At 41.0% G+C, this 115,343-nt stretch carries 91 protein-coding genes, 1 tRNA gene and 1 pseudogene (1 of these 93 running past the window's edge); 53 read left to right on the top strand and 40 right to left on the bottom strand.

Annotated elements, in window-relative coordinates; all coding sequences use genetic code 11:
- Positions 1 to 752 carry the 3' portion of a photosystem II q(b) protein gene (gene psbA, locus V7K98_RS07795; protein WP_335020423.1) on the top strand. The gene continues 331 nt to the left of window position 1, outside the view, so only the last 752 of its 1,083 coding nucleotides appear in the window; its start codon lies beyond the left edge, outside the window; it ends in the stop codon at positions 750 to 752.
- Positions 753 to 888: 136 nt separating this feature from the next.
- Positions 889 to 1,395, top strand: a complete 507-nt coding sequence (locus tag V7K98_RS07790) for a DUF29 domain-containing protein (protein WP_335020421.1) — start codon at positions 889 to 891, stop codon at positions 1,393 to 1,395.
- A gap of 40 nt (positions 1,396 to 1,435) precedes the next feature.
- Here the strand turns inward: V7K98_RS07790 and V7K98_RS07785 are convergent, their stop codons facing one another.
- The 9 genes and pseudogenes from V7K98_RS07785 to mfd all read right to left on the bottom strand — a co-directional run bounded on the left by V7K98_RS07785 (position 1,436) and on the right by mfd (position 7,941).
- Positions 1,436 to 1,699 carry a type II toxin-antitoxin system RelE family toxin gene (locus V7K98_RS07785; RefSeq protein ID WP_335020419.1) on the bottom strand — a complete coding sequence of 88 codons (264 nt, stop codon included), beginning with the start codon at positions 1,697 to 1,699 and terminating at the stop codon, positions 1,436 to 1,438.
- On the bottom strand, positions 1,696 to 1,908 hold the full coding sequence (locus V7K98_RS07780; RefSeq protein ID WP_335020417.1) for a hypothetical protein: 213 nt from the start codon (positions 1,906 to 1,908) through the stop codon (positions 1,696 to 1,698). The genes V7K98_RS07785 and V7K98_RS07780 overlap by 4 nt, the downstream gene beginning before the upstream one ends.
- Before the next feature lie 204 nt (positions 1,909 to 2,112).
- The gene (locus V7K98_RS07775; RefSeq protein ID WP_335020415.1) at positions 2,113 to 2,319 is read right to left on the bottom strand and encodes a type II toxin-antitoxin system HicB family antitoxin; all 207 of its coding nucleotides are present in this window, start codon (positions 2,317 to 2,319) and stop codon (positions 2,113 to 2,115) included.
- Positions 2,320 to 2,489: 170 nt separating this feature from the next.
- A complete protein-coding gene (locus V7K98_RS07770; protein WP_335020413.1) occupies positions 2,490 to 2,864 on the bottom strand; it encodes a DUF5615 family PIN-like protein in 375 nt (124 codons plus the stop codon).
- A complete protein-coding gene (locus V7K98_RS07765; RefSeq protein ID WP_335020411.1) occupies positions 2,861 to 3,190 on the bottom strand; it encodes a DUF433 domain-containing protein in 330 nt (109 codons plus the stop codon). Before V7K98_RS07765 ends, V7K98_RS07770 begins: the two co-directional genes overlap by 4 nt.
- A gap of 27 nt (positions 3,191 to 3,217) precedes the next feature.
- Positions 3,218 to 3,538 (bottom strand): annotated as a pseudogene (locus V7K98_RS07760) (TRCF domain-containing protein); the annotation flags it as partial.
- A gap of 11 nt (positions 3,539 to 3,549) precedes the next feature.
- Positions 3,550 to 3,888 carry a type II toxin-antitoxin system RelE/ParE family toxin gene (locus tag V7K98_RS07755; RefSeq protein ID WP_335020409.1) on the bottom strand — a complete coding sequence of 113 codons (339 nt, stop codon included), beginning with the start codon at positions 3,886 to 3,888 and terminating at the stop codon, positions 3,550 to 3,552.
- Positions 3,872 to 4,135 carry a hypothetical protein gene (locus tag V7K98_RS07750; protein ID WP_335020408.1) on the bottom strand — a complete coding sequence of 88 codons (264 nt, stop codon included), beginning with the start codon at positions 4,133 to 4,135 and terminating at the stop codon, positions 3,872 to 3,874. Before V7K98_RS07750 ends, V7K98_RS07755 begins: the two co-directional genes overlap by 17 nt.
- 215 nt (positions 4,136 to 4,350) lie before the next feature.
- Positions 4,351 to 7,941: a transcription-repair coupling factor gene (mfd, locus tag V7K98_RS07745; RefSeq protein WP_335020406.1), complete on the bottom strand. Its 3,591-nt coding sequence runs from the start codon at positions 7,939 to 7,941 to the stop codon at positions 4,351 to 4,353.
- A gap of 240 nt (positions 7,942 to 8,181) precedes the next feature.
- On the opposite strand from mfd, the gene V7K98_RS07740 reads away from it, so the two are divergent.
- Positions 8,182 to 9,501, top strand: a complete 1,320-nt coding sequence (locus tag V7K98_RS07740; RefSeq protein ID WP_335020404.1) for a hemolysin family protein — start codon at positions 8,182 to 8,184, stop codon at positions 9,499 to 9,501.
- 87 nt (positions 9,502 to 9,588) lie between these two features.
- On the opposite strand, the gene V7K98_RS07735 is transcribed toward V7K98_RS07740, so the two are convergent.
- Positions 9,589 to 10,773, bottom strand: coding sequence for an aldo/keto reductase (locus V7K98_RS07735; protein WP_335020402.1), 1,185 nt, complete (start codon positions 10,771 to 10,773; stop codon positions 9,589 to 9,591).
- 404 nt (positions 10,774 to 11,177) lie between these two features.
- Complete coding sequence (locus tag V7K98_RS07730) at positions 11,178 to 17,090, bottom strand: amino acid adenylation domain-containing protein (protein ID WP_335020400.1); 5,913 nt, start codon at positions 17,088 to 17,090, stop codon at positions 11,178 to 11,180.
- A 1,394-nt stretch (positions 17,091 to 18,484) separates the two neighbouring features.
- Here V7K98_RS07730 and V7K98_RS07725 point away from each other — a divergent pair.
- From V7K98_RS07725 to V7K98_RS07700, 6 genes are all read left to right on the top strand, one after another.
- Positions 18,485 to 19,912 (top strand): sugar transferase, encoded by a 1,428-nt coding sequence (locus V7K98_RS07725; protein WP_335020398.1) that lies wholly within the window; start codon positions 18,485 to 18,487, stop codon positions 19,910 to 19,912.
- A 174-nt stretch (positions 19,913 to 20,086) separates the two neighbouring features.
- The gene (locus V7K98_RS07720; protein WP_335020396.1) at positions 20,087 to 21,028 is read left to right on the top strand and encodes a class I SAM-dependent methyltransferase; all 942 of its coding nucleotides are present in this window, start codon (positions 20,087 to 20,089) and stop codon (positions 21,026 to 21,028) included.
- Positions 21,029 to 21,615: 587 nt separating this feature from the next.
- Positions 21,616 to 23,049, top strand: coding sequence for an oligosaccharide flippase family protein (locus V7K98_RS07715; RefSeq protein WP_335020394.1), 1,434 nt, complete (start codon positions 21,616 to 21,618; stop codon positions 23,047 to 23,049).
- A 66-nt stretch (positions 23,050 to 23,115) separates the two neighbouring features.
- Positions 23,116 to 24,219 carry a glycosyltransferase family 4 protein gene (locus V7K98_RS07710; RefSeq protein WP_335020392.1) on the top strand — a complete coding sequence of 368 codons (1,104 nt, stop codon included), beginning with the start codon at positions 23,116 to 23,118 and terminating at the stop codon, positions 24,217 to 24,219.
- Positions 24,220 to 24,227: 8 nt separating this feature from the next.
- Positions 24,228 to 25,478 carry an O-antigen ligase family protein gene (locus V7K98_RS07705; protein WP_335020390.1) on the top strand — a complete coding sequence of 417 codons (1,251 nt, stop codon included), beginning with the start codon at positions 24,228 to 24,230 and terminating at the stop codon, positions 25,476 to 25,478.
- Positions 25,479 to 25,900: 422 nt separating this feature from the next.
- Entirely contained in the window at positions 25,901 to 28,168 is a 2,268-nt protein-coding gene (locus tag V7K98_RS07700; protein WP_335020388.1) for a GumC family protein, read from the top strand.
- A gap of 152 nt (positions 28,169 to 28,320) precedes the next feature.
- On the opposite strand, the gene V7K98_RS07695 is transcribed toward V7K98_RS07700, so the two are convergent.
- From V7K98_RS07695 to fabI, 5 genes are all read right to left on the bottom strand, one after another.
- Positions 28,321 to 29,754, bottom strand: a complete 1,434-nt coding sequence (locus tag V7K98_RS07695; protein WP_335020386.1) for a right-handed parallel beta-helix repeat-containing protein — start codon at positions 29,752 to 29,754, stop codon at positions 28,321 to 28,323.
- Between the two features lie 899 nt (positions 29,755 to 30,653).
- A complete protein-coding gene (locus V7K98_RS07690) occupies positions 30,654 to 32,123 on the bottom strand; it encodes an SLBB domain-containing protein (protein ID WP_335020384.1) in 1,470 nt (489 codons plus the stop codon).
- 503 nt (positions 32,124 to 32,626) lie between these two features.
- Entirely contained in the window at positions 32,627 to 33,610 is a 984-nt protein-coding gene (locus V7K98_RS07685) for an ABC transporter ATP-binding protein (RefSeq protein ID WP_335020382.1), read from the bottom strand.
- Positions 33,611 to 33,761: 151 nt separating this feature from the next.
- The gene (hisB, locus tag V7K98_RS07680; protein WP_335020582.1) at positions 33,762 to 34,403 is read right to left on the bottom strand and encodes an imidazoleglycerol-phosphate dehydratase HisB; all 642 of its coding nucleotides are present in this window, start codon (positions 34,401 to 34,403) and stop codon (positions 33,762 to 33,764) included.
- Positions 34,404 to 34,525: 122 nt separating this feature from the next.
- A complete protein-coding gene (gene fabI, locus V7K98_RS07675) occupies positions 34,526 to 35,302 on the bottom strand; it encodes an enoyl-ACP reductase FabI (RefSeq protein ID WP_335020380.1) in 777 nt (258 codons plus the stop codon).
- A gap of 380 nt (positions 35,303 to 35,682) precedes the next feature.
- Between fabI and ntcA the strand changes: the two genes are divergently transcribed.
- The 3 genes from ntcA (at position 35,683) to V7K98_RS07660 (ending at position 38,577) form a co-directional block, all read left to right on the top strand.
- Positions 35,683 to 36,354 carry a global nitrogen regulator NtcA gene (ntcA, locus tag V7K98_RS07670; RefSeq protein WP_008233817.1) on the top strand — a complete coding sequence of 224 codons (672 nt, stop codon included), beginning with the start codon at positions 35,683 to 35,685 and terminating at the stop codon, positions 36,352 to 36,354.
- A gap of 168 nt (positions 36,355 to 36,522) precedes the next feature.
- A complete protein-coding gene (locus V7K98_RS07665) occupies positions 36,523 to 38,013 on the top strand; it encodes a DUF3084 domain-containing protein (protein ID WP_335020378.1) in 1,491 nt (496 codons plus the stop codon).
- A 108-nt stretch (positions 38,014 to 38,121) separates the two neighbouring features.
- Entirely contained in the window at positions 38,122 to 38,577 is a 456-nt protein-coding gene (locus V7K98_RS07660; protein ID WP_335020376.1) for a resolvase, read from the top strand.
- A 27-nt stretch (positions 38,578 to 38,604) separates the two neighbouring features.
- Here the strand turns inward: V7K98_RS07660 and V7K98_RS07655 are convergent, their stop codons facing one another.
- Positions 38,605 to 38,886: a DUF3146 family protein gene (locus V7K98_RS07655; protein ID WP_442940403.1), complete on the bottom strand. Its 282-nt coding sequence runs from the start codon at positions 38,884 to 38,886 to the stop codon at positions 38,605 to 38,607.
- A gap of 293 nt (positions 38,887 to 39,179) precedes the next feature.
- Positions 39,180 to 39,941, bottom strand: coding sequence for a hypothetical protein (locus V7K98_RS07650; protein WP_335020374.1), 762 nt, complete (start codon positions 39,939 to 39,941; stop codon positions 39,180 to 39,182).
- Positions 39,942 to 40,100: 159 nt separating this feature from the next.
- Here V7K98_RS07650 and V7K98_RS07645 point away from each other — a divergent pair, with 159 nt between their 5' ends.
- Positions 40,101 to 40,967 carry an aldo/keto reductase gene (locus tag V7K98_RS07645; protein ID WP_335020372.1) on the top strand — a complete coding sequence of 289 codons (867 nt, stop codon included), beginning with the start codon at positions 40,101 to 40,103 and terminating at the stop codon, positions 40,965 to 40,967.
- A gap of 179 nt (positions 40,968 to 41,146) precedes the next feature.
- Here the strand turns inward: V7K98_RS07645 and V7K98_RS07640 are convergent, their stop codons facing one another.
- On the bottom strand, positions 41,147 to 42,544 hold the full coding sequence (locus V7K98_RS07640) for an amidase (RefSeq protein ID WP_335020370.1): 1,398 nt from the start codon (positions 42,542 to 42,544) through the stop codon (positions 41,147 to 41,149).
- Positions 42,545 to 42,752: 208 nt separating this feature from the next.
- Between V7K98_RS07640 and V7K98_RS07635 the strand changes: the two genes are divergently transcribed.
- From V7K98_RS07635 to V7K98_RS07590, 10 genes are all read left to right on the top strand, one after another.
- Positions 42,753 to 44,231, top strand: a complete 1,479-nt coding sequence (locus tag V7K98_RS07635) for a hypothetical protein (RefSeq protein WP_335020368.1) — start codon at positions 42,753 to 42,755, stop codon at positions 44,229 to 44,231.
- 172 nt (positions 44,232 to 44,403) lie between these two features.
- On the top strand, positions 44,404 to 45,354 hold the full coding sequence (locus V7K98_RS07630) for an ABC transporter ATP-binding protein (RefSeq protein ID WP_335020366.1): 951 nt from the start codon (positions 44,404 to 44,406) through the stop codon (positions 45,352 to 45,354).
- Positions 45,355 to 45,398: 44 nt separating this feature from the next.
- Positions 45,399 to 47,165: an ABC transporter permease subunit gene (locus tag V7K98_RS07625; RefSeq protein WP_335020364.1), complete on the top strand. Its 1,767-nt coding sequence runs from the start codon at positions 45,399 to 45,401 to the stop codon at positions 47,163 to 47,165.
- A gap of 204 nt (positions 47,166 to 47,369) precedes the next feature.
- Positions 47,370 to 47,852: a pentapeptide repeat-containing protein gene (locus tag V7K98_RS07620; RefSeq protein ID WP_335020362.1), complete on the top strand. Its 483-nt coding sequence runs from the start codon at positions 47,370 to 47,372 to the stop codon at positions 47,850 to 47,852.
- 159 nt (positions 47,853 to 48,011) lie between these two features.
- Positions 48,012 to 49,175: a formate-dependent phosphoribosylglycinamide formyltransferase gene (purT, locus tag V7K98_RS07615; RefSeq protein ID WP_335020360.1), complete on the top strand. Its 1,164-nt coding sequence runs from the start codon at positions 48,012 to 48,014 to the stop codon at positions 49,173 to 49,175.
- 107 nt (positions 49,176 to 49,282) lie between these two features.
- Positions 49,283 to 50,029 carry a Uma2 family endonuclease gene (locus tag V7K98_RS07610; RefSeq protein WP_335020358.1) on the top strand — a complete coding sequence of 249 codons (747 nt, stop codon included), beginning with the start codon at positions 49,283 to 49,285 and terminating at the stop codon, positions 50,027 to 50,029.
- Positions 50,030 to 50,256: 227 nt separating this feature from the next.
- A complete protein-coding gene (locus V7K98_RS07605; RefSeq protein WP_335020356.1) occupies positions 50,257 to 51,375 on the top strand; it encodes a DUF262 domain-containing protein in 1,119 nt (372 codons plus the stop codon).
- Complete coding sequence (locus V7K98_RS07600; RefSeq protein ID WP_335020354.1) at positions 51,372 to 52,517, top strand: AAA family ATPase; 1,146 nt, start codon at positions 51,372 to 51,374, stop codon at positions 52,515 to 52,517. The genes V7K98_RS07605 and V7K98_RS07600 overlap by 4 nt, the downstream gene beginning before the upstream one ends.
- A 9-nt stretch (positions 52,518 to 52,526) precedes the next feature.
- The gene (locus V7K98_RS07595; protein WP_335020352.1) at positions 52,527 to 53,279 is read left to right on the top strand and encodes a hypothetical protein; all 753 of its coding nucleotides are present in this window, start codon (positions 52,527 to 52,529) and stop codon (positions 53,277 to 53,279) included.
- Between the two features lie 77 nt (positions 53,280 to 53,356).
- Entirely contained in the window at positions 53,357 to 54,058 is a 702-nt protein-coding gene (locus V7K98_RS07590; protein ID WP_335020350.1) for a Uma2 family endonuclease, read from the top strand.
- Positions 54,059 to 54,065: 7 nt separating this feature from the next.
- Here V7K98_RS07590 and V7K98_RS07585 read toward each other — a convergent pair whose 3' ends face one another.
- The 4 genes from V7K98_RS07585 to V7K98_RS07570 form a co-directional block, all read right to left on the bottom strand.
- Positions 54,066 to 55,196, bottom strand: a complete 1,131-nt coding sequence (locus V7K98_RS07585) for a CO2 hydration protein (protein ID WP_335020578.1) — start codon at positions 55,194 to 55,196, stop codon at positions 54,066 to 54,068.
- On the bottom strand, positions 55,183 to 55,359 hold the full coding sequence (locus V7K98_RS07580) for a hypothetical protein (protein ID WP_335020348.1): 177 nt from the start codon (positions 55,357 to 55,359) through the stop codon (positions 55,183 to 55,185). The genes V7K98_RS07585 and V7K98_RS07580 overlap by 14 nt, the downstream gene beginning before the upstream one ends.
- A gap of 32 nt (positions 55,360 to 55,391) precedes the next feature.
- Entirely contained in the window at positions 55,392 to 56,897 is a 1,506-nt protein-coding gene (locus V7K98_RS07575) for an NADH-quinone oxidoreductase subunit M (protein WP_335020346.1), read from the bottom strand.
- 119 nt (positions 56,898 to 57,016) lie between these two features.
- Positions 57,017 to 58,873, bottom strand: a complete 1,857-nt coding sequence (locus V7K98_RS07570) for an NAD(P)H-quinone oxidoreductase subunit F (protein WP_335020344.1) — start codon at positions 58,871 to 58,873, stop codon at positions 57,017 to 57,019.
- Between the two features lie 659 nt (positions 58,874 to 59,532).
- Between V7K98_RS07570 and V7K98_RS07565 the strand changes: the two genes are divergently transcribed.
- From V7K98_RS07565 to V7K98_RS07525, 9 genes are all read left to right on the top strand, one after another.
- Positions 59,533 to 59,841 (top strand): carbon dioxide-concentrating mechanism protein CcmK, encoded by a 309-nt coding sequence (locus V7K98_RS07565; protein WP_012410633.1) that lies wholly within the window; start codon positions 59,533 to 59,535, stop codon positions 59,839 to 59,841.
- Between the two features lie 90 nt (positions 59,842 to 59,931).
- On the top strand, positions 59,932 to 60,276 hold the full coding sequence (locus V7K98_RS07560; protein ID WP_010995041.1) for a carbon dioxide-concentrating mechanism protein CcmK: 345 nt from the start codon (positions 59,932 to 59,934) through the stop codon (positions 60,274 to 60,276).
- Positions 60,277 to 60,282: 6 nt separating this feature from the next.
- The gene (locus V7K98_RS07555) at positions 60,283 to 60,585 is read left to right on the top strand and encodes a EutN/CcmL family microcompartment protein (RefSeq protein ID WP_335020342.1); all 303 of its coding nucleotides are present in this window, start codon (positions 60,283 to 60,285) and stop codon (positions 60,583 to 60,585) included.
- 90 nt (positions 60,586 to 60,675) lie between these two features.
- Positions 60,676 to 62,673 (top strand): ribulose bisphosphate carboxylase small subunit, encoded by a 1,998-nt coding sequence (locus V7K98_RS07550; protein ID WP_335020340.1) that lies wholly within the window; start codon positions 60,676 to 60,678, stop codon positions 62,671 to 62,673.
- Positions 62,674 to 62,798: 125 nt separating this feature from the next.
- Positions 62,799 to 63,572, top strand: a complete 774-nt coding sequence (locus tag V7K98_RS07545; protein WP_335020338.1) for a transferase — start codon at positions 62,799 to 62,801, stop codon at positions 63,570 to 63,572.
- Positions 63,573 to 63,628: 56 nt separating this feature from the next.
- The gene (locus V7K98_RS07540; protein WP_335020336.1) at positions 63,629 to 64,417 is read left to right on the top strand and encodes a BMC domain-containing protein; all 789 of its coding nucleotides are present in this window, start codon (positions 63,629 to 63,631) and stop codon (positions 64,415 to 64,417) included.
- 244 nt (positions 64,418 to 64,661) lie between these two features.
- A complete protein-coding gene (locus tag V7K98_RS07535) occupies positions 64,662 to 65,603 on the top strand; it encodes a LysR family transcriptional regulator (protein ID WP_335020334.1) in 942 nt (313 codons plus the stop codon).
- 112 nt (positions 65,604 to 65,715) lie between these two features.
- Entirely contained in the window at positions 65,716 to 67,353 is a 1,638-nt protein-coding gene (locus V7K98_RS07530) for a mucoidy inhibitor MuiA family protein (RefSeq protein ID WP_335020576.1), read from the top strand.
- Between the two features lie 76 nt (positions 67,354 to 67,429).
- Positions 67,430 to 68,119, top strand: coding sequence for a Uma2 family endonuclease (locus V7K98_RS07525; RefSeq protein ID WP_335020332.1), 690 nt, complete (start codon positions 67,430 to 67,432; stop codon positions 68,117 to 68,119).
- A 38-nt stretch (positions 68,120 to 68,157) separates the two neighbouring features.
- On the opposite strand, the gene V7K98_RS07520 is transcribed toward V7K98_RS07525, so the two are convergent.
- On the bottom strand, positions 68,158 to 68,358 hold the full coding sequence (locus V7K98_RS07520; RefSeq protein WP_335020330.1) for a hypothetical protein: 201 nt from the start codon (positions 68,356 to 68,358) through the stop codon (positions 68,158 to 68,160).
- A gap of 585 nt (positions 68,359 to 68,943) precedes the next feature.
- On the opposite strand from V7K98_RS07520, the gene mnmE reads away from it, so the two are divergent.
- From mnmE to V7K98_RS07500, 4 genes are read left to right on the top strand one after another with little or no spacing between them, the layout of a single operon-like run.
- Complete coding sequence (gene mnmE, locus V7K98_RS07515; protein WP_335020328.1) at positions 68,944 to 70,338, top strand: tRNA uridine-5-carboxymethylaminomethyl(34) synthesis GTPase MnmE; 1,395 nt, start codon at positions 68,944 to 68,946, stop codon at positions 70,336 to 70,338.
- A gap of 57 nt (positions 70,339 to 70,395) precedes the next feature.
- Positions 70,396 to 70,671 carry a hypothetical protein gene (locus V7K98_RS07510; protein WP_335020327.1) on the top strand — a complete coding sequence of 92 codons (276 nt, stop codon included), beginning with the start codon at positions 70,396 to 70,398 and terminating at the stop codon, positions 70,669 to 70,671.
- A gap of 27 nt (positions 70,672 to 70,698) precedes the next feature.
- Positions 70,699 to 71,469, top strand: a complete 771-nt coding sequence (locus V7K98_RS07505; RefSeq protein ID WP_335020325.1) for an SDR family NAD(P)-dependent oxidoreductase — start codon at positions 70,699 to 70,701, stop codon at positions 71,467 to 71,469.
- Between the two features lie 50 nt (positions 71,470 to 71,519).
- Positions 71,520 to 71,840 (top strand): hypothetical protein, encoded by a 321-nt coding sequence (locus V7K98_RS07500; RefSeq protein ID WP_335020323.1) that lies wholly within the window; start codon positions 71,520 to 71,522, stop codon positions 71,838 to 71,840.
- Between the two features lie 56 nt (positions 71,841 to 71,896).
- Here the strand turns inward: V7K98_RS07500 and V7K98_RS07495 are convergent, their stop codons facing one another.
- The 3 genes from V7K98_RS07495 to V7K98_RS07485 all read right to left on the bottom strand — a co-directional run bounded on the left by V7K98_RS07495 (position 71,897) and on the right by V7K98_RS07485 (position 75,884).
- A complete protein-coding gene (locus V7K98_RS07495) occupies positions 71,897 to 72,817 on the bottom strand; it encodes an alpha/beta hydrolase (protein WP_335020321.1) in 921 nt (306 codons plus the stop codon).
- Between the two features lie 43 nt (positions 72,818 to 72,860).
- Positions 72,861 to 73,826, bottom strand: a complete 966-nt coding sequence (locus V7K98_RS07490; protein ID WP_335020319.1) for a class I SAM-dependent methyltransferase — start codon at positions 73,824 to 73,826, stop codon at positions 72,861 to 72,863.
- 426 nt (positions 73,827 to 74,252) lie between these two features.
- Positions 74,253 to 75,884 (bottom strand): hypothetical protein, encoded by a 1,632-nt coding sequence (locus tag V7K98_RS07485; protein ID WP_335020317.1) that lies wholly within the window; start codon positions 75,882 to 75,884, stop codon positions 74,253 to 74,255.
- Positions 75,885 to 75,971: 87 nt separating this feature from the next.
- Here V7K98_RS07485 and V7K98_RS07480 point away from each other — a divergent pair, with 87 nt between their 5' ends.
- Positions 75,972 to 79,226 carry an alpha-mannosidase gene (locus tag V7K98_RS07480; protein WP_335020315.1) on the top strand — a complete coding sequence of 1,085 codons (3,255 nt, stop codon included), beginning with the start codon at positions 75,972 to 75,974 and terminating at the stop codon, positions 79,224 to 79,226.
- 85 nt (positions 79,227 to 79,311) lie between these two features.
- Here the strand turns inward: V7K98_RS07480 and psbN are convergent, their stop codons facing one another.
- The gene (gene psbN, locus V7K98_RS07475) at positions 79,312 to 79,443 is read right to left on the bottom strand and encodes a photosystem II reaction center protein PsbN (protein ID WP_335020313.1); all 132 of its coding nucleotides are present in this window, start codon (positions 79,441 to 79,443) and stop codon (positions 79,312 to 79,314) included.
- A gap of 85 nt (positions 79,444 to 79,528) precedes the next feature.
- On the opposite strand from psbN, the gene psbH reads away from it, so the two are divergent.
- The 4 genes from psbH (at position 79,529) to V7K98_RS07455 (ending at position 82,160) form a co-directional block, all read left to right on the top strand.
- Entirely contained in the window at positions 79,529 to 79,732 is a 204-nt protein-coding gene (psbH, locus tag V7K98_RS07470) for a photosystem II reaction center phosphoprotein PsbH (protein WP_335020311.1), read from the top strand.
- Between the two features lie 149 nt (positions 79,733 to 79,881).
- A complete protein-coding gene (locus V7K98_RS07465; protein WP_335020309.1) occupies positions 79,882 to 80,154 on the top strand; it encodes a TatA/E family twin arginine-targeting protein translocase in 273 nt (90 codons plus the stop codon).
- Between the two features lie 33 nt (positions 80,155 to 80,187).
- Entirely contained in the window at positions 80,188 to 80,829 is a 642-nt protein-coding gene (gene pth, locus V7K98_RS07460; RefSeq protein WP_335020307.1) for an aminoacyl-tRNA hydrolase, read from the top strand.
- Positions 80,830 to 81,191: 362 nt separating this feature from the next.
- Positions 81,192 to 82,160 carry a TauD/TfdA dioxygenase family protein gene (locus V7K98_RS07455; RefSeq protein WP_335020305.1) on the top strand — a complete coding sequence of 323 codons (969 nt, stop codon included), beginning with the start codon at positions 81,192 to 81,194 and terminating at the stop codon, positions 82,158 to 82,160.
- A gap of 1,069 nt (positions 82,161 to 83,229) precedes the next feature.
- Here V7K98_RS07455 and V7K98_RS07450 read toward each other — a convergent pair.
- A tRNA-Val gene (locus tag V7K98_RS07450) sits at positions 83,230 to 83,303 on the bottom strand.
- Between the two features lie 383 nt (positions 83,304 to 83,686).
- On the opposite strand from V7K98_RS07450, the gene V7K98_RS07445 reads away from it, so the two are divergent.
- Both V7K98_RS07445 and V7K98_RS07440 read left to right on the top strand, forming a co-directional pair.
- The gene (locus V7K98_RS07445; RefSeq protein ID WP_335020303.1) at positions 83,687 to 84,106 is read left to right on the top strand and encodes a DUF1636 domain-containing protein; all 420 of its coding nucleotides are present in this window, start codon (positions 83,687 to 83,689) and stop codon (positions 84,104 to 84,106) included.
- Positions 84,106 to 84,843, top strand: a complete 738-nt coding sequence (locus tag V7K98_RS07440) for a cobalt-precorrin-6A reductase (RefSeq protein WP_335020574.1) — start codon at positions 84,106 to 84,108, stop codon at positions 84,841 to 84,843. The genes V7K98_RS07445 and V7K98_RS07440 overlap by 1 nt, the downstream gene beginning before the upstream one ends.
- A 125-nt stretch (positions 84,844 to 84,968) precedes the next feature.
- Here the strand turns inward: V7K98_RS07440 and V7K98_RS07435 are convergent, their stop codons facing one another.
- Together V7K98_RS07435 and V7K98_RS07430 are read right to left on the bottom strand one after the other, a co-directional pair.
- On the bottom strand, positions 84,969 to 85,931 hold the full coding sequence (locus V7K98_RS07435) for an extracellular catalytic domain type 1 short-chain-length polyhydroxyalkanoate depolymerase (protein ID WP_335020301.1): 963 nt from the start codon (positions 85,929 to 85,931) through the stop codon (positions 84,969 to 84,971).
- A gap of 224 nt (positions 85,932 to 86,155) precedes the next feature.
- Positions 86,156 to 86,371, bottom strand: coding sequence for a hypothetical protein (locus V7K98_RS07430; protein ID WP_335020299.1), 216 nt, complete (start codon positions 86,369 to 86,371; stop codon positions 86,156 to 86,158).
- A gap of 575 nt (positions 86,372 to 86,946) precedes the next feature.
- On the opposite strand from V7K98_RS07430, the gene V7K98_RS07425 reads away from it, so the two are divergent.
- The 7 genes from V7K98_RS07425 (at position 86,947) to V7K98_RS07395 (ending at position 96,465) form a co-directional block, all read left to right on the top strand.
- Positions 86,947 to 87,351 (top strand): NIL domain-containing protein, encoded by a 405-nt coding sequence (locus tag V7K98_RS07425; RefSeq protein WP_334855997.1) that lies wholly within the window; start codon positions 86,947 to 86,949, stop codon positions 87,349 to 87,351.
- 423 nt (positions 87,352 to 87,774) lie between these two features.
- On the top strand, positions 87,775 to 88,758 hold the full coding sequence (locus V7K98_RS07420) for a CHAD domain-containing protein (RefSeq protein WP_335020297.1): 984 nt from the start codon (positions 87,775 to 87,777) through the stop codon (positions 88,756 to 88,758).
- A 599-nt stretch (positions 88,759 to 89,357) separates the two neighbouring features.
- Positions 89,358 to 90,944, top strand: a complete 1,587-nt coding sequence (locus V7K98_RS07415; RefSeq protein ID WP_335020295.1) for a B12-binding domain-containing radical SAM protein — start codon at positions 89,358 to 89,360, stop codon at positions 90,942 to 90,944.
- Between the two features lie 229 nt (positions 90,945 to 91,173).
- Positions 91,174 to 92,220 (top strand): DUF2891 domain-containing protein, encoded by a 1,047-nt coding sequence (locus V7K98_RS07410; RefSeq protein ID WP_335020293.1) that lies wholly within the window; start codon positions 91,174 to 91,176, stop codon positions 92,218 to 92,220.
- A gap of 237 nt (positions 92,221 to 92,457) precedes the next feature.
- Positions 92,458 to 93,501, top strand: coding sequence for a type I glyceraldehyde-3-phosphate dehydrogenase (gap, locus tag V7K98_RS07405; protein ID WP_335020291.1), 1,044 nt, complete (start codon positions 92,458 to 92,460; stop codon positions 93,499 to 93,501).
- A 233-nt stretch (positions 93,502 to 93,734) separates the two neighbouring features.
- The gene (pyk, locus tag V7K98_RS07400) at positions 93,735 to 95,165 is read left to right on the top strand and encodes a pyruvate kinase (protein ID WP_335020289.1); all 1,431 of its coding nucleotides are present in this window, start codon (positions 93,735 to 93,737) and stop codon (positions 95,163 to 95,165) included.
- Between the two features lie 295 nt (positions 95,166 to 95,460).
- Positions 95,461 to 96,465, top strand: a complete 1,005-nt coding sequence (locus V7K98_RS07395) for a transaldolase (protein WP_335020287.1) — start codon at positions 95,461 to 95,463, stop codon at positions 96,463 to 96,465.
- Between the two features lie 64 nt (positions 96,466 to 96,529).
- On the opposite strand, the gene V7K98_RS07390 is transcribed toward V7K98_RS07395, so the two are convergent.
- The 3 genes from V7K98_RS07390 to gyrA form a co-directional block, all read right to left on the bottom strand.
- Positions 96,530 to 96,889 (bottom strand): hypothetical protein, encoded by a 360-nt coding sequence (locus V7K98_RS07390; RefSeq protein ID WP_335020285.1) that lies wholly within the window; start codon positions 96,887 to 96,889, stop codon positions 96,530 to 96,532.
- A gap of 535 nt (positions 96,890 to 97,424) precedes the next feature.
- Positions 97,425 to 99,047 (bottom strand): apolipoprotein N-acyltransferase, encoded by a 1,623-nt coding sequence (gene lnt / locus V7K98_RS07385; protein WP_335020283.1) that lies wholly within the window; start codon positions 99,045 to 99,047, stop codon positions 97,425 to 97,427.
- The gene (gene gyrA, locus V7K98_RS07380) at positions 99,028 to 101,652 is read right to left on the bottom strand and encodes a DNA topoisomerase (ATP-hydrolyzing) subunit A (protein WP_335020281.1); all 2,625 of its coding nucleotides are present in this window, start codon (positions 101,650 to 101,652) and stop codon (positions 99,028 to 99,030) included. The genes lnt and gyrA overlap by 20 nt, the downstream gene beginning before the upstream one ends.
- 492 nt (positions 101,653 to 102,144) lie before the next feature.
- Here gyrA and trmB point away from each other — a divergent pair, with 492 nt between their 5' ends.
- On the top strand, positions 102,145 to 102,792 hold the full coding sequence (gene trmB / locus V7K98_RS07375; RefSeq protein ID WP_335020279.1) for a tRNA (guanosine(46)-N7)-methyltransferase TrmB: 648 nt from the start codon (positions 102,145 to 102,147) through the stop codon (positions 102,790 to 102,792).
- Between the two features lie 370 nt (positions 102,793 to 103,162).
- Here trmB and V7K98_RS07370 read toward each other — a convergent pair whose 3' ends face one another.
- From V7K98_RS07370 to ppsA, 4 genes are all read right to left on the bottom strand, one after another.
- On the bottom strand, positions 103,163 to 104,803 hold the full coding sequence (locus V7K98_RS07370; RefSeq protein WP_335020277.1) for a dolichyl-phosphate-mannose--protein mannosyltransferase: 1,641 nt from the start codon (positions 104,801 to 104,803) through the stop codon (positions 103,163 to 103,165).
- Positions 104,804 to 104,898: 95 nt separating this feature from the next.
- A complete protein-coding gene (locus V7K98_RS07365) occupies positions 104,899 to 105,252 on the bottom strand; it encodes a XisI protein (protein WP_335020275.1) in 354 nt (117 codons plus the stop codon).
- Positions 105,222 to 105,656, bottom strand: a complete 435-nt coding sequence (locus V7K98_RS07360) for an element excision factor XisH family protein (RefSeq protein ID WP_335020273.1) — start codon at positions 105,654 to 105,656, stop codon at positions 105,222 to 105,224. Before V7K98_RS07360 ends, V7K98_RS07365 begins: the two co-directional genes overlap by 31 nt.
- Positions 105,657 to 105,668: 12 nt before the next feature.
- Positions 105,669 to 109,325 carry a phosphoenolpyruvate synthase gene (gene ppsA, locus V7K98_RS07355; protein WP_335020271.1) on the bottom strand — a complete coding sequence of 1,219 codons (3,657 nt, stop codon included), beginning with the start codon at positions 109,323 to 109,325 and terminating at the stop codon, positions 105,669 to 105,671.
- 173 nt (positions 109,326 to 109,498) lie between these two features.
- Between ppsA and V7K98_RS07350 the strand changes: the two genes are divergently transcribed.
- Positions 109,499 to 109,900 carry a hypothetical protein gene (locus tag V7K98_RS07350; RefSeq protein ID WP_335020572.1) on the top strand — a complete coding sequence of 134 codons (402 nt, stop codon included), beginning with the start codon at positions 109,499 to 109,501 and terminating at the stop codon, positions 109,898 to 109,900.
- Positions 109,901 to 109,921: 21 nt separating this feature from the next.
- Here the strand turns inward: V7K98_RS07350 and V7K98_RS07345 are convergent, their stop codons facing one another.
- Entirely contained in the window at positions 109,922 to 110,668 is a 747-nt protein-coding gene (locus V7K98_RS07345; RefSeq protein WP_335020269.1) for a hypothetical protein, read from the bottom strand.
- Between the two features lie 733 nt (positions 110,669 to 111,401).
- Positions 111,402 to 113,330: an alpha-amylase family glycosyl hydrolase gene (locus tag V7K98_RS07340; RefSeq protein ID WP_335020267.1), complete on the bottom strand. Its 1,929-nt coding sequence runs from the start codon at positions 113,328 to 113,330 to the stop codon at positions 111,402 to 111,404.
- A 667-nt stretch (positions 113,331 to 113,997) separates the two neighbouring features.
- Here V7K98_RS07340 and V7K98_RS07335 point away from each other — a divergent pair.
- A complete protein-coding gene (locus V7K98_RS07335; RefSeq protein WP_335020265.1) occupies positions 113,998 to 115,053 on the top strand; it encodes a hypothetical protein in 1,056 nt (351 codons plus the stop codon).
- Positions 115,054 to 115,343: the final 290 nt, after the last annotated feature.

The raw sequence follows: 115,343 nt of genomic DNA, 5'->3' as shown, positions 1-115,343 counted from the left end.
CTTACCAGTTGGTAGTTTTCCACTTCTTGATCGGTTGCGCTTGCTACCTCGGTCGTCAGTGGGAACTTTCTTACCGCTTAGGTATGCGTCCTTGGATCTGTGTAGCTTACAGCGCACCTTTGGCTTCCGCTTGTGCAGTATTCTTGATCTACCCCATCGGTCAAGGTTCTTTCTCTGATGGTATGCCTTTGGGTATCTCTGGAACCTTCAACTTCATGATCGTGTTCCAAGCAGAACACAACATCTTGATGCACCCCTTCCACATGTTAGGTGTTGCTGGTGTATTCGGCGGTTCCTTGTTCTCTGCAATGCACGGTTCTCTAGTAACTTCTTCCTTGGTGCGTGAAACCACCGAAACCGAATCTCTTAACTACGGTTACAAATTCGGTCAAGAAGAAGAAACCTACAACATCGTTGCAGCCCACGGCTACTTCGGTCGTTTAATCTTCCAATACGCTTCCTTCAACAACAGCCGTTCACTGCACTTCTTCTTAGCAGCTTGGCCTGTCGTCGGTATCTGGTTCACCGCTTTGGGTATCAGCACGATGGCGTTCAACCTGAACGGTTTCAACTTCAACCAATCAATCATTGACTCTCAAGGTCGCTCCATCAGCACCTGGGCAGATGTAATCAACCGCGCTAACTTGGGTATGGAAGTAATGCACGAGCGTAACGCTCACAACTTCCCCCTAGACTTAGCTGCCGGTGAAGTTACTCCTGTAGCAATGACTGCTCCTGCTATCAACGGTTAATTCTGAAGATTTAGCTAAATAAGAAACGCCTCCCAGAAATGGGGGGCGTTTTTTTGCATCGCTCTTAATAGCAGAATTACCGGAGTTCAAGACAGTTATACAATAAAAGCAAAGACGTTGAGGTTAAACTAACCTAATGCGTGTACCTGAAACAAACCCAAAGATACCAAAGCCTTTGCCTTCACCAAGCCTCTACGAAACTGATTTTTACGCTTGGACACAGGAACAAGTTATTTTACTTAGCAATGAGCAGTGGAGCCAGATTGATCTGCAAAATCTGATTGAGGAGATTCAATCTTTGGGTAAACAGCAACGTCAAGAACTGCGAAACCGTCTGAGTGTGTTGATTGGACATTTACTAAAATGGCAGTACCAGCCTCAACGTCGCAGCCGTAGCTGGTTAGCAACGCTTCGGATTCAACGCTTAGATATTGCTGAACTGCTCGAAGAAAATCCTAGCCTAAAGCCCTACCTTGAAGAAGCACTTCGCAAAGCTTACCTTAAAGGTGTCGAATTAGCTGTTGGAGAAACAGATTTGCCCAATCGGACTTTTCCGGTAGAGTGTCCCTACAGTTTGGTAGAGATTGTGGACTATGATTTCTACCCCGGTGAACCAAGCAAGTTAGTAGATGAATCAAACTAGAATCAAAGGGGTGGGTCTGGAATCCTCACTTGCTCAAGTGTCAATCGTCTCTATAAACTTCTCTACGATGCCCTACTCTGACAACAGTTACTACTAAGACATCATCGAAAATCTGATACAAAATCCGATAATCGCCTACTCTGATGCGATAACGATTTTCGCCATTTTTTAATTTTCCCACACCATCAGGGCGAGGATCAGCAGCTAATTGTTGAATTTTGCTTTCTAGCCTTTCTTGAATATCTACTGGTAACTTTTTGAGTTGTTTAGATGCACTTTTTGAAATTTCTACTTGGTAGCTCATGCAGTTTTTTGCTGATGTTCTGACCAAGTTAAAGCGCCATTTTCTCTGATATCTTTTAATCCCTCTTCAAAATCTCTTTCATCCGACTCGTCTTCCTGTTTACGGATTTTTAACAGTGATAAAATCTCTTGTAAGGTATCGTCATAAGCCAGTTCTAAGTGTTCATTAATAGCCTTGATTAACGCTTGCCTTTTAGTTGTAGTTTCCATGTCTCTACTCTTTTTAACTGCTTATCATTGTCTATACCTTGAACACCTTATTTTACTCTAATAATCAATTTCATACAGCAATTTTGGCAACTCGATCTGTTGACTCAATTGCATTACCAATGAATTGGGTCTAAAGCCCCGTGCTTCACGCAATGCTTTAAAGTAATGAGTAAGGAGTAATGAGTGGATGAAAAATGGGTATTATTACTCATTACTCCTTCTTAAGAGCGCCTTTAGGTCGGTGAGGATGTCAAGACTGTTGGCAACTTCAAGCCAACCTTCAATAGCATCTTTTAAATTAGCCATCACTTCTTCTATGGTGTCTCCTTCGTTAATACAACCGGGAAGCGCGGGAACCTCTGCCCAATAGCCGCCTTCTTCTGCTGGATGAATAATTGCTCTAATTTTCATAAGCCTGTTGAGTTGGTTTGTGAGAATATGCTAACAACCATATTTGTTTGCTCTTAACTGTGGCTACTCAAATTAATATTGCTACGGTTCAAACAACAGCTGCTTCTGCGATCGCACTTTGCATTTTGTTTAGTCTGCGCCGATACGTTGATTAACCATTCCAGCGCATTTCAAATAAATATTTTAAATATATCTGGGCCGTATATGTGATCAACCAATTCCTCTGCACTGTATATCTTCCAAATCATCAGCAGTCCCTTGATCGCGACTTCAACTGGCAGCTTCTGGGGAACAATGATCAGTCCTGGACTATCATTGCTTCTGATGAACTTGGCAAACTCTGATGGCATTGTCTTAAGATCATGGCTGACGAGGATACGTTCCTGCCATGCTGCGATCGCCAATACTTCAGAATCTTTTACACCTTTTAATCGAGCAGCCCTGGCTGTTTGGAAGTCAATCAAGCGCTCTTGTCGCCGAACTCCCGTAACGATCGCTTGATTCAAATCAGCATCGGCTTGGTAGCTAATATTGTAGCTATTCACGATTCTACCTGTTGTCTTGCTGCCTTGGCTGCCATAAGCTTGTTGTACAAAGCAGGATCGGCGGTTTGTAGTGGTTGAGGCATAGTATCAAATGCTGCTGACTCGGCTTTTAGATAAGCATCAATATCAGCACGATTGGCTAGATAAAACGCGATCGCCCTATAAACTTGTTCAAGTGTCAGTAACGGAAAAGAATTAACAATGCTTTCAGGCGATAATCCTTTTTGGAAAGCATAGACAATCGAGTCCAGGGAAATCCGAGTTCCTGCAACCCAATAAGCATCTTGACGATATTCTACGTAAGATTTAGCTCTTATAACTGACATAGATTTATTTTGACTCTATTCATAAAGTTAAACTACAGCCGCCTCTGGAATTGCACCCTGCATTCTCCCGAAAGCATCAATCAAATTCTGCAATTGTTGATCTGCTTTAAATACTCCTAACCCGCGCACCGTCACTTTACCAGGCGAATACACAAACCGCGTCTTGAGATTGTCTGGTAAATTTGCCGCCAATAAATTCCAAGCTGGTTCCTCCATCGGCGTTTCTAAAACGACGTGCTGCTTGTTTTCTGGTTTAATGCGGCTAAATCCGAGTTTTTTCGCTAGCTGTTTGAGTTCCATAACTCGCAGAAGTTGATTTGCAGAGACTGGTAAAGTACCATAGCGATCGCCTTTAAATCCTAAACTCCATCTTCAAACTGCTCTAAGTCATCTACTGTTAGTGGTGCTTGGCCACTGTGGCGCACATACAACACATTAACTGTAGTATCTCGAATTGTAAAAAGTACTCGGTATACGTTTTTGGCTTTTCCATAAAGAAGTTGGCGTACTTCTTCTGGAAAAATTTCATCTTCGACTGCTAAGGCACAACGTTGGGGCTTCTCTTGTAGGGTAGCAATAGCATTCATCAATTCTCGAAACCAACGATCGGCAAATTCAGGATTCCGCTCTCGATACCAGCGATAAGCTTGCTCAATCTGAGTTTCGGCAATTAGGGTAATCTCAACCTGAAATGCCATACTTTTGCTGCATTTCTTGAATGAAATTTTCAATGGGGCGAGTGTTACCAGCGTTGAGTTCCTCGAAACCTTGTCCAATTCCAGCAATTGTCTCTAATTGCTCGATCAGTTGGCGTAATTTGTTGGGGTCGATTTTGGCAGGGTCTAAAAAGGTGATGAGAACTTGGGAGCGATCGCTAACATCTTGCGGTAGGTGGCTGAGGTGAATTTGTCCATCCTGATAAATGCCTTCGATAGTTTTTATCATAAGTTGAAGTCGGCTTGGTATTTCCTTTAATTCTACTAACTAGATTCAAAGGGTTGGATTTGAAATTCCCGCCTGCTCAAAAGCTTTGCGGCAATCTGCTACTCTTCAATGATTTAAAAGGTAATTCGAGATCGGAGAACCCTGTAAATAAGTCCGAAACCGGGGTTCTAGAGAAAAGTGTTTTTACCATAAGCCTTTTAGTTTGATTTAGATCATCAAACACCAACCGCCTCTGGAATCGCACCCTTCATTCTCCCAAAAGCATCAATCAAATTCTGCAATTGTTGATCTGCTTTAAATACTCCTAACCCGCGCACCGTCACTTTACCAGGCGAATACACAAACCGCGTCTTGAGATTGTCTGGTAAATTCGCCGCCAATAAATTCCAAGCTGGTTCTTCCATCGGCGTTTCTAAAACGACGTGCTGCTTGTTTTCTGGTTTAATCCGGCTAAATCCGAGTTTTTTCGCTAGCTGTTTGAGTTCCATGACTCGCAGAAGTTGATTTGCCGACACTGGTAAAGTACCATAGCGATCGCTCCACTCGGCTGCAATCTGATTTAATTCTGATTTAGATTTAGCTGTCGCCACCGCGCGGTATGCACTCATCTTTTGATCCAAATCGGTAATATAATCTGCTGGGATAAACGCCGTGAGATTAAGATCAATTTGCGTATCCTCCACTTTCGGAATTTCTTGTCCGCGAATTTCCCGAATTGCTTCTTCCAGCATTTCCATGTATAAATCAAAGCCGATGGCATCCATTTGACCGGATTGTTCTGCACCTAGCAAGTTACCCACACCCCTGATTTCCATGTCGCGCATCGCTAGCTGATATCCAGAACCTAGCTGAGTAAATTCCTGAATCGCTCGTAATCGTTGCCGGGCTGCATCAGATAACGTCCGTTGCTTGGGATAAAATAACCAAGCATGAGCTTGGATCCCTGCACGTCCCACACGACCGCGTAATTGATATAACTGTGCTAATCCAAAGCGGTGAGCATCTTCAATCAAAATGGTGTTGACTCGCGGAATATCTAAGCCAGATTCAATAATTGTCGTACAAACAAGGATGTCTGCATCGCCATTACTGAAGGTGAGCATGGTTGATTCTAACTCGCTTTCATCCATTTGACCGTGAGCGATCGCAATCCTAGCCCCTGGTAACACTTCTCGTAAATTGGCTGTTGTCTCTTCAATTCCATCTACTCGTGGAACTACATAAAATACTTGTCCACCTCTGTCTAATTCTTGACGAATTGCACTGCGGATAGCTTCGGAATTTATCGGTGAAAGATGTGTTTTAATCGGTCGTCTAGTTGGGGGTGGTGTAGTAATTAAACTCATTTCCCGAATTCCCGACAAGGACATATATAAAGTCCGGGGAATGGGAGTAGCGGAGAGGGTAAGCACGTCCACTTCAGTTTTCAAGCTTTTAATTTTCTCCTTCTGGTTTACCCCAAAACGCTGTTCTTCATCCACCACCAACAGCCCTAAATCCCGGAACATCACGCCTTTACCCAAAAGTTGCTGTGTACCAACAACTACATCTAGTTCACCAGTTGCTAATCGCTTTTGAATATCGCGGCGTTCTTCAGCAGACCGAAAACGGTTGAGTAAGCCGACATTTACGGGGTAGGGTGCAAAACGTTCTTTGAGTGTATGGTAATGCTGCTGTGTTAAAATTGTCGTTGGCGCAAGGAGTGCCACTTGTTTACCGGCGATGACTGCTTTGAAAATAGCACGAATCGCCACTTCCGTCTTTCCGAAACCGACATCGCCACAAACTAAGCGATCCATTGGGCGATCGCTTTCCATGTCGCGTTTTACATCTTGAACAGCTTTGAGTTGATCCGTCGTGGGTTGGTAGGGAAAAGAATCTTCTAATTCTTCCTGCCAAGGCATATCACCTGGAAAGCTAAAACCTTGTTGTTGCGATCGCGCTGCATACAGTTTCAACAAGTCCACTGCCAATTTTCTAATTGCTTTGCGGACTTTATTCTTGGTATTTTCCCAAGCTTTCCCAGTCATTCTGTTGAGTTCTGGTGCTTTATCACCTCCGGCACGGAATCGGGATAGAGCGCCGACTTGATCGGCTACGACTCTGAGTAACCCATCAGCATACTGCACCACCAAATAATCACGGATTTCGTTATTGATTGTCAAACTTTCCAGCTTGACAAATTTACCAACACCATGATTTCTATGAACTACATAATCACCTGGACGCAGTTTATTAGGATCAACTTGTTTAGAAGTAGCTTTGTGGCGCTTGCGGATATAGCCGGGAGTCGCCAAGGAATGCTGCCCAAAAAATTCCCGATCTGTAACGATTACTATTCGGTATGTCGGCAGGATAAAACCTTGTAATTCCGCAAGACCAGAATATTTTAAGGCAATGGGAATATGGTTGATTTGCAGCTTATCTATCGCTTGATAGTCGCGGGGATTAGGGATAAACTGAGCCGGACAATCATGCTCTTGCAACAGCGAGACAGAACGCGAAGGTTGAGCAGAAAGTAGCCAGATGGAGAAATTGCGATCGCGTTCTTGGCGAATGGTTTCAGCGAGTTTAGCAAACTGGTGCGGCGTGACTGGCAGCGATCGGCTAGAAAGGTTGATCCCACTATTTTCCTCTGAGAGTTCCGATAAATATAGTGTTTTAAATTTGGCAACATCAGCCAAACACTCATCAAAAGACCGATGAATTTTCGGCAATATTAGGGGAGTAGGGAGTGGGGAGTGGGGAGTGGGGTTAAATTCTTCCCCATGCCCCATGCCCAATGCCCCATGCCCAATTTCCCACTGTTCCTGAGCATTTTCTACCCAGCGATCGCTATGAGCATGACACTGTTCTGGTTCATCAATGGCAATCAGGGTATTTTCTGATAAATAATTTAGCAGAGATGCCGGTTGCTCGAAAGCTAACCCCAAAAACCGCCGACTACCCTCAATCAGTGATGAGTGCTGAGTGCTGAGTTCTGAGTTAATTTCTGACTCAGCACTCAGCACTCGAAACTCAGCACTATTTTTCAGTGCCGCCATCACAATAGGAGCAAAACTAGTAGGGGTAAGAATTAACTGGCCAACTTTATCGAGGGCGGAACGTTGGGTTGCAGGGTCAAATTCCCGCATTTGCTCAATTTCATCACCAAACCATTCCAGCCGCACTGGAAATTCAGATGAAACTGGAAACACGTCAACAATATCACCCCGCCGGCTCCATTGCCCTTCTGTTTCCACCAAAGGAACTCTTTCATACCCCAAAATAGTTATTTTCTCACTGAAAGCATTCAAGTCTAATTCCATCCCTTTTTTCAGGGTAAGACAGAATTGTTGAAAAGCTTCTGGCGGAGGTAAATGAGGTTGCAGCGCCCCTTGAGTAGCCACAATTGCCATCTTGGGTAATTGAGAATTGGGATTTGGGATCTGGCTTTCTTCCCCATGCCCCATGCCCCATGCCCCATGCCCTATTTCCAAATCCGCCAATACCTGCATTTGCCCCCAACTCATCTCAGTTTCCGGGTCAAAAGGTTCGTAGGGAGAAGCCTCGGAAGTGGGGTAAAAATGTACTGTCTGCCATCCCATTGCCTCTAGTTGTGCATAAACACGTCCAGCTTCTTCCAGGGTGGCGCAAACCACAAATAAATTCTTACCTTGAGCCTGTGCCAATGCCGAAGCGACCAAACCCTTGGGCAATCGAGAAATGCCATTTAACCGCAATTCTTGTTGTCGGTTTAGCTTAGAAATAAATTCAGTGGTTAGAGGCGATCGCGCTAAGGCACGCACAATAGAAGAAAATGACATAAGTACTATTAGCGGTGGGAGTCTTTGTGAGTCAGAAAATTTTGAGGCAGTTTATGTCAACTATTTTAAAAGTGTTGACAGCCTTCTTATTCTTTGGGTGGAAGAATAATTTACAGCAACTAATAGAATTAAGAACTATAACTACTACTTTATGTACATTCAAAGCATTTATAGAAGCACCTTTAATACTAGATACTAGGTATTGAGCTACATTCGCTCTGATAAGCGGCAATTTTAAACATGTCTTCCATCACTTTTGAAATTTTAATCATTTTGGTGCTAATTATTGCCAACGGCGTGTTTTCTATGTCTGAGATGGCAATTGTCTCAGCCCGGAAAGTCAGGCTGCAACAGCTTGCTAATCAAGGAGATGCGAAGGCAAGGGTGGCATTGAAACTCGCCGAGTCTCCAAATCATTTCCTGTCAACCGTTCAAGTGGGTATTTCCCTAATCGGTATCCTGACTGGTGCTTTTGGAGGAGCAACAATTGCCAGCCGATTGGCAATTTATGTCAAACTTGTCCCTTTGTTAGCACCTTATAGTGAACCGCTCTCCTTTGGAATAGTGGTTTTGCTCATTACCTATTTCTCACTCATTGTTGGCGAATTGGTACCGAAGCGTCTGGCATTAAATAATCCAGAAAGGATTGCCTCGATTGTAGCGATTCCGATGCAAGCCTTGGCTGCGATCGGTTCTCCAGTAATCTTTCTCTTAAGCGCTTCTACAGATTTGATTCTACGAGTGCTGGGAATTACAGCTTCTACCGAGCCGCAAGTCACCGAAGAAGAAATAAAAATCTTAATTGAGCAAGGCACTGAGGCGGGAACCTTTGAGGAAGCCGAACAGGATATGGTGGAGCGAGTTTTTCGTTTAGGCGATCGCGCCGTCAGCTACTTAATGACACCCCGCCCAGATATCGTTTGGTTGGACTTAGAAGACACTCCCGAAGAAAATCGTCAAAAAATGGCTGATAGTGCCTATTCTCGCTATCCAGTTTGTCAGTCAGGACTTGACAACGTGCTGGGTGTAATCCCTGTCACTGACTTATTAGCCAGGAGTTTCCGAGGAGAACCGCTAGACTTAACAGTGGGATTGCGACAGCCCGTATTTGTGCCAGAAAGCACCCGTGGTTTGAAAGTTTTGGAATTGTTCAAACAAACCATTACTCACATAGCGCTAGTGGTGGATGAATATGGCGTAATTCAAGGATTAGTCACTCTCAACGACATCATGAGCGAAATTGTGGGTGATGTTCCTTCAATAGATGGCCAGGATCAACCCCAAGCCGTGCAACGCGAAGATGGTTCCTGGCTTTTGGATGGGATGTTACCTGTAGAGGAGTTTTTAGAACTTTTTGGTATGGAACAGTGGGAATCGGAAGAACGCGGCAGTTATCAAACCTTGGGCGGTTTTGTGATCACCCATCTAGGTCGTATTCCTGCCGCCGCAGATTATTTTGAATGGCAAAGTATGCGAATTGAAGTGATGGACATGGATGGAAATCGCGTAGATAAGGTACTAGTCGTACCGAAGGTAGCTAAATCACCAGATCCAAAATAAATCTGACTAGCGGGAGAGACGCGATTAATCGCGTCTATACAACTTAAAAGTTATTTCTCGCCCAATGCCCAATGCCCAATGCCCAATTTATGAAGTTTTAGATAAACGCTTAACTGCCTCACCACCCAACATCTGATGCGCTTGTTCAAGAACTTGGGGGATTTTATCAGCGTGGGGATTGTGGGCGAGACATTGGCGTAAGTTTAATTCGTCTAAGCGATCGGCTTTATTACCAGGAAACCAGTGACCGCCATTACCAAGGAGGTTGTAGCGCATTTTGGCATACTCTACCATATCGTAGGCGATCGCTAGATTCCACAGCCACAAAATCATCCGAATGTTGACTTCACCAGGGGTTTGGTCAAAGGTTGGTAGATTTTTTTCCCAAGATTTTACCCAATCTTCTCCCAAAGTAGCGATCGCTTCTGACTCCAATCTGGCTAAAATTGGTGGCAAAATTTCTGATGCTCGATCTACTAACTCTAAAGTCTTCAAGTGTTCATCAAAATCTTCTGGTTTTGCTGCTCCCACACTCAAAGTATGCACCTCTTGATGACTCAAACAAAACAAATCATTAAACACCATTGGACTCAATGGGGCGCAAAGATCCACTAACTTTTGTGGAGGTTCATACAACAAACCGCCTTTATTAGATGGACTAATAATAAACACCCCCATATCGTGGCGTTTAGCTGCTTCAATTGCCGCCCAATTCCATTGATTAATGTAGTACCAGTGCAGGTTTACATAATCAAATAGATTAGTATTAATTGCCTGCACAATTATATTTGTTGAACCGTGTGTAGAAAAGCCAATAAATCTAACTTTTCCCTCAGCTTGCAACTGCTGTGCTACTTCCAAACAGCCACCAGGACGGATGCTGTAATCGAATGAATCGGTATGGTTGATACCGTGTAATCCTAAAAGATCAACATAATCTAGCTGAAGATTTTTTAATGATTGTTCAAACGTCTCGCGGAATTCTTTCGCATCTGCCTTTGGGCCGATTTTGGTTTGAACAATTAACTTTTCACGAGGAAACTGGGGCAATATTCTTCCCAATTGCATTTCAGAAGTACCATAACCACGAGCAGTTTCAATATGATTTATCCCAATCTTAACTGCCCTTCTAATCGTCGCTTCCAGATTCGCCTGGTTATCAGCAGGAATCTCATGATTGGGAACATCTTCCCATTTGAACTGATATCTCATGCCACCGCAGGAAAACACTGGCATCTGTAATTCTGTGCGTCCAAATCGTCTATATAGCATCAGTAAATTGTGGATTGCTTACTAACATAAAACCTAAAAATGACATTAATTTAAGCCTACAGCGTCACAATAATTACCTCTGTTCAATCCGTGACACTAACAAGATTTATTGCATATTAAATCGGTCAAGTCTTTTGGTTAAGTAAGTGGGTCAAATTAAATATAAAATCTCACCCTGCCTCCGGCTTCCCTCTCTGATACTTTGGAGAGGGATTGAGGGTGAGGTTTGATCTTAATATTTAATTACGCCTACCTACTTATTTGACTGCGACCACTGTTCTCGTTCCACAGAATAATTATCTCATCCTAGTTACAACTAGCAAGCCTTTTTCGATTATTCGCCCAATTTGTGTTTAGACCAGTAGTGCTGAATTCTGTTCTGATAAACTGAGTAAAAATTCAAATTAGTTTTTTGGAGACTGTGCCTGAGTTAAGCAATTTCTTAATATTTCGGCTAATACCTGTACGTTGGGTTCATTAAGTAGGGCAAGGTGAGATCCGGGAACGTAATGAATATCTAATCCTTCAGTCACTAGGTTGCCCCAGCCGAATTCGGGATCGTATTGTGTGCCTATAGCTTCATCTCGATTAGCATCTTCTGTTCGTAAGAGGGTAGCTCGACCAAGGTAAGGTGTAAATATATATTGACTGACGGCTTGAGTATTAGCATTTATAATTTTAAAATGCTTGTCAGTTTCAGCTAAAGGAAGCACATCTTCCAAGTAACGTCTATATTTATTTTGGAGATTTTCCTTACGCCAATGACTCCATTTGAAAATCTGTTGCCAAAGATAGCTAGGCCCTTTTTGAACTAGGTTATTTAAATGCAAAAGAAGTCGCTTGATAAATGATGCCCGCCAACTATAACCTGGACGACAACTATCAAGGATAACTAGAATACCAACTTCTTTACCTTGCTCTTGGAGTTGCCTAGCCATCTCAAAAGCAACTACACTCCCAAAAGAATAACCTCCCAGAAAATAAGGCCCATTCGGCTCAAAGGTCTGGATTTCTTGGATGTAATGAGCAGCCATATCTTCAATCCGCGACGGTGACGGCTTTTTTCCGTCTAGTTCTTGTGGCTGGAGTGCATAAAATGGTTGATCTGATCCCAGATGCATTGCCAATTCCCGGAAACACAATACTTCTCCACCCAGTCCATGAATACAGAAAAAAGGTGGTTTGGAACCATTGGGTTGAATTTCTACTAGAGATGACCAGCTAGATTTTGATTGGTCTAAGGTAGTTGCTAAAGCCAAGTTTCTTGTTTCATTTTCTTCTTCTTGGCAGATTATTTTGGCTAGAGCCTCTACAGTACCTGACTGGAACAGAATGGCAAGGGGCAGATTTTTATTAAATGTCTTCTCGATTTGCCAAAACAGTTTTACTGCTAATATCGAATGTCCTCCTAACTCAAAAAAGTTGTCTCTGATACCGATAGGCTCAATACCTAAAACTTGTTCCCAAATTTTGGTCAGTTGTAATTCTAATTCATCGCGGGGAGCAAGATATGTGTTTTCCGAATCAAGCCTTGTTGAGTCTGGTGCTGGTAAAGCGCGGCGGTCGATTTTGCTGTTGGGGGTTAGGGGTAGGCTATCTAATAAAACGAAAGCACTAGGAACCATATATTCTGGCAATTTCTGTTTAAGAAAGTGGCGCAGTTCATCTCTGGTTGGTGTCTGTTGTGGGTGAGGAATAATATAGGCGACTAGTCGCTGGTTTTCTAAATTATCAGCTTTAGCTATGACGACATTTTGCTGTACGCTTGGGTGTTGTGCTAGTAAAGCTTCAATTTCTCCTAGTTCGATGCGGAAACCACGAATTTTTACTTGATTATCGAGGCGACCGAGATATTCAATATTACCATCACTTAGGTAGCGGGCTAAGTCACCTGTTTTGTAAAGGCGGCTTTCAGAGTCACAACTGAAGGGATTATCAATAAATTTTTCTGTTGTTAGTTTAGCCTGATGAAAATAACCCCGTGCTAAACCTGCACCACCAATATGCAATTCTCCCGGAACACCCATAGGTAGAGGTTGCAAATATTTATCTAAAATGTAAATCTGGGTGTTGACTATGGGACGGCCAATGGTAACTAAAGCTTCTTGCTGCTCAATTCGATTAATTGTAGACCAAACAGTTGTTTCTGTTGGCCCGTATAAGTTCCAAACTTCAGCAACTCTTTGATGTAAATGTTGAGCTAAATTTTGAGGTAAAGCTTCACCACCAGACAGAATTTTCAGTTGTGCATTTCCTTTCCATCCTACTTCTAGTAGCATTTGCCAAGTCACAGGGGTGGCTTGCATAACAGTTGCATCAGAGTTATTGAGTTGTTGTAATAACTTGAACCCGTCAGCCGCAACTTCCCGACTGACTAAAATTATCTTGGCTCCTAGTGTTAAGGGGAGAAAAATTTCTAAACCCGCAATATCAAAAGATAGAGAAGTAACTGACAACAGACTATCAAGATTAGTTAATTGTAGATGCTGTTGCATCCCTGTGAGGAAGTTAAGGACGTTGCGGTGAGTAATTTGTACACCTTTGGGTTTGCCTGTGGAGCCAGAAGTATAAATTGTGTAAATTAAATTATCGGGTGTAACGTCTGTTTTTGGCGAATTTTGCTGATGTGCGGCGATAGAATCTCTGTCGCTATCTAAACAGATAACTTGGGCTTGGTGAGATGGAAGAGTTTTTAATAAATGTTGCTGAGTTAATAAAATAGAAATTTGTGAGTCTTGCAACATGAACGCCAAGCGCTCTTGGGGATAGGCTGGGTCTAAAGGTACATAGAATGCACCTGCTTTTAGGATACCTAAGAGTCCAATTATAAGATTTAGCGATCGCTCTACACAAATCCCCACAGCCATTTCTGGTTTGACTCCCAGTGATTGCAGATAATGCGCTAGCTGATTAGCATAATCATTGAGTTCCTGGTAAGTTAATTGCTGGTTCTCAAAAATTACGGCAATGGCGTTGGGAGTTCTTTCGGTTTGATCTGCAAATAACTGATGGATGCAGGTATTTTTGGGGTAGTCAGTTTGAGTATTATTCCACTCCACCAGTAGCTGATGCTCCTCAGATGCTGTTAACAGAGGTAAATTTGCAATCTGCTGTTCTGGGTTGGTGACGATCCCTGCAAGTAAAGTTTGGAAATTCCCTAGCATTCTAGCGATCGTTGTATCATCGAATAAGTCTGTGTTGTATTCAATTCCAGCTTTGATCCCCTGTGAAGTTTCTTTAATATCGAGGGTAAGATCAAACTTTGCTGCGCTGCTATGGACTTCTAGAGGAGTAATGGTTAATCCCGGAAGTTCCCAAACTTGACTTGGGGTATTGTGGAAGGCAAACATTACCTGAAAAAGTGGCGAGTGGCTCATATCTCGCTCTGGCTGTAGTTCTTCTACTAGCTTTTCAAAGGGTAAATCTTGGTGGGAGTATGCTCCTAGTGTTACTTCTCGAACTTGACTAAGTAACTGCCGGAAACTTGGATTGCCTGCAAGTTTAGTGCGTATGGCTAGGGTATTGACAAAAAAGCCAATCAAACCTTCGGTTTCAACTTGGTTCCGACCAGCAATAGGCGAACCGATGAGAATATCTTCTTGCCCAGTGTAGCGATACAATATTGTCCCAAAAGCCGCCAGCAATGTCATGAATAGTGTGACACCCTGCTGATGCGAGAGTTCTTTTAAGGAGGCACTCAGATTTTGAGGTAGCATCAGGGATTGCACTGCTCCCTGGTAAGTTTGAACTGGTGGCCGTGGTCGGTCGGTTGGTAATTCTAATACAGTATTAGCACCTGCTGACTGGGTTTTCCAATATTCGATTTGGCTGGAGAGTTTTTCACCCGATAGCCATTGGTGTTGCCAAACAGCAAAATCGGCATACTGGATGGGCAATTTTGGCAAGGGAGAAGCCTTCCCGCTCAAAAAGGCTTGATAAAGTTCTGCTAACTGCTGCCCAATAATGCCTAGCGACCAGCCATCTGAGGCGATGTGGTGCATAACCAACAAGAGTATATGCTCCTGTTCATCCACCTGGAGCAAAGTCGCTCGCAGCATCAAGTCAGATTCTAAATTGAAGGGGCGTTGCGTCTCTTCTCTTAGCAGAGATTCAACTTGCTCCTGTGTTATCTCAATTATTTTGAGTTCCACAGTCCGAGGCGTGCCAATTACTTGTATCGGGCTGCCATCAACTGATGTAATAAAGTTGGTTCGCAGTGCTTCATGATGGACAACGATCGCATCTAATGATTGTTGTAATACAGCGACATTTAACTTACCCGTTAAGCGGTGTGCATTTGAGAGGATATATGCTCGGCTATCGGGTTGCAACTGCTGCAAAAACCAGACTCGCTGCTGGGCAAAAGATAAAGGGGCTGATTCCCGGTTGGCTATGTACGGAATAGTCTGATCTTGGGGATCATTTCCTCGACTGTTATTTTGGGTGAATACTTGAGCTAAAGTAGCGATCGTGGGATTCTCAAATAATACTTGCAACGGTATATCTATCTGAAAAGCTTGGCGAACCCGAGAAATTACTTGAGTGGCCAGCAGTGAATGACCTCCCAATTCAAAAAAATTGTCATGGATTCCCACTTCTTGTAGACGTAAAACTTTCACCCAGATGCCGGCTAAAACTTCTTCTGTAGCATTCTGCGGTGGAACAAAGTTACTTAACAACCTAATATCAGATATATCCGGTGCTGGCAAGGCGCGGCGGTCTATTTTACCATTGGGATTTAATGGCAGACTCTCCAAAAATACAAAGAAACCAGGCACCATGTATTCAGGCAACCGAGTTTCCAAAAATCGACGCAATTCCATCTGGCTAGGGATTTGCTCTGGATTTGGAACAATATATGCAACAAGCTGCTTGTCACCAGGAACATCCTCTCTAGCTATGACTAAGGTCTGTATCAGTCTCGGATGTTGACTTAGTACGGCTTCAATTTCTCCTAATTCAATTCGGAAGCCACGTATTTTTACTTGGTGGTCAATGCGACCAAGAAACTCGATATTTCCATCGCTTAAGTAACGCGCCAAGTCCCCAGTTTTGTAAAGACGTGCCCCAACTTCAGAGCTAAAAGGGTTAGAAATGAACTTCTCTGTGGTTAATTCAGGACGGTTAAGATAGCCTCGCGCTAGACCAATACCCCCAATATGCAGTTCACCTGATTCACCAACAGTTACAGGCTGCAAATTTTCATCAAGGATATGAATCTCTGCATTGGCAATGGGGCGACCAATGGGAGCAGTAACATAATTAGTCCCACGTTCGCAAGTCCAGAAAGTGGTATCAATTGAAGCTTCTGTCGGGCCATAGCAATTATGGAGAACATTGTCAAAATTGAGTTGGGCAAAGAAGCGTTCTATGAGTTCGCCAGGTAATGCTTCACCACCAGAGGTAATATGCCGGAGAAATCGGCAATTCTCAATTCCCTTCTCTTCTAGTAAGACACGCAGTATAGAAGGTACTAAGGCCAAGACGCTGATTTGCTGCTCAGTAATCACCTTCACAAGGTAGGCTGTATCTTGATGTCCACCAGGGCGAGCCAGGATCAATTGCCCTCCGAAGCACAATGGCCAAAATATCTGCCATACAGAGGGGTCGAAGCTAAAAGAAATAGTCAGTAAAACCTTATCTTCCTGAGTTAATTTAAAGGTTGTTTGCCGCCAGTATAGTTGGTTGCGGATACCACGGTGAGGGATCATTACACCCTTGGGCTGTCCTGTAGAACCAGATGTGTAGATTACGTAGATGAGGTTATCATCTTTCGTTTGATTTACAGGATTTTCCTGACTATTTTGGGCGTTAGCTTGCCAGTTTGAATCCAGACAAATTACTTGTGCTTGGTGCGGCGGTAAGTTATTGACAAATTTCTCTTGGGTTAACAACACTGGTGCCTGGGTGTCTTCCAAGATGAAGGCTAAACGCTCTGGCGGATATGCGGGATCTAAGGGTACATAAGCGCCCCCAGCTTTGAGAATACCCAGTATTCCTACGATCATTTCCAATGAACGCTCTAGGCAAATACCTACAAGTACTTCAGTCCCCACGCCTAAAGTACGTAGGCGGTGAGCTAGTTGATTCGCTTGTTTGTTTAACTGCCGATAGGTCAGTTGTGTATCTTCATATACTACAGCGATGGATTCAGGCGATCGCTCAACTTGCATCTCAAATATCTGATGTATGCATAGATCCTGATAATGAACTGCTTGCACGTCTTTCCATTCGTGTAGTTGAGTGCCGATGATATAAGTTAAGGCATTTAACGGAGTATTTTGCTTATACTCTGAAGTTTTGCTATTGATCTCCATTTGCTATATATCAACTCCATCAGAAACTAAGATTTTTTATTTATGTATTAATCATTGTATAATTTCGTATGATCAATGATCTATGCCAAAGTGAACATTAACTACTTCAATATCTCTAAAAGAGGGACTACAAGAACAATGCCTAGCTAGCTTTCACAGAAGGAGGCAGATGCTATGAAGGCTTCGGATTTGCACCAATCACGTAATATTACGTCTTCAAAAAGAATTTGGTATTTAAAGTTTTCACTAATCAATTAGGATTATTTACGTCTACCATAGTAGCTACAGCATTTTTCGACAACATCTTATTTCACTAAAACTTTAAAATCGAAAACCGCACTATATTTTGTTGAATTATACCCAGAAATAAGCATTTCTTTCCGGTTTGACTTTAGTTAAAAAATATATTTTCATAATTTTCATAATATTTAGCTTAAACACACTATTCACCAAACCTTATCCTTTCCCATTAAATTTTGCTAAAGGAAAAAATCATTATTACTAAATCTTCATTGTGTTTCTTTTTATGTAACAATAGTGTAAAGTCATAATTTTTGCTTAATTAATTAGAATTGACTAAGTATAGCGATCTGAATACGCCAGAACAGCTCAAAGAGAGGCTGAAAGCTGAGTACTAAAAGTAGTATTTCTCCTCAGTACAAGGCGGAGGATCATGCGGAGGATCATGTAGAGCATCTGCCTCAAGCTTATGTGACTCAGCAATCAAAACCTGAGATTTATTTTCATTAATCTGTAGATAATTCTCTACAAACATTCATGAAACGGACAAAATTCAAGCACCATATCCAGTTCATGTAAAGTTTTGTAACAATAGACAAACTTTTAATGCATTTTGTTGTATGTTGTTTATGTAAGTTTTGTTAATCAGTAATTGTGCGTAAGTAATATAGATAAATTCTAAGCACACATGAGTTAATGCAGCCAAAGAATTGCTAGACTAACTTCGAAAGAGTGTAAGCCTAACATAGAAATAGAAGTACCACTCTGTAATATAACTGTTTTTCTATTACGATATATTACGTAAGTAAACCTAAAAAATCCCTAATATTATTACCTAGACTACTTAATCATTAATGTAAGGATTTCTGTTCTAGCATTGGTGAAATCACCAAAAAATCTTTTTTTGGCATCAAACATCAGAATTTCCATACCAAACTAAAATTATCCTGTGTAACAAAAACCAAGTATTTGGGTAATTAAACGCATTAAAACCAACTACAAGAAAAATTTTTGATCGAGAATTGAAAGTTACTACGAAAATAATCTTTACTAGTCGACTCTAAAGGCAACCTCCTTGGGAAGAAAAATCTGAGATTTACCACTTGTTTGAAATTTCCGTCAAACCTTTAACTACACAACAAGTATTGCCAACTATGAGTAATCAAAGCATTACAACAAATAAATTCACTGAAGTGCCTTTGGATTTACGTGCATCTTCATTAATCAGGGTGCGTAAGGGTTCGTGGTGGTTGAGATTAACAACACTGTTTTTAGTAGACTATGCTCTTCTATCCCTAGCTTGGATCTTAGCTGGTTATCAATTAAATTGGTATGTACCAAGTCATTACTTACCTATTCTAATAACTATTGGAATTCAAATAGGATCGCTAGCGATAGAAGGTATTTATCGAGAAGGTCAAAAACGCTATGACTATTTTAATATTGTCAAATCGCTAACTTTTGCTCATGGATTAATACTCCTAGTTTGTTCTTTGTACAAACCAGTTATTGATATTACACGTCCGAAACTAATATTATTCTCTTGGTTACTAAGCATATTCTTTATTTGTAGTGGAAGATATGCTGTGAATCTGACTCTTGAATATCTGCGTAAACAGAAAAAAATAGTTCGTTCTTCTGTCTTTATTATTTGTGATCCTCAAGATAATGAGCAAATTTCTAGCTTTATCAAAAAGGAAAAACATTATATTGTATCAGGAACTGCTCATGCTAGTTCATTAGACAGATATCAACGTCAAAAAACATTGAATCAGCTTAATGAATTAGGTGTAACAGAGGTTTTTATATCTTGGGATGCTCTAAAAAATAGAATGTTTTTATGCTGGTTATTTCAAGCATCTGGCATCCAAGTACATATTTTACCGATGGAATTAAAACCAATTTATAGAAATGTAGAATTTAGTAAAATAGGAGGAATGCCCTGTCTGAATTTGGATTGTCCTATCATTACAGGTAAGGATTTTTGGATAAAGCGTAGTTGTGATTTTCTTTTTGCAACTTTATTTGTAATGTTATCGTTCCCTATTTATGCAGCTATAGCTATAGCTATAAAACTGGACTCTCCTGGCACGGTATTTTACAGACAAATCCGCATAGGTTTACATGGTCAACAGTTTAAAGTATGGAAATTCCGAACTATGAGGTCTGATGCAGATAAATTGCAGAAAGAACTAGAAGCTTTAAATGAAACTAAAGATGGAATTATCTTTAAAATTAAAGACGATCCTCGGATTACCCGGATTGGAAAATTTCTCCGTCGTTACAGCTTAGACGAATTACCCCAACTTTTTAACGTTATCCTTGGAGAAATGAGTGTAGTAGGACCTCGTCCATTACCTACTAGAGATGTAGATAAGTTTTCTGAACATCATTTTATTCGGCATGAAGTTTTACCTGGTATTACAGGTCTTTGGCAAGTCTCAGGCCGCTCAAATATTTTAGATTTTGAGCAAGTGATAAATCTTGATCTTAACTACATTGAGAATTGGTCTCTTGGTTTAGACTTTGAAATTCTGCTCAAAACAGTTATGGTAGTTTTGCAAAAAGACGGTGCTTACTAAGGTTAGTGTTAGCAAACTAAGGAATTAGCCAAGAAAGCCATTTCTTTATCAAGACTAGATAATGTCCATAACAAACGACCCGTTTTTTCTTGAACGTTATGAAAAGTAAGATTTATATCCTTACTTTACTTAACTTAACTTCCACATAAACCCATTAGACTAAAAGAGTTAATTATGGAACCAAGAGGACTTGAGCTAATAACTCGCTATAAGCGCACCTATAGCATCCCTGCTGAGGCTGAAATCACGGAACAAATGATACTTGACCACTGGGACTTAGAAAAAAAATTGACAAAAGACCTTTTAGAATCGAACTCACAAAATCGATGGGAAGTATTTGAGCAAGCCTATACTACTCTTTATAGTAAATTAGAGTGGCAACACTCTTTTTTGCCAGATAGTAAACCAAGTCTGGATAAATATAAAACTCTGCTAGAAATAATCGGTTCTCCACCTAAGAAAATTTACGAAGTTGGTTCTGGCAAGGGAGAAATGATAGAATATCTAGCTAAATATGGATTTGAATGCAAAGCTACAGAAATTACAAGGGAACGTGGTTCCAAATATATAACTGATTCTTCACTGAATTTGTCTTGGGGTAATACTGATGGTGTAAATTTAGACAATTTTGAACAGAAGGAATTTTATGATCTAGTAATATCTAATCAAGTTATTGAACACTTTCATCCAGACGATTTAACTACACACTTTGAAAGTGCTTACAAAATTCTTGTGAAACAAGGGAAATACATTTTTACAACACCTCATTGTCATACAGGCCCTCACGATGTATCGTCAGTTTTTGGCTATGATAATCCTCATGGTATGCATCTTAAAGAGTATACATATAGAGAATTACATGATTCTTTAAAGATAGCTGGATACAAACGTATTTATTGTGCTATACCATCTCATTTGAGAAAATTATTATCTATATTAGGTTTTAAGAAAGAAGAACAAATAATAGCAATTAGTCTTTTCTATTTGAACGTCATGTTTATTGTAGAAAATATTCTTTTCATAATCCCCAATAAAAAAGTGCGTCGTTCTTTTAGTAAATTGCTGAGAAAAGTTTATTTATTTGCGGACAATATTTTTTTAGTCGCCCAAAAATAAAATTTTGCCAACCCATATTCTAAGTAGTCGTACAGAATTAATTACACGAAAAAGGGGCTAAAATTATTGTCTTGTAAAGAATCAATATGTAATTAATTCTGTCGGGTTACTTAGCATTTACTGATGTGATTGTGATAAGGTTAAGTTTTGAAAATTGCTAGATTTTCCTCAGTTACTTAAAAACGCTAGATAGTGATTCTCGTTTGGATGCAATACGATTCTCCTGAACGTAAAATTATTTTAAAATCCTTGATTTTCTGCTAGATATCTATCAATAATTTGACACTATTGATAACCAGCTTTATCAACTAAAAACCTTGCCTACCGAGACTTGTATCTTATAAAACAAGGATTTTAGAAGTTGTGCATATACGAGAGTTCTTAAAAGCAGAGAGGCTTTGAATCATACTTCTCTTCTGGGGTTACAGCACTTCCGGCGGCTATGAGGTACATCCTCAAAGCTAAAAGCTATGATAGGAGAGGGGCAAGAAAAAAACTGTATTGCATAATAGCCGGAAGCGCTGTAAGGTTTGTATTCTATGCAATTGAGAACCGTTATATATTAATTTAACTATAATTCGCAAAAAATGGGACAACGAAAACTACTAACAAATTCTCTCTCATTGTTAGTGAATCGTTTAGTACAAAGCATTACAAGTTTTGTGTTAGTTGCATCTATAGCTCGTACTTTAGGACCGTATGATTTAGGGCGATATCTATTAGCATTTAGCTACTACTATATCTTTATGGTCATTGGTTCGCAGGGTCTAAAAACCTTGTTTACGCGAGAACTGTCTCGTAATCCACAAGAAATGCCTTCTTACCTGGTGAGTGGTACTTTCTTGCAGATGCTTTTAAGCATTATTGCTTATGTGGCGCAGGTCGTTGTGGTGTTTTTACTCCCCTATAGTTCGGACACTTCAACTACTTGCTACATCATGGGATTAACAATCATTCCGTTTTCGCTTTCCAACATCACAGAGGCAATTTTCCAGGCTCAAGAGAGAATGAATTTGATTTCCATCTCTACAGTGCCAGTCTATGTTCTACGCTTATTGATAATGCTCTGGTCTTTGCATCTGAATTATGGAATAAATCATTTAGCAGTGATTTTAGCAATTTCCGAAACCCTAGTTTTTGTAATTGAATGGATTTTAATTACAAGAGTGGTCACACCAAAATGGGAAATTAAGAAAGATTTTGTATGGCACTTATTTAAGTCTGCTTGGACATTTATGCTTATTGATGCAGTAGGTATACTTAGTACTAGAATGGCAATCGTAATTATCTCCCTCTTAGGAAGTGAGTTGATGGTTGGTCTTTATGGTGTGATCGGACAATTAATGCTACCTTTTTCCTTAGTTACAGATAGTGTAAGTATGGCTGCTTTTCCTGCTATGACAAAGGCAGTAGCTCTAGGAAAGGAGAAGTCACGTTCAATTACCGAAAACATTATAGAAATGCTTTTGTGTATCGCATTACCGTTTATTGTTGTAGTGTTTTTTGTTGGAAATGATTTAATAACATTTGTTTATAAAAATCCTGATTTTAGTCAGGTAAGTTTAGTACTTAAGGTAAGTTGTTTATCACTTATTACATACCCATTTGTGCGAACATTTGTTTATGTGCTTTTAGCTAATGGTTTTGAGAAATTTAACTTAATTGAGGTTATTGCTACCAATATTGTAGGATTATCCTCAGGGGTAATATTGATTTCACAATATCAACTAATGGGTGCAGCGTTTATGCAGTTAGCAATGGGTTTTACTAGTTTTAGCTTACTTGTATACGTTGTGTACACTCAGTTGTTTTCGTTACGTTTATGGCGTATAATACCTCGTCCTCTGCTAATTAGTGTTGGGATGATATTGGTATTTTTGCTCTTACAGAAACTTAGACTAGATTTTATATTGATTTTAATGATTTCAACTTGCTCATATACTTTTTTTGCTGCTTGCTTGGCAATTAATAAATTCGGAGGTGCCCGTTCTATGTGGTTAAAACTATTTAGTAAGAGTTAAGAAGTTAATATAAAGTTGATAAAAGCTGCGTTAGAAAATAAATATTAATTTGATAAAAACTTGTTTATGATTAAAGTTGCTTTATTACATTTTAGCTTTGAAGATTACACCATAGAATTAGCAAACAGTCTAGTTAAATATGTTGACTTAACACTAATTCATCCCGAAAAAATATCAAATATTTGTAGCAATGTTCTTGATTCCAAGATCCGTATCATTAACTTTCAAAAACCACGGATTCGTGACCCTCGTAACCTACTGTCTATGAGCAGTATGATGCGTATTATTAAAGACATACAGCCAGATATTTTGCATGTACAAGAAACTAACGATCCTTGGTATGATTGGACTTTGTTACTGAACAAAATGCCACCATTGGTGACGACTATCCATGATGTATTCCGTCATCCAGGAGATAACATGGCTGTATTTGGTTCCGAATATACTAGACGTATTAGCTTCTACCGTTCCCAACAATTGATTGTTCATACTCATCAACTAAGAAAAATTTTGATTGAACAATTTCGTATACCTCAAGACCGAGTTAATGTTTTACCTCATGGAGAACTTGGTAGTTTATATCAGCGTCGTGATAGTCAAAGTATTCCATCTCGTGAACCATATACCTTGTTATTTTTTGGACGCATATTGCCCTATAAAGGATTGAAATATTTGCTTGAGGCTATGCCCTTAATTGCTGAATGTATACCTGAAGTCAAGCTGATTATTGCTGGAAAAGGAGAAAACATAAAGCAGTATTTCCCTAATGGTTGTGATGAAAAACGCTATGAAATAATTAATGATTTTATCCCCCTTGAAAAAGTAGGTAATCTATTTCAACGCAGTACAATAACAGTTCTGCCATACATCGAAGCATCTCAAAGTGGTGTGGCAGCTTTATCTTATGGAATGGGAACGCTAGTTGTAGCTTCTGATATCGGAGGATTGAGTGAAATAGTTCAGCATAAAAAAGATGGGTTGTTAGTTCCACCCTGTGATACTCGAGCCCTAGCTGATGCAATAATTTCTTTGTTAAGCGATCGCTACTTACAACAACAAATGCAAACTGCCGCACTTGCTCGTTGTCAAGAAGATTTAAATTGGTCAAATATTGCCGCTCAAACAGCCCAAATTTATCAAAGAGAAGTGAATATGCAAAAGAGAAATTAAGTTAATTTATGAGAAAATTATTAATTTTTGCTGAACAAGGATTTACAGTTGCAGCCTTGCTGATGTATTCAGGGGCGATCTTTGTATTAATTTTGTCAGGAGGAGCAAGCCAAGATGACATAGTAGAATATGATACCTCCTTGATTCGGATTATTTTTTTCTTATTCTACGCTGTTACCTTTTTTTTACTAGTTTTACGTTGGAAAAAAACTCTTTATTTCTTTGTTCTTGCTAAAGATATTTTACTTTATTCTTTAATAGTATTGGTAATTGTTTCTATTACTTGGTCTTTTGAACCATCAACAACACTTAAAAATAGTTTTACCCTCCTTAACTCCAGTTTATTTGGTGTTTATTTTGCTTCACGATATAGTTTAAAACAACAACTACATTTACTTGCTTGGACTTTTGGAATTGTTATAGTATTGAGTTTTATTTTTGCTGTAGCCCTGCCTAAGTATGGTATACAAAACGACATTGGTAGCCCAAAGCTGCGTGGAGTATTCGTACACAAAAATGGACTGGGAGCTAGAATGGTAACTAGTAGTACAGTTTTTTTTATCCTTGCTTATCAAGCTAAAAGACGTAGTTTGATTTTATGGGTTGGGTTTAGCTTATCAGTATTACTTTTACTACTTTCTGTTTCTACTTCATCTCTAGTTAACCTATTAATTATAATATTTGCATTTTTTGCTTTTCAGATTTGGCGTTGGTCATATAGAGTCATGATACCAACCCTAATATTGGTGGCAACTATCAGCCAGATTTTATATTTTTGGTTGTCTAATGATGCTGATATCCTGTTCAGTTCGCTTGGTAAAGATTCTACACTGACTGGTCGAACAGAATTATGGCCATTAGTAATGGATATGATTTGGAAACATCCTTGGCTTGGTTATGGTTATGGTGGATTCTGGCAAGGATGGGATGGTGAATCTGCCTATATTTGGCGTGGATCTGGATGGTTTCCCAACCACCCCCACAGCGGTTATCTTGCTCTTTGTCTTGATTTAGGATTTTTAGGGCTAGGGTTGTTCTGTTTAGGCTTTTGTCGTAGTTATCTGAAAGGATTTTCTTGGGTACGTAGTAGTAAAACAGCATTTGATATTTGGCCACTTCTACACATGACATATATCGCCTTAGCTAGCCTTACTGAATCTGCTTTACTGGAATCTAATAGTTTGAATTGGATGCTCTATGTGGCAGCATGTTTATCAGTGAGGATGACACATCAAAATCAAATAATGAAAAAAATGTAGTGATAACATAGAACTTGCCAAAATCTTCTAAAGACATTCTTTTTATGATTGGGATTTAAACCATTACTTAACCCTGTTTCACCAGTTTCTTTCGGACAAATCGATAAATTATTGATAATACAACTAATCAAGATGAAATATCCCATCACACTTTCATGAAAGAGAGTTAATTAAAGCAAAAATCAGTATAGACTGGTATTACATGTACTTCAAATAACCCTCATCAAGGCTACCAACATATTGGCTCTTAGATTATTGAAACAAAAACTCTTAAATGATCTCAGGTTTTTAGACTCAAATAGTCTATACTATATGTCATATTGTAAAGTAGTATCATTGTTACTTAATAGCTGTGCCTTGTCGCTACTCTAAAGTAGATCAATATTGAGTTTATCGCTTAAAACCTGTACTTTTGAAGATTTATGTCAGAAAAATCTATGGAATCTAGAGAATCTATTGATTTAGACCTTAATCGTTACTTATTGATATTGAAACGATGGTGGATGCCCGCTTTCAGCGTCTTTGTGGCTACAGTTCTGCTGAGTGCTATATCGACAAAATTTATTAAGCCATCCTATGAAGCAGAAGGAAAGCTGTTATTCAGAGTTCCCTCTTTTAAAGTAGCAGGAACTAGTATTTCGCCCAGTTTCTCTGAAGGAGGAGATTCAGGAGACTTGAAACCTTTGGTAGCAACTCAAAATCCTATAAGCACTCAGATAGAAGTTATTACTTCCCCTGCTTTATTGCAGAGGACAATAGACAAACTAAAACTAAAAGACAACGAAGGTAAAGCTCTCGAAGTACAAGCGCTACAAAAATCGCTTAACCTAAAAATTATTGGTGGGACAGATGTATTGCGAATTACCTATAGTAGCAGCGATCCCGAAGAAGCCGCGGCAGTGATCAATACAATTATGGGTTTTTATTTAGAAAATGATATTCTGTCAAATCGCTCTGAAGCAGGAGCAACCCGTCAGTTTATGGCCAAGCAGCTTCCGAAAACTCAAGCTGCTGTTAACAATGCAGAAGTAGCGCTACGAATATTTAAACAAAAACATCAGATTGCAGATTTATCAGAGGAAACAAAGTCAGCCGTTGCAACTATTGGAAATTTAGACAATGAGATGAATAATGTTAAGGCTCAGTTGGATGAGGTAAACGCCCAAACCAATGAACTGCGCCAAAGGGTAGAGCTAAATTCTCAGCAAGCGATAACTGTGAGTGCCCTAAGTCAGTCGCCTGCTGTACAGGGAGTTATTACACAACTTCAAGAAACCGATCGCCAGTTAGCGGTTGAGCGCAGCCGTTTCTTAGATGACAACCCTATAATTATTAACCTAGAAGCAAAAAAAGCTAGTTTAAAATCTCTTCTGCAACAGCAAATTGGTCAGACTGTTGGCAATGAAACACAAACTATTGGTAATCAAACACAAGTTCCCCCAAGTGAATTGCAGATTGGGGCACTTAGACAAGGGTTGATACAAAGTTTTTTGCAGTCAGAAATACAGCGCTTTGGATTAACAAAAAAACTCTCATCTCTATATAATTCCCGTGCTAGCTACGAACAGCGAGTAAAACTTATACCCCAGTTGGCACAAAATCAGCGCGAGTTAGAACGAAAAGTTGATGTCGCAGAATCAACTTATCAAACTCTATTAAAAAAGGTTCAAGAATTACAATTAGTTGAGAATACCAATACAGCCAGTTCCCGAATTATTGCTCAGGCTTTAGTGCCCAAAAAGCCGATAGCAAGCAAAAAAATAATTGTTTTGGTGCTAGGAGTGATGTTCGGTTTATTTTTTGCCACTACAACTTTGCTTATATTAGGGATGCGAGATAGATCTCTAAAAACACTTAAAGAAGTTAGAGATATATTTGGATATACTTTGCTGGGAATTATTCCTTTGTCTGTTAAAAAGATTCGCTCCGGTTATTCAAATTCCGAAGCAACAACTCAAACAATTGCTGTCAGAGATACGCCCCACTCTTTGACGAGCGAAATGTACCGGATGATTCAAGCCAATCTGAAATTTTTGAGTTCAGATAAAGTGCTTAAAACTATCGTGGTAACTAGTGCAGTTCCTAAAGAAGGCAAGTCTACAGTTTCAGCTAATTTAGCTGCTGCGATCGCTCAACTAGGACGTCAAGTTTTACTAATTGATGCAGATATGCGAGTTCCTTCTCAGCATCATCTCTGGCAACTAAGCAATTCAGTTGGTTTGAGCGAGGTTCTCATAGGCCAGGTTGAATTTGATATTGCTGTATCTAAGGTTATGGATAACCTTGATGTTTTGACTGCTGGAGTTAGACCTCCGAACCCACTTGCTTTACTTGATTCAAAACGGATGGCATCACTAATTGAAAATTCTTCATCTGAACATAACTATGATTTTGTAATTATTGATGCTCCTCCGCTCCTTTTGGCAGCCGATGCTTTGACTTTAAGTCAAATGACTGATGGAATTTTGTTAGTAGCCCGACCTGGAGTGATTGATTCTAACAGTGCTGCTGCTGCTCAAGAAATGCTACACAGATCCAGTCACAACGTCTTAGGTTTAGTTGTGAATGGTGTAATTGATAAAAATGAGTCTAGTAGTTATTTTAGCCATGCTAAAGAATACTTTACTCATCAAGATTTGCCAAAAAAGGTAGAGGCACAAAAACGTATTCCTGACAAAAGCTCTGTATAAATTGGGGTTTTGTATCATCGGTGTAAGAGAACACCTTGGCTACCATATCATGTCTATTTAATTAGCTACAAAATAAGAAGCCTGCCTTGGGCAGGCTTCTTATTTATAGCCATAGATAAGCTTTAGTCTGACCCAACTATAATAATATTGGCTTACCTGTACTGGTATTCGTATGCTCCCATATCATATGCATTAGCAATAGGACGAGGGTCACCTGCGTAATCAGTTGTCAAATCTCCCCAATAATAACCGTGGTTTGTGGCCCTACTATTAATCGTGAGTCTAAAGTCATCATTTGAGGGATCCACAAACCCTGGATCTGCAATAATATCGTGAGTCCCCATTACACGAAGCAGTGCACCATTAGGATAAAGATTGTAGTCATAGACAACGTTGACATTTGAATAGTTGTTGTTCGCGTATTGACCAGAGTAAGCACTGATAATGTTATTGAAAATTTTCACATCAGATGAAAAACCAGCATACACTTGTCCTTGTTGTGCAATCTCTTGACTATTCCCATTTGCATATGCTGTATTGTTGACAACATCTACATGTGCGCTCGCATGTACAACAATACCCGCACCACCATTTTTGTACGAAAGATTGTTTGCAATTAAAGTCCGTCCTTTATATGAACCACTTGGACCATCTTGTGATTGATCGACAATAATGCCATTACCGTCTGTTATCTTGCCAACTTCATACCAGGGAATATACTGTTGATTGTTGAAGACCTTGTTATTGGTTATGAACATTTTGTATCCTTGGTTGTCGTCAGTATTCCGATTCTTCAAGAACGAAATACCACTGCCACCATAGACACCATACCAGGCATTATTAAACACAGTGTTATTAGACACTTTCACATAATCAGCTGATAGGGCTATGATACCTCCTCCTCCACAGTTCAACACTTTGTTGTTCACAATATTTATGTGATGAACAGGATTATTAGTTCCGTCAAGGGTTATGCAGTTTCCATTTGTACGCGGATTTGATCTGTTATACTGCTCACTTAAAGCATAAGAATAACTGGTATTATCAACATCCCCTCTGATCTCTATACCGTTAATCTCGATATATGAAACTCCTGAGAACCCAATACCATTCCATGTATTGTGCTTAATTCTTGGAGTATGTCCAGGGTATGCTTTATAAGTAATCCAGGCATTTGCAGTTCCAGAACGTTTAATACTTACGGCACTCCCGGCTCCTGGTAAGTTTGTGTACCACCCATTCATAATTAACACTGTGTCGCCAGGGTTAGTCAGGTCTGCTGCCCTTTGAATCGTCTTAAACGCATTGCTTTCATTGAGTCCGCTCTTGTTGTCATTTCCGTTGTCACCACTAACATAGTATGTTGTCGGAGCAGCCTGGCTGATTAACTTGCGGCTGGGTAGTTGTTTTTCTTTGACAGGTGATAACTGACGAATATCTCTAACTAAAGACTCTGTTATTCTCTGTCCTTGAACTAGACCTGCTAATGCCCAGGGAAGTACAAGAGACGCACTTAAACTGAGAAAACCAAAACCATGTATCATCATAGGGAAAAATAGGGTATGTTGCAAAAACTGAATCGTCAACGGTCAGTAGCTCTAGCCTTAGTAAGTAACTCAGTATTGGATACAGTCGTATAACTGCCATTTGTAAGTTTATACATGGTTTCTTAGGTTTATACCTGAGAATTTCCACGTAAATATGGCGGAAATGCTTTTTTAGCTGGTGCTCCACAAAATAGGATATATCTGGTAAAAATACTGAGGGAAAATTGTTAGTATCCAGAACCACTCCATTAATGAACACCAAGCAACTGTACAAATGACATCATTTCCAATTCGACATCATTCTACTGTGTATACGTCGTATCTGTAGTTAAGATAGTATATCTGTCATCAATAAGTTAATTTACTTAAAGAATTCTTATGATAATAAGAATCATTTAATCGGCAAATATAAGGTGGATAGATAATTTATCGCTTCGAGCTTTTAAAATATTCTCATTCTCATAAGAATGAGAGTAACTAAAACGAAGCTTGAAAAAGCCTATCAATAGAAGATTAGAAATTTTCAGCTACATCTTTAGGTATATAGGATTCATCAAGTAGTAATTTTACTTAAGAGTTTGTTGAATTAGTATAAAATATGGTCAATAACTAAGTGATAGCCAAAATTAAGCCAGTTCTGTACCCTAGTGTTGTCTTATCCTGTGGTCGAGCTATACCTAGCTCGGTTGTCTGTAGGAATATAAGATCAGCCATTCTAGGCTAGAATTTTTTTTATAAGAAGAGACTGCTTCGTGTAGCTTGCTTCTTTGGAAGAACACTGCGAGTCATGTTTATGAACGCATAATTCATATATCTCTAATAAATGAATTAGTAGGGCTATCATTAACTCTTGACTATTAAGCTTTGACTCATAGATAGTGTAACTTGGGGACGGAGAGGGATTGATCAACGCCCCCAATTTACATCTGTATCTTAAACTAGAGTCCGAAAATGTTCAGAAGATTAAGGATAATCCCTAGAGGTCCAGTTATAGTGCTTACGGTATCGCCAAAGTTAGCTGCACCAGAGCGATTGACTAGGACGACATCATTATTGCGGAGTATGGGATTAGTTTGCTCATTAATCCCAGCGGAAAAATCAATTTTTACTATCCGCTTAGTAACAGAACCATTAGGATTGAGGCGAATTAAATCAACAGCCTTACTACTAGCTCTGGCATCATTAAATCCGCCAGCAGCGAGTATAGCTTGATTTAAAGAACTATTTGGCTGAATGTCTGTTAACCCTGGTTTTTTAACTTCCCCTACCACACCAACTTGAATGCGTGTAGGAGACAAAGTTGTGGTAGCTAATTGAGTAGCTTCTGCGGGGTTAATTTCAGTTGCCGTCGGAATAACAATTGTATCTCCGTCTTGCACAATGATGTCTTGATTAGAGTCACCACTCTGCAATAGTTGCCAAAGGTTAATATCTATAGTTTGTTGTGAGCCAGTTCTTGTAGGTCGGCGTAGCTTGAGACTACGAACATCAGCCTGTGCTGTAATTCCTCCAGCTAGTTGAATTACCCGCGTCACATTTGGTAGACCAGTAGGAGAGGCAGAACCACTATTAGCGGTTGCGCCCCCCTGGGCATCCGTGCTACCTGGGGTGACAAGATAGGAACCGGGACGGTTAACTTCACCGATAATTGTTACCGTGCGGGGTGTGGTTTGGCTAGCGGCAAAGTTAGATGCAAATATATTGCGGGATTCTGCCACATTGAAGTTAGTTGCAGTTGGCACAACTATAGTATCTCCATCCCGCAAAGTAATATCCTGTGTTAGTCTGCCTGTTTGGATGAGTTCCTTCAAATTGATGGTGACGGTTTGCTCTGAAGAACGTCCTATTTTACGCCTTAGTTGAACTTGACTCACATCCGCAGCTAAGGTTACGCCCTGTGCTGTTGTCAATGCGGCTAATACAGTGGGGTATTGTACGCCTGGATTGTCTCCTGCGCCTCCACTCAAGCTGAGAGTGTAAGCTCCTGGACGTGTCACCTCTCCGGCAACGAATATGTTGATGGGACGAGAGGATAATAGATTGACTGAGATTAAGGGACGTTTGAGGAAGCGAGAATATCTTCTAGCAATTTCGTCAGCAGCTTGTTCAGTTGTTAGACCGAGGACTGACACACTACCAATTAAAGGTAGGTTGATTGCTCCACCTGGGGGGACTTGATACTCTCCTGTATATTCAGGTACTTCAAATACATTTACACGGATGCGATCGCCGCCTCCTAATGAATAATTAGTATCTAATTGTGTTTGTGTGCTTGGTGATTGTGTAGTTGGTGGTAATGGTTGTCCCTGAGCTAGACTCGCAAATGGCACAGCGACATTGACAGCACTTAACAAAGCCGCACCCACAACTGGCTGAGTTAGTAATTTAAACAAACTTGTGTTAAGCATATTCACCTGAGATTCTGAAACTACAATCAATAAAGTACTGTCTAAACATTTTTATTTTGACTATACCTAAGTATTCAAGTTCCCCGACACTCTTATTTTCGTCGAAAAGTGTAATTTTCCGGAGGAAATTTGTTTATTGAATTTGAATTTTTAGTGAAGTTAATTTAAAGTTAAGCAAACTGGAATATATGAACTATCAGCAAACATTAGTAATTACGCAAATAATCGTAGTTTCTACAAAAAATTCTCTATAAACCAATAAAACACTTACGAATAATGTTTCCTTCTCAAAGTCAATTTGATTACATTTGAACTATAGTTTAAAATCTGCTATGACTACCGAAATTATGAACAAGTTCATTAAATAAATACAAATAACCTTAATCAAGATATCGTAATCTGGTTGTTTGTAGGTTTACTTGAGAAAGTAAACTCAAAAATGAGAAAGAAAGTTTGGGTTTTGTTGCTCAAATAACCACATACTACACCATTTAGTTGTGAAATTAATTTACTGAGTTATTTATTCTTTGGATTTGTTGAATAAAAAACTCTTCTAAGGAGTAGCGTGACAAGTTCATGGCAATAATTTTACCTTCCATAAGACGAACACTAGCGAGGAAATCATAGTAATCGTCTTGTAGTGTACCTTGCCAGGAACCATCAGGTTCAAATTTAAGAGTGGGTATCCATTTTTTGAGAATTTCCCAGTCACCACCTTGACCTTTTACGTGATATGTGTTTTCTACGCCTAAGAGTTCATTGAGGGAACCAGAGCAAATTAATTCGCCTTGAGCGAGGATGGCAATGCGATCGCAAATCTGTTCTACTTCACTAAGAACGTGGCTATTGAAAAAAATCGTTTTCCCAGCAGCTTTGAGCGCCAGGATAATTTCCCGCATTTGGTAGCGTCCCACCGGATCGAGTCCAGACATGGGTTCATCGAGAAAAACCAAATCTGGCTCGTTAATTAGCGCCTGTGCCATGCCGACACGCTGTAGCATTCCTTTTGAGTAGCGGCGTAAAAGCTTTTTACGAGCATCTGCTTGGGATAAACCTACTAATTCCAGCAGTTGGGGAATGCGTTGGCGTTGGACACTTTGGGGAATTTGGAATAGGCCAGCAGCTAGCTGCAAAAATTCCCAGCCAGTGAGATAGTCATATAAATAGGGATTTTCTGGCAGATAGCCGATATGTTGCTTAACACTGCGATCGCCTATAGGCTTATCCAATAATAATCCCCGTCCAGAGGTGGGACGAATAATTCCCAGCAACAATTTTAAAAGAGTGGTTTTACCAGCACCGTTTGGCCCCAGCAACCCAAAGGTTTCGCCTTTGTAAACCGTTAAAGAACAGTTTTTGAGAGATACAATTTTTTGATTTAGCCAAAAACCAGTGCGATAGACTTTTCGCAACTCAGAAGTTAGGACTACTGGCGGAGTGTCTATCGTATTAAGTTGAGAATCAGGGTCATCTGCAACAGACTTCATCTCGTTTCAACCACTAATTACCAGCTTGGTATTAATTACAAGTTACCTAGTAGGCTGATAATAACCATCACTGAGCGGTGTGTCAATTATTGGGGATTGGGGATTGGGGGAATAACTAATGCCCTATGCTCAATGATCCATTTGACTCCCTTCATAGAACGCCTTTAGAACTGGGAATTAAGCCAGCACGACGAGAGTCAATTTCCACTGCTAACCGTGTTGCTCTTGCAAAGGCTTTAAATGTCGCCTCTATGATGTGATGGGAATTAATACCATCCAATTGTCGAATGTGTAGTGTCATTTGGCTATGGTTTGCGATCGCCACAAAGAATTCGCGCACGAGTTGGGTGTCATAAGTTCCTACGCGCTGGGTAGGAATTTGCAAACCGTAGCTGAGGTGAGGCCGTCCAGAAAAGTCTAGCGCTACCTGAACTAAAGCTTCATCCAATGGTGCAAGAAAATTACCGAAGCGGACAATACCTTTTCTGTCGCCTAGTGCTTGGTTTAAAGCTTGACCCAAGGTAATGCCTACATCTTCGTTGGTGTGATGGTCATCAATTTCTAAGTCTCCCTTGGCTTGGACATCTATATCAATCAGTCCGTGGGAGGCAATTTGATGCAACATGTGATCCAAAAACGGAATGCCTGTTGCTGCTGTGCAAGTTCCTCTACCATCCAGGTTGATGGTAACTTCCACATCAGTTTCACCAGTGGTACGGTGAACAGTGGCAATTCGGGGAGTTTTTGTTAACTGGTCGTAATTTGAATTAATTTGACGATTGGTTGTTTGCATTGGGAATGGGGAATTGGGCATGGGGCATGGGGCATTGGGCATGGGGCATTGGGCATGAGCAAGAATTTTACTAATACTCAATACCCAATGCCCAATTCTCAATGCCCCATGCCCCAATTATCTTACATTCCCATGATTTCATATCCTGCATCTACATATAGAACTTGTCCGGTAATACCACTAGACAAATCACTACATAAGAAAGCGGCAGCATTACCAACTTCTAGCTGAGTGACGGTGCGGCGTAGGGGAGCTACTTCTTCTACATGATGAATCATATCCAAAATCCCGCCTACTGCTGAAGATGCTAAGGTGCGGATGGGGCCTGCGGAAATGGCATTGACACGGATATTTTGTGGCCCTAGTTCAGCAGCTAGGTAACGCACACTCATTTCTAATCCTGCCTTGGCAATTCCCATAACGTTGTAGTTAGGGATTGCTCTAACCCCGCCTAAATATGTCAAGGTGACGATACTTCCTCCCTCTGTCATCAAAGGTTTAGCTGCACCACTTAATTGCACTAGCGAGTAGGTACTGATTTCTAAAGCGGTGTTGAAGCCAGAACGAGAGGTTTGGCTAAAATCTCCAGTCAAATCGTCTTTGCTGGCAAAGGCTAAACAATGGATGAGGATGTCTAACTTTCCCCATTGCTCACGAATTGTTTCAAAGGTAGATTGAATCTGTTCCTCATCTTGGACATTACAGGGAAGAAATAAGCTTGGGTTGAGGGGTTCTACTAACTCCGCGACTTTTTTCTCCATTTTGCCGCGTTCATCTGGCAGATAGGTAATACCCAGGTTTGCTCCGGCTTTATGCAGCTGTTGGGCGATGCCCCAGGCGATCGAGCGGTTATTGGCAATACCTGTAACAAGAGCATTTTTTCCAGTCAGATTCAGCATAGAAATTATTAATGCGATCGATCATTAGGAGCATACTAGAATCTGACGCACGTTTTGTCTTTGTTTTATACAGGATTTGCAAAAATGAATATTGAGAAGGGTGTTTGCTGTGACAAAAATCTTGATTTTTCCTAAAGATTTCCTCAAGATATCTTCATTTGTTCTTTAAAAAACCCTTTTCAATACAGCTATTGGAACTACTTATCAACAATTAGTAGCTGAAAGGATCAACAATTATGTATCATTATAAACAAAGAGTTATGAAGTGATTTGTTTGAGTATAGGAAAGTACAGAAAGGTTGACGGTGCTTTATTCATTTTTCGGGTGTATTCTTAGGTAATCAGTTTTTGTTTTTCCGGCATTGGGTAGGGGAAGGGAGATGATCGTGACACAAGATAAAGCCCTAGCAAATGTATTTCGTCAGATGGCGACCGGGGCGTTTCCGCCAGTTGTGGAAACGTTTGAACGCAATAAAACGATCTTTTTTCCTGGCGATCCTGCCGAACGAGTTTATTTTCTTTTGAAAGGCGCTGTTAAACTTTCTAGGGTGTACGAGGCAGGAGAGGAAATAACAGTAGCATTGCTTCGGGAAAATAGTGTTTTTGGTGTTTTGTCATTGCTGACAGGAAATAAGTCGGATCGGTTTTACCATTCGGTTGCATTTACTCCTGTGGAATTACTGTCAGCCCCAATTGAACAAGTAGAGCAAGCACTCAAGGAAAATCCAGAATTATCAATGTTAATGCTGCGGGGTCTGTCTTCGCGCATTTTACAAACAGAGATGATGATTGAAACTCTCGCTCACCGAGATATGGGTTCCAGGTTGGTGAGTTTTTTGTTAATTCTTTGTCGGGATTTTGGCGTTCCTTGTGCTGATGGGATCACTATTGATCTGAAGTTATCTCATCAGGCGATCGCAGAAGCAATTGGTTCAACTCGTGTTACCGTTACTAGGCTACTAGGGGATTTGCGTGAAAAGAAGATGATTTCCATCCACAAAAAGAAGATTACTGTGCATAAACCTGTTACCTTAAGTAGGCAATTCACATAAAATCAATGGAAGAAAGGGGAATCGGCGCGTGTTTTATTGTGAAAAATGACACTAATAGCTAGAGGTAAATCTAAAATTGAATAATTTCAGCTATTGCCAATTTCCACTTCTTTCCAGACAATGTTTAAAAGTAGTAGGCTGTATCTGGAAGGATTTCGGTAGCTAAAGATGACCACCGGATACATCCTCATCGCAGCAATTTTAATCTTGGGAGGCGTAATTGCCACCGTGGGCGATCGCATCGGCACACGAGTTGGCAAAGCTCGCCTCTCACTTTTTAACCTTCGTCCGAAAAATACTGCTGTAGTGGTAACTATTTTTACGGGCGGTTTGATTTCAGCATCAACGTTAGGAATTTTATTCGCTGCTGATGAAGGCTTGCGAAAGGGAGTCTTTGAATTAGAAGATATTCAAAAAGACCTCAGACAGAAGCGGGAACAGCTAAAAACCGCAGAAACTCAGAAAAGTCAGGTGGAAACTGAGCTAAGTCAAGCAAAAGTTGCCCAAACAAAGGCACAACAAGACTTACAGACAATTAATCAATCTTTGCAGGCAGCCAATGCCAAACAACTCCAAACACAAGCTCAGTTAAACCGTACTATTGGTCAACAAGCCCAAACTCAAACTCAACTGCAACGCACTCAAGGTCAGCTAGGACAAGTTGTAACTCAGTACCAAAAAGCTATAACTCAGTTGCAAAGCGTTTCCATCCAGAGGAAAGAGCTACAGGCGGCAGTTGAACTACTGAAGACAGAACGACAACGACTGTACGCTGAAGCGAAAAAAGCCATTGACGAAGCCAAAACAGCCATTGAAAAACGCGATCGCGAACTCGCTAATCGTCAAGAAGCTATAGAAGTGCGCGATCAAAAAATTGGCCAACTGGATCAATTGATTCAAAAACGTAACGTAGAAGTTGCAGCACGAGAGCAAGTGATTGCCAAACGGGAATCGCGCCTCAAAGAATTGGAAGCACAACAGGAGCAACTAGAACTAGAAGTTGCAAGGCTGGAAAAATATTACCAGTCTTACCGCGACCTGCGTCTAGGTAAATTAGCCTTAGTTCGCGGTCAAGTTCTGTCTGCTGCTGTAATTCGTGTTACCCAACCGGCTGCTGCTCGTCGGGCGGTGGTACAACTTTTACAAGAAGCCAATCGCAACGCCAATCTCGGATTAAGTGAGCCTGGGGCAAATCCTGCCAATGTAGAGCTACTGCGCCTGACTCAAGATAGGATTGACCAATTGAGCAAGCAGATTAGCGATGGTCAAGAATACGTGATACGAATTTTCTCGGCTGGTAATTACGTCAGGGGAGAAAAGCAGATAGAGTTTTTCGCTGATACAGCCCGAAATCAATTAGTTTTTTCGGGAGGCGCAGTGTTAGCCACAACTACTGCCGATTCCAAAACCATGACATCCTATCAGTTACAGCAACGGCTAGAAATACTAATTTCTGCTTCCCAATTTCGGGCGCGTAATGCCGGAATTGTCGAAGATGTGCAAGTAGAAGGGACTTTTCTGCGCTTTGTCGCCCAACTAAGACAGTACAATCAACCCTTGGAAATCAAAGCGATCGCAGCAGAGGACACTTATACAGCTGGCCCATTAAGAGTAAAATTAGTGGCAATAGTCAACGGAAGAATAATTTTTAGTACTTAAAAAGTTATTTTTACACTAAGATTTAAACATATTTGAACAGCAGCTAAAATGCTCACTGTTGTTGTATTTCTTAATTTTGAATTTTGAGTTTTGAATTTTTAATTTCTTATGACTTCCCGTGAATTTTCACCAACACAACCAGTCATATTAGGGTTTGATCCAGGTCGGGATAAGTGTGGTTTAGCGGTGATGGGACTGGATCGGCAATTGTATTATCATCAGGTGGCATTAGCAAAAGAGGCGATCGCTGCCATTGAAACACTGCGTCAAAAGTTTCCGATTTCCTTGATGGTCATGGGCGACCAAACTACAGCCAAGCAGTGGAGACAGACATTATATCAGGAATTGACAGAACCCCTGAGTATTATTTTAGTCGATGAGCGCTATACAACCTTAGAAGCCCGCGATCGCTATTGGCAAATGTTCCCACCCAAAGGGCTAACAAAGCTATTGCCACAAGGTCTGCGACAGCCTCCAAGACCGATAGATGACATTGTTGCCATCCTCTTAATCGAAAGATACTTAAACCGCCTCACTGAATCAGCAGTGAGGAGTTATGAATGAGAAGTTAGAATTCCTAACTCATAACTCCTAGAGTTCCGCCCGAATAGTAAAAGCATAATCTCCTCCAGGCTCTAGCTGATAATCTTGTTGCTCCAAAAATCGACCGAGGGGTTCTTTGATTAAGGCGCGGCCTTGGGAAGGCTTGACGGCAAGTTCTCCCCGGCGAAAATGCCACTGGAAATGCCACTCAAACTCACCTGCACTCACTTCACCCTCAAGGAAGCCCTGTTGCCAAGATTGGCGGGTGATTCTGACATGGGCAATAGTTTCTGGCAATCGTCTTTTAGGACTCACAATGCTTTTTGTCAAGTGTAGAATAACAGCCACTGATACTAGGCTTCTTAATTTATTTATCAAACATAGCTTAAATAGACAAACTGACAAAGTGAGTATTTTTAGTTGAGCAAGAATGATACTAATGGAAAGCGCTGGATGTAAAATTTTAGTTAAAAGTGACTCAAACTTCCTTAATCTAGGCGTTTTGTGTCTGTATTGAAAATCTTAAATCATTTGTGATAGACAATATCGCAGCTTCTTAGACAAGTCAGCGATCTATGACTTTAGTCTATAAGCGCAGTAGTAAGTAGTGCAGATAGTTTTGGTTAAAATTTTAGGAATAAGAGTATCCTAGAAACTACATATCTAATGCTTTTTTCATCAGTGTATTGTGGATTAATTGGGATTTCTTTAAAGGATTTCAGCACAATTACAGCCCGATAAAGCTTAGAGTTTTTAAATTGCTTTTCTTGGATATCAAAACGTAGAATATTTTCTAATGGATGTTCAATAACTTGATTAATACGCAGACTTTTACGTTCGATAAAGACCTTATTGATACTCTTGTAGAAGGTGCAGGTAGTTCCGGGTGATGTGGCAAAAAAAGCAGCGATCGCCATGAAAATTAATATAGATAAACTTAAGAAAAATAGATAATTTCGCTGATTTTGTCGTACTAATAGGGAAGTTTGCCCAGAGTTGATAAAATCGTTTATTTTCAAGGTAACTTCCCCATTCTCTTGATAGCTAACATGGGATAAAAGAGCAAAGTCTCCAAATGGAGTCAAAATCATAACTTGATAAGTTTTTCCCCCTTTGCTACCAGTCTTTGTAAGAATGTATGCTTCTTGGGGATCAAACATTTTGAGCTTCTCCATGCTTCCCAGTAAAGTGAACCGCCTCAATTCACAATTGATTTGGGTTGGCGAAAGGCGATCGCAATTGAGACTTACTGAAGCAGACTCAAAAAATAAGCAGTAAATCAAAAAGCTTAAACAGACAGTAAAAATGCACCACCCACCGAACCAATAACTGAGTGGCCGATGCTTTAGCTGCAATCGTGTACGAGTTTCCTCTACAATTTTCATCAGTGCTTGTATAGAATACTTAACCTCTGAGTAGAGTATTCCCTTGAAAATGCATTCAGCGATCGCCAAGTGTAAGTACTAGGGAGGATTTATGATAAATTGCTAAAAAAGCTTTGGCTAGCTGGTAGATAATTAGGGCAGAAAGCTATAGCTAGAAGCATGGAAACTAAACAACTAGGAAAAACTGGTGTCTTTGTGAGTGCGATCGGTTTGGGTGGTATGCCCATGTCAATCTCTAATCGCCCTCCCGAATCGCAATCAATCGAAGTTATTCATCGGGCTTTAGATTTGGGTATTACATTTATTGACACTGCCGACTCTTACTGCAAAGATGAGTCAGAAAAACACCACAACGAGCGACTAATTCACAAGGCGCTTACTAGTTACAAAGGCGATGTTAGCCAAATAATTGTCGCAACTAAGGGCGGTTTGATGCGCCCCAATGGAAACTGGACAAGCAACGGCAACCCAGAACATTTACGCGAAACAATTCGAGTCAGTTTTGAGGCGTTGGGTGGTGCTAAACCCATCGATGTTTGGCAATACCATTCTCCTGATAGTAATTACACCATTGAAGATTCTCTTGCGCCAGTGAAAGAAGCTGTAGAGGCAGGTTTGATTCGGTTTGTAGGAGTTTCTAACTTTTCCGTTGAACAAATTAAGCGGGCGCGGGATGTAGTAGATATCGTCTCAGTGCAGAATCAATACAGCCCTTGGCAACGACAGCCAGAAAATGACGGCGTATTGAAGTATTGCGAACAGCAAGAATTGACATTTTTGCCTTGGAGTCCCTTTGGTGGTAGACATCGCCATCAGAATTTGCAAGATATTCCTGCGATCGCTAACTTAGCTAAAGAAAAAGGTGTGTCACTATATAATATTGTTCTAGCGTGGTTGCGTTCCAAGTCGCCCGCTATTTTGCCAATTCCTGGTGCTAGCAAGGTTTCCAGCATCGAAGACTCAGTACAAGCTATCAATGTGAAACTATCTGATGAAGAAGTGGAAAAAATTGATCTGGCAACTTAATTATTCCAGTAGCTAATGTCGATTTTGTGAAACTTGTAAAAGATTTACGCATTAAATCCCCTAAATTTATAAGGTATGGGGTTAGATCCCCGACTTCTCTAAGAAGTCGGGGATCTAATTGTTCACAAATGATTTAGGATTGCTATATTCTGCTAGAAGCGATGCCTGCATGATTAGCCCTATATTGCAAAGGCTGGACGATGCCCAATCCAAGGGTTAGCTGCTTCTAATTGTGCTGCTAGGCTGATGAGTGTAGCTTCAGCCGCAGGTTTACCGATTAGCTGCACACTGATGGGTAAGCCTTTACTATCAAAGCCTACAGGAATTGCGATCGCAGGTTGTCCAGTTGCATTTGCAGGTGGACAAGGGGCAACCCACTCAATAATATTTTGGAATGTCTCTTCTGGACTCAGCGAAGCCCATTCCCCAACGCGGATAGGTGAATGCAGATAAACTGGTAATACCAGCACATCCACGGTATCGAAAAACGCCACAATCTGCCGTGCCACAATCTGCATTTGGGAAACTGCTTTCAGATAGTCAGCCACAGAACCTGTACGTGCAAATAGCCAGCGATTCATTGGTTGCAAGGCTTCAAGCGGAAGTCCTGCCGCAGCTACTCCAGCTTGCCAAACAATTTGAAATGGTTCAACTAAACCGCTAAAATCTGGGGATTTCTGTTCAACGTGATGGCCGAGTTGTTCTAATAACTGAACTGTTTTACGGACACCTTGCTGACAGTTGGCATCAGCTTCTCCCAAAGGAGAAATGTTAGTATCAAAGGCAATTCGCAAAGCACCCAATTTTGTCTGAGTGGCAGCAAGAAATGATGGTTCAGGATCAGGCAACCAGTAAGGATCGCCTGTGACATAGCCAGATATAGCATCCAAAAGGGCGGCAGCATCAGCGACAGTGCGGGTGATGGGGCCGTTGACGGCAATTCCAGCGAGGCGTTCGCCTACGGGTGCTTTACTCACTCTACCCCTGGATGGTTTGATTCCTACCAAACCACAACAAGCCGCAGGCCCCCGAATTGAGCCACCGCCATCAGAACCTTGAGCGATCGCACACAATCCTGCTGCTACCGCCGCCGCCGCGCCACCACTGGAACCACCAGGGGTATATTCTAAATTCCACGGATTTCTTGCTGCGGGAAAACCCGTAGGTTCACTGTATGGAAATGAACCTAATTCGGAAGTGGCTGTTTTACCGAGAATAGTAAACCCAGCTTGCTTAATCCTGGTTACAACCCCATCATCATAGTTAGGGATATTGTTAAGTAATGCTGGATTACCATAAGTACAGGTAACATCAGCTACAGCATTGAGGTCTTTAATGGAAATTGGCACACCAAAAAATGGCGGTAGTTCTGAGGTAGTTGTCAATAATTCTGTTTTGGCTTTAGCATCTGCGATCGCTAATTCTGCCGTCACTGTAAAATAACTTCCTAATTGCGGATTCAACTGTTCAATCCGTTCTAAATATATTTCCACCACCTCTAGCGGTGAGACTTCCCGGCGACGAATTAATTCCGCCAACTCTAGTGCAGGGGTAAATGCTAAATCAACTTCATTCATAAGTTAGTGAATGGGTAATTTTATCTTTCTCTGGGATTTTTAAACTTAAGTTGTTACTTTAGCAGGATTTACGGGAATTATACATTTTATAGCTCCTAAGATTTGTCACTCAACTAGGATGCTCAGATACAACAGATGTGGTTATGTTCTTACTTAAGCCATTTTAATTGTTTCGCATAAACTTTCGACAAATCCCCAAAGGGTATTTATGGCTAACCTAGAAATACTTCTTAGTGAATTGCCAGTATTAGTTCAGAGCCTCAAACTGACTATTGGCGATTCTAATAAAATCATAGAGCAAATTATCCCAATCAATAATGCTCAGGAGCAACTACGGAATATTAAAAAATTAATTGCTCATGAGTTGAGATTTGATAGCATCAATAATTCTGCGATCGCTACACTTCCTCGAATAGATATTGTAGCTAATATTGGATTGGTAAATCCAGCGATCGCAGAAAAATTTGGATATTCAAAAACTAAAATATCATTAACTGATTTACAATCAAAAATTGATGACTGGATTGAATGGGGTTATTTTTTGCAAGCAATAGCTACTGATATTCTCAGTGACGAGCGTTTAGTCAATCAACTAAATTCTGATATTAATCATCTTAGCTTATCCGCTCAATATCAGGTAATTACTGAAATTTTAAAAATTAACTTAGCCTTTGAAAACTCTAATATTTTAGGAAATCAAATTCAAAAAATTAGTATTTGTCAACAGGAGTTACTAGAATTAGAGCAAAAGTTAAATTGCATTTTTGATACTATTAAAAATAGTCGAAGTTTTTTAAATATTTTATTAGGGGTGTCTGCTTTCTGTGGTAAATCTTGTTTTACCTTGGAGTGGTTAGACGATGACCAAGAATTAATTATATCAAGTGATGGTAAATTTCAAGAATTAACGGATATTCTTAATGATTGTGATTATTTTCAAGAACAAATTGCTTGTTTGATTATTCAGTGTGACACTTTAAGGGAACAGGCAGAACAAGCCCTAAAAAAGATTGAAGAAGAAAGTAGAAATAAACCAATTATTAGGCAGCATGTAGAGAAATCACCAAAGTTTTTGACACGAAAAATAATACGTCCAGCTTTGATTATAGCGACAACTTTATTAATTTTAGGTTTTAGTGGTTGGAAACTTAAAGAGCAAAGCCCAAAATTGCAGCAGATGAGTCTAAGTTTAACTCAAGAAGGAAGTGCGTTCGTCCCAGATGTTGGCGCAGCGATCGCTAACTTTAAATCTGCTCAAAAACTCGGTATGCAGGCTGCCTCTCTAGTTCAAAAACCACCGCACACTCTAAAAACCTGGCAACAAGCAGAAACTAAATGGTATCAGGCAATAATATTGTTAGATAGCATTCCCGATGAAACATCAGTTTCTGATCAAGCAAAGAAGAAATTGGTTTACTATCAAATTAACTATAAATCTATCACTCAAAGAGTCTTAATTGAAAAGAAAGCCTTAGCAAACTTAGAATCAGCCCAAAAGCTAGCAATAGAAGCTAATTTATTTGTAAAAGATTCACCTTATTCACTACTAACTCGACAACAAGCACAAGACAAATGGGGGCAAGCAATCAATTTATTAGAAGCTATTCCAGAAAGTACATCTGTCTCTGTACAAGCTAAAGAGATGCTTACTATTTATAAAAGTAATTATGCGGTTATTAGTCAGTAGTGCGGGCATCTTGCCCGCGTCGCATATAGAAATTAATTAAGGTGTGTATGCCTTTCCTACTTTTTTATGTAGCGAATTTCCTTAGAGTCAGTTTCAATTTCTGAAACCAGCCTGACAAAAGCTACAGAAAGAGGTTACGTTAAGTGTTAATCATAAACCGCACCCCGCAGCGATGGTAAAAGAATTAGCAATTTGCACCCGTGGACTAACTAAGCAATTTGACAGGCATGTTGCTGTCAATGATGTTGATTTAGAAATTCAGGCGGGGGAAGTATATGGACTGATTGGGCCAAATGGCGCGGGTAAAACAACTCTCATCCGAATGTTAGCAACTGCCGAGGAACCAACGACGGGTGAGATTTATATTAATGGCGATCGCTTACTCCGTGACAAGAGTAATCCCAAACTCAAGGGTCGTCTAGGCTACTTACCCGATGACTACCCATTATATGAGGATCTTACAGTCTGGGATTACCTAGATTATTTTGCGCGTCTCTATCGCTTGCGAGAACCGCGCCGTACTCAACGTTTACACGAAGTTTTAGAACTAATCCAACTGGGAAATAAACGCAATAGCCAGATTTCTACTCTGTCGCGGGGGATGAAACAGCGCTTAAGTTTAGCGCGAACTATTATCCACGAACCGATTTTACTACTACTAGATGAGCCTGTTTCTGGGCTTGACCCCATCGCCAGGATGCACTTTCGTGAAATCATCAAGGCTTTGCAAGAAGCTGGGATGACTGTAATCATTTCCTCCCATGTTCTCAGCGATTTAGCAGAACTGTGTACATCTGTGGGAATTATGGAACTTGGCTTTTTGGTAGAAAGTACCTCATTACAACACCTTTATCAACGTCTTGCCCACCAGCAAATTGTGATATCAACTTTGGGGAACCTAGAGGCACTTTTAAGGGAACTGAAACATCATCATTTAGTAGAAGAGTGGGAGGTAATGTCAGGAAAAAACAGCGTGCGGGTGAATTTTTCCGGTAAAGAAGAAGATAGTGCTGAGTTATTGCGATCGCTGATCAAAGCAGGGATTCCCCTGACTGATTTTCACTGCACTCAAGAGGACTTAGAAACTATATTCTTAAAATTAGGTCACAAACAAGCATCTTAATTCGTCAATAAATATCACTCCCCATTTTTAGAGAATTTTTTCTTATGATGCCCAATTTAATAGACAAAATCGGCGATTGGAATCCGCAACTATTGCGGGAACTCAAAGGACGGCTGAAATTTTTTAATATTGCGATCGCAGTTGCAACATCCTTACTACTGCAACTGGTAGTCTTTTTATATCAGTTCCGCGAGTTTCCTGATGATAAATACTCGCTAACCAACACATACTGTCGTTTGAGTCAACCATATCAACAGCGACACAATCAGGCTTTACAGCAATCAGATCAATCTAGAATTGCTGAGTACAATAATTCAATCTTAAATAATATTTGTCCGCAAAACGAAATCGATTGGCAGTTGTGGTGGCGAGATCACTGGGAATATATATTTCTGACGCTTAGTGTGATTTTTGTATTCACACTATTAGTTGCAGGAACTTATTTAATAATCAATGATTTAGCTAAAGAAGAAACTCGCGGTACGCTGAATTTTATCCGTCTTAGTCCCCAATCAGAAACAAGTATATTGACTGGCAAGTTGCTAGGAGTTCCGAGTTTAATTTTTCTCGTAATCTTAGTTTCACTTCCTTTACATTTATGGGCTGGTTCTTCTGCCCAAATCGCTTTTACTTACATTTTTAGTTACTACGCTATTCTTGCTGCAAGCTGTATTTTCTTCTACAGTACTGCACTACTCTTTGGTCTAGTTAGTAGTAAGTTTAGCGGTTTTCAGCCTTGGATAGGTAGTGGCGCAGTTTTCATTTTTTTAATAATACCAATCTTGATGGCACCGGCTTCTAGCTACAATTCAAACAATTCAGTTGTTTGGTTCACGCTGTTTAACCCTGTAGATACAACAAATTATCTCTTTCCTAACTTTTTTCATATAACTAATGGTTCTCCCCTGAAAAATTTGGACTTTTTCTATTTACCAATAGGTAGAAGTTTTCTGAGTATTATTGGCTTCCATTTATTGAATTTTGGATTGTGTAGTTACGGGATTTTACAAGCTCTGAAACGTTCCTTCCGTAATCCTCAAACCTCAATGATCAACAAGGGACAAAGTTATTTATTTACAGCTTTTTCCCAAATGATGATGTGGGGATTTATCTTGCAACATTGGGAACAAATTACCAATGTTGATGAACAAATTGAGCAAAGTTTAACCTTGGTGGGAGTATACAACTTTATATCGCTTTTTAGTTTTATTGCGATTCTTTCCCCTCACCGTCAAGCTGTACAAGATTGGGCAAGATATCGACATCAGGAATTTTCTAGTCGCAAGAGTGTTTGGCAGGATCTAATATGGGCTGAAAAAAGCCCTGCAATCGTGGCGATCGCTATTAATCTGGCAATTGTTAGTATCCCTTGGCTAGTCTGGATTTCACTCACATCTGTTATTGATACAGACTATAACCCAAATTGGGCGCATGACAATTTAGACAGGTTGAAAATACTTTCATCTGTAGCTTTGTCTATCAGCATAATCATGATTTACGCTACCATTGCCCAATTAATACTTTTGCTGAAAACTCGCAAACGTTCTTTCTGGGCAATAGGTACTATAGGTGTGGTAACGTTCCTACCACCGGTAATTCTAGAATTTCTCGGCATTTCATCGTGGAAATATCCTACTGTATGGCTGTTTTCAACTTTTCCTTGGGCAGCGCTCCAGCACTCTGGGGCGGCGACAATTTTTATGGCATTTCTAGCTCAGTTGAGTGTTTTAGCGTTGTTAAATTTTCAGTTGACAAAGCAGGTGAGATTAGCAGGTGAATCTGCTACGAAAGCACTATTAGCAGGACGCTAGACTAGGTAAGTAGTTATCATTAGAACCCCAATTTCTCAAGGAAATTGGGGTTCTTGCATTAATAAAGTTAAACTTTTAATTAGCATACAGCAGATTGCAACTTGGTGAGGTACAGATCATCGTAGGGGCACAACATGTTGTGCCCCTACCCGTGTACTTCATTTACCTGCAATACGCTGTAAATATCATGATAATCTAATAATCGTGCTAAATCTGCCATCTCAAGACCTACGCGATACAGCCATCCAGTTTTTAGAACAAAGTCCCCCACAACGTCTACAAATTCTTAAGCAACTGGGCATCGCTCGTTATGATTTTTTAACTATGATCCGCCTAAATGAAGCAAATATTATTTGTATTATGCGGTTTTTTAAATATCCAAGTCAGCTAAAATTTCCGAATCTAATAGGAGCAGATTTATCTGGTTTAATTTTAGATGGAGTAAACTTTATCCGAGGAGATTTGTCTGGATCAAATCTGCAAGGTAGCAGTTTAGTCAATGCAGATCTCTTATTTGCAAATTTGACGAAAGCCGATTTGAGAAATGCAGATTTAAGAGGTGCAACTTTAAATGAAACTATTTGGTTGGAGACTCTTGTAGATAAGTGTCACCTTGGTGTAGGTACTGGTTTAACTCAGCCACAACTTCAAGATTTACAACTGCGTGGAGCGATATTTAACTCTTGAGAAGACGGTAATTAAAACACAAAAAATCATACACCAAATTGCAACTTGGTGAGATACAGATCATCGTAGGGGCATAACATGTTGTGCCCCTACCCGTGTACTTCATTTACCCACAATACGCTGTAAGATTATTGGATTGTCATTAACCTGGATAAGCTAATGAGTATTAAGTTGCCTCAAAAATTGATGCTGCTGGGTTCAGGAGAACTAGGTAAGGAATTTGCGATCGCGGCTCAACGTCTTGGTAATTATGTAATTGCCGTTGATCGCTACGCTAATGCTCCAGCAATGCAAGTTGCTGATGCTTATGAAGTAATTTCTATGCTCAGTGCTGATGATTTAGAAGCTGTAGTGACAAAATATCAGCCAGATGTAATTATACCAGAAATTGAAGCAATTAGAACAGAAAAACTTTTGGAATTTGAGCAGCGAGGGATTACAGTTATACCAACTGCGGCTGCTACTAACTATACAATGAACCGCGACAGAATTCGGGAACTGGCGCATCAAAAATTGGGCATCAGAACGGCTACTTATGGTTATGCAGCAACACTAGAAGAATTGATTACAGTTTCTGATGAAATTGGGTTTAGTAATGTTGTTAAACCTGTGATGTCATCTTCCGGGAAAGGTCAGTCTGTAGTGCAGGATAAGAGTGAAGTTGAGAAGGCTTGGAATTATGCGATCGCTAATTCTAGAGGAGACAGCCAAAAGGTCATTGTCGAAGAATTTATTGATTTTGAAATAGAGATAACTTTATTGACAATTAAACAGTGGGATGCACCAACGATTTTCTGTTCTCCTATTGGTCATCGCCAAGAACGAGGCGATTATCAAGAATCATGGCAACCTGCACTAATTTCTGAAGATCAGATATTAGAATCTCAAGAAATAGCCATAAAAGTCACTGATGCTTTAGGAGGAGCCGGAATTTTTGGTGTTGAGTTTTTCATTACCAAAGATGAAGTCATTTTTTCCGAACTTTCTCCCAGACCTCACGATACAGGAATGGTGACATTAATATCACAAAATCTCAATGAATTTGAACTACATTTAAGAGCAATTTTAGGCTTACCAATTCCCCATATAGAACAGCTAGGAGCATCAGCTAGCGCAGTAATTTTAGCTTCAAACAAATCTGATTCTATTAGTTTTAGTGGTGTAGCAGATGCTTTGTCAGAAAAAGATGTAGATATTAGATTATTTGGTAAACCTAATGCTCATCCATATCGGCGAATGGGCGTAGCTTTAGCAAAGGGTGTAAATGTCCAAGAGGCTAGGGAAAAAGCGACTAAAGCAGCTAATAAAATCACAATTTTCTAATCATAGCCAAGGAGTACCTACAAAGTTGTGGGGAAAATGCGATCGCCCTTCTCCTCCTCCCACTGCTAAACTAAAAAACAACCCTTACATCCTGCAAAGGTAGTCTTATGACCTCTGCAACTGACCCATCCACCGCCCTGACTCCTTTCCCAGACCATACGCAGTTACCAGAGTCTAATGGCACATTTGTAAGCCAGTCGCTTGCGGGGGTTCCCCCCTTTGTGCGAACTGGCGCGAAAAATTGGCAAGAGCATCCCCAAAGCATTTTACTCACTGACTCAATTACACCTGTCCTCAAACAATTACACCCTGATGGTCAATATTGTATCGGTCAGGACTTAGGTATTTACTGGCGCTTGACAGACCCTTTAGAAAAAGGCGCAGAAGCACCAGATTGGTTTTATGTAGGAAATGTACCGCCCTTGCTCGATGGACAAACCCGGAGGTCTTATGTACTGTGGCGAGAATTTATTGCCCCTTCGATTGCTTTAGAATTTGTCTCTGGGGATGGTAGAGAAGAACGAGATAAAACCCCTTTTCAAGGCAAATTTTGGATTTACGAGCAAGTAATTCATCCGGCTTATTATGGCATTTATGAAGCGAATAAAGCCAGTGTAGAAGTTTATGAATTAATTGGTGGACAATATCAGTTATTAACAGCAAATGAGCGCGGACATTATACTATTGCCCCTTTGGGAGTTGAGTTAGGTTTGTGGCAAGGAGAATATGAAAACGTGCAATTACCCTGGTTGCGTTGGTGGGATTTGCAGGGTAATTTGTTGTTGACTGGTGACGAAAGAGCCGATCGCTTGACTGCACAATTGCGATCGCTCGGCGTGGAACCAGAGGTTTAAGTATTTGGTTTAAGGGTGCGATCGCGCCAATTTTCGATTTGTTTGGGGAAGGTAAATAAGTAATAGACTAGGTACGTAGAGACGCGAAATTTCGCGTCTCTATAATTTGTCAGAGATAGTAGAATTGAAGTACACCAGTTAAAAAGCCCCATTTGCTGATGTAGTTACATCAAGCATCACTAATAACTGAGTCAACAAATAAATGTTAATACTAAGGAATAAGCTCTATGACAGATTTGAGTAATTACAATATAGAATTAGCTGATGAAGAAACTTTAGAAGAAGAAGAACAAGAGGAAAAAGTTACTTTTCAGTATGATCCTGATAAAATTAACATTGTAACTAGGGAACCAACAATAGAGTTATTGCTTAAAAGAATCAATGAAGAAGCCCTTGATTTAGCACCTGATTTCCAACGTCATGCGGATATATGGAAAGAAGATGCCCAAAGCAGGCTTATAGAGTCTATTATTATCCGCATCCCCATACCAGCATTTTATATAGATGCTACTAATGAAGATAAATGGTTAGTAGTCGATGGATTACAGCGTCTATTTGCACTCAAGCGCTTTATTCTCGACAAAAAACTCAAACTATCTGGATTAGAATATCTTACAAATCTGGAAGGTAAAACCTTCGATGAAATTGAACGCAGATACCAACGCCGCCTTGAAGAAACTCAACTAACAGTATATTTGATCGAAAAAGGCACACCTCCAGAAATTAAATATAATATTTTCAAACGCATTAATACAGGAGGCCTTGCTTTATCTCCTCAAGAATTACGCCATGCTCTTAATCCTGGTAAGGGAACAAAGTTTTTAACTAAACTTGCTGCATATCCACAATTTAAAGAGGTAGTTAAACTTGGAAATGATCGCAAAATGCGTATGGATGATCGGGAATTTATACTAAGTTTCTTAGCCTTTACCTTGACTTCTTATAAAGATTATGCTGACAACAGAGATACTTTCTTAACTAAAGCACTCTCTAAGACAAATAAACTCTCTGACACAGAGTTATATAATATTGAAAATAATTTCCAAAGGACAATTATAGCTAGCTGGAACATCTTTGGTAAAGATGCATTTCGGAAAATATCTAATTCTCAGAAAAGACAGTTTCCTATAAATAAAGCTCTATTTGAATCTTGGTCAGTACTTCTGAGTAAACTAAGTAACGAACAAATACAAGTTTTAATAGATAGAAAAAAAAAATTGATTGATACATTCAAGACATATATAGACAATGACAAAGTTTTTTTAGAATCTATATCTCAGGCTGCCGAAAAAGTACAGTATAGATTTAGTACTATAGAAAAAATAATTCAGGAAGTACTTCTATGATTGATTCTCTGACACTCACAAATTTTAAGCCTTTTCAAAATCAATCCCTTACATTTAGACCACTTACACTTTTATCTGGACTTAACAGCACTGGTAAGTCTTCTGTTTTACAAGCATTTTTATTATTAAGGCAATCGTATCAAAAAGGTTTGTTGTCAGAGAAAGGCTTGGTACTTAATGGAGATTTGATTAATATTGGTACAGCTAAAGATGCAATTTTTGAAGGCGCATCTAAACAAGAACCACTAGTATTTGAAATACTTTGGAAAAATGGCATAAAAAGTATATGGAAATTTAAAAATGAAGAAGAAGATGTGGGATCTAATTTTTTATACCTTACTTCAAAATCTGTAGACGATCAAGTATATCAATTATCCAGTCTTTTTAATCAAAATTTTCATTACATTGAGGCAGAGCGTATAGGGCCAAGAGCATTTAATCAAATGTCATATGACAAAGTTCAATTACTCGGAACACTGGGCGCTAGATGTGAATATACATTACATTTCCTTGCAGTCAATGAAAATAAAATTATTGCTAATCAAAAATTAAGTCACCCTAATGTAAAAACTTCACAGCCACAATACGACGATCCAGAGGAAAAATCACCAGCTTTAATAGATCAAGTAGAAGCATGGATGGGAGAAATTAGCCCAAGTACACGTATAAGGATAAAATCAAATCCATCTCTGGATTTGATAAATTTGCAATGCAGTTATGGAGATAGCAACGCTTACCGTGCAACTAACGTTGGCTTCGGAATTACCTACACTTTACCAATTATCGTAGCCGTACTTGCTTCACAAGCTGATACACTAATTCTAGTTGAAAACCCAGAAGCTCATCTTCATCCCAGAGGACAGGCAAAAATGGGAGAATTGTTAGCACTAGCTGCTAGTTGCGGGATTCAAGTTGTGATAGAAACTCATAGCGATCATGTTTTAAACGGAATTCGTCTTGCAGTTCATGACGGGAAACTTGAGCCGAAAGATGTCCAATTGCACTATTTCCAGCGCCAAGAAAAACAAGGTAAAGCTGTTACTGAGGTAATTTCACCTCACATGGATTCTGATGGAAGAATTGATGAATGGCCAGACGGCTTTTTTGACCAAGCAGAAAAAGACTTGTTGGAGTTGCTGTGAATGCACTTCTTGATTAACGAACTTTCTTTTATCGTACAATCAAATAATAAGTATGAAGCTGATTCCCTGATGGGGATGCTAGTAAAAATAATTGATGAATTGGAATCTATAAGAGGTAAAGACCTAATTCAAGTACATAGTACTTTTTCTAGCTGTAAACTATTCATTGACTTTACAGTTAAGGATTGGGTTTATGAAAAATTACATTCTGCTAATAGAAGAGATGCTAGCTTATTTGTTAGAATTATGACTAAAGGACCCTTCATAGATAAAACTTTAGATCAAGTATTGGCTTATCATGAATGTCAGTTCAATAGTAAAGATGTTAGTGGTAGTTCATTAGCAGGAGCGGCTTATCTGAAGGGGACTGTAATTAGCTTAGAGTATGCACCTGAATTTGCAGGTGAGTACCTTGAAGTTAGATACAGCGAAGACGGTGAAATATATGAAAATTTACCAGTTGCTAACTTATTTCATGTAAATCAGGCTCAACAACTACGTCCTCGTTACATATCCAGCCCTAAACACGCTTCACCCAATGGTTGGGGGACTATTATGAATTTGAGCGATGAAGTTGCACAATTAGTTTTAGATAAAGGCATTATCAATGGTAAACAGATTTATGGATACTACGATGGAAAATTTTATGAATTTCAGCCGGATAATGCAGATGGCTATCACGGATACCCTGTAGGACAAAATGAAGTTCCTCCAAGAGTAATTAAAGCTCTCCAACAGATGCAAAATGAGGAAGACCGTTAATACCTAGCTAGCGATCGCTCTTCTCTCCTTCCACTGCTAAACTAAAAAACAACCCTTACATCCTGCAAAGGTGTCTTATGACCTCTGCAACCGATCCATCCACCGCCCTCACACCGTTCCCAGACCATACACAGCTTCCTGAGTCTGATGGTACTTTTGTGAAAAACTTTCAGGAACATCCCCAAAGCATTCTCCTAACGGACTCAATTAAACCAATATTGCAAAAACGTCATCCTGATGGGCAATATTGTATTGGTCAAGATAGCGGTATCTACTGGCGGATAACTGACCCCCCAGAAAAAGGCGCAGAAGCACCTGACTGGTTCTATGTAGGCAATGTACCACCTACTCTAGATGGGCAAACACGCAGGTCTTATGTATTATGGCGAGAATTGATTGCCCCATTGATTGCATTAGAATTTGTTTCTGGGGATGGTAGTGAGGAGCGAGATAAAACTCCTTGGAAGGGTAAATTTTGGATTTATGAGCAGGTAATTCGTCCTCCCTTCTACGGCATTTATGAAGTGAATAAAGCCAGCGTAGAAGTTTATGAGTTAATTGGTGGACAATATCAGTTATTAACAGCAAATGAACGTGGGCATTATCCTATACAACCTTTAGGAGTTGAGTTAGGTCTTTGGCAGGGACAATATTACAATATGCAATTACCTTGGCTACGCTGGTGGGATTTGCAAGGTAATTTGTTGTTGACTGGCGAGGAAAGAGCCGAACGTTTGACTGCTCAATTGCGCTCTTTAGGCATTGAACCAGAAGCCTAATATTTACCTATTTATTCACATTCAGCAACTGCGAAGTTTCTAACCGACTCATCCACTTCTCTAAATAAACTCGATTATTTTTCTCTTCATTTGGATCTTTAGTATCCAAAGGATGAGGCATCAGTCCCAAAATCGTTGCTGTGGTAACACAAAACATCGATTTTTGGAAACTCATGCAAATTTGGACTCGCAAATCATCTTCACCCCGGAGGCTGCGACGATATATTTCGTGCAAATACTCTGGAAGATAATGACGCATATCTTGCATCAACAAGGTGGGAGGAATACCCGCGCCGCCAATGGGTAAAGGATCGGCATACAATGCGCCATATTGAAATCGCGTTTGATCTGGGGGAATTTGATATCCTTGGGCGTTGTATGAAACTGTACCGTGGAAAGGAGTTCCCCGGAAAAATACTGCTTCTACATAAGGTATTGCTGTATCTGCTAAGAAGGTTAAACCAACGCTTTTAGGAATGATTTCATAGACTTCACCTCGAATTTTGACAGCGTAGGTAATTGGGTTTGACGCATTTGCCACTAACGCTGTTTTAATGTGGTCTACAACTTCGGGAATCGATTTAATTTTGCCTTGGTCGTAGAGGTCTGATAAGCTGAGGAACATATCAGCCATTACTCGCCAGAATTGACCTAAACCTGTGTAGTAAGCAGAGACACGCAAATATTCTGTTAAGAAATCTGGAAATAGTTGGTTAATACCGGGAACTAAGGGATTATTTTTAAACTTTGCAGCGATAACAGCTTGCGCTCTTTCTTTAAATTCTGTTGTATCTAAATACGTATCTAGTCCGCCGCCACCATGCCACATCATGGCTTTCATGCAATATTCGGCATACTCAAAATTAATTCTGTCATGCCACCAGTGACGGAGTAATTTTTTAAAAGAAACTTCTCCATTAAAATATTTAAAAAATGGGAAAAATTTTAAAAACTGATGCTCGGCAATATAGTTAAGGTTATTTGAATAAGCATCTAAAACTACGCCATAGCTTTTAAGAATACCAACAACTTCCAGCACATTTTCTGGACTATCAGGGAGTAATGCTTCTCCTGTTTGCAGACGTTTAATATACTCAGCTAAGGGATTGTGAGCCGCTTTCTTTTTAATAGTTACCATTACCATCTCTCCAAAAAGTATAGGGATTGGGATATTGGGTATTGGGCATTGGGCATTGGGTATTGGGCATGGGGCATTGGGTATTGGGCATGGGGCATGGGGCATGGGGCATTGGGCATTGGTTATTAATTCTTCTCCCCCTCATCTGCCTCATCTGCCTCATCTGCCTCATCCCTAGTCCCTCATCCCCACTCCCTACTCCCTACTCTCCATTGCTTTATTTAAGGACACTGCCAATACTACGTTTTGGCTATTCACCATTGCTGTAATAGTTGGTTCAGTCCAGCGTGCTAACCAAGCGGGTTGAATGCCAAATATCACAATGAGTACAGCTAAAATTGCAGCTGGGGCGCGATCGCTCCAATACACACGTGGTAAGTTAGTAACCTGTGCAGACAAGCGGCCAAAAAAGGCGCGGTCGAGGAGTATTAGGAAGTAAACCGCAGTTAAGCCGGTACCAAGCATTGATAGTAAGGTTTGCACTGGAAAAACTGGGAAACTACCCCGAAAAATGATGAATTCGGAAATAAACCCGACCATTCCAGGTATCCCAGCGCTGGCCATAACTCCCAAAACCATGAGGCTACCAATTACGGGCATACCTCGTTCTGGGTTCAGCAATCCTTGGAGAACATCTAAATCACGGCTTCCGGCTTTTTTATACACAACCCCTACTAGCAAAAATAGCATGGCAGAGATTAAGCCGTGGCTAATCATTTGCATGACAGCACCTAAAACACTTAATGGTGTCGCCGCCGCCGTTGCTAACAGCACATAGCCCATGTGTCCAATGGAACTGTATGCTACCATTTTTTTCATATCGGTTTGAGCGATCGCGCAGGATGCACCATACAGTACACTTATCACTGCCCAAGTTGCTAACCAAGGAGCCAAATAAGCCCAAGCTTGTGGTAACAAGTTCATGCCAAACCGCAGTAAGCCGTAAGTTCCCAACTTCAACAACACCCCAGCCAATAGCACAGAAATCGGTGTGGAAGCTTCAACGTGAGCATCTGGCAACCAAGTATGGAAAGGAACTAAAGGAATTTTAATCCCAAAACCGATCAAAATCCCCGCTAGCAGCAAAAGCTGTGTCGCTAAGGGTAAAGTCGTAGTGTTTAAGGTTGCTAGTGCAAAGTTAGAGGAACCACTCAGCCAAACCATGCCGAGGAAACTTGCTAAAATCAAGATTCCTGAAACGGCGGTATAAATAAGAAATTTTGTAGCCGCATAACCCCTTTTTTCCCCACCCCAAATAGCTATCAACAGATATAACGGAATTAATTCCAATTCATAAAATAGGAAAAACAGCAGTAAATCCTGTGCCAGAAAAGCTCCAGTTACCCCAGCGCTTAATAATAATATCAAAGAGTAATAAAATTTCGGGCGCTGTAGAGATTCATCGCTACTATAGATAGCAATAGAAGTTAACAGTCCATTCAAAACCAGCAGTGGCAAAGATAAACCATCGATTCCCAGGTTATAGTTTAAACCTAAGACATCTATCCAAGGGACAGACTCGGCAAACTGCTGAGTGATTTCCCCAGGATGGAACTGAATTCCTAGTACAATTGTCCACAAGAAAGCGACAATGGCAAAAATTAAAGCTACCCCACGGGCAAATTTCCCACTGATGCCAGACGGCGAGAAACCAATTAAAGCTGCACCGATTAACGGCACTAGAATTAAAACACTAAGCATAAGCAGGTATGGAGTGGGGAGTGGGGGAGATGAGGGAGATGGGGAAGATAATAACTAATGACCAATGACAAATGACCAATGACCAATGACCAATGACCAATGACCAATGACCAATGACTTTAAAAAGGCAATTTATCTAATAAACCGGATGACCAGCTGATGAAAAAACCCAGGATACTGACAACTGCGAGGATGGTCAACATATAGCCCTGAGATTGTCCAGAAATGCTGTACTTTAAAGTTTGTCCGCCAAGAATTGTTGCAAACCCAACCAAGTTTACTAGACCATCGACTAAATAGCGATCGCTCCAAGCAGAAACTCTAGATAGCAGTGCGACTGCACTCACCACCGTTACGCGATAAACTCGGTCAATATAAAAATCATAACCTAATAAGTCTTGCACAAATCTCCACGCCAAAAATCTGGATCTTGACCAAGCTTTGTGCAGATAAACTGTAGAACCTGCAACTACTCCCACCACGGTGGAAGTAAACAGCGCTAATGCTACCAACCAATTAATACTTTCCCAATTTGGTAGTAAGTACCATTGCTGTAGCATCAAAGGTAAAAGTAAAGTCAGGACGGTGAGAGTCACCATCGGGAAGGCCATTTGCCAAGCCACCTCTGGCGTGCGTCGGGTCTTTTGTTGCGGTTTACCCCAGAAGACTAATCTGAATACTCTAGTTAAGTTCAATGCTGTTAAGCTATTGACTAATAATAAAACCCCAATCACCCAAGGGCTAATATTCACGAAACCGTCAGCCCATGCTAGCATTGCCCAGAAGCCTCCTAGTGGTAGCACTGTCACCATCCCCGCAGAACCGACAATAAAGGCGGTGGTGGTGGCTGGCATTCGTGACCAGAGTCCACCCATTTCGGTTAAGTCTTGGCTTTGGGTAGTTAATATGACTGAACCGGAACTCATAAATAATAATGCTTTAGCGATCGCATGAGTTAACAACAACATCAAGGCGACACCCCCTTGCTGTAACCCCACTGCCAAAAACACTAACCCCATGTATGCACTGGTGGAATGAGATAGCGATCGCTTAATGTCAATTTGAGCTATAGATACTAATGTCGCCCCAATTGCCGTTACTGTACCCATAACTACCAAGGCATTTAAGGCAACTGGCGATAGTGCTAACAATGGTTGAAATTTATACAGTAAATAAGCACCACCAGCAACTACCAGCGAGTTTCGCATTACCGAAGCCGGGTTTGGCCCTTCCATCGCCTCATCTAACCACAGGTGCAGGGGAAATTGGGCACATTTCCCAGCCGGCCCAGCAATTAATGCTAAACCTAGCAATGTTGATGTCATTGGGCTTAAATTAGCTGTTTGCGCCCACTCATATAAATCTGAAAAGTTCAAACTCCCCGCTAAGTTAGAAAGTGTCACCACAGCCATCAGCAGCAATAAGTCTCCAACGCGTTTAGTCCAAAACGCATCTCGCGCCGCCGTCACTACTAGGGGTTGAGCATACCAGAATCCCACCAGCAAGTAAGTTGAAAGCGTCAAAACTTCTAAAAGGGCATAGCTGAGAAACAAAGAATCACTGATTGCTAGACCACTCAACGCTGCTTCAAAAAATCCCATCAGCGCAAAAAACCGCGCCAGCGACCAGTCTTTTTCCATGTAACCCAGAGCATAAACTTGTGCCAGAAAGCTTAAACCTGTAATTAAAACTGTTGCCCCAATACTGACTGCTGAGAGTTCCAAGGTAAAAGATAAGTCTAAATCAGCAGCTTTGAACCACGGCACGAGTAACTTTTCTGGTTCTCTATCCCAGATATTTTTAAATACAAACAGACTATGGACAAAAGCCACAACAGTTGTCAACAAGTTGATGTATGCCGCAGGTCTTGGCCCTGTTCGCTGAATTATTCCTATTCCCCAGGGCAGCGCTAAAACTGCGCCTAATAAGCTATATAAAGGCACAAACCAACTTGTTGAAAATAGAAATTGATCCATTTAAATTTACCTTGATGACTCAGCCTTTATTTTAAAAAATCTTTCAGACAATTATTTATTTAAAAAAATTAATTTAGGAAAACATCAACATTTTTTTATTATTGTTTCAACTAAATTATCAAAAGTATTTTTACTTCACTTTCCCCTACTAAACTTCGATAAAATATAACTTTACATACGTAAAAGTATTTACTCGCCTTAACTTTACCTCTGTTTTTGCATTTGTATTTCTACTTTGAACAGAGTAATTTATACAATATATTTGAAAAGGTTATATACTTTTCATCTAGTCATTGTACATACCGCAAAACCTGACGAAAGATAGATGCAGCAAAACATACAGCCGTCGATCTTCCCTCCCCAGATAGAATTAGCCTTGGTTATGAATGTCGTTTTGTAAATGTAATAAAGAAATTATAAAGCATAAGTGGCTGCTCAAGTAATTCAGTAAACTTTAATTGCTCAGAAGCACAGATAAATTTTTGTTAAGTTTTTTAAAACTTTCTTATCATAAACTATTATAGTAATTTATGTTGCCAGGAACGCCAAGGTTTCCTATGCTTAAATTGGAAGTGTTTTCTTAGCTATAAGATCAGGCTCTCCCCGTCAAAAAATTCAAACGACAGTACAGATTGCATTAATTTTGTAGGAGTTCTGCGGTGCCAATTGCAGTTGGAATGATTGAAACGAAGGGCTTTCCAGCAGTTGTAGAAGCTGCTGATGCGATGGTGAAAGCCGCCCGTGTCACCTTAGTAGGGTATGAAAAAATTGGTAGCGCTCGCGTCACCGTGATAGTTCGGGGAGATGTATCGGAAGTGCAAGCTTCTGTAGCTGCTGGGGTTGAAGCCGCGAAAAGAGTCTTTGGTGGTGAAGTGTTGTCCACTCACATCATTGCTCGTCCTCACGAGAACCTGGAATACGTCTTGCCGATTCGTTACACCGAAGCTGTAGAACAATTCCGTACCTAAAAGCTGTTTAAAAAAAGTAATTAACGCTCTTTGCTTTTTTGAGCATCACTTTCGTCCAAGGTTAAAAACTTTAAATAGGGATTAAAACTAATGTCAATTGCAGTGGGAATGGTTGAAACGCTGGGTTTTCCAGCAGTAGTGGAAGCTGCTGATGCGATGGTGAAAGCGGCTCGTGTGACTCTAGTAGGCTATGAAAAAATCGGCAGTGGTCGAGTTACCGTAATTGTCCGGGGTGACGTTTCAGAAGTGCAAGCTTCCGTAGCCGCAGGTGTTGAATCAGTGAAGCGAGTCAACGGTGGACAAGTGCTATCGACTCACATCATTGCTCGTCCTCACGAAAACTTAGAATATGTCCTACCAATTCGTTATACAGAAGACGTAGAGCAATTCCGGGAAAATGTGAACGCAATTCGTCCTTTCGGTAGAAGACCGTAATTTGTAATGCAAATTGCCAAAGTTCGCGGCACAGTAGTTAGCACCCAAAAAGAGCCAGCTCTCAGAGGCGTGAAACTACTGTTGTTACAATTAGTAGATGAAAACGGCAATATCCTACCAGAGTATGAAGTAGCAGCAGATATTGTGGGAGCAGGAGTAGATGAGTGGGTACTCATCACTCGTGGTAGTGCCGCTCGTCAAATTGTTGGCAATGAACAGCGTCCATTAGATGCAGCAGTGGTGGCGATCATAGATACTATTTACGTTGAAGATCGCCTAATTTACAGCAAAAAAGATCAATATCGATAGTCATTGGTCATTAGTCATTAGTCATTGGTCATTACAAAAGACAAATGACAACGGACAAATGACTCATGACAATATAGGAGGAATCTCGCAATGGCAGTCCGCAGCACGGCAGCACCCCCAACTCCGTGGTCAAGGAGTTTAGCTGAACCCAAAATCCACGAAACTGCTTTTGTACATTCATTCTCCAATGTGATTGGGGATGTACGAATAGGTGCAAATGTAATCGTCGCTCCGGGGACTACGATTAGAGCGGATGAAGGCACACCTTTTTATCTTGGTGAAAACACTAATATTCAAGATGGTGTAGTTATTCATGGGTTAGAGCAAGGTCGAGTAATTGGCGATGACCAAGAGAAATACTCGGTATGGGTGGGTAAAAATACTTGCATTACCCACATGGCTCTAATTCACGGGCCAGCTTACGTAGGCGATAATTCCTTCATTGGTTTTCGTTCTACAGTGTTTAATGCCAGGGTAGGCGTAGGTTGCATCGTGATGATGCACGCTTTGATTCAAGACGTAGAAATTCCCCCAGGTAAATATATATCTTCGGGAGCGATAATTACTACCCAGCAGCAAGCTGACCGCTTGCCAGATGTGCAGGATCAAGATAAGGAATTTGCTCATCATGTGGTTGGGATTAATCAGGCGCTACGAGCTGGTTATCTTTGTGCTGCGGATAGCAAATGTATAGCACCCATTCGGGATGAAATTGCTAAATCTTATACAGGTAGTGGTATTACTGTTTTAGAGTTGGAAAGGAGTACTGAAGTGGCGAGCAATAGCTTGGGTGCAGAAACAATAGAGCAGTTACGCTATCTATTGGAACAAGGATATAAGATTGGTACAGAACACGTAGACCAAAGACGGTTCCGCACGGGTTCTTGGACTAGCTGCCAACCAATCGAACCGAGATCGCTTGGTGAAGCGATCGCAGCATTAGAAAGCTGTATAACAGACCATAGCGGCGAGTATATCCGACTATTTGGGATTGACAAAGGTAGACGGCGTGTGCTAGAGAACATCATCCAACGCCCGGATGGTGATGCTAAACCAGGTACCACGTTTAAAGCTCCTAATAGTAGTCATAGCAATGGCAGCTACAGCAATGGTAATGGTAACGGTAGCGGCTCTAGCAGTGGCAAAGTCGATGGCGAAACTCTAGAGCAAATCCGCCAACTTTTGGCAGGTGGTTACAAAATTGGTATGGAACACGTAGATGAACGGCGCTTCCGTACTGGTTCCTGGACTAGTTGCAAGCCAGTTGATGCAACTTCCACCAATCAAGTAATTTCCGCTTTAGAAGAATGTATATCAAACCATCCAGGTGAATATGTACGTTTAATTGGCATTGATACTAAAGCCAAACGGCGGGTATTAGAAACCATTATCCAACGTCCAAATGGTCAAGTAGCTACCTCTGGTAGTCAGAAATCATCATTTAGCAGTGGAACATCTAGTACTGCTACGGCAACAGCTACCAGTACCCGATTGAGTACTGAAGTAGTAGACCAACTGCGGCAATTATTGGCTGGTGGTTATAAAATTAGCATTGAACACGTAGATGAGCGCCGCTTCCGTACTGGTTCCTGGACTAGTACCGGTCATATTCAAGCCTCCTCAGAAAGAGAAGCGATCGCAGCTATAGAAGGGCACATTGGCGAATACCAAGGCGAATATGTACGCTTAATTGGTATTGACCCTAAAGCCAAGCGTCGGGTATTAGAAACGATTATCCAACGTCCAAATGGTCAAGTAGCCTCCTCTGGCAGTCAAAAATCATTTACTACCAGTGCGCCTTCTGCAACAGCAACAGCTACCAGTACCCGCTTGAGTAGTGAAGTAGTAGACCAACTCCGGCAATTATTGGCTGGTGGCTCTAAAATTAGCATTGAACATGTAGATGAGCGCCGCTTCCGTACTGGTTCCTGGACTAGTACCGGTCATATTCAAGCCTCCTCAGAAAGAGAAGCGATCGCAGCCGTAGAAGGACACCTTGGCGAATACCAAGGGGAATATGTGCGCTTAATTGGTATTGACCCCAAAGCCAAGCGTCGGGTATTAGAAACAATTATCCAAAGACCATAGGAGGGAGTGGGGAGTAGGGAGTAGGGAGTAGGGAATTTTAATATCGACCACTCACCATTCCCCATTCCCCATTCCCCATTCCCCATTCCTCATTCCCCACTCCGGCTTCCGAGGTTAAAATTTCCATGTCTGTGCTGTCACTGCGCCTCAGCAATAATTTTGATTCTTACATTAGTGGTGAGGTGACTATTCATCCAAGCGCAGTACTTGCACCTGGGGTCATCCTCCAAGCGGCTGTAAACGGCAAGATCGTAATTGGGCCAGGGGTCTGTATTGGCATGGGAGCAATTCTCCAAGTCCATGAAGGAACTCTAGAGGTAGAAGCAGGGGCAAACCTGGGAGCCGGTTTTTTGATGGTTGGCAAGGGGAAAATTGGAGCAAATGCTTGTATTGGTTCAGCCACAACAGTTTTTAACTATTCAGTTGAACCTGGACAAGTAGTTGCACCTGGTTCGATTTTAGGAGACACTAGTCGGCAAATTGCTCAAACAAATCAGCCGGAACCATCTACAAATAACCCAGCTTCTACAAGTCCGCCACCGCAGAAGGAAGAAGAAAATGGCTCAGGGGAAGTTGAGGAAAAGGTAACTTCCTCAACTAAGTTCTCAGCTGCGGCTTTTGTGGATTTCAAACAAAATAAGTCGATTTCTTACTTCAAATCTCCCGCCACTCCAGAAAGCCAAACTCCTTCTGTAGAGGAACCAGCCAAGGATGTTGAACCCCCCTTGCAAGAACCCGCCCAAGAGTCTATAAAACATGACTCAGACTCCAATCAGCTAACTACAGAATCCCCTAATGGTTTTGGCACTCAAATTTATGGACAAGGGAGCATAAGCAGACTGTTGACCACATTGTTTCCCCATAGACAATCCTTGAGCGACCCAAACTCTGACGATTAGTCTGAGTAAGTGTTAATTGTAAGTTGTCGGCTTTATGATTATCTGGGAAAGTTCAAATGGAAACATCTAATCAACGGTCTATGAATACCAGCCAGGGAGCGAGTAGTCATGAAACCTTTCAGGACACTGCTTTGGGTTTAGTTTCTACCCGCAGTTTTCCCGCGATCGTTGGGACGGCGGATATGATGCTGAAATCGGCAGGAGTTCACCTCGTTGGGTATGAAAAAACTGGTAGCGGTCATTGTACTGCGATCGTTCGGGGTGGAATTGCTGATGTGCGTCTGGCGGTAGAATCTGGTGTGCAAACGGCTGAACAGTTTGGTCAGTTGGTTTCTAGCTTAGTAATTCCCCGACCTTATCCCAACCTAGATGTAGTACTTCCCATCACAGCCCGTTTCACTAAATTGATGGAACAGGGGAATTACAGCCGTCTGAGTAATCAAGCAATTGGCTTGGTAGAAACGCGAGGATTTCCGGCGATGGTAGGCGCTTGTGATGCCATGCTCAAAGCTGCTGATGTTCATTTAGCAGCTTATGAAAAAATTGGTGCGGGTTTGTGTACAGCTATTATTCGTGGTTCTGTGGCAAATGTCGCGGTAGCAGTGGAAGCGGGAATGTTTGAAGCAGAACGCATTGGAGAATTAAATGCAGTGATGGTAATCCCCCGTCCGCTAGACGAAATGGAGCATACCTTGCCATTAGCAAGCTGCTGGATAGAAAAACACCAACCGCTAAACTTGCCAGTCAATATCAAAGAACAAGTTGCCGAAATTGAAGTATTAAGATTACCAGATTTAACCAAGCTACCGACAAAAATTGTAGAAGAATTATGGAATGATGAATGATGATAGATGAATTTGGGAAAATCATCATTCATCAGGAAGAAGTGAAAGGGATCTTACGCTTTTCTTGTTGTTTTGATAATAACTTCTTAAATCCATAAATAAAATACCTTTATTTTAATAGAAGTTATAGAGTTTTATCTATAATAAAACTCGTAGATTTCTATTGGTATCGCTATAGCATTTGCAACTATTTCAGTAATACTAGTTTTATATCGATGAATAACTATATAGAGGAGAACCACATTTGAAACAAGCGACGCTGCACCAGTTAAAGGTTTTCGAGGCTGCGGCACGACACAGTAGCTTTACGCGGGCTGCTGAGGAATTGTTTCTCACCCAACCTACCGTTTCTATGCAGATTAAGCAACTCACAAAATCGGTAGGGTTGCCATTATTTGAGCAAGTGGGGAAGCGGTTGTATCTCACCGAGGCAGGACGAGAATTATTTGCCACTTGTCGGCAGATTTTTGGAAATATAGCCCAGTATGAAATGAAGGTGGCAGATTTAAAAGGGCTGAAACAGGGACAATTACGCTTGGCAGTGATTACAACAGCAAAATATTTTATCCCACGTTTGTTAGGGCCGTTTTGTGAGCTTTATCCAGGGATTGATATATCTTTGCAAGTAACGAATCACGAACAAATTTTGGAACGGATGAGTCAGAATCTGGATGACTTGTATATTATGAGTCAAGTTCCAGACAATATGGATGTGAATTGTGAGGCATTTTTAGAAAATCCTTTGATAGTCTTTGCACCGGTTAATCATCCGTTATCCAAAGAAAAAAATATTCCGATCCAACGCCTGTCTAACGAACCTTTTATTATGCGAGAACCAGGTTCAGGAACTCGTCGCGCCGTCCAAAGCCTATTTGAAGAACAAGGGGTGACAGTAAAAGTTAAGCTGGAATTGGGAAGTAACGAAGCAATCAAGCAAGCGATCGCAGGTGGTTTAGGAATTTCGGTTTTATCTCGTCATACTTTACTATCAGATGTCTCAGATTTTAGTATTTTAGATGTCCAACACTTTCCCATTCAGCGAAATTGGTACATGGTTTACCCCGCAGGGAAGCAGCTATCTATCGTCGCTCGTACCTATTATGAGTATCTCCTGGCTGCTGCAAGAAATTTTGTAGATCAAAACATTGATCCTAGTTATAGTACACTTGAACGAACTAACGAGTAATTACGTTAGCGTAGCGGGGCGAAGCCCATTACGAATTACCCAAAGGGGTTGACTGTTAGACCGGGAAACATTGACAATTAACCAGCAGATTAAAAATGGGGGAAAACTGGCAATGGTTAACCCGGAAATACCATCTTGGCGCAAAACAGTACAAAGCGAGATTGTAGCTGTTACAGTGTATGCTGACAGGGCATTGGTTACACGACGGGGTGTAGTTGATTTAACAGGAATTGAACAGGAATTAGTAATTACCTCAGTGCCAGAGACTCTAGAAACTGAGTCTGTTAGGGTTAGCGGTACAGGGACGGTAGGAGTGCGTTTGATGGGAGTGAGTAGCGATCGCATTTACACCACTGAACCTGTAGCGGAACGAGCCGCACATTTGACAAGGCAAATTGAGCAGTTAGAAGCAGAAAAACGCCACCTGCAAGCCCAAGTCGATGCTTTAGTATTGCAGTCTAGTTTTATCGCCGGGTTAAGTGAAAAAACAGAGGAACCCTTTGCACAGAGTTTGTCTCGGAAAAATCTTAGCCTGAGCGAAACTTTAGATTTTTTGAATTTTCTCGGAAGCCAGTATAGTGAATATGCGATCGCATCTGGAGAGTGCAAAACCCAACAGCAGGAATTAGACAAAGAACTGGAAACACTCCGCGCCTCATTGCAAAAAATTCAAACACCCCATCCCAAAGAGAGTTTGAGCATAGTTGTAGCAGTTGAAGTTGCAGGTGAAGGTGAATTTGAATTAGAGGTGTCTTACATAGTAAATCGCGCCAGTTGGACTCCCCTTTATGACTTGCGCTTTAGCACTACCAGCGATATTGTCCATCTGGGCTACCTTGCAGAAATTACTCAAAGTAGTGGCGAAGATTGGATTGGTGCAAATCTCACCCTTTCTACCGCGAAACCAGGATTAGGTACTCTCCCACCTAAACTTGAACCCTGGTATATTGATGCACCACGTCCACAAATGTTACGACAACGACAATTGTCTACACAACAGCGACCACTGCTACCTACCATAGCAGAACCGCCTGCTTCTGCTGCCAGAGCAGATTGGCAAGGAGAAGAAGAAGAAGGTGCAGAAGATGTTCTTATCCCAGCAGAAACTGTTACAGCAGAACTATCCAAAGAAGGGAGTGTAGTTACCTTTAAATTGAATGGTGGCGGTAACATTCCCAGTGATGGCGCACCTCATAAAACGACAATTTTTAATGACGACTATCCTTGTAACTTTGATTATGTGGCAATGCCGCGTTTGGTAAGTTTTGCTTATTTACAAGCAAATGTGAAAAATAATCCCAATGGTGCGACTTTATTACCAGGCAAAGCGAATATTTTCCGCAACAATGTTTTTATCGGGACAACTCAGTTAGAGAATATTGCACCAGGACAAGAATTCAAACTGAATTTAGGGATGGATGAAGGTTTGAAAATTGAGCGCGATTTAGTTGAACGTCTGGTAGACAAAAGATTGATTAGCAACCAGCGCCGAATTACTTATAGTTATCGGTTGATAATTACGAACTTACTCGACAAAGAAGTAAATCTGAAAGTAACTGAACAATTGCCAGTTAGCCGCAACGAGCAAATTAAAATACGCCTCAGCCGCAGTAATCCACAAATTCAACTGGGTGAAATGGGCATTTTAGAATGGCAGTTAACTCTTCCAGCACAAGAAAAAAGAGAGATTTACTACCAGTTTAATGTTGAGCATCCGCCTGAGTTAATGGTTGTTGGGTTAGATATTTAGTGCCAAGCTAACAAACTGCTGCACCCTGCGCTTCTCACTGCTACGCTAAACTTATAGCACTAAGACACTTGCTGCCATGTCTGTCGCCCAAGATTTAGAAACTCCAGAAGATGGTATATTTCCCCCAGGGGATTTATATAGTGACGAACCGCCTTTGGAAACTGACTTACATCGACTACAAATGACTCTGCTAATTCAATGCTTAGAGTGGTTGTGGCAAAATCGCAACGACTTTTATGCATCGGGTAATCTCACCATCTACTACAGTCCACGCCAGCGTAAATCAGAGAACTTTCGGGGGCCAGATTTTTTTGTAGTATTGGGAACTGAACGCAAACCCCGTAAAAGTTGGGTTGTCTGGGAAGAAAATGGTAAATATCCTAATCTAATTATAGAAATTCTCTCAGATAGCACACGCGATACTGACAAGGGACTAAAAAAACAAATTTACCAAGATATTTTTCGCACACCAGACTATTTCTGGTTTGATCCAGAAACGTTAGAATTTGCAGGGTTCCATTTACTTGATGGTGAATATCAACCGTTGCAACCAAATCCTCAAGGCTGTTTGTGGAGTCAACAGCTAGGTTTATATTTAGGTGTTTATCAAGAAAAGTTGCGCTTTGTTACTCCTGGTGGAGAGGTAATTTCTACACCACAAGAAGTTGCAGAAGAAGAGAAACAACGCGCTGAACACGAAAAGCAACGCAGTGATCGCTTGGCAGCAAAACTGCGAGAATTAAATATAGATCCAGATACTATTTAAGCTTCTCGCTGTGTTGCTTATGCCTATCAACACCAATATTATGGATCTTCAGGAAAAACCCATTTTGGCGGTTCGGTCATTTTTTTCCGCAGACGTTCTTGTGCCAATTCCAACATTTTGTCTAGGGGAGTCTCTTCAATAAATTTTGCAGCCGCCTCTCTAAACTCGATATTTGGGCATTTATCCTCTAAAACACACCCGTTAACACAGGCTACAGCGCAATTAATCTTTTGCTCCACAGTAAATTCCTCTCTCTAAAACTTATGAGTTATCAAAAATTTGGGTTGAAAACCCCGTCCTTACCAGGACGGCTTTTGGTAAAATAGGATTTGTGGAAGGGTAATCAACCACTTAAAAAACCCTATTGCTGCCTAACACGCAGACCCTGAACCTTGACAACTGAATCTAGGGGGTTCTACTTCGTAGTTCTAGTATCACCTGGAAGTAGGTAAAAGATTCACAGGTACTAGACGAACAGCATTAAACTTCAAAAAAATTTTGCACTATGTGCAACTATGGTCGGGCAGACCAAAAGTTAACGCTTGGGAAGAGAACCACCTCTGCCTTAGATATCGCAAGGAGTCTAAGTTAAGTGGGCTCGTTGAACCAAGAATCCCCTGCCTTTTTAAGCAAGTGAGCGTAAGCGAAACTTGGTTAGGCAGGGGAGTGTCAAAAAGTTGTGAGTTCTAATATTCACCCTTAACTCTTTACTATCAGGCATTATCCTTTAGGTAAATTTTACCTTGCCAGTTGCTATCCTATTAGAAAGTTATGAGTTATGGTTTTTACTCCTAACTCCTAACTTTCTGTAATAAAGGGCGCTCATGTCAGAAGTCTTTGCTACTACTGGAACTATAGCTGCGATCGCAACTGCTGTTGTCCCCCAACAGGGTAGTGTTGGTATTGTACGGGTGTCTGGTTCTCAAGCAATGGTTCTAGCGCAAACTCTTTTTCACGCACCAGGGCGACAAGTTTGGGAAACTCACCAGATTCTCTACGGTTATATTCGTCATCCCCAAACGCAACAATTGGTAGATGAAGCCCTATTGCTGATCATGAAAGCACCCCGTTCTTACACCCGTGAAGATGTCGTGGAATTTCATTGCCACGGGGGAATTATGGCAGTGCAACAGGTATTACAACTGTGTTTAGAAAATGGTGCTAGATTAGCTCAACCCGGAGAATTTACTCTCCGCGCCTTTTTGAATGGGCGATTGGATTTAACTCAAGCCGAAGGTATTGCTGACTTAGTGGGAGCTAAATCGCCTCAAGCTGCCCAAACAGCCTTAGCTGGTTTACAGGGAAAATTAGCTCATCCGATCCGGCAGTTACGCGCTAACTGTTTAGATATTTTGGCAGAAATCGAAGCACGAATTGATTTTGAGGAAGATTTACCACCGTTGAATGATAAAGCAATAATATCAGAAATCGAGAAACTTGCCGCCGAAATAACGAGATTATTGGCAACCAAAGATAAAGGTGAGTTGTTACGCACAGGTTTAAAAGTGGCAATTGTGGGGCGGCCAAACGTGGGTAAGTCGAGCTTATTGAACGCTTGGAGCCAGAGCGATCGCGCGATCGTCACCGACTTACCCGGTACAACCCGCGATGTGGTTGAATCCCAGCTAGTTGTTGGGGGAATTCCCGTACAAGTGCTAGATACAGCCGGGATTCGGGAAACAACAGACCAAGTGGAAAAAATTGGTGTGGAGCGATCGCGCCGTGCTGCCAATGCAGCTGATTTAGTTTTGCTTACCATCGACGCTTCAGCCGGTTGGACGGAAGGCGATCGAGCAATTTACGAACAAGTGCAACACCGTCCATTAATTTTAGTGATTAACAAAATCGATTTAGTAGAAGAAATTAAAAGAAAAAATCTTGAATCTAAAATGCCAAATTCCAAATCCAAAATTGTCACAGCAGCCGCCCAAAATCAAGGTATTGATGCTTTAGAAACGGCAATTTTAGAGATAGTTAACACCGGAAAAGTCCAAGCTGCTGATATGGATTTAGCCATTAACCAAAGGCAAGCAGCAGCTTTAACTCAAGCTAAAATATCTTTGGAACAAGTACAAGCAACAATTGCCCAGCAACTCCCCCTTGATTTTTGGACAATTGACTTACGCGGTGCAATTCAAGCACTAGGAGAAATTACTGGAGAGGAAGTTACAGAATCAGTTTTGGATAAAATTTTTAGCAAGTTTTGTATTGGTAAGTGACTTTCTACAAAATCCAAAGTTTTCCTTTGTTAATTACAGAAAAAATAGCTACATATTATGCCAGTTTTTAGAAAAGATGTTGATTTCTTCTTTGAAGAGTTTATCAAAGTTAATACTGGAGGAGGAGATGCGAGTATCTGGGCAGTTGGCAGTTATCAGGGAGAATTCATTATGACTGTTATTGAGAAAAAAATAGATTCTTTAACTATAGATGACATAGTTGATAAACCAGCTTTTTTAATGTTAGATGACCTAATGAAATTTTCTCCTTATTGGCAATACGATTCAGCAGCACTTGATTTATCAGCCAAATTAGCAATATCTAGTTTGTAATTGTTTTTTACTAATTATATATAACAAATGGTTTTTAACGATAGCATGAAAAATGCTAATTCTTTGATTGTCGGAGCCAATCAAGGTATTGGCTTAGGTTTTGTAAAAAACTTACTTCAAGATGAAAAAATAGCTAAAGTTTATGCTACATATCGCCAACAAAATGCTGCTGAAGAATTACTATCTTTAGTAGATAAACACTCTGACAAGTTAATTTGTTTGGAGATGGATATTACTGACGAGTTGCAGATTGTTGAAGCTGTTAAAAAAATACGTACTCAAGTTGACAAACTGCATTTAGTCGTCAACTGTGTAGGACTGTTGCATGAAGATACTTTGCAGCCTGAAAAAAGCTTAAGAGAAATTAATTCAGAAAACTTGCTGCGCTACTTTCAGATAAATAGTATTGGTGCTGTCTTGCTAGCTAAACATTTATTGCCTTTATTGCGTCATGGAGAACGCAGTGTGTTTGCTAGTATTTCTGCTAAATTGGGCAGTATTGGCGATAACAAACTTGGTGGATGGTATGGCTATCGCGCTTCTAAAGCAGCACTTAATATGTTGATGCGAACTGCGGCCATTGAGTATAAAAGAAGTTGTCCGAAAGCATTAATAGTGACATTACATCCTGGTACAACTGATACCCGCCTTTCCCGTCCTTTCCAGAAAAATGTCCCTGCGGAAAAATTGTTTTCAGTGGAACGTACCGTTACCCAATTATTGGCTGTGATTGAACAGCTTCAAGAAGGCGATAGCGGACAGTTTTTCTCGTGGGATGGGAGCAGATTGCCTTGGTAACTGAGTTACGCTGGTGCTAATGAAACCTACATTACTTGTAACCTCAGCCTATGAAGTTTTTTGTGCCAGCAGCCAAGGATGATATCAAAGCAGAGCAGGTGTATAGTGCGATCGCTAAGTCACTCAAAGCACCAATAGCCGAAAAGCGTATTTGGAAGTTACAGTGGCGCGATCGCGAAATTGATATGGAATGCGAGGTAGGTAAACCCTTACCATCCTCTTATCAAACCGGAAAAGAGCTAGTTATGGCAATCTTTGAGTGCGAAAACTTTTATAAGATTTGTACTCTTACCCGTGGAGGAATAAAGGGAGAACCTATCTTGGTTAGCAAAAACTCTCTATCCTCAGCAACATATTTTTCAGATAACTGACTCTGTATTTTAATACGCGATCGCCTGTTTGATAGAAGTAGATGCGATACTAAAACCTAAGAATTAGGAAACTCTAACTCACCACTTCCCCTTCTTAACTGCGCTGTTTCAGGTGGTAGATGTCGCTCTAACCAATTCTCTAAATCAGCCATTACCTCTCGATAGTTGAGGTCACGCTGAATTTCGTGATAGGCTTCTGGATACTCAATTCTCAGCTTATCTTTACAGTTTACCCGTTGATAAAAAATTTCACTTCCCGCAGGTAAAGCCACTCTGTCTGCACCACCGTGGAGAATCAACAACGGTAATTGCCAATCACCTGCTTTAGCATTAATCCAATCAACTGTTGCAAAAAATTCTGTAGCTAAACGGGCAGTACCAAGGGTATGTCGCAGTGTATCCTGAGCGATCGCAGCTAAAACCTGCGGATCTCGTGAACCAGCACTGATGTCAATACCTGTATTCAGTGTAAAACGCGGCCACACCTGTGAGAGCATTTTTCCTAAAAGTACCCGAATCGGTGAAATCCCAACTTTCCCCAAGGTTGGCGCAAGAGCGATCGCACCTTGCAAAACTGATGCTTGTTGGGGATAGCGTAGAATGTAATCTAAGACAATCACCCCACCTAAACTATGACCCAAAAGAAAAATTGGGCATCCAGGATTCTGAGTCTGAATTAACTCTAAAAAGGCTCCCAAATCTTCCCTAAACTCACTCCAAGCGTTGATGTAGCCTTGCTGACCTGGTGAGCGTCCATGACCGCGCAAGTCTAAGCCATAGATAGCATATTGCTTGGGTATCAAATGCTGAATTATATTACTGTAGCGATCGCTGTGCCCTCCGAGTCCATGCACAATGGCTAATATTGCCCGTACTTTACCCTCTGGATGCCAGCTTTGGTAATACAGGTCAAGTCCTCCAACACCTTGAAATCTGCCTTCTTTACGAGATATGATGCGATCGCTATGGTCAATCATCTGGTTAATTTTATACGTATTTTCAGAACAAATAAGAGGAATTCTATTTGATTTTTGAAGAGAGCTTTAATTCCACTAATACAATATCTGCGGCAACACTTCTATTAACGCGATCGCGCCTTAATTGAGAAAAGAATATTTTCAAAAATAAACTAGGGTTTTTTATAATTTCTTGAAATAACTTCAACTTAGGTACTGTTTGATTTTTTCCAAATTTAGATAAACTAAAATTGTTTGTTGCTCTTGCCATAACAGAGTTTGCAGGTGGCATATAAAATTTTATCTCACAACCCAATTGATCTGCTAATTCTTCGTAAGATTTCTTACTCCAGCGTAGCAGATGATGTGGTGGGTGATTTAATATATCAAACCAGTCTGACTCAACCGACATAGGTGAATAAGGAGTGCTGATGAATATACTACCCATTGGTTTAAGAACAGAAAACATTGATGCAATAAACTGCTTTGGTTGACTAATATGTTCTAAGCAATGAAAAGACAATATATAGTTAAACTTTTCATCAGAAAATTTATTGTAAAAACTCTCAATTGTTTCACAATAAACTTCAAATCCTCTAGCCTGACATTTTTCAACAGATTCTGGAGTTGTATCCAAGCCGACTATACGAGTATTTGAAAGTTTTTTGGCAATTTCAAGAAAATTCCCTCCACCACAGCCCACATCTAAGATAGAAATCAAATTCTGTTTTTCTCGCTGATTTATTTGCTCAATTACAGGCAACCATTCCCATCTAGATTCTGGATAATAACCTACTCTAGTAGTAACCCATTGGTAAAATGACTGGCTACCAGCTTCGAGAGGGAAAGAATATTCAAGCGAGCAATTTTTACATTGCTGAATCTCATAGTCTATTATTTCAATTGTTTCTGGAGGCTTTTCAGCAAAATAATCTTCTAATTCGCTCATAATATTGTTTCTAGACAATGAACGAACATGGATTCCTTCACTACCACAAATAGGACATTTATTTGAAATGTTTTCAGTCATGATTATGATTAATAGTATTGATTCATCAAATTTTATCCTGATTCATTGACATTGAATGTAGCCAAATATTTTAAAATATTGGACAGAACGCTCACACCAAAGTAATCTTCCCGCAAGGAGGCTTTAATTATTCTCGCTCTTGAATTCCGAATAATTTAGGACTTACGTAAAATATATCTCAATCTCTCATTTCTCCGTGTCGCGCCAGTTGCTACAAGTCGGGGAACCCGCCCAACGCACTGGCTTCTCTACGCCTCTGCGGTTCGTTATTCCGTAACTCTTGCCTAAGTTCTATAATTGTGAATATTATAATAGGTTATTAAAAAATATCTTCTAGCTTATTTATACCAATTTTCCAAAATTAGGTTACAGATATAAACCTGTAAACCCGGATTAAATCTGCTGTCTTACAATTACGAATTAGTATTATTTTCCCTGCCATAGTTGTCGTAAAGACTGAAAAATTCTTACAAATCTTTCTTCTAGCCAGAGCATACCATAATCAATCCATTCTAGAATTTGTTCTAAGGGATGTTTTTCATAGCCTGTTGAAGTTGCTTTAGTTTCTATCCAGTCTGGTTGTGCCTCAACTTGACTGCTTTGATGAAACTGCTGTTGCAATTCTCCTTTACCACTCTTGCTTTTAGTCTTAGAAATGCCGGATTGGGTTTGTTTTGCAGAAGCAATTTTTCTAGATGTTTTTTGGCTGGAAGCAAGATTACTAGTTGCTTGTTTCCTTTGCATCAAACCAGATCCAATTTTAGGCTGTTTTACAGTTAAATTATTCTGTGGAAAATGCCCTACTGATGCAGGATTTTGAACTTTAGAAATTCTAACTGATTTATCAGCAACGATTTCAGTATCCCCAAATAAATCATTCCATGTGAGCCAAGGATCAATACCTAAATCCTGGTTATCTATCACAGTGCTTTTTGGCAAAGCTTTTCTAAAGCGTGATGATAATAGTTTACCTGGCAATTGCCCATCATTAGCTGTTGGCTCAAGTGTTCTTTTATTACCAACGCCAAAAAAGTAATTAAGTGCCGCTTCAATCAAAGACTGAATATTTAGTGTATGAGTTTCCAATCCATCAACAGTGGTTTCTATTTCTCCCCTAGCAGCTAATTGCTCTTTGCCATAAAGAAATATGTTTAACTGAGTTTGGGCGACTTGAACAATTTCCTGGCTACGTTCTCGCACAGGTACTAAAGCATTTGATTCCAATTTAGCAACGGTTATATCTAGAAATGCTAATAATCTCTCTGTATTAAGTAAATCTTTTGATATCCCCTCAGATAAAACTGGAATTTTCGTTGTATTACCGTCAGTAAGTTTTGCTAATAAACGGTCAATCTGTGGTAATAGCTCCGTTTCTTTTTTAGCTATAATCGACTGCCACGATTGCCAGTAATTAGCAACTTCGTTAATAATTCTATTTTCTAATTTTGCTTGCTGCTGGGGTGTCAAAACATCTAGAATTTCATTGTCGATAGTAACAAGCACTAAATTACGATTGCTCAAATTTGTAGCAATACCTCGTACTACTGGAAAGTGCGGAACAAGGAAACTTTCTAAGTGTGAAGGGTTGAGAATTTCCGCTTTATTTTCTGTAATCGTTGAGGATTGAGTCAGACTTACGTTATTTGTCGAATTATTATTAACAAATTTCAGCCGTAAAAGTCCCAATAAAGCCAAAGCATTGAAAGGTTCAGATATTTTTTCAGGAGTAGAGACGGTTTCATCTGATAACAGATAATTAGCTGCTTCTAGTACTTTTTGAATAGGACTGTCAGCATTTGGAGTTTCGGGCTGGAAATCGGTATCATTTGGTTGTAACTTTAGTCTAGTTTGTGGTTCTTTGGTCTGTAGCGTTTTGCTAGATGATTCAGATGACTGAAACAGTAGATACACTGGGTAAAGTAGTGCCTCCACACCCCACTTAGTGGCAACTTGCAAATGCCGGAAGGTGTGTTCCCACTGTTGTGTCACCCGCCGAGATTGCTGGTGGACAAAGTTAAATAGTCTGCTTTGATAACGACCAGAGGAACCAGAAGACATAGTAGTAATTTTTTAGTTCAAGTCTTGTTAAGTTGTGAGACTCGCGCCAAACAATAAAAACAACCAACACCTAATCTTAGCGAATATATGACCCCGACTGTCTCTCAATCTCATACCAAAATCATCTCACAAGCAATTGAGCAACTGCGCTCTTTTTGTCAAGTTAATGTTCAGTCTAGTTGGCTATACCAGAAATCTGACCTGATTATTACTGATGTTATGGCTGATGATTTGTCTCATTGGCAACCTGTTCAGTTGAATGCTAAAGAAAATATCGCTTGGACAGGAGGGAAAAAAGTGCTATGGCTAGTGCAAAGATTGGTAGTACCCCAAGATTTACAGGGTTATCCTTTAGCTGGGTTATCTTTGCGGTTGGCGCTGGTTTGGTGGGCAGATTCTGCTGAGATTTATGTGAATGGGGAGTTAGTGCTGGAGGGTGATTTATTTGATTGTTCGCCTAGAGTGCTTCTCAGTCAGGGGGTAAAGCCAGGGGAAGAGTTTATTGTGGCTTTGCGGTTAGAGAGTCCGGTACATTGTGATGGTGCTTTAGTGCGATCGCTCCTAGTTTATGAGTCTACTATTGATAATAATCCCGATCCGGGTTTTGTGGCTGATGAATTAGCTGTGGTGCAACTTTATTTAGAAAGGTTTGCGCCGGAAAAGTTGGATGTTTTGGCGACGATGGTGGGGGAGGTTACGAACCGCCAAGACGCAGAGGACACGGAGGAAGAGTTAGTAAGATCGTTTTTGTCGTTACGCAAAAATTTAACTCAATCCGACATTTTAGCCCCTCTTTTTAAGGGTTTGGGGGATCAAAAATCTAAAATTTACTTATTGGGTCATGCTCACTTAGATTTAGCATGGTTATGGCCTGTGAGTGAAACTTGGAATGCGGCACAAAACACGTTTGAGTCGGTTCTGAAGTTGCAAGAAGATTTTCCTGAGTTAATTTTCTGCCATTCGACTCCCGCACTTTTTGCTTGGGTTGAAGAACATCGCCCTGATTTATTTCAGGCGATTCAAGCACAGGTAGCTGCTGGAAGGTGGGAAGTTGTCGGCGGGATGTGGGTGGAACCAGAACTCAACTTGATTTCTGGTGAATCAATAGTCCGTCAACTATTGTATGGTCAACGCTACATCCAGCAAAAGTTTGGTAAGCTTTCAACTATAGTATGGGTTCCAGATTCTTTTGGTTTCTGTGCAACTTTACCGCAGTTTTTCGCTAATGCCGGAATTGAGTATTTTGTCACCCAGAAGTTGCGGTGGAATGATACTACTAAATTTGATTATGGGGCTTTTTGGTGGCGATCGCCTGACGGTAGCGAAGTCTTTAGTTTGATGTCTGCACCTATCGGTGAAAGCATTGACCCAGTTAAAATGGCATCTTATGCTCTTGAATGGCAATCCCAAACTGGTTTATCACAATCACTTTGGCTTCCTGGTGTCGGCGACCACGGCGGAGGCCCCACTCGTGATATGTTAGAAATTGCCCAACGCTGGCAAAAGTCGCCTTTCTTCCCAAATTTAGAATTCACAACAGCTGAAAAGTATTTACAGCAAATCAGTAAAGGAGTCAGGAGTCAGGAGTCAGAAGTTAGAAGTTATGATTCCCCCTCATCCCCCTCATCCCCCTCATTCCCCACCTGGGATGACGAACTATACTTAGAATTCCATCGCGGTTGCTACACTACCCACGCAGATCAAAAACGTTGGAATCGTCGTTGTGAAAACTTATTATATGAAGCTGAATTATTTGCTACCCTTGCAACCGTAAGCTGTGGCTTGACATATCCCAAAGCAGAAATCGAAGCAGCTTGGAAGCAAGTGTTATTTCAACAGTTTCACGATATTTTACCTGGTTCTTCAATTACTCAGGTTTACACAGATGCATTACCCCAGTGGCAGCAAGTGGAACAAGTCGGAACGAAGATATTACAAGAATCACTTTTAGCGATCGCATCTCACATTACCCTATCAGAACCACCAAAACCTAATAGTTTACCTATTTTCGTTTTCAATTCACTCAATTGGCAGCGTTCTGAGGTAGTCTCTATATCCTTACCCACACCGGAAAAATGGCAGATTTACGATACTTCAGGAAACCAGCTTTTCTCCCAATTATCTGAACCATCAAACCTACTATTCCTCGCCGCCGAAATTCCACCCGTAGGCTACCGCATATTTTGGCTTTCCCCCTCATCCCCCTCATCCCCCTCATCCCCCTCATCCCCCCCACTCCTCCCAGACTGGATTTTAGAAAATGAATTCTTACGAGTTGTCATCGATCCTGATACGGGAGATTTATCAAGTGTTTTTGATAAAATTTATCAACGAGAAGTTTTAAGTGGTGCAGGTAATCAACTACAAGCTTTTAAAGATAGCGGTCAATATTGGGATGCTTGGAATATAGACCCCAACTATGCCCAACATCCCTTACCCTCAACAAATCTTCAATCTATTCAATGGTTAGAACAAGGTTCAGTACAAAGTCGTGTGCGCGTGGTGCGTCAGTTGGGTGAATCGGAATTTTGTCAAGACTATATTCTGCAAGCTGGTTCACCTCTGCTAAAGATAGCTACTACTGTCAATTGGCAAGAAAATCAGGTATTGGTGAAAGCTGCTTTTCCTCTCAATATTGAAGCAGACTTTGCTACTTATGAAATTCCCTGTGGTGCGATTCGCCGTTCAACAAAATCAGAAACCCCCGCAGAACAAGCAAAATGGGAAGTCCCTGCTTTGCGTTGGGCTGATTTGACAACAGAAACACAGGAGGGTACTTACGGAGTTAGTTTATTGAATGATTGTAAATACGGTTATGACAGCAAACCAAATCAACTCCGCTTGACACTCCTACGCAGTCCTAATTGGCCAGACTCGGAAGCTGATAAAGGTTTTCATGAGTTTACATATACTTTGTATCCTCATCTTGGTGGCTGGGAATCAGCCCATACGGTACGGTGTGGCTATGAATTGAATATACCGTTACAAATCATATTGAATCCTATTAATGAAAACCCACCTGAAAGTCCTCCCCTCTCTGCTGGTGAAGATGGGTTGGGGGTGAGTTTCCTAGATTTATCATCTGAAAATTTAATCTTGATGGCCTTGAAGCCATCCGAAGATGATTCACAGCAGTTAATTCTACGGTTTTATGAATGCCACGGAGAAACAGCTGAGTTATCTTTGCAAACTGATTTAGGATGGCATCTAGGAGATACAGTAGATTTGTTAGAGCGTTTCTCTACTACCGAATTCTCATCTCAGCAACAAAACTTAACAATCCAGCCTTGGAAAATCGCTAGTTTCAAGGTAATCCCAGCGATTAATCCCACACTGGAGTAAGCCACTATTGCTGTATCAGTGACCAGTGACCAATGATCAATGACCAATGATCAATGACCAATGACCAATGACCAATGACCAATTTTTAATCTTCGTGGTCATCATACGGATCGTTCAATTGCTTGCTAGGAGGGCCAAAAGAGGTATAAATCGACATTACAGTGATGGCAACCACCACGGCAGCCATAGAAATGCTAAGAACTATTGCGGGTTCCATAATTGAGAGATAGATGATGAGTGCTATTCTTATAGAATATTACAGAAGATTAAAAAAAGCTTTGGCAAGTAATATTAGGTGAACTATGGCACAAAGGACTAGGTTGGGAGATATCCTAAAACCACTTAACTCTGAGTATGGAAAAGTGGCTCCAGGTTGGGGTACTACCCCTGTGATGGCTGTTTTTATGGGGCTATTTTTTGTATTTCTGCTAATTATTCTGCAACTTTACAATAGATCACTGTTAATTCAGGATGTAAATGTTGATTGGCGGAGTTTAGGACGCTAATACATACACCGCTATCAAGTTTGGATAACAAGTTAAGTTACACCCGGTTTTTCCGGGTTTTTTTGTTAATGATCAGTCCACACTAACCATTGAGTATTCTTATAATATATGGGTTTCTGTAGTGGTTCTATAGTTTACAGGAGACAAAAATGAATATATTTGGTATCGGTCTGCCAGAAATGGGTGTAATTATGGTAGTAGCGCTGTTAATCTTTGGCCCAAAGAAGCTACCAGAAATTGGTCGGAGTGTGGGCAAAACAATTCGTAGTTTTCAAGAAGCTTCTAAAGAGTTTCAAACCGAGTTTCAAAAAGAAGCAGAACAGTTAGAAGAAGCTGTCAAGACTACTGCTGAATTGGAACCTAAGCAAATATACCCTGCTAAATCTGAGCAGGATACCGCTAGTTCTTCCCAACCTAGTTAGGAGACTGCTGGATATCAATTGACTTTAGGCAAAATGACAGAAGCTTCTACGCAACCAGCTTTGGTGATTCCCCAGCTAATTGTCGGGTTGGGAAATCCAGAAAGCAAGTACGATCAAACTCGCCATAATATCGGCTTTGCTGCTGTGGAAACTCTTTGCCGTTCTTGGCGCATTTCCTTGGCAGAAAACCGCAAGTTTCAAGGTGAGTATGGCGAGGGTATAGCCCCAGGTGGAGGTAAAATTCGCTTACTAAAGCCGTTAACTTATATGAATCGCTCAGGACAAGCAATCCAAGCGGTGACAAGTTGGTATAAATTACCGCCTGAGTCAGTGCTGATAATTTATGACGATATGGATTTGCCCTTGGGAAAAACTCGACTGCGTTTATCTGGTTCGGCTGGGGGACATAACGGCATGAAAAGCGCGATCGCACATCTTAGTACCCAAAACTTTCCCCGTTTACGAATCGGCATTGGTAAACCCAAAGGTGCAGCTAATAACGATGATTCTGATACTGTCTCCCACGTGCTGGGGCGATTCTCCTCTGCCGAAAATCAGCAGATGTCTTTTGTACTTCAGTTCGTGGTTGAGTGTATTGAACTAAGCCTCAAACAGGGTGTAGAAAAGGCGATGAATGTTTGTAATAGCCGCACCATTAATAATTCTGAGTCTTAGGTTTTTAAATAGCTACGAGATTTTACGTTCGTTAAGTTCAGTACTTACGCAAAAAATAGTCCAACCGCTTATTCTCAGGTAGGGGCAATTCATGAATTGCCCCTACTGCCTGTAGTTTTGCGTAAGTCAAAAAAAGGATAGGCAGTCAGTTGCCCAAAGTTATCTGTACCAAGCCCCCAGAGTGGGGAAGGTTTAGCAGTCTAAAAATTGATACTTTTATACTACTGCAAATCTATCGATTTATAGTATGATGTTTTCAAATGCGTAGGCGTAGCCAGCCGTAGGCATCGCTTCCTTTGGGATGTAACCATAAAGTGCAAACAACATACCAAAGGAAACAAATCAAACTATGGAGAATTCACATGAGCAACAAACACATTCAAGTCAAACAGGTAGCTGGTTTCATTGGTGCTGAAATCAGTGGTGTAGACCTCTCACGTCCTTTGCACGATGATGCAGTCAAAGAAATTCGTCAAGCACTATTGAAGTGGAAAGTCGTGTTCTTTCGTGGTCAGAACATCGATCATGCTGCACAAATTGCATTCACATCTCGTTTCGGCGAAGTGACTTACGCACATCCCCACGAAGATGAGCCGATAGATGGCTTCTCAGAAATTCTCCCAATTGACCGCAGCCGCTACGAACGGCGTAATGGTCTACAGCGTTCTAGCTACGAGAGTCGCTGGCATACCGATGTGACAGCAGTTGTCAACCCACCTGCGGCATCGATTTTGCGTGCGGTTAACGTTCCCAGCTTCGGGGGTGACACACAGTGGACTAATCTAGTTGCAGCCTACGAGGGTCTATCAGCACCCTTGCGGGCGCTAGCAGACGGATTGAAAGCCGAACATCGCTTCAATGCGCGTTTGAATCTGCCCATCAATAGCAAGATTGCCCAACGTATTGCAGCCAATCCCCTGGTTTCAATTCACCCCGTAGTACGTGTTCATCCTGAGACAGGCGAACGAGCATTGTACGTGAATCCTGGCTTCACCTCGCACATTCTTGACGTGTCACGACAAGAAAGCGACCTGCTGCTTGAGTTGTTCTTCAACCAGATCGCCAAGCCTGCCTACACCACCCGCTTCCGATGGAATAACGGTGATATTGCCTTCTGGGACAATCGTGCTACCTCCCATTTAGCCCCGCAGGATCTGGATCATCTGGAAGTCGAGCGCGTCCTCTATCGCACCACCATCACTGGTGACGTTCCAGTTGGGCCCGATGGTTTCCGATCGCAAGTGGTTGAAGGTGAAGCGTTCAACAGCGAATTACCAACCATATTGAAGAACAGAAGCGAGAAGTTGGAAGCAGAACCAGTACTTTTGTAAGTTTACCGACTCAGTACTGAGTGCTGAGTCTTGAGTGCTGAGTGCTGAGTCCTGTTAGCGGTAGCGGGGCGTTTAGCCCGTGCTGAGTAAATTAAGAAGTACTCAGTACTTTTGCACTTGGGTTTTTGCCCCGCCCCTTGTGGAGCCACTGCGGTCTTGGCTACAAGCCAAGACCGCAGTGGCGTGGCGGAATCTTTTTTTTATGGAGTTGGTTGATACCCCACCCGCAAGCAGGGCTGTTTCATTCGATCTCTTAGATATTTTGTCAAGAGTATGAGTCAGAAACTTGCTTGATTTGGTCATCGAAAAGCTACCACGTCAACGACTAAATTTCAGTGCGATGTCTACGACGGGCTACGCCTACGCGATTTTTTTGCCCAATCAGATTTTTTAATCACCTGACTTTTTTGCTTGAAACGCTTGTAAATCAGAGCCTTTTAGGGAATGAAACGGCCCTGCCAGGTACTGGGTGGGTTGAAAGCCAAATCTGAAACTATTACGCACGCAAAAATGTTGTAATAACCCGCCAGGTACTAGGTGGGTTATCATAATTTTTATTAGGAAGGGTTGAAAGAAAGCGCTATGTTGACATTATCGCTATAGTCTCTGTAAATAAATGACATTAATCTGTCACTGGTACTTAAACAACTTGAACCTCGCATGACTAAAAGTCACGCGATTCCTGTTTCAACGATCTCCGCCTGAATTGCTCCAGGTCTTACAAGTTCTCCACAGGCGTTTTTAAAGTCTCCCTAGCACCGACGGCGACTCTTAAACAAGTACTAGAAAGTATGTTTAACCTCAGTACCTTAAAGATTTTACCTACCAGAGGAGCGATACAAAAGTATCTGTTTCCTAGTAGAACCCCATATCTTTAGTTGTCATGGTTCAGATTTAGCTTGGTTTTCGCTGTGTATTATATAGTGTATCAGAATATGGAGTGCCTAACTCATGACTTGAAGTCACGAGTGTGCGGCTTGCAGAAATCAATTTGTCCCGACGACAGTTAATTGGTCAGAACGACATAAATCTGTCACCGACGACAAATAATTAGTCACTGTACAACAAATGGACGTAACTGGATTCGAACCAGTGACCTCTACGATGTCAACGTAGCGCTCTAACCAACTGAGCTATACCTCCTTAACCACACGAATATGAATATTAGCATATAGTTCTTTGATCAGGCAAGAAAAAGACCTAAAGCTGGCGAACTTTACTATTCAACATCTCGTATGTAGGTCTGCCTGCAAGATCCGTCGTTTTTCTGGATCTTGTTTTCCTTTATGATTATGGCGGGTGCGTTTCCACCTCCACCTTTTTATTAGATGACCCTAGTGTATGATCGATAAGGTTATTCGGTTCTGGTGGGGAGCAGCTACCAGAGGTAACTCTTAAAGTTCGGTGCAAATCCGGCGTTTGGGAGCAACTGTAAACCAATTTGAGATGTAATTTAAAATCTCAAATTGAGTAAGTCAGGATGCCCGCCGAAATAGATTTACCAGTTCCATATCTGCGAGGTACAGATGACTACGACTGTAAATATTTCCCCAGCGAGTCCCTTGGGTGTTGCTGACCATACTTTATTTGTTTGCAAAACTTGTGCTAGCGTTTGGCAAGAGGGAAAACGCTTAGGTGAAAGTGGTGGTCAAAAACTTCTAAACCAACTTCAGCAGCTTGCACACGATTGGGACTTACGAGATGAATTTCCAATTCAAGAAGTTGAATGCATGAGTGCTTGCAATCGTTCTTGTGTAGTTGCCTTTACCGCCAAAGGTAAATTAACATATTTATTTGGTGATTTAGCTGTTGATGGTAGTGCATCTGCGGTACTAGAATGTGCTAGTCAATACTATATCAAAGCAGATGGTTTACTGCCTTGGTCAGAGCGCCCAGAAGCTCTGAAAAAAGGCATTTTGGCAAAGATTCCACCTTTATCTCAATGATGCGCGTTTTGATTCTAGGTGGGACAGGAGATGCCGCAGAATTAGCTGCTAAGGTGGCGACTATTCAAGGGTTAGAAGCAATCACGTCTCTAGCTGGTCGCACCCGTGAACCTTCAATTCCGTTGGGCGATTTTCGGGTTGGAGGCTTTGGTGGTGTGGCTGGATTGGCTAGCTATCTGCGTCAAATGCAAATCGATTTATTGATTGATGCAACCCATCCTTTTGCGAGTCAGATTTCCTTTAATGCGGCAGATGCTGCAACTGAAGTTGGAGTACCCCGTTTAATGTTAATTCGTCCGCCTTGGGAAAAAGAAAGTGGCGATCGCTGGATTGAAGTTGATAGCGTTGCAACCGCCGCCGTGTCTGTAGGAAATCAGGCACAGCGAGTATTTTTGACAGTTGGGAGGCAAGAACTCGCCGCTTTTGCTCACCTAGAAAAAATTTGGTTTCTGATGCGGATGATTGATCCTCCTACTGATGATGCTTTAGTACCAGCAGGAAATATTTTGTGCGATCGCGGGCCCTTTACCCTCAATAATGAAAGGCAAATCCTGATTCATCATAATATTGATACCATCGTAAGCAAAAATAGCGGTGGCGATGCTACAAAACCCAAAATTATTGCAGCGCGAGAACTGGGTGTGAAGATTGTCATGATCAATCGTCCAGCTATACCGCCAGGAGAACACGTTACTGATGTTGATGGTGTTTTAGAATGGTTAAAAGTAGAAAGATAATCTTGATAGATTAAATAACATACAGTTTATGTCTCTCGCTTACCTCACCCTCAATCCCTCTCCTTATAAAGGAAAGGGAAGCTAGAGATAGGATGAAGTTTTGCATTTTATTTAATCCGCGTTGCTTAAGATAAACTGTGGCGCTGAAAAAATCCCCAAATGGTTTGACTGGCGTTTAAGCCAAGTTTTGCATTGAACTTATTGAGGTTAGGATCGGTTGAAGCACCACCAGGCCAAAAATGTCCCCCGTTTACTACAGCTAGCTGTAAGACTTCTGAGTTGCCACTACAATTTGAGTAGTGAGTGGCTTTAACTTTGGAGCTTTGGCTGGAGTTCATACCAGGAAGCAGTAAAGATGCGCTAGATGAAATACATCGATCGTGCGATCGCCAAAAGCTTACCATATCTGAAATAGAAACAAGCGCTCCTCGTTGACTGTGGTCATCACCTTCATAACGGACATCGCGATCGTTTGTACCGTTAACGATCATCATTGAGATCGGAGTCGGAGGTTGGCAATTAGGTTTGAGCCGAACTGGAAGAGAGCCAGCTACTGATGCAAAAGCGGCAATTTTATCAGATAACTTACATGCTAAAGCTTGGGTAAGGATTCCGCCCCTAGAGAAACCGGTGGCATAGATTTTATGACTATCAATATTTATTTGTTGCTTAAGATGATCGATTAAAGCACTGACAAATAAAACATCATCTACCTTTCCTTGAGAATTACCTCTAAGGCTCCATTTTTTATCAATTCCATCTGGATAAACAACAATAAATCCTTTTTTATCTGCTAAATTATTAAAGCGGGTAACATCACTAATTGAACGACCAGTACCAGCATCTCCATGAAATACTAATACTAATGGCATTGGTTGGTTTGGATGATAAGATTTTGGAGTGTAAAGATAGTAAGTGCGTAATCGTTTTTGGTTTTTTATCTGTCCATAATTATCACCACGCAATATTTTTTGTTGAGACAGATTTTTTTCATCGGCTCGGATTGCATTGCAAGCTGTAACTAAACTAATTGTCAGTAAGCAGGTAATAATTTTCTTAAAAAATTTAGTACTTTGGTATATACTCATGTTTAATTAAGAATTAAATTAAGATACTTTATCTTTTAATTAATATATTAAAGGAGTATACAATTAAAACTAACACTCTTGCAAGAGTGTTAGTTTTAATTATGCTGAATAAGCTATAGCAATCCTATGTGATTTGTGAAAATTTGCGGTGTCTAGATCCCCCACTTGGTAAAAGTTGTCGGGGATCTAACTTTTGACGAATGATTTAGGACTGCTATATAAAGTTAAACTCTTACGTAGTGAGCAGGAACCCAACGGCGGCCGTGTCTTGTTCTTTCCCAATGTCCGGGAATTAACTTTTTGTGGACAATTTGACGGGCAAACACATTATGTCTTTGAACACCAGGTCTGACAATGATCTCTGCTGCTGATGCCTGTAATGGCAAGGAACCAATTATAAGTGGTAAAGCAAGTAAAGTGCCAACCAAGATACGCTTCATGATTTAATGTCCTATGGATTACTTTTGGTTTACTTGACTACATACAACATTCCTAAATAATTTAGGTTCTTCCTCTTGCCTACACAGATAATATTTGAAAATACCTTTGTTATAAGGGTTTTTTCCATTAAGGAAAGTGACCCTAAAATTAGAGGAAGTCTTTTTTGTCTCACGACTTAATTAAGATTGATGTATAACTTTGAGTTTAAAACACTAAATAGAAACACAGATGGTAAGAAAGTCCTAATTTAGGCATGACTAAAGTCATACTTACGTTATGGGCAATTTCTGAAAAATGTGTTGTAAAAAATCAATACCTGAGCATTTAGCTTATTTTTCCAGACTCCAGCCCAACGCTAAACCCTGATTTACTATCTCAGCATCGCTATGGACGGAAAGGAATAAGATGGGTAAATCACTCCAGCGCGAATTGCTGCGTACCCCTTAGCAAATCAGAATTCAATCCTGTTAGCGGATCGCTAAGGTTTAGCCCATTCTGGCTCATGACTCCTGAATTCTTCTTCGGTCATAAAACTTTCAATACGCTACAACAGAAAAAACCCTCTGCGAAACCTGTGAAAAAACGAGTAACTCTCACCTTCCCGAAACGCGCTGTGCAAATGCCAGTCACTTACGTACTGGCCAAAGAGTTCAACGTCGCGGCAAATATTATCCGCGCCCAAGTTGCTCCAAATCAAATTGGCAAGCTGGTAGTAGAACTAGCGGGAGATATCGATCAACTAGATGCCGCCATAGAATGGATGCGATCGCGCCATGTTAATGTTTCTTACACTTTAGGCGAAATTGCGATCGATGAAGATGTGTGTGTCCATTGTGGTTTGTGTACTGGGGTTTGTCCTACCGAAGCCCTGACTCTCCATCCAGAGACTTACAAACTGACATTCACGCGATCGCATTGTATTGTCTGCGAACAGTGTATCCCCACTTGCCCTGTACAAGCAATTTCCACGAACATTTAACTATCCAAATTTGATACCATCAATTAAAATAATTCGTAATTCGTAATGACGCTCCTGCGGATGCGCTAACGCTGCGCTCCAAGCGGAGCTATGCCGCAGGCTCTGCGTAATTCGTAATTATGTTTTGTGACGGGGATTTAAACCCCACGCGCATTACCTGCTGCCATAATTAGGCAGGGGACTTTAAACCCACAAATTTAGGTAAAAAGATTAATCATGCTATTCTAAGTGACTAGAAAAAATATTTTTAAATTCGCAGTTTAAGTATACTTATTTAACCTTTGATAAGTGCAGAATATATCAATATTTATAATAAAAATTTACAACTTACATGAGCTAAAAATATAACAATTAGATGAGATGCAAACTTTTAACTAATGTTATTATGCAATAACCTAATGAGGTATGTCATTAAGATTGATTATGAAATTAGCTACACAACCCACGGTAAAAACTCTAGGGGACTACGCCTACCAAGCGATTCAAAAACACGTTAAGAAAACCTGGAAGTGGGAAAAACTAGTAAAGAAAGATGAAGATCCAGAAGCACTGCATCAAATGCGAGTAGGAATGCGTCGCTTACGGACGGCTGTAACTAGTTTTGAGCTAGCATTAGATATGCCAAAACCAATCAGCGATAAAAATATTGGTAAAATAGCCCGTCGTCTTGGTAATCTGCGAGATTTAGATGTACTTAAAGAAAGCTTAGAAAACAATTATCAACCAAACTTACCCCGCAAAGAACAGGAATCTCTCCGAATAGCTTTCGCAGCTTTAGCTAAACAACGTGAAGATGTACTATCGAGTGTACAGAAAACGTTTAAAGATGAATTTTACAAGTCTCTGAAAGATGCATTAGAGAAGTGGTTAGATAAACCAAGTTATCAGCCTTTGGCATCCATTCCTATTCAGCGAGTACTACCAGATTTACTGTTACCAGAAGTAAGTAATTTTTTACTACATCCAGGTTGGCTAATTGGCACTCAACTTGTGGAATCAGAGATAAAAATTCAGAACAATTGGGAACCAGAAAAAATCGAACAGCAATTGACAAAAGAAGGAGCAATTCTTCATAGTTTGCGAAAAGAAGCTAAACGTATACGCTACCAGATGGAATTATTTACTGACTTATATGGCGAGTCTTACGCGGCTTATATGACAGAAGTAAAAAATATCCAAGAAATTTTGGGTACGATGCAAGATAGTGCAGTATTAACTGATTGGCTGACAAATGTATTCAAATCAGAAATTAAGACTGAATTGCCTACTCTTGCTACTTTGTTAACAGAAAATCGTTACCAGTCTTGGCAGCAATGGCAACCTTTGCAAGAACGCTATCTAAAAACTGAAACTAGACATAGCCTTCATTTAACAATATTGCATCCCCTTTCAGGAGTTATAAATTAAAACTTCCTATTGATTGGGCAAAGACTTTAGGGATAAGTAAGACGGGTTAAAACCCGTCTAAATAGCTTGAAAGTGCAAATACACCTTGTAATAAGATTAAAAATAACACAGTTAATTTTCTCAAAGCTGCCAATTTGCCAAACCATAAACAGAACAGATGTTAGATCCGTGTCACCGAACAAGGCAAAAGTAAAAAGTAAAAAGGCACTCATAAAGAAAAAGAGCAGTGGTTTGAAGCCCCTGTCTTGAAAAGTTTCCTACGGCGGGAGACCCGCTTGACAGTTCTTTTCGCTAAATTTATTTATGGAACGAAATAAAAACATTTATTTCGAGACGCATAGCGCAAGAAATAATAAGTCCTTAATCATTTCCCCTGAATTTATTTATGGGGATTATCTTTTTACTTTTTACTTCTTAAAAGTTCTAGTCTTTTTGGCTAAATTCTTGACCCATGTATGCTTGGGGATATCAGAAATTGCGTAGGCAAAGCAGTCATAGTAGAAGTTTACAGATACTGCATACAAAGGCTTACTTAAGTGTGCTACAAGATGTATGTACACTCAAATAGCAGTTAATATCAAGGTTTATAAGCATCAAATATGAACGTTTTACTTCTATACCCACGTTTTCCAAAAAGTTTTTGGTCTTTTGAAAAAACACTGGCTTTATTAGACCGTAAAGCAATGTTACCGCCTTTAGGTTTGGTAACTGTAGCCGCGATATTACCTCAAGAATGGGACTATAAGCTAGTAGATCGAAATGTTCGCGTCTGTACGGAGGCAGAGTGGGCTTGGGCAGATTTGGTGATTATGTCGGCGATGATTGTGCAAAAAGAAGATTTGCTCTGTCAGATATTAGAAGCAAAACGCAGAGGTAAACGAGTAGCTGTGGGTGGGCCTTTCCCGACAGCGTTACCAGATGAAATGACATCCGCCGGGGCAGATTACTTGATATTGGACGAAGGGGAAATTACCCTACCTTTATTTGTAGCAGCGATCGCACGGGGCGATCGCACAGGGATATTTCGCTCTGGCGGTGAAAAACCAGATGTTACCAATACTCCCACCCCTCGCTTTGACTTGCTAGAGTTTGAAGCTTATGCGGAGATGTCGGTGCAATTTTCCCGTGGATGTCCCTTTCAGTGTGAATTCTGCGACATTATTGTGCTATACGGACGCAAACCCCGCACCAAAAACCCAGAACAAATATTAGCAGAACTAGATTATCTCTACAAACTGGGTTGGCGACGTAGTATTTTTATGGTGGATGACAACTTCATCGGTAATAAGCGGAATGTAAAATTATTTTTGAAGTCTCTTCTGCCCTGGATGGTAGAACATAATTATCCCTTTTCTTTTGCTACAGAAGCCTCTGTTGATTTAGCCCAAGATCAAGAACTGATGGACTTGATGGTAGTGTGTAATTTTGGAGCCGTTTTTCTGGGAATTGAAACCCCCGACGAAGAAAGTCTCACTTTCACTCAGAAATACCAGAATACGCGAGACTCACTCAGTGATGCGGTGAATAAGATTACCCGCTCAGGGTTGCGAGTTATGGCAGGCTTTATCATTGGGTTTGATGGCGAAAAAATAGGAGCCGGTGCGCGAATTGTCAAGTTTGTTGAGCAAACAGCAATTCCCACAGCCTTATTTAGTATGTTGCAAGCGCTTCCAGATACAGCCCTCTGGCATCGATTAGAAAAGGAAGGACGACTCCGCAATAAATCGGCTAATATCAACCAAACCACGTTGATGAACTTTGTCCCAACTCGACCGTTAGAAGACATTGCTCGTGAATATGTGCAGGCTTTCTGTGATTTGTATGAGCCAGAGAGGTTTTTGGAGCGTACATACAAACACTTCCGTCTTTTGGGTGAAGCAACCTATCCTAAAAAAGGCAAAGCTGCTAAGAAACCATTGAATTGGAAAGTCCTCCGAGCGTTTCTGATTATTTGTTGGCGGCAGGGTGTACGTCGTCAGACGCGGTGGCAATTCTGGCGTTACTTGTGGAGTATGTATCAGCATAATCCCGGTGGCGTGAGTAGCTATTTAGCGGTTTGTGCCCAAATTGAGCATTTCTTGGAGTATCGCCAAATTGTTCGGGATGAAATTGAGGCTCAAGTGGCTGAATTTTTGGAAGCAGAAGCTAGGGTAAAAGTTGAAGCGCAAGTGATGGTTAATTCTTAGGAATAAGAATTAAATAACATACAGTTTATGCCCGGGCCTTACCTCACCCTCAATCCCTCTCCTTATAAAGGACAGGGATCGTGAGACAAGATGAAGTTTTCCATTTTATTTAATCCACGTTCCTTAGCGAATTAAAAGTAATGTCTTGCAATGCCAATACTAGGGATTTCCAGCAAATAAATTATTCAATGTTGCCCACCCCACAAGAGCAAAATTGTATTAAGTGACCATGCCATCGGATAATTTGGAGATTAATGAAGCGATCGCAGTACAGTTTGCTCAATTAGTGCTGGATTGTATCGAGCGGGAGTATCCCAACAGTAATTTGTATTGGGCTGATAGCGACGAGGATATCAAACCACCGCGTCAATTGACTCCTGCTTTTTATGGGTGCTTAGATTGGCATTCAGCCGTACATGGTCATTGGTTGCTGGTACGTCTGCTGCGTCATTTCCCCGAAGCCTCATTCAGTGCAGCGTCAAAGCAAGCACTTGGGCAGAGCCTAACACCTGAGAAAATTCAAGGAGAAATTGCCCATTTTCAACGGCTACCCTTTTATGAATTTCCTTATGGTGTGGCATGGTTTCTGCAACTGACTGCGGAACTTCACGAGTGGAATCATCCTCAAGGGAAAGAATGGCGGGTTGTATTGGAACCGCTAGAAAAGTTGATTGCAGATAACTTACAGCGCTGGATTGACAGACTGAAACTTCCAAATCGTACAGGAATGCATAGCCAAACAGCTTTTGCACTTGGTTTGATGCTAGATTGGGCAAGGATTACCGAAAATGCTGATTTTATTCAGTTAGTGGAGAATAAAGCACGGCAATTTTATCTTAGCGATCGCAACCATTCCTTACAATTTGAGCCGCTTGGCTACGATTTTCTCTCCCCTGGACTTGCTGAAGCAGACTTAATGCGGCGACTCCTCCCAACAACAGATTTTACCGACTGGCTAACCGATTTTCTTCCCCAAATACCCATTGATAATTCAGTAAATTGGTTAGAACCTGCCAGAGTAGATAATCCTCAAGATTATATGCAAGCCCACTTCTACGGACTTAATCTCAGTCGTGCTTGGATGCTTGAGGGTATCATATCTGGATTGGCAAATAGCGATCGCCGCATCGAAACACTCCGCTCTACTGCCCTTCACCATCGTCAGCATGGACTAACAGATGTTGTAATTGAACATTATGCAGCTAGTCACTGGCTAGGAACTTTTGCCGTTTACCTGTTAACAAATCGTGGATTGCTCCTTATGACTGCTGAGTAGTGAGTGCTGAGTTAGGAGTTATTAAGAGATTCTTCCCAATGCCCAATGCCCAATGCCCAATGCCCAATGCCCAATGCCCAATGCCCCATCCCCAATGCCCCAATCCTTAAAAGATGCCAAGTAAATATGCCTTAACTTGCTGATACTGTCAGGATCAAAGAGTAAAGAGTAAAAGGCAATCTATTTTGACTTTTAACTTTCTCCTTTTGTTCAACTTCCACAACGGGAGGTTTAATCTTGACTAAATTGAAAGTTGGTATCAATGGCTTCGGTAGAATCGGGCGACTCGTGCTTCGCGCTGGCATCGATAACCCCAACATTGAGTTTGTGGGCATTAACGACCTAGTACCACCAGATAACCTCGCTTATCTATTAAAGTACGACTCAACCCACGGTAGATTAAAGCACAATATTGAAGCCAAGGAAGACGGCATCCTCATTGACGGACATTTCATTCCTTGTGTGTCGGTAAGGAATCCAGCAGAGTTACCTTGGGGAAAATTAGGTGCAGATTATGTCGTAGAAGCTACGGGACTCTTCACTGACCACGAAGGAGCCGCAAACCACCTGAAGGCAGGTGCAAAGCGGGTGATAATTTCCGCTCCCACCAAAGATCCAGATAGAGTTACTACCCTGCTCATGGGTGTCAATCATCACCTATTTGACCCCAGCAAGGATATCATTGTCTCCAATGCTAGCTGCACTACAAACTGTCTAGCTCCTATAGCTAAAGTCATCAATGACAACTTTGGGTTAACTGAAGGGTTGATGACCACAGTTCATGCCATGACTGCCACTCAGCCAACTGTAGACGGCCCCAGCAAGAAAGACTGGCGGGGTGGTCGAGGTGCAAGCCAGAATATTATTCCCTCGTCCACAGGCGCAGCTAAAGCTGTAGCATTGGTTTTACCAGAATTGAAGGGTAGATTAACTGGTATGGCATTACGAGTTCCAACTCCTGATGTTTCTGTAGTTGATTTAACTTTCAAAACTGCCAAAGCCACCAGTTATAAGGAAATCTGTGCTGCCATGAAGGAGGCTGCCGCAGGTTCACTAGCAGGTATTTTAGGCTACACAGATGAAGAAGTAGTTTCCACAGATTTTCAAGGCGATACCCATTCTAGTATCTTCGACGCAGGTGCTGGGATTGAATTGAACTCCAACTTCTTCAAGGTAATTGCCTGGTATGACAACGAGTGGGGTTACTCGAATCGCGTGATTGACTTGATGTTGTCTATGTCACAAAAAGAACAACTCGCTCCGACATCTGCTGTGGTTTGATTAGTCATTGGTCATTGGTCATTGGTCATTGGTCATTGACTTTTGACCCATGACTTTTGGGATTTGGGTGAAATGGTAAATACTCCGAAAATAAAACTTAATTTAGTATTTTTATTTAGCAGCTAGTGATATGAAGCACGTGTGATTTTGGATGGCTGGGCGATGTCTACGACGGGCGTAGCTGCGGCACAAACTATCCAAATTCACAGGTTACTCCTCAACCCCTAATCCCTATGCGTCGAACCAAAATTATTTGTACTGTTGGGCCGGCTACATCTGCACCCGAAAAGCTGCGAGGCTTGGTAGAAGCGGGTATGAATGTGGCACGGTTGAATTTTTCTCACGGGGCTTATGAATTTCACGCCCAAACTGCTCACTATCTCAGACAAATTAGTACTGAGCAGCAAAAGCCCATCGCAATTATGCAAGACCTGTGTGGCCCCAAAATTCGTTTGGGAACTTTACCACCGGAAGGGTTAAATTTAGAAGCTGGTACTGAAGTCACCTTTGTTTTGCAAGAAAAAGGTGAGAGTATCGACGAAATACCTCTACCACTGCCGACTTTGTTCGCAATGGTGCGACCGGGTGAACCGATTTTAATTAATGATGGTCGTGTCAAGTTAATTGTTAGCGATCGCGATGCCGATCGCATTCGCGCCCAAGTAAAAATTGGCGGGTTGATTTCTACACATAAAGGAGTAAACCTACCACAAACTCCTTTACCTGTAAGTTCGATCACCGAAAAAGACTTGCTGGATCTACGCTTTGGGATTCAGTTGGGTGTAGACTGGGTAGCCGTGTCCTTCGTGCGATCGCCACAAGACTTAGAACCCGCCAAGCGGATGATTGAAGCTGCTGGTGCTTCCATCCGTTTAATTGCCAAAATCGAAAGAGCAGAGGCAGTAGAAAGCTTTGATTCCATTCTGAAAGTTGCCGACGCAATTATGATTGCCCGTGGCGATTTAGGGGTGGAAGTCCCAATTCACGAAGTACCCCTGATTCAAAAAGATATTATTCGCCGTTGTAATCGTGCTGGCAAACCGGTGATTACAGCCACCCAAATGCTAGAGTCGATGATTAGCGCCCCCGATCCCACCCGCGCTGAAGCAACAGATGTTGCCAACTCAATTTTAGATGGTACGGATGCAGTAATGCTTTCTGGTGAAACGGCTGTCGGACAATATCCCGTAGCCGCCGTTCAGATGATGCACAACATCGCCGTGCGGACAGAACAGGCTCTAGATGAAGGTAGCAGACATGCGTGGTGTCATGAAGCAGGCAGTCTCAGCGTTACCGAATCTGTGGCAGAATCAGTATGTCGCATCGCTTATGAAACAGGCTCACGGGCAATTCTCTGTAACACTTCATCAGGAAGTACAGCGAGAATGGTGTCTAAATATCGGCCAACTTCTCCCATTATTGCCCTCACCTCTGACATCACCACTTATCGCCAACTAGCCCTTTCTTGGGGTGTAGAAGCTTTGCTAATCCCACCAGTCCACCATGCTGAAGAGATGTTTACCAATGTGGTGAACACAGTTGTGGATATGGGTCTAGCTAATAAGGGCGATAAAGTAGTGATTACTTCTGGCGTTCCAATTGGTAAATCGGGCACAACTAGTTTAATCAAAGTGCATTCCATTGGACAGCCAATTTCGGCATAAGGCATCTAGAATAGGGCTGTGGCTCTAGATAGTAAGCAAAATTAGGCAATCATTAAGAAAAATTGCCAGAATCAGAATTGAAGAGACAGGGAACTGGGGACTGGTGATTGGGGACTAGGGATTGGGGACTGGGGACTAGTGATTGAGGACTAGGGAGTGGGGAGACAAGAAGGAAACTCTTAACTCCTAACTCTTAACTCTTAACTCCTAACTCCTAACTCAGCACTCATCACTCAGCACTCAGCACTCGCTAGGGAATTAAGTAAATCCTGTAACATTCATCACGGAGTCTTTTATGTCTAAGAATTTACTGGAACAATTGCGAGCAGTGACTGTTGTGGTCGCGGATACGGGGGATATCCAGGCAATTGAAAAGTTCAAACCCCAAGATGCCACCACCAATCCTTCTCTGATTACTGCTGCGGCACAAATGCCAGAATATCAGGGAATTGTCGATCAAACTTTACTGCAAGCGAAGAAAGATGCTGGAGCCGGGGCTACCCAAGCACAGATAGTTTCTCTAGCTTTTGACCGTTTAGCAGTTGCTTTTGGATTAAAGATTTTACAAATTATTCCAGGTCGCGTGTCTACGGAAGTAGATGCTCGCTTGTCTTACGATACCGAAGCTACTCTGACTAAAGCACGGGAATTAATTGCTCAGTATAAAGCTGCTGGAATTGGCCGCGATCGCGTTTTAATTAAAATTGCCACCACATGGGAAGGCATTCGCGCTGCGGAAATTCTCGAAAAAGAAGGTATTCACTGTAACCTTACCTTGTTGTTTGGTCTTCACCAAGCGATCGCCTGTGCAGAAGCCGGCGTTACCCTAATTTCTCCCTTCGTCGGTCGGATTCTCGACTGGCACAAAAAGGATACCGGACGCGATAGCTACCCAGCAACTGAAGATCCAGGAGTTTTGTCTGTCACCAAAATCTACAACTACTACAAGAAATTCGGCTATAAAACCGAAGTCATGGGAGCTAGCTTCCGTAACCTTGGTGAAATTACTGAACTTGCAGGTAGTGATTTGCTGACAATCTCTCCATCACTTTTGGCTGAATTGCAGTCAACAGTGGCAGACCTGCCACGTAAACTTGACCCCGCCAAGGTAGCAAACTTGTCAATCGAAAAGATATCCATTGACAAAGCTAGCTATGACAAAATGCACGCAGCTGACCGTATGGCAACTGACAAGCTAGACGAAGGCATCAAAGGTTTCACCAAGGCATTAGAAGACCTTGAAAAACTTTTGGCAGACCGACTAGTTCGCCTTGAAGGAGAGGTAGTAGCAAGTCATTAGAAGATAACAATTGTTAATGGTTAGTGGTTAACCACCACTAGCCATTAGTTAGCTGTATCAGCCATTAATAACGACCTCGAATAATGTTGTATCGTCCGTAGGGCTGCTGCCGTTGTCTGAACTCCTGCCGTTGTCTAAACTCCTGCCGTCGTCGGATATTTTGGTATCGTTCGGGCTGCCGTCGTCTAAACTCCTGCCGTTGTCTGAACTCCTGCCGTCGTCGGATCGTTCGGTATCGTTCTGGCCCTCGTTGAGCAATTAAAAGCTCTCCAGTTTTATTGCCAACTAGGTTAGCCTCTGGTGTAACACTCTGTTCATTGTGAGCATTACTTAAAGAAATATCCTTTGCTTCAGCTAATGAGGGCGGATACACAAAGGCACATAGCAATAGTGCTATTGAGGATAACTTCCTGAAACCTTTCATGTTTTTGCTTCTACTAGACTTTCGTTAATAACTTTATTAAAACATCTGAAAGTAGACAAATTATCGCTCTTAGAGTTTTTTTAAACTTAATTTGGTATGAAATATTGTATTTCAATTTCACCCTTATGGATCATTGTAAATTTTTTCTCCCTGTGTATATAAATAGTCAATATCTATAAAAATGTAATTTTTCCACATAAAAAAATATAGTATTTCTGCATAAAATACACTACGTTTTTTCTTATAATATGGGACGAAAAGCATTCTCTAGTAAGGAGATATGCCCTCGGAGTTTGATTTATGGAAGCTCTTAGCGCAGACTTTTTTACACCCCACAAGATGTATATAAACTGTATTGGATGCAAACAATAACTGCTAAATATTCTGAGTTAAACTTTAAATAATAAGCTGCTACCACAGGGAGCATCCCAAATTCTTAAAAATATATGGGATTGGCGCAAAAACCCTTTACAATCTTCTTCCCTTCGCGTTCTTCGCGTCCTTTGCGGTTCGTTTTTTTTCCTCCAGCACAACACTAAGGATTTCTAAAATTGCTAGATTTTTTTATACCACGAATTATCAGCCAAACTCCTCCAGAAGAAATCAACAACAAGGGTGTTAACCAATCACCCCAACGCACATATAAAGTTTGTGTCTGTCGCCGATAAATTGTTTCAGCATGAGTTTCGTAAGTATTATATCCAGACATCCACAAGGTTCTGCCGTGAGGATCTACAAAGGCTGAATATCCGGTATTAGTTGCTCGTGCTGACCATCGATCGGTTTCAATTGCCCGCATGATATCCTGTGCATGGTGCTGGAATGGCATCGATGCAGTGTAATGGGCATCGTTAGAAGAACTGAGGATAAATTGCCCACCCGCCGCAGCCTGACGGCGAAATTGTTCAGGAAAAGCAGATTCATAACATATACTAGCGATCGCACGACCAAAAGGAGTGTCAAATATCTGATTTGCTGAACCGGGAACTTGGTGTGCCTCTAAAGGTGACAAGCGTTGAACTAGTCCGCCTAAAATCCCTTCAAAGGGTATATATTCTCCCAAAGGTACTAGCTTGGACTTATCATAGCGGCTGACAATTTCACCCTTACTATTGAAAGTAAACAAGCTAATTGTATAACTGTCTCCCCGTTCGCCAAAAGCTCCAATCCAAGCAACTACACCTTTTTTCTTCACTGCTGCGACTAAGGCAGTTTGCATCAAGTTACGCTGAAAAATAGGTAAGGCTCCTTCTGGGGTGAGGACTGCATCAACACCTTGGTCTGCTAAAGTTAGATACCCAGTGGTGTAATTTTCTTGGGCGCGACGAAACCCTTCGGAACTTCGTAAAAGTCGGTTCGGGATATTACCCTGAACAATCCCCACTTTTAACGCTGCTTCTGGGGCTTGGGCAATGGGACGGCTGTATAAGATAAAACCAATGCAGTGTAGGGTAATTAATAGTCCCGTGGCGATAACCCAGTATTTATTAACGAACCGCAGAGACACAGAGGGCGCAGAGAGAATTTCCTCTGTGTCCTCCGCGCCTCTGCGGTTCGTCCATCCTTCAGCAATTAACCCATTCACAGCAACTATTGCGGCTGTCACACTATTAGGCCCCGATAGTTGACCCAAATGTACAATTACGAGATTATGCGGACTTTGAGTGTAAGCAAGAGAACTCCACCAGAGAGGCCCCGCACTCCACAGACTCTCTAAGCCACACCAGACGGCTGTACCAATAAGTACACGCAACCACGGCTTTTGTCCGCCCAAGCGAACCATCACAGCCGCCCAAATACTAAGGAATATCCCTCCCAAGACACTGATAAATCCCCAACAAAAAAGAGTGATTGCCAAGCTTGGCAACCAAGGAACACCCAACCATGTCATCGGATGAATTCCGGTAATCCAAAATAGGGCGACACCGTGATAACCAATGCCCCATAAGAAAGCAGGCGGAAATTGGTTTTTACCTTTAGCTGAAGTGACAACTAGCACCCATAAGGGTACTAGGGCAATCCAAGCCAAGAACCATGCACCCACTGGGGCGACGGTTAGTCCCATTAAAATGCCGCTAGCTAAGGCAATTAACCAGGGAAGCAAAGAGATAAACCTCTCCCCCTGCCTCCCCTGCTTCTTACTCTGCTTCTTCTGCATCGACAGCATCAGGTGGAACTATTGCCACTCCGGTAATAGCATCATCTTCATCTAAACGCTGCACTCTGACTCCAGTTGCCGATCGCGATTGGATAGAAATTGCATTTACGGCTTGACGGATGATAATACCGCGATTTGTCACCATCATGATTTCATCATCATCATTGTTGACAATGCGTAAGGTTGCCAGCTTGTCTTTGGTTTTGCGGTTTTTGAACTTGGTTGCCATTAAACCCTGACCAGCACGATTTTGCAGGCGGAATTGGGCAACTGGTACGCGCTTACCATATCCTCCCATTGTAATTACCAACACCCAAGGGCCAACAATGCCACTGCTGGGCACTTCTATGGACTCTTCGCTAGTTTCGGTAATTTCGATATCTTCTGTTTCGATTATTTCGATTGCTTCGATTGTTTCGATATCTTCTGTTTCGGCTTCTGTAACTATATCCAAAGTTTCTAGAATTGCTGCGGGTAGAATATCCATACCCACAAGTTCATCTTTATTTTTGAGTTTCATGGCTTTCACCCCACGAGTCGCCCTACTTAAAGGACGCAGTTGTTCGTGGTTGCACCGGAAGTTAATCGCCATCCCGTTACGAGAACCAATGATTACACTATCCTCTACCCTGGCGCGTCTTACCCAGCGAAGTTGGTCGCCTTCTTCTAAGGAAATGGCTATCAAACCATTAGCGCGGATGTGACTAAAGGCTGCTAATTCGGTTTTCTTGATATTGCCGCCTTTAGTGAGCATCACCAGATATTCTTCGTTGCTAAACTCGTCAACAGGGACAATTGAGGTGATTTTTTCCTCTTTGGGAATGGGTAGCATCTGGACAATAGGTGTCCCGCGACTAGTACGCGAACTCGCTGGAATTTGATACGCTCTCAGGCAATAAACGACACCACGCTGACTAAAGAATAAAATACTATCGTGATCGCAGCAAGTTAAGAAATGCTCAATTGTATCATCATCTTTCACCTTGGCTGCCGCTTTTCCTCTAGTAGCACGGCTTTGGGCTTCAAAGGTGTTAACTGGCATCCGTTTGATGTACCCTTGCTCTGTCACCAGAATTATCGCTTTTTCATTGGCAATGAGGTCGCGATCGTCTAATTCTCCTTCCCCTGGTAAAATTACCGTGCGGCGGGGTGTGGCAAAGTTAGTTTTTAATTGCCCAACTTCAGTTTCAATGATTTCTAGCACTCTCTCTCGGCGTGCCAAAATATCTTGCAAGTCAGTAATTTTTACTTGTAATTCGTCGTGTTCTAAACGGATTTTGTCTGCTTCTAAGGCAGTCAACCGCCGCAATTGCATCTGCAAAATTGCATCTGCTTGCACTTCCGAGAGTCCGTAAGTTGTGATTAACTCGCCTTTGGCTGTGGGTGCATCGGGTGCATGGCGAATTAAAACGATAATTGGATCTAACTGGGCTAGAGCAATTAATAACCCTTGCAGGAGATGATCGCGTTCTTCGGCTTTCCGCAGTTCGTAGCGGGTGCGTCTGGTAATGGATTCGATGCGGAAATCTAAGAAGACGGTTAAGAATTGCTTGAGGGTGAGTACCTGGGGTTCGCTATTCACCAACGCCAGCATATTCGCGCCAAAGTTGGCTTGCAGTGGCGTTTGCTTGTAGAGGTTGTTGAGAACGACGCGGGGATAAGCATCACGCTTGAGTTCAATGACAATTCGCATCCCGTCGCGATCGCTTTCATCTCGGATGTCTGCGATGCCCTCTAGCCGCTTTTCGTTCACCATTTCGGCGATTTTTTCAATCAGCGCCGCTTTATTGGTTTGATAGGGCAATTCGGTAATGATAATTGCTTCCCTATCTGGCCGTCCCCGTTGTTCAACGGTTTCAATGTTAGCGACACCACGCATGGTAATGGAACCACGCCCGGTAGTGTAAGCTTCACGAATGGCAGATGTTCCCAAAATTTGCGCCCCAGTCGGAAAGTCTGGTCCGTGGACATACTGCATTAAATCGAGATCGGTGAGTTCGGGATTGTGGATTACAGCTACCAAAGCATCAATCAATTCACCCAAATTGTGCGGCGGAATGTTGGTTGCCATACCCACGGCAATCCCAGAGGAACCATTGAGCAACAATTGGGGAATCCGCGCCGGTAAAACTGTGGGTTCTTGCTGCGAACCGTCGAAGTTATCGGCAAAATCTACAGTTTCATACTCGATGTCGTGGAGTAACCCAGCGCTAGTTAAAGCTTGTAAGCGACATTCTGTGTATCGCATTGCGGCTGGCGGATCGTTGTCTACCGAACCGAAGTTACCATGTCCGTTAACTAGGGGCGATCGCATGGAAAAATCCTGCGCCATCCGCACTAAGGCATCATATACTGCCGTGTCACCGTGGGGGTGATATTTACCCAACACCTCCCCCACCACACGGGCACATTTCTTAAAAGGGCGATCGTGGAGTAGACCTAGCTCGTGCATTGCGTAGAGAATGCGACGATGCACAGGTTTTAGACCATCCCTGGCATCTGGCAACGCCCGACCCACTATCACGCTCATGGCGTATTCCAGATAAGACTGCGACATTTCGGTTCGCAAGTCTATCGGGATAATCCTCTCCTGTGAGGTTGTCATAACCTAAAAATCTCCAAAAATCGTAGATTTTAGCTTTTTTACTCGGCAAAGCGCAAAATTATGCTAAATTGCTCTTGAATAATTGCCATAATTTGATACAATCTTAGCATATTATTGCCTTCTTTTGTCTGGGCAGCTAATTCAAATATCTAGATAAAAAAAGATATACTAACTCACATCTGAGAAGCTTTTAGCTATTTAACAAGAACAGTAGAATAAAAGGCTGCCCAGTGCAAATTTGTTGAAGTTGAAATCTGACAAGATAAATTTAAGAAAACAATCTAAAATTGGCTTTATAAGCTATTCCTCTGATAATGCTTCTTTAACATTTTTGTCGCTGAATAATGGATTAAAAATGCAGGTATAATTGATAGTTTCTATTTGATAAATAGCAGAATTAGAGAAAGCCTTTGAAGATGTAATTAAAGGAAAACTCGCAAAAAGTTGGTATTCAGAATCAACAAGATATTTTGACGTAAAGGAGAGTAAATTTTGGCAGCAGTCCGAGTCCGCCAGCATGTTAATCCACTTGGTAAAAAGTATCAAACACCAGCAAGTCCCATTGACTGGGAAGAAATTTATGCAAAGCCAAATCAACCACTACATTTAGATATTGGCTGCGCTAAGGGACAGTTTTTGGTGAATATGGCCAGGACAGAACCCAATTGGAATTATCTAGGTTTAGAAATTCGTGAACCTCTGGTATTGGAAGCTAATAAGTTACGTTTTGAGTTGGGTTTCACAAACCTGCATTACTTATTTTGCAATGTAAATAACTCACTGCAATCGCTCTTATCTTCCCTCCCTCCAGGAAGTTTACAGCGTGTGACAATTCAATTCCCCGATCCTTGGTTTAAAACCCGCCATGCTAAACGCCGTGTAGTACAACCAGAATTAGTGGCAGAATTAGCTAGTTATCTGGCGATTGGTGGGGTTGTGTTTGTGCAATCAGATATGGAATTTATCGCGGTGGAAATGCGCGATCGCTTCGCCGCCCACCCAGCTTATCAGAAAGTTGGTACAGAAGAATGGTTAGCAGAAAATCCGCTACCAGTCCCCACAGAACGGGAAATAGGTACGCAAAAAAAGGGTGAACCTGTTTATCGCGCTTTGTTTGAAAGGGTGATAAATAGAGATTAAGTAGGTACGCGTAATTAAATATAAGATCAAACCTCACCCTCAATCCCTCTCCTTAGTAAGGCTATGGTGTACACACAAGTTATCGAATCACTATCATTCCTCGAATTACCCCACCCTAACCCTCCCCTTGGAAAGGGGAGGGAACTAGATTATCCGGTTTCCCCCCTTTCCAAGGGGGGATTAAGGGGGGTAAAACCTTGATATAGAAAGAAAATCTGACTTGTGTGTACACCGTAGCCTTAGTAAGGAGAGGGAAGCCGGAGGCAGAGTGAGGTTTTATATTTAATTTGACCCACTTACTTAGAGATATTATTACCATCAATAACTCAATACTAAATAGGAGTTATAAGAATTCTTCCCCAATGCCCGTTTAAATCCAAGAGTTAAACCACATTCGCATTTTATAACCGTCGGGGGAAAGGGGTAAACCCAAATAAATAGGCATCCAGAAAATAAAAGCAGCCAGAATGATAAAAGTAATGGTGACACCTAAAACCCGGAGTTGTTGATAATAACTGCGAAGACACTGATCGACAAACCAAGCGATCGCTAAAAATATAAATACTACTGCACACATATAATGGTAGATGAAAACGCACCTCGTTACCTCTACCCAAGGTGCTAAGTTAGCAGTATAATTTATAACTAAATACAAGGCAATCCAAGTATCAACACCAAGAGTTGCAGATACTACAAAACGTTTTTCTCTCACCAAAGGAATGACGATTTGTGCTACTAACATTCCTACTAAAAATAAGATGGCAGCAACACCAAACCACCATAAAAATGGATTACCCATTGCATGGACATCATAAATAACTTTTCCAGCACCAGCAGGCAAAGGTGGCCCCATTACAGGTAATGGTTCGGTGATACTTTCAGCCGTTTGATAATAATATGCCATTGGTCGAGTCATCAAAGGCCATTTGTACCAGGCAGCACAGTAAGGATGCACGTTCGGACTATTACCACCTAGTTGTAGGTGAAATTTCAAAATTTGCCGATGTACTTCTATAAATCCATAAGTTTTATCTAGCTGAAGATGAGGAATCCAGATAATGCTGTAGATAGAAGCTGGAATTATTCCTAGATAAAATAACATCTGGAAAATATTTATTTGAGTCAAATTTTGTAGTGGTGTCTGAGATGAGGAAGATGCTGGAGATGGGGGAAAATAAGTACTAACTCCTGTCTCCTGCGTCCTGCCTTCTACCTCTTGTCCCTCGTCCCCTGTTAACGTTCCCAGACTCGCTAATGCTGTGCTATCCTGCCCCCTGCCTCCTGCCTCCTTAAATAAAGGGGATGTAAAAAAGAGTTTGGGGTTAGGAAAAGAATGTATTCCCTGAATTACCCAAGCTACTATCCAAATAAGATAAGCACCTGACAGGAACCATAAACCATTCCACTTAGTACCAACTGACGCACCAAAAGCAATGCCAGCAAAAACTAACCAAAATGAACGTCGTCGATTTTGGTTATCTAATGCCAATAATAAAAACCAGTGCCCTAATAAACCAAAAATGACGATATAAATATTACTTAATGCATAGCGGGATTCAACTAGAAAAATGCCATCACAAGCTGTAAACAAACCTGCTAGGATTGCAAAAGTACGGCGATAACTCAACTGATAAGCGATCGCAGCCACAACTAAAGGAACAAATGAGCCTGTGAGGGCATTGAACCACCGATAAGTCCAAGGCGATCGCATTGAACCCGTCAACCCATTTACCGTATCGTGCCAAAAAGGAATATGACTGCCAATCCAAATGCCGATGCCAATCATATATTGACTTAGCGGCGGATGAGCATTAAAAAATGGCGTATGGGTGAGATAATTATTACCAAATTTGGCAAAGTAAACTTCATCAAATACCAGGGTGTTGAATCGCTCCAGACCCCAAAACCGTAAGGCAAGTGAGAGGATAAATATACCCAATATCCCAATTCGGAACCATATTTTGGTTATTGGGTATTGGGCATGGGGCATGGGGGATGGGGCATGGGGCATGGGTTAATAATTAGCAAAATATAGCGATCGCTATATTACAGGCAGCGATCCAGAAGTTCAACTATTGCAGGTTATGCGATGCCTGCGGCGGTAAACTACGCGAATTCTGAATCTTTTCGTAGTTCTTCAGACCGGAATCCCAACACAATCCGATCCTTTGGTACACCAGCGCTCACCAGTTCCGTTGCTACCCCATCTTCAGTACCATCACGTTGAATCCAAATTTTGCCATCAATAATATCAATGTGAATCAGACAGCCATGAACGCGTCGAGTCACAGTAGGAGACAAATCATAGGCTGGTTCTCTTCCCAAAATCATCAAGAGATAGCGGTGTTGTTCGTTGTCGAAAATTGTCTCAAATTGAATATTGCCAGCACTGAAAGGAATTTTCGTATGTTCAATCAGAATATTCCGAATCAACTGCCTGTATTGCTCCAAGGTATCCATCTAAAAATAACCTCTTGCTCTAGCTGAAATAGAACAATATTAACTTTGTAATCTTCTACTAAAAGTTTAGCAATTGGCTCATCAAAGATATCGGCATATACTTCGTCACGAACAGCAAGATAGAGGACGCGTTCGGGATTGGTTCTACTCATCACAGAGCGGTATGCAAGGTACTGTCCCAATGCGTGTTCAAGAGCGGTCATGTCCGATACGCTGCGAAACGTTTTAATCTCAACGGCTATCTGCTGTCCTTCCTTTTCAGCAGCAATCAATTTCTCTGCACCCAGGTCAACATACATATCCCTTTTTCCCCACTTCAAATGAAATGGATCGTCGGTAATCGTCCAGCCATCTTTGATGAGGGCATTTTTAACGTTGTGATGGTAACGGTCTCTAACTGGCATAAATTACTCCAATTACGAATTATTACCCTCAGCTTTTGCGACTTCCAGCATTGTTTTTAAAACCGAATCTGGATTCAAACTAATCGAGTCAATTCCTTGTTCAACCAAAAACTGAGCAAATTCTGGATAGTCACTGGGTGCTTGCCCACAAATGCCAATTTTGCGATCGCATTTTTTTGCCGCTTCTATGGCCATTTTTACCATCCGTTTAACAGCTGGACTGCGTTCATCAAACAACCTCGCTACCAATGCCGAATCCCTATCTATCCCTAGTGTCAGTTGAGTTAAATCATTTGAACCAATGGAGAAGCCATCAAATACCTCAGCAAATTCCTCAGCCAGAATCACATTACTGGGCAACTCAGACATCACATAAACCTGCAAGCCGTTAACACCCTGCTTTAAACCATTTTTTGCCATCTCTGCCAAAACCAACCGTCCTTCATCGGGAGTGCGGCAAAAAGGAATCATCGGAATAACATTTGTTAAACCCATCTCTTCCCGTACCCGTTTCAGGGCATGACATTCTAGGGCAAAAGCTTCTCTGTAGCCTTCATCATAGTAACGGGCTGCACCTCGCCAACCCAGCATTGGGTTTTCTTCATGGGGTTCAAACTGTCGTCCACCTAACAAATTAGCATATTCATTACTTTTGAAATCTGACATTCGCACAATTACTGGTTTAGGATAAAATGCTGCGGCAATTCTACCAACGCCTTGAGCTAATTTATCTACAAAATATTGAGATTTATCATCATAAAGTGAGGTAATAGCAGCAATTTTAGCTTTAGCAAATTCATCTTTTAACAATTCATAATGAATCAACGCCATTGGATGAATTTGAATTTGGTTAGCAATGATAAATTCTGTCCGTGCTAAACCGACTCCATCGTTAGGAATTGCTGATAAACTTAATGCTTCTTGGGGATTACCCACATTCATTAAAATTTTAGTATGGGTGCGCGGTAAGCTTTCTAAAGCAACTTCTTCAACTTCAAAAGGTAATAAACCTGCATAAACTTTTCCTTCTTCTCCTTCAGCGCAAGAAATTGTTACCTCTTGACCAGGTTTCAAAATTTCTGTAGCATTGCCACATCCAACGATCGCAGGTACACCCAATTCTCGCGCAATAATTGCGGCATGGCAATTACATACAATCACAGGGGTATATTTGCTGGTGAACACAACATAGTTATGGTGTTCGGCAACTGTAACATTGAAAACATCATCATTATGAGTCTTTTCATCAACTGCAACCACCCGATGCATCCGAATATCGCTTGCAACTAGACGATCGAATTTGCCAATTTTATGTAGTTGTTTGTCAGAAATCAAAAAATTATTATCTCTTCTGAGTTTTATCTGTCCTGTAGCATTTTCATCAAATAATTGTTTGGTAGCAAAGAAGCGTGTTTGTATTACTCTATCGCTAACTTTCCCTTTAACCCTGTTGGTAAACTGAAGTATTTCTGTTAATTTTTCAACCAACTGGACATTATGTATTCCTCGATTTTTCGTTACTTGAGGAACAGTACCTATTTTTAAACAAGCCACAATTATAGCTTGTAATAGCAGTTCTTCTGACGCATATATATGAATGCGATTATTGTAGTAACATCCATCTCCATCAATCACACCCGCCAGAAAATTATAAGCAAATTCCACAGAGTTGTTGAGCAACATATTCACAATATTTTGCTCTTTCTCGTGCAAATCGTAGGCTATTTTTTTAGAGTAGAGTCTATAAGCTGTTGCTTGTCCTACTACTAATTGATCTCTGATTGAGTCAGAAGATACTTTTTTGAGATGGGCAACAAATGGTTTATCGTAAACTGTATTCATGCATTCCTGCATAGCTGCTATAAATTGCTGCTTCGGCAAAGTATCCTTTTGGATAAACTGTACCTCTCCATGAGTAGGGCTTCTATAAATAGAACCATCTGTGAGTATACCCCCTAATAAATAAGCCATCTTGATATTCTCTTTTTCAGATATACCCAACTGCGGAATATTCTCTGCTACTACGACCATTTCTTTGGCTGCAAGCATATCTTGAATTTCAGTTTTTACATATACACCGCCCCTGATATTAATCATTTTGTGATCTGGAGTTAAGCGTAAGTAGTTGTCACTAACTCTACCTGGTTGCGAGATACTGACACTAATCATTTTCGCTTGTCTTTTCATCGCATCTAGAATTGGTTGCCACTCTATTTTGTTGGTATGAGTATTTAATGATAGAGTTAGCAAACCTTCATAACCTTGCTCATAAATCTGACGCAAGGTTATAAACCCTTTATTGGTTAATATTTTGGTTTCGCCATCAAAGCATGTTCTACCACCAGAGTTGGTGACAATTGCACTGGCGCGTTTCATAATTGGTTCCCAATCAGGATCGGTTCTTTCTGTTACTAAAACTTCCCCAGGTTGAAACTGTTCGAGTTTTTGAACATCTAAAATTAGGCGTACTTTCCCTTGACTAATCGCTTCTCCAATTGCACTTCCCGTAATAAGGGGATGAGGGGATGAGGGGGATGAGGAGGAATTTACTCCCTTATCTCTTCTAACAAACCGATAACTCCGTAATACATTTCCTGTTTTCTGTGACTGGACGGTTTCGGGACGCGCTTGGACAATAAAAAGTTGGTTAGTAATGCCATCTTTTGCCCACTCAATATCCATTGGAGTGAATATACCGTGGACTTGAGAATAATGATCTTCAATTAAACATGCCCAACTTCCTAGTTGTAAAATTTCTTCATCACTCAGGGCAAATTTACTTCTTTCGCTGGGCGAAACCGACACATTCTTAGTAAATTTGGAACCGTCATCATAAATCATTTTCAGTTCTTTACTACCCAATTTTTTATCAATAATTGGGCGGAAACCAGCTTTTAAAGTTGGTTTAAAAACATAATATTCATCGGGATTTACAGAACCTTGAACAACGTTTTCACCTAAACCGTAGGCGGCTGTAATTAGTGCTGCATCCTTAAAACCGGTTTCTGTGTCAATGGAGAACATCACCCCAGAGGTTGCTAAGTCAGAACGCACCATTTTTTGCACGCCCACAGCCAGAGCAATGCTAAAGTGGTCAAATCCCTTGGTATGACGGTAAGAAATGGCGCGATCGGTAAATATGGAAGCAAAGCATTTGTGACAAGCTGCTAAAACCCCTTCAACACCGACAACGTTAAGATAAGTTTCTTGCTGTCCGGCAAAACTAGCATCGGGTAAGTCTTCGGCGGTGGCGCTAGAACGGACTGCAACATCTGTCTCTGCATGGTATCGTTCACAGAGACTTTGGTATGCTGTGGCGATCGCCTCTCGCAATTCTACAGAAAATGGGGTGTGGATTAATAGCGATCGCGCTTTTTTTCCCCGTTCGCGTAAATTTTTGACATCCTCAACATCCAAGTCGGCAAAGAGTTTACGTAACTTTGCTTCTAAACCTGCTGATTGGATGAAATGACGATAAGCATAAGCAGTGGTAGCGAAACCGTTAGGAACGTTAATCCCTTTGGGCGTTAGCTGTTGAATCATTTCCCCTAGCGAGGCATTTTTACCACCAACTAACGGGATATCAGCAATGCCAACTTCATCAAACCACAAGATGAGCGATCGCTCTTGAGCAGATGGAGATAAAGTACTTTTAGATACTGTAGTCATAAATATTACCTTTTAAGTTTATAATCTGTTGCATATCTTTCCCATATTCAATTTTAAATTTTTCATTCTGTCGTGTAACTTTAAATTTGGCGATTAAATACAACGCTATAGTCAATAAAAATTAACAATTATTCAAGTTAATAATTGTATCAAAATACCGGATGCAATATATGATGGCGCAACTAGAACGACTGCTAAAAATGGCAGAAGATGAGTTAACTGAGTACAGCACTGATGCCCGTAAAACGGAAAAACTACGGCGAAAAATAGGTTTAACAGTGTCGGTGGCTGAACAGCGACAAGTAAAAGAAGCATTATTGGCTAATAAACAATCTAATATAATTACTCAAATTGTGGAAGAACAAAGACAAACTGTAGCCTTACCATTTTGGGGAATTGCTGGATTGGGTTTGTTATTCGGAATTTCTTTAAATCAACCCATCTGTTTGTTTGCAGCTATAGTTGGGACTGTATCAGCTTACAGAATTCAGAAATGGGGCTGGCAATTGCAGGCAAGGAGTCTATTGTTACAAACATTAGAAGATATTGAAGCACGTATTGCGCAACCTAAATAGATACACTTTATGGACACAATATTATTGCCTTTTCACAGCAATTGTGTAACTAGGTAGATGTGAGGCATCTGTTTGAGTTTTCACAAGTCGCCAGTCATTATCTATATATAAATTCTCAAAAATTTGAGAAGTTGCTAAGGATATTTTTTGAAATTCGTTAGGATGATTTACCTCTATGTTGTCTAAATTTAGAGCTTTAGGTAAATCATATTTTGGCGCGTCCAGTTTGACTTTAGTGTTAACTATATTAGTAAACCAGTTATAGACTGATTCTAAAGTTAGAGGAATTTCTCGATTTTGAAAAGCCTGAAATCTATCAATATTTTGAAGATACCATTTACCATTTTGAACTCCATATTTTTGGATTACCATGAAATCATAAGCTGGTAAACTTGATTGATAATTATGGGATAAAGAAGGCTCTTTACCCATGATGTAGCGAGCTACACTAGCACAGTAACCATCACGCTCGAAAATTTGGAAAGACTGCTCTTGTATTCTTTTTGGTAAACTTTCATGAAACGATATGGTAGACCAAATTGGTGTCCAAACACCCAGTAAAAGCCGTAATTGTTCTGTAACACTGGCAACAGGATTATGTTCGCTCAATTTTATAAAATAGGGAAGTAATTCAGTTTTGTAAAAATTTATTTCATCATCTAAATAGTCTGGATTTCGACCTTGAACTCGTGCCAAAATTTCCTTTTTAAATTTTCGTTTTTTTGAAGCGCTTAATTTATTTTCCAGCAATAGGTCGAACATCACCATTTACCTTTTTCTCTTTTTTTTTAGATGACTTGGTAAGAATTAAAAACTGGTGAGTTTAATACTCATAAAGGTATTATCTATTCTTTTGTACTGTAGAATACAGAGCCTTTAGCTCCTTTTTTTGACAGCTTTTATATGTTTATGTGCTTGATAATATCTATTTTTACTGACAAAATGGTGTGATCCAGATCACCATAAGCTAAAATATATATCTATCGAAAAAGCATTTAGAAATCAGGTATTGGATAGATAGATATGTAGCGGCTACTTTTCGAGTTCTCGAACAGAGTATCAAGAAGCGTTATTAAGTAAGTGGGTCAAATAAATATCAAACCTCACCGAACAAGGCAAAAGTAAAAAGTAAAAAGGCACTCATAAAGAAAAAGAGCAGTGGTTTGAAGCCCCTGTCTTGAAAAGTTTCCTACGGCGGGAAACCCGCTTGACAGTTCTTTTCGCTAAATTTATTTATGGAACGAAATAAAAACATTTATTTCGAGACGCATAGCGCAAGAAATAATAAGTCCTTAATCATTTCCCCTGAATTTATTTATGGGGATTATCTTTTTACTTCTTAACCTGCCTCCGGCTTCCCTCTCCGATACTTTGGAGAGGGATTGAGGGTGAGGTTTGATCTTATATTTAATTACGCCTACCTACTTAATTCACAAAAAATAAAGTGCGAAGGATGAAAATTTTACTCCTTCGCACTTCATTGTTTATCTGAATGAAATTTCTATGATTCTCTTCCCGATGCCCAGGTATCACGCCATTTAACAGTACCTTCTTTGGCGATTACCCAGCGACGATTTACCAAATTTTCGCGCAGAGGCGATCGCCCTTCCCGCCATAAGGCATACTTATAAGCAATCAGCTTACCAGTACTTTCATCAAAGGGAATCTCGGCAGACCAGGTATTTGAGTTGATGTACTCTAGTGGATATGCTTTGCTGATATCCCAGTTACCCAACTCTGGGCAATCTCCTGTCACCACAATGATTTCACCGGGTTGGGTATCCACGCCATTGAGTTGAACGCGGACAATTGTCTGTGCTTTGATGCGTTCCCCAACGTGGCTAAAAACAAGCACTCCCCGTTCTTCGAGTACTAGATCATAAATCTTGCCGTCTTTGACTTCATACTTATTGCGAGTTACCACGCAAGTATGTTCACCATCGGGGAGTTCTGTTTCTACTTCTGGTATGGTAACTTCTCCTCCCCGGTTTAAAGCTACAAAACACAGAGAATCACGAGAACGGCGTACATAACAGTAAACGTCGGGGGTTAAGTATTTTTGCCAATGGCTACCCATTGACACGGCTGGATTCAGTCGCCGTAAACCAGATAGCAATCTGATACAACGATAAACCTCGCTATTGGTATCCCAATTTTCCATCATTGGGCGGTTGTATGGGTCATTACCGCCATCAGTATCGTTATGTAAATACTGTTCTGTGCCGTAATATATACAGGGAATGCCGCGAGATGTCATAATTAAGGCGATCGCAACCTTTAGCATCGCTGGATCGGGATTCAGCGATTGGAAGCGGCACATATCATGGTTATCGATGAAGGTAACTAACTCTGTTGCCCCGTTATAACGATAATCCTGGTCAAAAATGTATTGAATTGTTTGGAATCCCATTTCAGAACCTTGCCCTAGTGCGGCTCGAATTGCTACACATAAGCCAAAGTCTAGAAGTGTCATGCCTGAGTGGTTAACAAATTCTACCGAGCGATCGTCACTAGGATTACTATAAATCCATTCACCAAAAATAAATACATCTGGTTTGTGATTGCTCATCTCGCCGGTGAATTCTTGCCAAAACCAGATGGGCATGTGCTTGACAGTATCAACCCGCAGTGCATCTACACCCCTATCTAACCATTGTTTAATAGCTGACTTAATATACTGCCGATATTCTGTATTATTCTCATTGAAGGTTGCTAAACCAGATAGTTCACAATTTTGTACTTGCCAGTCGTCCTCCCAGTTTTGCACTTCACCATAGTGGTGATACCAATTATTGACATCATCATTGAAGTCAGCAATTTTAACACCATCATCATACAATTCACCTTTGCTACCGCTAGTATCAGGGCTGCTATGGTTGCAGACAATATCTAGCACCAGCTTCATATTCCGCTTGTGCAGTTCTGTAATTAACCGATCGAAGGTCGTATTTTTTTCTTCTTGAGTAGCATTTAAAGAAGGATTTTCTCCATTAGCAATGTAGCGAGGATTAATCCGCTTAAAATCTTTTGTCCAATAGCCATGCATCGCCGCATTGCTAATAAATAACTCTTCTACTTGCTCGAATAATGGAGTTAGCCAAAGGGCAGTAACTCCCATATTTTTGAGATAATCTAATTTATCGATGACACCTTGTAAGTCACCACCCCAGTACTTGCCCCATTCTTGTCTATTAGGATCGTACAGTTCTGAATTTTCACCTTCGCTGTTATCTGAATCGCCATCATAAAAGCGATCGACCACAAGAAAGTAAATAGTTTCTTGACGAAATTCAATATCTCTGGTGTAAAGAAACTCTAGGTCAACCTCAGTATCTGATGGTGGTGTTTCTACAATAGCGTCTACTTTTTCTTGTGCAGAATCAACTTTGTATTGATCTGGCGAAAACTGGGATGGAGGGGTTTTTACCATAAAAAGACTCAAAATTTATGTAATTCACAGTTGTAGAACCAATATCACGACATTTCGAGTGTTGTGTGTCACTACAAACATCGGTATTGTGACATCCCTCCCACGGTGTAGGTATCTATCGCTAGCTAGTTTATAATTCTATCGATAGATATAATTCATCTGCTAAATGATAAAAATAAAGGAATATAGCAGTTAGGACTTACCCCCTGGACTAAAAAAATAATATTGTGAATTGTAGATACGTAGTTTCAGGTTTTTATTAATCATTCATTGATGGTAAATAGACCCGCGTCGTAGGGGCAATGGGTAATTCATAGTGGTTAATTAATGGTAATTGCTGCATAACAAAAATTTACAATATATTGAGTGTTATTAACTGCCTCCAGCCTTGATTACAAATTTTTAATTATTCATGCTCATTTATTTGTATTCAAATTTTTACGAGAATATTGCCGATTACTTCGCAATCTGTCTTAAATCATGATATGTAAAGTCACCAGTTTGTAGAGTCGGATTCATTAGCGCTGAAGATTAACTATCAACAAGGTTTCATTCCACCTGAAGAAAATTGAGTAAATTTTTCTCTAGAAGATTCGCTCCATTGGTAAACTGACCATTGTCGCTTTAAATCTGTTATTACTATCAAGGATTAATTTAGGTAGCAATTATGACCAAATATGACAAGGTTTTTAACTCACCAAAGACATCAGAGGAATCACTAAGTCCAGAGGAGGCGGTGGCGGCGATCGCAACTGTCACTGCGATCGCAGATTCAGTGATTGAAGATGTAGATGCAGAAAGTTTAGCGGGTATTCTCTGGGAATTCGAGGTTTTCGAGGAATACTCAGAAGATGAAATAGTTGAAATCGTTGATAGACTCCTAGCCATTGCAGAAGCAGAGGGAATTGGGCCCCTGTTTAATACCGCCAAAGTATCTCTTTCGGATGAATTAGTTTTGGATGGTTTTGCAGCTGGGGTAATAGTGCTTTTAGATGATGAACTTGCGATCGCCAAACCGAAACAAGCCTACCTCAAAAAGCTACAAGCAGCCTTAGAACTGGAAGATGAAGAAGCAGAGGAAATCATTAAGGAGGTAATTGCAGCTTTTAAAGAAGCAGAAGAGGAAGAATATCCAGACGACGATGACGAAGATGAGACAGTAGTCATAGAAGATTTTAGCGAACAGGCATATCAATCCCCTTTAGGTAATTTTACCGTACCAATTCCGGTTGATCCCCACCAGGGCGGTAGAATTCAAAGCCAGGAAGGAGTAGTTGGCTTTTCTGATGACATCGGTACTTTGTTGAGAATCGATTATTATCCTTTCCCTCTAGAACAGTTAGAGGAACTGGAGTCTGTGGGACAAGAAGAATATTTACAAACAATTTTAGTAGACAAATATATACCCCAGGCGATTTTTGCCAATGTACCAGAGGCTTCTGTGGAGTATACCGAATATCTGGAAGATACTTTGCGAGGTGCTTACTATGTGTTAATTGATATGCCCAAAGGTTCAACGATTTCTAAGCAAGAAAATAATGGAACTGCGATCAGATTAGATGCTTACCGGGGGCTGCTCACCTTTATTAGTGGTGAATTTTTGTATATAGTTAGTAGTCAGCACAGCTTTCTGGACGGCGAAACTCCCGATTCCCTTGAAGAAGAAGCTGAAGACATTAAAGAGAGTATTTTAGAATTTGTTGAGACTATAGAGTTTACCTAAGATACAGCGTATTGCAGGTAAACGAAGTACACAGGTAGGGGCACAACATGTTGTGCCCCTACGATCATCTGTACCTCACTAACTAGCTTTGCCTATAGCGCTTCTCGAATGGAAGCAATACACTTTGACCTCTCTCCTAAAAGGAAAGAGGCTTTGAATCTTACTCCCCAACGCTAGTAGGGAAGGGCTGTTCTTGTTAGAGGGTGTTTGAAAAGTTTTGAGGAGTAAAATTTTATGCCAATCGCCTCACCATGATCCGGATCATGGCAAGGTAGATAAACGTCTCTGAT

It is taken from the genome of Nostoc sp. (assembly GCF_036917435.1).
Taxonomy (GTDB): domain Bacteria; phylum Cyanobacteriota; class Cyanobacteriia; order Cyanobacteriales; family Nostocaceae; genus Nostoc.
The sequence above is the reverse complement of the archived record's forward strand: the minus strand, read 5'-3'. Positions and strand labels throughout refer to the sequence as shown.

Bases quoted from the DNA above. Each gene is read 5' to 3' on its own strand.
- V7K98_RS07685 (WP_335020382.1), bottom strand. From the start codon at position 33,610: ATGAAGTCTGTTGCAGATGACCCTGATTCTCAACTTAATACGATAGAC.
- V7K98_RS07420 (WP_335020297.1), top strand. From the start codon at position 87,775: ATGAAATTAGCTACACAACCCACGGTAAAAACTCTAGGGGACTACGCC.
- V7K98_RS07725 (WP_335020398.1), top strand. From the start codon at position 18,485: ATGAGTAATCAAAGCATTACAACAAATAAATTCACTGAAGTGCCTTTG.
- V7K98_RS07790 (WP_335020421.1), top strand. From the start codon at position 889: ATGCGTGTACCTGAAACAAACCCAAAGATACCAAAGCCTTTGCCTTCA.
- V7K98_RS07495 (WP_335020321.1), bottom strand. From the start codon at position 72,817: ATGATTGACCATAGCGATCGCATCATATCTCGTAAAGAAGGCAGATTT.
- V7K98_RS07560 (WP_010995041.1), top strand. From the start codon at position 59,932: ATGTCAATTGCAGTGGGAATGGTTGAAACGCTGGGTTTTCCAGCAGTA.
- V7K98_RS07570 (WP_335020344.1), bottom strand. From the start codon at position 58,873: ATGGATCAATTTCTATTTTCAACAAGTTGGTTTGTGCCTTTATATAGC.
- fabI (WP_335020380.1), bottom strand. From the start codon at position 35,302: ATGCTGAATCTGACTGGAAAAAATGCTCTTGTTACAGGTATTGCCAAT.
- V7K98_RS07480 (WP_335020315.1), top strand. From the start codon at position 75,972: ATGACCCCGACTGTCTCTCAATCTCATACCAAAATCATCTCACAAGCA.
- pyk (WP_335020289.1), top strand. From the start codon at position 93,735: ATGCGTCGAACCAAAATTATTTGTACTGTTGGGCCGGCTACATCTGCA.
- V7K98_RS07765 (WP_335020411.1), bottom strand. From the start codon at position 3,190: ATGTCAGTTATAAGAGCTAAATCTTACGTAGAATATCGTCAAGATGCT.
- V7K98_RS07585 (WP_335020578.1), bottom strand. From the start codon at position 55,196: ATGGTAACTATTAAAAAGAAAGCGGCTCACAATCCCTTAGCTGAGTAT.
- V7K98_RS07690 (WP_335020384.1), bottom strand. From the start codon at position 32,123: ATGCTTAACACAAGTTTGTTTAAATTACTAACTCAGCCAGTTGTGGGT.
- V7K98_RS07555 (WP_335020342.1), top strand. From the start codon at position 60,283: ATGCAAATTGCCAAAGTTCGCGGCACAGTAGTTAGCACCCAAAAAGAG.
- V7K98_RS07610 (WP_335020358.1), top strand. From the start codon at position 49,283: ATGACCTCTGCAACTGACCCATCCACCGCCCTGACTCCTTTCCCAGAC.
- V7K98_RS07525 (WP_335020332.1), top strand. From the start codon at position 67,430: ATGTCTGTCGCCCAAGATTTAGAAACTCCAGAAGATGGTATATTTCCC.
- V7K98_RS07735 (WP_335020402.1), bottom strand. From the start codon at position 10,773: ATGCTATATAGACGATTTGGACGCACAGAATTACAGATGCCAGTGTTT.
- V7K98_RS07710 (WP_335020392.1), top strand. From the start codon at position 23,116: ATGATTAAAGTTGCTTTATTACATTTTAGCTTTGAAGATTACACCATA.
- V7K98_RS07705 (WP_335020390.1), top strand. From the start codon at position 24,228: ATGAGAAAATTATTAATTTTTGCTGAACAAGGATTTACAGTTGCAGCC.
- V7K98_RS07600 (WP_335020354.1), top strand. From the start codon at position 51,372: ATGATTGATTCTCTGACACTCACAAATTTTAAGCCTTTTCAAAATCAA.
- V7K98_RS07490 (WP_335020319.1), bottom strand. From the start codon at position 73,826: ATGACTGAAAACATTTCAAATAAATGTCCTATTTGTGGTAGTGAAGGA.
- V7K98_RS07715 (WP_335020394.1), top strand. From the start codon at position 21,616: ATGGGACAACGAAAACTACTAACAAATTCTCTCTCATTGTTAGTGAAT.
- psbH (WP_335020311.1), top strand. From the start codon at position 79,529: ATGGCACAAAGGACTAGGTTGGGAGATATCCTAAAACCACTTAACTCT.
- V7K98_RS07645 (WP_335020372.1), top strand. From the start codon at position 40,101: ATGGAAACTAAACAACTAGGAAAAACTGGTGTCTTTGTGAGTGCGATC.
- V7K98_RS07390 (WP_335020285.1), bottom strand. From the start codon at position 96,889: ATGAAAGGTTTCAGGAAGTTATCCTCAATAGCACTATTGCTATGTGCC.
- V7K98_RS07540 (WP_335020336.1), top strand. From the start codon at position 63,629: ATGGAAACATCTAATCAACGGTCTATGAATACCAGCCAGGGAGCGAGT.
- V7K98_RS07430 (WP_335020299.1), bottom strand. From the start codon at position 86,371: ATGAAGCGTATCTTGGTTGGCACTTTACTTGCTTTACCACTTATAATT.
- V7K98_RS07730 (WP_335020400.1), bottom strand. From the start codon at position 17,090: ATGGAGATCAATAGCAAAACTTCAGAGTATAAGCAAAATACTCCGTTA.
- V7K98_RS07635 (WP_335020368.1), top strand. From the start codon at position 42,753: ATGGCTAACCTAGAAATACTTCTTAGTGAATTGCCAGTATTAGTTCAG.
- V7K98_RS07485 (WP_335020317.1), bottom strand. From the start codon at position 75,884: ATGTCTTCTGGTTCCTCTGGTCGTTATCAAAGCAGACTATTTAACTTT.
- V7K98_RS07775 (WP_335020415.1), bottom strand. From the start codon at position 2,319: ATGAAAATTAGAGCAATTATTCATCCAGCAGAAGAAGGCGGCTATTGG.
- V7K98_RS07660 (WP_335020376.1), top strand. From the start codon at position 38,122: ATGACTTCCCGTGAATTTTCACCAACACAACCAGTCATATTAGGGTTT.
- V7K98_RS07665 (WP_335020378.1), top strand. From the start codon at position 36,523: ATGACCACCGGATACATCCTCATCGCAGCAATTTTAATCTTGGGAGGC.
- V7K98_RS07505 (WP_335020325.1), top strand. From the start codon at position 70,699: ATGGTTTTTAACGATAGCATGAAAAATGCTAATTCTTTGATTGTCGGA.
- V7K98_RS07415 (WP_335020295.1), top strand. From the start codon at position 89,358: ATGAACGTTTTACTTCTATACCCACGTTTTCCAAAAAGTTTTTGGTCT.
- V7K98_RS07580 (WP_335020348.1), bottom strand. From the start codon at position 55,359: ATGAGGCAGATGAGGCAGATGAGGGGGAGAAGAATTAATAACCAATGC.
- V7K98_RS07740 (WP_335020404.1), top strand. From the start codon at position 8,182: ATGTCTTCCATCACTTTTGAAATTTTAATCATTTTGGTGCTAATTATT.
- V7K98_RS07510 (WP_335020327.1), top strand. From the start codon at position 70,396: ATGCCAGTTTTTAGAAAAGATGTTGATTTCTTCTTTGAAGAGTTTATC.
- V7K98_RS07750 (WP_335020408.1), bottom strand. From the start codon at position 4,135: ATGATAAAAACTATCGAAGGCATTTATCAGGATGGACAAATTCACCTC.
- V7K98_RS07360 (WP_335020273.1), bottom strand. From the start codon at position 105,656: ATGCCAGTTAGAGACCGTTACCATCACAACGTTAAAAATGCCCTCATC.
- V7K98_RS07435 (WP_335020301.1), bottom strand. From the start codon at position 85,931: ATGAGTATATACCAAAGTACTAAATTTTTTAAGAAAATTATTACCTGC.
- V7K98_RS07545 (WP_335020338.1), top strand. From the start codon at position 62,799: ATGTCTGTGCTGTCACTGCGCCTCAGCAATAATTTTGATTCTTACATT.
- V7K98_RS07550 (WP_335020340.1), top strand. From the start codon at position 60,676: ATGGCAGTCCGCAGCACGGCAGCACCCCCAACTCCGTGGTCAAGGAGT.
- mfd (WP_335020406.1), bottom strand. From the start codon at position 7,941: ATGTCATTTTCTTCTATTGTGCGTGCCTTAGCGCGATCGCCTCTAACC.
- V7K98_RS07365 (WP_335020275.1), bottom strand. From the start codon at position 105,252: ATGGATACCTTGGAGCAATACAGGCAGTTGATTCGGAATATTCTGATT.
- lnt (WP_335020283.1), bottom strand. From the start codon at position 99,047: ATGCAGAAGAAGCAGAGTAAGAAGCAGGGGAGGCAGGGGGAGAGGTTT.
- V7K98_RS07630 (WP_335020366.1), top strand. From the start codon at position 44,404: ATGGTAAAAGAATTAGCAATTTGCACCCGTGGACTAACTAAGCAATTT.
- V7K98_RS07650 (WP_335020374.1), bottom strand. From the start codon at position 39,941: ATGAAAATTGTAGAGGAAACTCGTACACGATTGCAGCTAAAGCATCGG.
- V7K98_RS07395 (WP_335020287.1), top strand. From the start codon at position 95,461: ATGTCTAAGAATTTACTGGAACAATTGCGAGCAGTGACTGTTGTGGTC.
- ppsA (WP_335020271.1), bottom strand. From the start codon at position 109,325: ATGACTACAGTATCTAAAAGTACTTTATCTCCATCTGCTCAAGAGCGA.
- V7K98_RS07605 (WP_335020356.1), top strand. From the start codon at position 50,257: ATGACAGATTTGAGTAATTACAATATAGAATTAGCTGATGAAGAAACT.
- purT (WP_335020360.1), top strand. From the start codon at position 48,012: ATGAGTATTAAGTTGCCTCAAAAATTGATGCTGCTGGGTTCAGGAGAA.
- hisB (WP_335020582.1), bottom strand. From the start codon at position 34,403: ATGCAAACAACCAATCGTCAAATTAATTCAAATTACGACCAGTTAACA.
- V7K98_RS07500 (WP_335020323.1), top strand. From the start codon at position 71,520: ATGAAGTTTTTTGTGCCAGCAGCCAAGGATGATATCAAAGCAGAGCAG.
- V7K98_RS07785 (WP_335020419.1), bottom strand. From the start codon at position 1,699: ATGAGCTACCAAGTAGAAATTTCAAAAAGTGCATCTAAACAACTCAAA.
- V7K98_RS07455 (WP_335020305.1), top strand. From the start codon at position 81,192: ATGAGCAACAAACACATTCAAGTCAAACAGGTAGCTGGTTTCATTGGT.
- pth (WP_335020307.1), top strand. From the start codon at position 80,188: ATGACAGAAGCTTCTACGCAACCAGCTTTGGTGATTCCCCAGCTAATT.
- V7K98_RS07590 (WP_335020350.1), top strand. From the start codon at position 53,357: ATGACCTCTGCAACCGATCCATCCACCGCCCTCACACCGTTCCCAGAC.
- V7K98_RS07625 (WP_335020364.1), top strand. From the start codon at position 45,399: ATGATGCCCAATTTAATAGACAAAATCGGCGATTGGAATCCGCAACTA.
- V7K98_RS07700 (WP_335020388.1), top strand. From the start codon at position 25,901: ATGTCAGAAAAATCTATGGAATCTAGAGAATCTATTGATTTAGACCTT.
- V7K98_RS07335 (WP_335020265.1), top strand. From the start codon at position 113,998: ATGACCAAATATGACAAGGTTTTTAACTCACCAAAGACATCAGAGGAA.
- V7K98_RS07370 (WP_335020277.1), bottom strand. From the start codon at position 104,803: ATGCCCCATGCCCCATCCCCCATGCCCCATGCCCAATACCCAATAACC.
- ntcA (WP_008233817.1), top strand. From the start codon at position 35,683: ATGATCGTGACACAAGATAAAGCCCTAGCAAATGTATTTCGTCAGATG.
- V7K98_RS07780 (WP_335020417.1), bottom strand. From the start codon at position 1,908: ATGGAAACTACAACTAAAAGGCAAGCGTTAATCAAGGCTATTAATGAA.
- V7K98_RS07350 (WP_335020572.1), top strand. From the start codon at position 109,499: ATGGCGCAACTAGAACGACTGCTAAAAATGGCAGAAGATGAGTTAACT.
- V7K98_RS07720 (WP_335020396.1), top strand. From the start codon at position 20,087: ATGGAACCAAGAGGACTTGAGCTAATAACTCGCTATAAGCGCACCTAT.
- V7K98_RS07445 (WP_335020303.1), top strand. From the start codon at position 83,687: ATGACTACGACTGTAAATATTTCCCCAGCGAGTCCCTTGGGTGTTGCT.
- V7K98_RS07640 (WP_335020370.1), bottom strand. From the start codon at position 42,544: ATGAATGAAGTTGATTTAGCATTTACCCCTGCACTAGAGTTGGCGGAA.
- V7K98_RS07440 (WP_335020574.1), top strand. From the start codon at position 84,106: ATGCGCGTTTTGATTCTAGGTGGGACAGGAGATGCCGCAGAATTAGCT.
- psbN (WP_335020313.1), bottom strand. From the start codon at position 79,443: ATGGAACCCGCAATAGTTCTTAGCATTTCTATGGCTGCCGTGGTGGTT.
- V7K98_RS07465 (WP_335020309.1), top strand. From the start codon at position 79,882: ATGAATATATTTGGTATCGGTCTGCCAGAAATGGGTGTAATTATGGTA.
- V7K98_RS07410 (WP_335020293.1), top strand. From the start codon at position 91,174: ATGCCATCGGATAATTTGGAGATTAATGAAGCGATCGCAGTACAGTTT.
- gyrA (WP_335020281.1), bottom strand. From the start codon at position 101,652: ATGACAACCTCACAGGAGAGGATTATCCCGATAGACTTGCGAACCGAA.
- V7K98_RS07575 (WP_335020346.1), bottom strand. From the start codon at position 56,897: ATGCTTAGTGTTTTAATTCTAGTGCCGTTAATCGGTGCAGCTTTAATT.
- V7K98_RS07530 (WP_335020576.1), top strand. From the start codon at position 65,716: ATGGTTAACCCGGAAATACCATCTTGGCGCAAAACAGTACAAAGCGAG.
- mnmE (WP_335020328.1), top strand. From the start codon at position 68,944: ATGTCAGAAGTCTTTGCTACTACTGGAACTATAGCTGCGATCGCAACT.
- V7K98_RS07345 (WP_335020269.1), bottom strand. From the start codon at position 110,668: ATGGTGATGTTCGACCTATTGCTGGAAAATAAATTAAGCGCTTCAAAA.
- V7K98_RS07340 (WP_335020267.1), bottom strand. From the start codon at position 113,330: ATGGTAAAAACCCCTCCATCCCAGTTTTCGCCAGATCAATACAAAGTT.
- V7K98_RS07755 (WP_335020409.1), bottom strand. From the start codon at position 3,888: ATGGCATTTCAGGTTGAGATTACCCTAATTGCCGAAACTCAGATTGAG.